Genomic DNA, 110,668 nt, shown 5'->3' on the forward strand with positions numbered 1-110,668 from the left:
CGTAACAGGGCCAGGCCCCGCCGACGACGGCGGGGCCTGACCCCTTTAACACCACCCCACCCCGCTACACACCCCCTTGCACCAAACACCGGCGGCATGAAGTCTTATAGCCATGACACAGAAAGCTGCGCCGCCCGAAACCGCCCTGATCACCGGAGCAACAGCCGGGCTCGGCGCGGAGTTCGCCCGCCAGCTGGCGGAGGCCGGCTGCAACCTTGTCCTGGTGGCCAGGGACCGCGGTCGGCTGGAGCGTGCCTGTGCCGAGCTGTCGGCGCGCTACGGCATCAATGCCGAATTCATCGAGGCGGACCTGCTGACGGGAGCCGGCGTGAGCGCCGTCGTCGACCGTTTGGAGGCCGGCAACAGTGCCGCGGCGGGCCGCCGGAGTGCGGTCAGTGGCGACGGGAAGCGCCCGCTGGCTCCGGTGACGCTGCTGGTGAACAACGCCGGCTTCGGGGTGAAAGAGCCGTTTGAAAAGGCGAAGCTCCAGTCCGAACTGGATCTGGTCAATATCATGGTCACCGTTCCGATGCAGCTGATGCACGTGGCGCTGCAGGGGATGTTGGCCCGGCGGGCAGGCAGGATCATCAATGTCGCCAGCGTGGCGGCGTATACACCGCGGGACAACTACGCCGCCTGCAAGGCATGGGTGGTGAGCTTCAGCCGCTGGGCGCACTACCGTTACGCGCGGCGCGGAATCGCCGTGACGGCGCTCTGTCCCGGATTCGTCCATACGGAATTCCACCAGCGGATGGGCATGTCCAAGAAGCTGTACCCCCAATGGATGTGGCTGACGCCGGAACGTGTGGTCCGCGAGGGGCTGGCGGACCTGATGGCCGGCAAGCCGGTATCCGTACCGTCCAAGCGCTATAAGGTCCTCGCCGCTGTCGCCGGCCTGGGACCAAAACGCGTTGTCGCCCGGCTCGCCTCAGTGGGCCGGTAGGGTCAGGGACGAGCAGAGAAACAGGAGCGCCCCCGCGCCGTTCTAGGTGAACGATGCGGGCGCTCCAGCTGTATCGGTGCTGGGTCGGCGTGTGCCTATTCGGCGTCGTGGTCCGTTTCGAGGATCTGCACCAGCGTTTCCAGGGCCTGGTCGGCGCCCTCGCCCTCGGCACGCAGGACCACCGTGGTCCCGTACTCGGCGCCCAGTCCCATCAGTGACAGGATGCTCGAGGCGTCCAGTGCCTCATCGGCGGGGGTGCCGGCCACGGCGATGGTGACTTCGACCGGCTGTTCCCCCGCCGCTTCGGCAAAGATGGCAGCGGGCCGGGCATGCAGGCCGACGCGGCTGGCGATGGTGGCGGTACGTTCGGGCATGGTTTCTCCTTCAGAGTCCGAGGGTATCGAGAATGGGCAGTTGGGCGCGGACGGTGCTGCGGGCAGCGGCCGCGCTGGGGGCCGACAGTGCGGCTTCGGCCAGGGCGCGGGCCTCGTCGAGCGTGACGCTCTTCAGTGTTGCGGCGACGCCGGCCAGGGCGCGGGAACTCATGGACAGCGAGTTCACACCCAGCCCCACGAGTACGACGGCGAGGGCCGGGTCCGCGGCGGCCTCGCCGCAGACGCCCACCGGCTTCGGAAAATCGACCCGCCGGTCCGCGCCGGGCCCGGCGGGACGGCCGGCGGCGTGGTGCGCGCCGTCGACCGTCATCCTGATCAGCTGCAGCACGGCCGGCTGCCACGGATCGCTCAGGGTGGCCAGGGCTCCCAGCTCGCGGTCGGCCGCCATCGTGTACTGGGTCAGGTCGTTGGTGCCCAGCGAGGCGAAGTCCACCTCGTGGAGGATCGAGCGCGCCGTCAGCGCGGCCGCCGGCACCTCCACCATGACCCCGGGGGTTTTCAGCCCCGCATTCTTGCACAGTGACGCGAACCGCGCGGCCTCCTCCGGCGTCGAAATCATCGGCGCCATAACCCAGACCTCCGCCTGGGAAGCTGCGGCCGCCTGTGCAATGGCTTGCAGTTGGCGCTCCAGGACGCCGGGGCTGGTGAGGTCTGTGCGGTAGCCGCGGACGCCGAGCGCGGGGTTGGGCTCCGTCGCATCGGTCAGGAAGGGCAGCGGCTTGTCCGCGCCGGCGTCGAGGGTGCGGACCACCACCTTCTTGTGCGGGAAGGCTTTGAAGACCGCCGCATAGGCCTCCACCTGCTCCTCGACCGTAGGCTCGGTCTCCCGATCCAGGAAACAGAATTCGGTGCGCAGCAGGCCCACACCCTCGGCGCTGGCTGCGGCCGCGGCGGCGGCGTCCTTGCCGGATCCCACATTGGCGAGCAGCGGGACCAGATGGCCGTCCGCCGTCGTGCCCTTGCCGTTGAAGGTGCCCAGTTCCAGCGTTTGTTCCGCCCAGCGCAGGGCGGCGTCGCGCTGTTCCTCGCCGGGACCGACGTCGATCCGCCCGGCCGCGCCGTCCACGTAGACCTCGGTGCCGTCCGCCAGGGCGTCGACGCCGGCGGCCGCTACGACCGCGGGCAGGCCCAGGGTGCGGGCCAGGATCGCGGTGTGGGACTGCGGGCCGCCGCTGCTGGTCACCAGGGCAATGACGACGGCGGGATCCAAGGTCGCAGTGTCGGCCGGGGCCAGGTCCTCCGCGGCCAGGATGAACGGCACGTCCGAAGCAGGGATGCCCGGCGCGGGGACGCCGCGCAGTTCGGCTACGATGCGGGCGCGGACATCCAGCACGTCCTGGGTGCGCTCGGCCATGTACCCGCCAAGGGCCTTGAGCTGTGCGGCGATGGTGCCGCCGGCCTCCCAGACCGCGCGCTCAGCCGAGGTTCCGGCAGCGATCAGCTTGCCGGCCGACTTCAGCAGCATTGGATCCGCCGCCATCAGGGCGGTGGCTTCGAGTACGGCCTTTGCATCACCGGAGGTTGCCGCCGCGCGGCTCTTCAGCTCGGCCTGGACCGCCTTGGCGGCCGACTTCAGCCGGTCCGTTTCCCGTTCGGGAGTGGTACCCGCGCCGAACCTTTCTCCCGCCGGCGGTTCGCTGACCGGCCGGGGCATTTGGCGGATGGTGCCCAGCACGCGTCCGGGGCTGACACCGATTCCGGTGATTGTTTCTGTGGTGGTGCTCATCAAACGACCTCGTTATCCCTTGCAGCTTCCCTATGCGGCAACCGTAGCCTCGTCCGCTGGCTTTCTGGCAGCGAAGCGCTTGAGCGCGATGACGGTCAGGGCGGACACGACCGTTCCGGCGACGATCGCCAGGATGAACATGCCGATATTTCCGATCGCAAATAAGACGAAGAAGCCTCCGTGCGGTGCCTGCGAGGTCACCTGGGCTGCCATCGAGATGGCGCCGGTGACGGCGCCGCCGACCATCATGGCCGGAATTACGCGGAGCGGATCCGCAGCGGCGAAGGGGATGGCGCCTTCGGAGATGAAGGAGGCCCCCAGGAACCAGGCGGCTTTGCCGTTCTCCCGTTCGGCCAGGGAGAAACGCCGGCGGTCGACCAACGTAGCCAGCGCCATGGCCAGCGGCGGAACCATGCCGGCGGCCATAACCGCGGCCATGACCATCCACGGCGCCTGGTTGTCGAAGGAACCGGTGCCCAGGCCGGCGACGGCGAAGGCATAGGCCACCTTGTTGACCGGCCCGCCCAGGTCGAAGCACATCATCAGGCCCAGGATGATGCCCAGAATGACCGCGGAGGCGCCCGTCATGCCGCTCAGCCAGCCGTTGAGGGCATCGGTCAGGGCCTTGATCGGTCCACCGAGGACCAGGAACATCAGGCCGGAGGCCACGATGGAGGCCAGCAGCGGGATGATCACCACCGGCATCAGGCCGCGCAGGGCGCGGGGGACGTGCCAGGTGCCGATCCAGTGGGCCACGACGCCGGCCAGCAGGCCGCCGACCAGGCCGCCGAGGAAGCCGGCGCCCATGAAGCCCGCCACGGCACCGGCGGTGAAGCCCGGGGCGATGCCCGGGCGGTCCGCGATGCCGAAGGCGATGTAGCCGGCCAGCGCGGGGACCAGGAAGGCCATGGATAGGTTGCCGATTTTGTAGAAGACCGCACCGAGGTAGGCGGCCAGCCCGCCCTCGGGCAGATTCGCGAAGTTGTTTTCCAGCACCACCGTGTCCGCGACGTCGGTGATGTCGAACCCGCCCAGCAGGAAACCGAGCGCGATCAGCAGGCCACCGCCGGCCACGAACGGAATCATGTAGCTGACGCCGGTGAGCAGCGCCTTCTTCAGCTTCTGGCCCAGGTGCTCGCCCTTCTGCCCGGCGTCCGCCGGGCCCAGGTCCAGCTCTCCGCTGACCCGCGCGGCGTTGGGATTGTCCGCTGCAGCCAGGGCTTCGCGGATCATCCTGGCGGGCTCGTCGATGCCCCGCTTGACCGGGGCGCTGACCACCGGCTTGCCGGCGAAGCGTTCCTTGCCGCGGACGTCCACGTCGACGGCGAAGATTACCGCGTCCGCGGCGGCGATGACCGCCGGATCCAGCGGAGTGGCGCCGGCGGAGCCCTGGGTCTCCACCTGGAAGTCGACACCGGCTTTCTGGGCGGCTGCCGCCAGCGAGTCCGCTGCCATGTAGGTGTGGGCGATGCCGGTGGGGCAGGCGGTGACGGCGACGATGCGCCGGGTCTTGAGCGCGGTGGTCGTGCCGGCTGAACCGGCAGCGGTGCCTGCCGCAGTTGTGCCGGCGGCCCCTGCGCCGGTGCCAGCAGCGCCGGTGCCAGCAGCGCCGGAAGCCGGCGTCGCACCGGCGTCGTTGGCCGGCCGGGTGGCTGCTGCCTTCGGCGCCTCCGCCAGCGCGCCCTCGACCAGGCCGACGATCTCCTGTTCCGAGGCAGCCGCACGCAGTGCTGCGGTGAAGTCCTTCTTTATCAGGGACCGCGCCAGCTTGGACAGCAGCTTCAGGTGCGCCTGGTCCGCGCCTTCGGGGGCGGCGATGAAGAAAATCAGGTCCGCGGGACCGTCCTTGGCGCCGAAGTCCACCGCCGGAACCAGCCGGGCCATGCCCAGCGTCGGCTCGGTGACCGCCGTCGAACGGCAGTGCGGGATGGCGATGCCGCCGGGCACGCCCGTGGCGGTCTTGTTTTCGCGGGCCATGGCATCGGCGAAAAGCCCGTCCACGCCGGTGGCGCGTCCCTGCGCAACGACGAGTTGGGCCAGGTGGCGGATGACGTCGGAACGCTCCGTGCCCAGGTTCTTGTCCAGGGCGACGAGCTCCGGTGTGATCAACGCTGACATTGGTCATCCTCCTTCGGATGTGTGTGCTGCGGCGCGCTGGGGGTGAAGTGCCGTGACGGTCACGGCTGCGGGTGTGGTCTGCTGCAGGGTCGGCATGGTGGAGCCGGCCAGGGAGGCGGCGGCGGCTCCGTGGGCCACCGCCTGGCGGAGGCACGCCTCGGGCTCGCCGCCGGCACTGTGCGCCAGCAGGTAGCCGGCCAAGGAGGAATCCCCTGCGCCCACCGTGCTTCGGGCGGTGACCGGGGTATGGACCGCCCGCCACTGGCCCTCGGCAGTGACCAGCACAGCGCCCTTGGCTCCCAGGGTTGCCAGCACAGCGCCGACGCCGCCGTCCAGCAGCCCCCGGGCTGCGCGGACGGCCAGCAGCGGATCTGCCTCGAACGCCCTCCAGTCAGCGAAATCTGCGTATCCTGCAAGCTCCGCCAGTTCCTCGGCATTGGGCTTAATCAGATCCGGTGCCGCGTCCCGTCCGGCGGCGACAGCCGCTTCCAGCGGTGCACCGGAGGAATCGACGGCCACCTTCGGGGCGGCGGCGCCGAACTCCCCACGAAGGCGGCGTGTTACCTGGGCATAGAAATCGACGGGGACTCCCGGCGGCAGCGAACCGGCCAGCACGACCCACTGCGCGGGGCGGTTCCGGTCGCGGCAGGCCTCGAGCAGCAGCCCGATCAGCTGTTCCTGCTGCAGCTCGTCCAATACGGGCCCGGGCTCGTTGAGCTTGGTGGTGGTGCCGTCCGGTTCCGTGAGGGTGATGTTGCTGCGCAGCGGCCGGCCGATCGGCAGGTTCCGGTACGGGACCTGTGCCGTTCGCAGTCCGGCGAGGACCGCGTCCTCCGGATCGCCCGGCAGGACCGCGACCGTGGGCACGGCGGAGACGGTGAGCGCGCGGCTGACGTTCACGCCCTTGCCGCCGGGCTCCTGGTGGGCGGCGACCGCGCGCTGCACATCGCCGCGGGCCAGGGCGCCGGGAAGTTCGATGGTGCGGTCCAGGCTGGGGTTGGCAGTCAGGGTGACGATCATGCGATCACGACTTCCACATCCGCCTCCGCCAGCGCGCCGGCGAGGTCACCGGCAGGTGGGGCATCGGTTATCAACGTGTCTACGTCCTTCAGGGTTGCAAAGCGGACCAGGGTCTCCTCGTCCAGCTTGGAGGAATCGGCAAGCACGACGACGCGCCGTGCCGAATGTACGATGGCCGCCTTCACGGACGCCTCCAGCGAGTCGGGCGTGCTCAGGCCGAAGTCCGCGTGCACGCCGTTGGTCCCGACGAAGGCGACATCCGGGCGCAGGTCACCCAGCTGCCGGATGGTGTGCGGGCCGACGCCGGCACGGGTCAGGCCGCGGACACGGCCGCCGAGCAGCTCCAGCTGCAGGGTCGGCGAGTTGGCAATCAGGGAGGCAATGGGCACGGCGTGCGTGATGACCAGCAGGCCGTCGCCGTCGGAGGTGGGCGGGCGCTCCACCAGCAGCTCGGCCAGCTGTTCGGTGGTGGTGCCCGCATCCAGCACGATCGAGCCGGCTGTGGAGGGGATCATTTCCAGCGCCTTGGCGGCGATGCGGGACTTCTCCTCGTGGTGCTGGCTCTGCCGGCTGCTGAGCGGCTGCTCGCTGGTGCTGGCCTTGTCCGTTCCCACCGCGCCGCCGTGCACGCGCCGGAGGATGCCTTCGTTCTCCAGCACCGCCAGGTCCCGCCGCACGGTTTCTTTGGTGATATCGAAGCGCTCGGCGAGCTCGGCGACGCTCACCCGGCCCTTGGCGGCTACGAGTTCAGCGATCCTGGTGTGGCGTTCTTCGGCGAACATGATCTCCTCGCGGCTTCCCCGGCGGACTGTCCGTGACGGCTGTCACGGCTATCTTTGTTTCGTCGACTTTATCTGTGTTTATTTTTGTTTGTCAAGCAATGCAAAAACAACCACAGAAAAACGGGCGGGAGCGGGGGTGTCGGGGTTGCCGCAGCAGGGCGGGACGCGGAAGTATCCGTATATGACGGTTGCCTGGTCCAGACCCGAATCCGGGCGCGCGGGGACGCATCTGCTGGTGATGATCCACGGCTATGGCTCCGACGAGGCCCGGATGTCCGCCATCTTCAAGTCACTGCCGGACGGCATGACCGGGGTCGCCATCCGGGGGCCGAAGGATATCGGCGGCAGCTATGGCTGGTTCCTGCTGGATCCACTGCTGGCCCACGATTTCGGCGAGGTGCTTTCGGCAGTCACCGAGGTCTTCGCCTGGCTGGACCGTACGACGGCGGCGGGCACCTTCGCGAGCGTCAGCCTGCTGGGCTTCTCCCAGGGCATGGCGATGGCGACCACCATGCTGCGGCTGCGGCCCGCGGCGTTCCGTGCCGCCGTCGGACTTTCCGGCTTTGTGCTGGACAGCGAACTGCTGGCGGCCACGGAACCGCTGGTACGGAAGATTCCGTTCTTCTGGGGGCGCGACGCCAATGATCCGGTGATCCATCCCCGCGCTATCGACTATACGCAGGAATGGCTGGCGGCCAATGTGGCGCTCACGGCCCGGACCTACCCGGGCATGGGGCACCGCCTTGGCGCGGAGGAGCTGCGGGACGTCCGGATCTTCCTGAAGCACTACCTGGCGGACCGGTGATTACAGGGCGGCGCCTACAGGCCCCCGTCGCGTGTTTCATCCCGCCTGACGGTCTCGCCCGTATTGGGATCCTGCACCGACCGGCTTTCGGAGACGCGGTGCCGGTTCCGGGGCGCTGCCATGATCAGGGAGACGATCAGGCCGATCACACCGACCACCATGAGGATGTAGCCAATCATCGTCAGGTCCACGAAGTCGACCACGTCCTGGACGGCAAATGCGAGGATCGCGCCCAGGGCGATCAGGAAGATGGAAGAACCGATTCTCATGGCCAACAGCTCCTTGGGTAGTCCGGTGTTGGTTCTGCGGATATCTATTTATAAGCATACTGTTCTTCTGGATGGAACGGACGCACTATGTAACGGACGAAGCCGAATCGTTGAACTAGTGTTAAGGCGAGGCAACCACAGGAGGATTCGTGGCCAAAGGGTCCAAGATCAATCCGGCAGTGAAAACAGCCAGCGGAGCCATCTTCGACAAAGAGGGCAAACCCAAACCGGCCGTCCACAAGGCCATCAACAAGGCCATCGATGTCCAGCGGCCGCTGGTGCTGGCCAGCCTCACCCGGCTGCGCCGCAAATATCCGAATGCCAGCGTGGCCCAGCTCAATGCCAAACTGGAGCGCGACTATTTGAGGGCGGTCACCGGAACCGGCGCCGCGGTCGGCGCGTCGGCCGCAGTGCCCGGCCTGGGCACCCTGGCTTCCCTGGGCCTGTCCGCCGCAGCCACGGTGGGCTTCCTGGAGGCCACAGCGCTGTATGCCCAGTCCGTCGCCGAACTGCACGGGATCCAGACGGATGATCCGGAACGGGCGCGCACGATGGTCATGGCGATCCTGCTTGGGGAGGAAGGCGGAGCCCTGGTGTCCGCGCTGGCCGGGCAAAGCGCCGGCAGGGGGCAGACGGCCAACCAGTACTGGGGCAACCTGCTGGGCAAGAGCCTCCCGTCCGGTTCGGTCGGCCTGATCAGCAATGCCATCCGGAAGAAGTTCCTGAAGTTCATGCTGGCCAAGCAGGGCAAGTTCATGCTGGGACGGGCCCTTCCCTTCGGCGTCGGTGCGGTGGTGGGCGGGGCCGGCAACCTGGCGATGGGCCGCTCCGTCATCGAGGCCGCCCGCGAGGCCTTTGGTCCGCTGCCGGATGTCATCCCGGGCACGCTGGCCCTCGAGCTGGAACGCCCCGCCGGTGAAACCCCGTGGGGCCCGCACGGACCGGCTGGTTCGGATCAGTAACCTATGGTGGCCATCGACCTGAACGCGGATCTGGGGGAGTCCTTCGGTTCCTGGACAATGGGCGACGACGGTGCCATGTTCCCGCTCGTCTCCAGCGCCAACATTGCCTGCGGCTTCCACGCCGGCGGCGGGCTGGCCATGCTCGGCGCTGTCCGGCTGGCGGCCCGCAACGGCGTCGCCGTGGGGGCCCACGTGAGCTACCGCGACCTGGCTGGGTTCGGCCGCCGTGAAATGGACATGGACCCGGCGGAACTGACCGCGGATGTGCTGTACCAGCTGGCGGCCCTCGACGGCGTCGCCCGCACCGCCGGAACCAGGGTCTCCTATGTCAAACCGCACGGGGCGCTGTACAACCGCATTGTCCGGGACCGTGACCAGGCGCAGGCCGTGCTGGACGCGGTCCGCGCCTACGATCCCACCCTGGTGCTGCTCGGACTGCCCGGCTCCGCGGTGCTGGAACTGGCCGTGGCGGGCGGCCAGCCGGTGGCGTATGAGGCATTCATCGACCGCGCCTACCGGGCGGACGGCACCCTGGTGCCCCGGCGCGAGGCGGGAGCGGTCCTGCCCGCCACGGCACCGGCCGAGGTCGAGATGATCGCCGCGCGCGCCGTGCGCCTGGCCACCACGGGCGAGGTGGTGGCGGCGGACGGCAGCCTGCTGCGCATGCCCGTGGATTCACTGTGCGTGCACGGGGATACGCCCGGGGCGGTGGCCGTGGCGGCGGCGGCGCGCAGCGCGCTCACCGACGCCGGCGTGGGCATCCTCCCTTTCGCTCCCTGCATCAGGTCCTGACATGGCGCCGGCGCCCCGTATCAATGAGCCCCGTACCGGTGCGCCCCACACAGGTGAGCCCCGTACCGTCCTGCCCTGCGGTGACCGCGCCGTGCTGGTCGAGTTGCCGCGGCTTGCCGACGTACTGGCACTGTACCGCGGCCTGGCGGCCGATCCGCTGCCCGGCATCGTGGATATGGTGCCCGCAGCGCGCACCATCCTGGTCACAGTGGATCCGCAGCTGATTGGCCTGCCGCAGGTGCGGCGCTGGCTTCAGGAATCTCCCGCCCTGTACGACGCCGGTACGACGGCCGGCAGGCAGGTCACCATCGAGGTGGACTACTCCGGCCCGGACCTGGACGCCGTGGCCGGCCATCTGGGGATCACGGTCCGCGAGGTCATCCGGCTCCATACCGGATCCGTCTGGACCGCGGCCTTCACCGGGTTCGCCCCGGGATTTGCCTATCTGGTAACGGACCACGGCCGCCTTGCGGTCCCCCGGCGCGAGGCCCCGCGGACCACTGTGCCCGCCGGGGCCGTGGGGCTCGCCGGCGAGTTCAGCGGAATCTACCCGCGCCCCTCGCCCGGCGGCTGGCAGCTGCTCGGGACCACGGATGCGGTGCTCTGGGATCCGGCAGCGGAGCAGCCGGCGCTGCTGGCGCCGGGCACCGTCGTCCAGTTCAGGGAGGTGTGAGGTGGCCGGGGCGGACAGCAATGGCACCGCCGGCATCCGGGTCCGGAGCACCGGCCCGCAGGCCCTGATCCAGGACCTGGGCCGCCCGGGCCACGCGGACATCGGACTGAGCCCTTCCGGCGCCCTTGACCTGGACGCGCTGCGGCAGGCCAACCGGCTGGCCGGAAACGAAGACGGTGCGGCCGGCGTCGAAATCCTGCTTGGCGGGTTGACTCTTGAGTTCAGTGCCGGCTACCGCATTGCCGTGACGGGTGCCGCCGGCCGGGTGGAACTGGACGGGAAGCCCGTTGCCCGCAACGCCGCGGTGGACGTGCCGGCTGGCGCCGTGCTTGCCATCCGCCCGGCCGAACGGGGGCTGCGCTACTACCTGGCCGTGCGTGGCGGGCTCGACGCGGAGCGGGTCATGGGCTCGGCCAGCACGGATGTGCTGTCCGGCGCCGGCCCCGCGCCGCTGACAGCCGGGATGGTGCTGCGGACCGGGAGCGCGGCGGCTGGATATGCTGTCCGGGGTGACGCCGTCCGTGAAGGCGTCGTCCGCGAAGGCGCTGCCGCGCCCGCGGCGCCGTGGGCCACCGTTCCCCAGCCGCCGGCGAATCCGGCCGTCCGCGTCCTGCCCGGACCACGCCGGGACTGGTTCACGCATGGGTCCTGGCTCCGGCTGATCCACGGCAGCTGGACCGTATCAGCGGACAGCAACCGCGTCGGCATCCGGCTGGAAGGGCGGCCACTGGAACGCCTGCCCGGATTCGAGGGCCGGGAGTTGCCCAGCGAGGGGATGGTCACCGGAGCCCTGCAGGTGCCGCCGTCCGGCCTGCCAACAGTCTTCCTCGCTGACCATCCGGTCACGGGCGGCTACCCGGTGATCGCCGTCGTCCATTCGGCGGACCTGCGCCTGCTGGCCCAGGTGCGCCCGGGCCAGCGCCTCCGGTTCCTGGGCTGACAGCGGGACGCTGTGCCCGGGTTGCCGGCGGTCCGCGGGGTGCCGGCGTCAGCCGAAGACGGCGTGCGCGACGGCGAAGATCACCAGTCCGGCCAAGGCACCGACCACGGTGCCGTTGAGCCGGATGAACTGCAGGTCGCGGCCGACTTGCAGTTCGATCTTCTGTGACGTCTCCTCCGCATCCCAGCGCTCCACCGTCTCCGTGATGACGCCGGCGATGCTGCTGCGGTAGGTCCGGACCAGGTAGCCCGCGGCGTCGGAGATCCACGCGTTGACTTTGCCGGCCAGCTCCTCGTCGGTGACCAGGCGTTCGCCCAGGTCCCGGACGGCGGAGGTGAACTGGCGGCGCAGTTCGCTGTCCGGATCGTCCACGGCCTCCAGCAGTGCCGCCTTCACGGTTTCCCAGGTCCGCGCGGCGATCGACCGCAGGCGCGGGTCGTCCAGCAGTTGCTCCTTGATGGCCTCGACCCGGGCGATCATCGCCGGATCATGCTGCATGTCCTCGGCCAGTTCCCGCAGGTAGTTGTCCAGCGCCCGGCGGACCTGATGGTTGGGGTCCTGCTGGACCGCCAGCACGAACTTGTGCATCTCCACGTAAACCTTGTCCCCGACCAGACCGTCCACGAACGGCGGCACCCAGGACGGCGACCGGTCCGAAACCATCCGGGCGATGACTGCCTGGTTAGTGCCGACCCAGTCCGCAACCCGGTCCACCAGCAGGTCGACCAGCTGGATGTGATGGCCGTCTGCGAAGATCCGTGCGAGCAAGCGGCCCAGTGGCGGACCCCATTGCGGAGCCACCAGATGCTTGCGGGCCAGGGATTCAATCACGTCCTGCACCGCCTCGTCGTTGAGCACGGTCATGGCGCCGCGGATCGCGGCAGCACCTTCGGTGGCCACCCGTTCGGCATTGGCCGGCGGTGCCGGGCCGTCGGGTCCCGCGGGCTGGGCGGGCTGGGCCAGCCAGGCACCGGCCTTCCGGGCGATGTCCAGGGAGGCCAGCTTGCGTTCGACGACCTGCTCGGAGAGGAAATTGGTTCCGACGAATTCGCCCAGGCTGGCCCCGATGGCATCCTTGCGGCGGGGGATGATGGCGGTGTGCGGGATCTTCAGGCCCATCGGATGCTTGAACAATGCGGTGACCGCAAACCAGTCGGCCAGGGCGCCGACCATTCCGCCTTCACCGGCCGCACGGACGTACTGCAACCAAGGGTAAGTGTCCTCCAGGGCGAAGGACACGGTGAAGACCACTGCCATGGCCACCAGCAGGCCGGTGGCAATCAGCTTCATCCGGCGCAGTGCGGCGGCGCGCTCCTGGTCCGCGGGGGTCAGGCCGACCACCGTAGTGGGCTGGGCTTGCATTGATCCTCCCATGTTCGAACCATCGACTTTCCGAACCGTCAACGTAAGTTAACCAGCCCGTTGCCGGAATCGTCAGTCCGGGGCCGGGAACCGGCGTACCGTGAAGATAAGAGAATAGCTCCCAGCACGAACCGGAGACTGCAATGCGCAGAACGTCCGACATCCGGCCGTTGGCATGCCGGCCGTCCGAGGGCAGGCAGCGATGCGGCAGTTGATCTATGCGCACCGCGGCGCCAGCCAGCGCTTCGCCGAACATACCCGGGCCGCCTACCTGCAGGCGATCGCCGACGGTGCTGACGGCGTGGAATGCGATATCCACCTGACCCGGGACCTGAAACTGGTGTGCCTGCACGATGCCACCCTGGACCGGACATCCAACGGCACCGGCGGCGTCGCGGACCACACCCTCAGGCAGCTGCGCGACATGGATTTCTGCTCGTGGAAGGGCGCCACGATTCCACCGGAGTACGGCGGAATCCTTGACCAGTTCCTTACCCTGGCGGACCTGATCGGGATCCTGCGCGCGGCGGGCCGGCCGATCGGACTGGCGATCGAATGCAAGCACCCCAGCCCGTTCGGCCACCGGCTCGAGGAACAACTCCTGGGCTTCCTCATGGCCGAAGGCTGGGATCCGGAGAACTCGGTCCTGGACAACATCACGATCAGCTTCATGAGCTTCAGCCCGGACTCGGTCAAGCGGCTGCTGGAACAGGTTCCGGACCACTTCGTATGCCAGCTCGTCGCCGACGTGGATCCGCTGGCCATCCGCCGGCAGTTCCAGTTCAGCAGGATTACCGCTGCCGCCGTGCTGCGCCTCATGCGCGCCGCAGCGGCGGAGGCGGAGGAACTGATCCGCACCCACCGAGTGGGCCTGGCCGGCCCCGGGATCGACTATGTCAAGGCGCACCGGGACGACGTTGAACGGCTGCTGGCCCGCGGGGTCCGGTTCCGTGTCTGGACCGTGGACGACCCCGCGGACATCGAGCTCTGCCGCGAACTGGGAATCCAGGAAATTACGACCAACAGGCCGGCCGAAACCGCCGCACGGCTGGCCCTCCAGCCGCAGCCGGCCTGAATTCCCGCAGGCTCCACGGGCTGACCATTGGTCAGGGGTCGGTTCCCGCGTGAAGTGGCCATTGGTCAGCCAACGTGGGGGTCAGCTGACGCAGCACCATGTGTAATTGCTCATTTTGCAGCAAACCCGTCTGTTGCGGCGGCGCTGGGTGTGATTGAGTTATTGAATGGCTTCCCCTATTGAAGACTATGCGCTGATTTCCGACCTACACACCGGCGCCCTGGTCTCGCGCACAGGCAGCCTGGACTGGCTGTGCTTCCCGCGCTTCGATTCCCAGTCGGTCTTCGGGGCGCTGCTGGGCAATGCGAACCACGGCCGGTGGCTGCTGGCTCCCGCTGATGCTCCGGTCTGGGCCGCCGAGGACCAGGCGGATCCGGAACCGCGGCGCCCGCACAACGACGGCGGCTCGCTGGCTACCGCGGCGCCCGTCTTGGGCAGGGACGTCAGCCAAGCCGAAGGCAGCACCCAGAGGCGGGGCGAGGCCGTCGTTATTGACCGCCACTATACGGACAGCACCTTCGTCCTGCGGACCCACTGGAAAACGGACACCGGCGAAGCCCTGATGACTGAATTCATGCCGGTCGGGGACCGGCGAGCGTCCCTGGTGCGCCGCGTCGAGGGCCTGTCCGGCAGCGTCACCATGCGGCAGGAGGTGCGGGTGCGCTTCGGCTACGGGACCGTGGTTCCCTGGGTCAGCCGCGTCGAGGACCACGACGGTGAAGCCATTGTGGGCATCGCCGGTCCGGAGGCGGTGGTGCTGCGCGGGGATGTGCTGCCGAAGGCGGCGCACCGGCGCCACGTGGGCGAGTTCACGGTCGAGGCAGGCGAAAAGGTCGATCTGGAAATCGCTTGGTTCCCCTCGCACCGGCGCGTTCCTGCGGCCATCGACGTGGACGAGGCGCTGGCCGAAACCACCAACTACTGGACGCGCTGGTCCGAAAGCTGTCTTAAGCAGGGCAAGTACGAGGAAATCGTGAAGCGTTCGCTGCTGGTGCTGCGTGCTCTGACGCACGAAAGCACCGGCGGCATCGTAGCTGCCCCCACCACCTCCCTGCCCGAGGCCTTCGGCGGCGAACGCAACTGGGACTACCGCTTCTGCTGGTTGCGCGACGCCGCCCTGACCCTGGAGGCAATGCTCACCCACGGCTTCCAGCAGGAAGCGCTGCACTGGCGCAACTGGCTGCTGCGCGCCGTGGCCGGCGATCCGGAAGACCTGCAGATCATGTACGGCGTTGCCGGCGAGCGGTTCCTTCCGGAGCGGACACTGAAGCACTTCCCGGGATATGCGGACTCGTATCCGGTGCGGATCGGCAACGGAGCGGTGCGGCAGTACCAGGGCGACGTGGTGGGCGAGGTCATGGTCGCACTGGAGAAGCTGCGCAACCGCGGCGGCCACGAGGACCATTTCTCCTGGCCGCTGCAGCGCAACATGCTGCACTTCGTCGAAAACAACCTGGACCGCAAGGACCACGGCATCTGGGAAATGCGCGGGGAGAAGAAGCACTTCACGCATTCCCGGGTCATGATGTGGGCCGCCATGGACCGCGGCGTGCGCGCCGTGCGGGACCATGGCCTGGACGGGCCGGTGGAGCGGTGGGAGAAGCTGCGGGACCAGCTGCGGGCGGAGATCATGGAGCACGGCTTCAACAAGGAAATCAACTCCTTCACGCAGACCTATGAAGGCACCGAGGTGGACGCCTCCCTGCTGGTGCTGCCGCAGGTGGGGTTCGTCGACTACAAGGACGAGTGCATGCTCGGCACGGTGGTTCGGCTGGAGCGGGATCTGCTGGATGAGAGCGGACTGCTGCTGCGCTACCGCACCGAATCAGGGCTTGACGGTCTGGAGCCGGGCGAGCACCCGTTCCTGGCCTGCTCCTTCTGGCTGGTGGAGCAGTACGCCCATACGGGCCGGATGGCGGATGCGGAGAAGCTGATGGACCAGCTCGTCGGCTATGCCAACGAACTGGGCCTGCTCAGCGAGGAATACGACACGGTCAATCAGCGGATGGTCGGCAACTTCCCGCAGGCGTTCTCCCATCTGGCCCTGGTCCGCGCAGCGGATGCCCTCCACGGGGTGAACCAGGCGGCAGTCTAAGAACTACGGCTGCAGCACCACCTTGATGCACCCGTCTTCCTTCTTCTGGAACTTCTCGTAGGCCGCGGGTCCGTCTGCCAGCGGCAGGCGGTGGGTGACCAGGTCCAGCACACCCAACGGATCGGCGTCGTCCTCCACCAGCGGCAGCAGGTCACCGATCCAGTGTTTCACATTGCACTGCCCCATGCGCAGCTGGATCTGCTTGTCGAACATCGTCAGCAGCGGCATCGGATCCGCTTCGCCGCCGTAGACGCCGCTCAGCGAGATGGTGCCGCCGCGCCGCACCGAGTCGATGCACGCGTGCAGCACGGAGAGCCGATCGATGCCGGCGGTTTCCATCGCCTTCTTCGCCACCGGGGAGGGCAGCAGCCCGATCGCGGTGTGCGCAGCGGACGCGACCGGGGAACCGTGCGCTTCCATTCCGACGGCGTCCACCACCGAATCCGGTCCGCGCCCGTCGGTGCGGTCCCGCAGTTCGTCACCGATGTGCTTGGTCCAGTCAATGGTTTCGATGCCGTGGCGCGCGGCCATGGCGCGGCGCTCCGGCACGCGTTCGATGCCGAAGACCCGGTATCCCAGATGCTTGCCGATCCTGGCGGTGAACTGGCCCACCGGGCCCAGCCCGAAGACGGCCAGCGACCCGCCGCCGGGCACGTTGGCGTAGTCCACGGCCTGCCAGGCGGTGGGAAGGATGTCGGAAAGGAAGAGGTAACGCTCGTCCGGGGCCTCCGGATTGCCGACCTTGATCGGTCCGTAGTCGGCGTGCGGGACGCGCAGGTACTCGGCTTGCCCGCCAGGGACGGAGCCGTATAGTTCGGTGTAGCCGAAGAGCGCAGCCCCGGAGTTCTTCTCCCGCACCTGCGTGGTCTCGCACTGCGACTGCAGGCCCAGTCCGCACATGTAGCAGTTGCCGCAGGCAATGTTGAACGGGACAACCACCCGGTCTCCGGGCTTGATGTTCGTCACCGCGCTGCCTACTTCTTCGACGATGCCCATTGGCTCGTGGCCCAGGATGTCGCCCTTGTGCAGGAAGGGTCCCAGGACCTCGTACAGGTGCAGGTCGGAACCGCAGATCGCGGTGGAGGTCACCCGGATGATGGCATCCGTGGCGTCCTGGATGATCGGGTCGGGAACGGTTTCAACGCTCAGGGACCGGCGCCCCTGCCAGGTGAGTGCCTTCATGCGGGCAACGCTACGCCCCGTGCCCTGATCCGGCCAGAGGCATCTGCCGGTCCGGAGCGGCGCGGCGCAGCCGTTACGCTGGAAGGACCGCCTCTGAATTTCCCCGAGGAGCCATGTCTTATCTGCAATCCCCGGCCGTGCGGGTCGGCCTTTCCATCTCCGTTGCCACCGGCCTGTACGGAATTTCCTTCGGCGCCCTGTCCGTCGCCTCGGGCCTGGGCTTCTGGCAGACGATGGCGCTGAGCCTGCTGCTGTTCAGCGGCGGCTCCCAGTTCGCCTTTATCGGCGTCCTCTCCGGCGGCGGCACGGGGCTGGCAGCCATGAGTGCCTCCGCCCTGCTGGGGATCCGCAATGGCGTCTACGGCATGCAGATCAACGCCCTGGTGCGCCCGCGCGGCTGGCGCAAGGCCGCTGCGGCCCATGTGACCATCGACGAATCGACCGCCACCGCCACCGGCCAGACGGACCCGGCCGAGCAGCGGAGGGGTTTCTGGACCGCGGGCCTCGGGGTGCTGGCGCTGTGGAGCCTGTTCACCGCCGTCGGCGCCGTTGTCGGGGATGCCCTCGGCGACCCGAAGCAGTGGGGGCTGGACGGGGCGGCGGTTGCCGCCTTCCTGGCGCTGCTGTGGCCGCGGCTGAAGTCCCGCGATTCGGCGGCCATCGCCGTCGTCTGCGCTCTGGCCACGGTCCTGACGGTGCCCCTGCTGCCCAGCGGCCTGCCCATCCTGGTGGCTGCCGCAGTGGCGGTCGTCCTCGGCTGGTTCCGCAAGGATCCGGACGCCCGGCCACCGGCGCCGGGCAGGGAGCCGTCACCGGAACCGGCATCGATCTCTGAAGGACGCTGAACCATGGAACTGTGGATCTGGGTGCTTGCAGCCTGCCTGCTGAGCTTCGCGACCAAGCTGCTGGGCTACCTGGTGCCGGCCAAGGTCATGGATAACCCGCGGATGTCCCGGGTGGCCGGGACGTTGACGGTGGGCCTGCTGGCCGCACTGACGGTTACCAACACCCTTGCCTCCGGGCAGGCCGTGGTGGCCGATGCCCGGCTGGTTGCGCTGGCCGCCGCCCTGGTGGCGCTGCTGCTGCGGGCGCCGTTCCTGGTGGTCGTGATCGCCGGCGCGGCTGCGGCGGCGCTGGCCCGGCTGGCGGGGATGGCCTAGCCGCCAGGTACACCTAGCGCTGCTGGCCGTACATCCCGGCGTACCCGGTTCCGGCTCCCTGGAGGCCGGTTCCCTGCGGGCCGAGCGCCGCGGGCCCCACATACCGGTCGGAACCGTAGGAGAGGATGAGGGCAAAGATCGGGGGCAGGAAAATGAGTCCGATCGCGAATCCGGTGCCACGGCCGAAGGACTTCGCCAGGTCGATCATCATCAGGATGGAGATGACCACGTTGACCATCGGAATAAAGAGCAGCACCAGCCACCAGCCGGGCCGCCCGACGATCTTCAGGATGACATAGGAGTTGTAGACGGGGACGAAGGCCGCCCAGGCCGGGCGGCCTGCCTTCCGGAACAATCCCATGTAGATCAGGCCAACCAGCGCAACAGTCACCACCAGGGTCAGCAGCGAGCCGAACAGGGCGCCGGCTGCGGCGGCCGGATCCGTGGTTGTGGTGGTCGTAAACGTAGTCAGCACAGTGGTCATGCCCGCGACGCTACTGGACCGGACCGCGGACCGCGATGGGGAGAAGTCCCCATCAGCCCGGGCCGCGTCAGCCCCCGGGCCGCCTCAGCTGGCGGACACCAGCTCCGCCGTGGCCTCGGCGATGGCACGCTCCTCGTCGGTGGGGACTACCAGGACGGGGATGGCCGACTCGGGCGTGCTGATCACCCGGGCCTCCTTGCTGCGGCGGACATTGGTGTAGTCATCCAGTTCGATGCCCAGGGCGCCGAGCCGGTCGATGACCAGCTTGCGGAAGTAGGCGGAGTTCTCTCCGATGCCGGCGGTGAATACGACAGCCTGGGCGCCGCCCACGGCCACGTGGTAGCCGCCGATGTACTTGGCCAGCCGGTAGGACGCCACCTCGAGGGCCAGGGTTGCCTTGTCATCACCGTTTTCCGCGGCCTCGACCACCTGGCGCATGTCGTTGTTGCCGGACAGGCCCTTGAGACCCGATTCCCGGTTGAGCAGGTGGTCCAGGTCGTCGGCGGAGAAGCCCTTCCGCTGCAGCGCCACCAGCACCGACGGATCCAGGTCGCCGGAGCGGGTTCCCATCACCAGTCCTTCCAGCGGCGTGTAGCCCATGGACGTATCCACGCTGACCCCGCCGCGGATGGCGGTGATGGAGGCGCCGTTGCCCAGGTGCGCGATCACGGCATTGAACCGCCGGGGCTCGATCTCCAGCAGCCGGGCGGCACGCGCGGAGACAAACTGGTGCGAGGTTCCGTGGAAACCGTAGCGCCGGATGCCGTGCACCGTGTAGAGGTCCTCCGGGAGCGCATAACGCCAGGCATACTCGGGCAAGGTGCGGTGGAAGGCGGTATCGAAGACGGCCACCTGAGGCATTTTCGGCCACTTCGCGGTGATAGCACGGATGCCCAGGGCTGCCGGCGGATTGTGGAGCGGTGCCAGGGGCGCCAGCCGTTCAATCGCCCGGGTGATTTCGAAATCGATGCGCACGGGTTCGTCGAAGCGCTCGCCGCCGTGCACCACCCGGTGGCCGACGGCATCGATCTTCCGCCCGCCCAGCACTTCGGTCAGGCGGGCCTCGACGGTCTCCAGAGCCTCCGAATGGTTCCTGATCTCGCCTTCGCCGATCCGCTCGATCAGGCCGTCGGTGACGACGGTGTCGCTGCCGGCCTCCGTGTCCACATCCCGCAGTTGGTACTTCAGCGAGGATGAACCGGAGTTGATGACCAGGATGAGCATTAGGCTTCCTTTGCGGTGATGGTTGAGTGGTCTGGACCTGTTTGTCCTTGGATGGCGGTGATCGCGACGGTGTTGACGATGTCCTCGACAGTGCAGCCGCGGGACAGATCGTTGACCGGCTTGCGCAGGCCCTGCAGGACGGGTCCGACGGCGACCGCCCCCGAGGACTGCTGCACCGCCTTATAGGTGTTGTTGCCTGTATTCAGGTCGGGGAATATGAACACGGTGGCCTGTCCGGCCACCGATGAATCCGGCATCTTGGACGCGGCCACCGAGGCGTTGACGGCGGCGTCGTACTGGATGGGGCCTTCCACGGCCAGGTCCGGGCGGCGGCTGCGGGCCAGTTCAGTGGCGCGGCGGACCTTGTCCACCGCTTCACCGTAGCCGGAGGTGCCGGTGGAGTAGGAGAGCATCGCGATCCGCGGATCGATCCCGAACTTGGCCGCGGTCTCGGCCGAGGCGATGGCGATGTCCGCGAGCTGCTGGTCGTTCGGATCCGGGTTGACCGCGCAGTCGCCGTAGACCAGCACCCGATCCTCCAGCAGCATCAGGAAGACGGAGGAGACGATGTCGACGCCCTCGCGGGTCTTCACGAATTCGAGTGCGGGGCGGATGGTGTTGGCCGTGGTGTGGGCGGCCCCCGAGACCATGCCGTCCACCTTGCCCAGCTGGACCATCATGGTTCCAAAATATGAACCGTCAAGCATGTTTTCCATCGCGGTTTCCAGGTCGACGCCCTTGTGGGCCCGCAACCGGGCGTATTCGGCGGCGAATTCTTCGCGCAGCGGGCTGGTAGCCGGGTCAACGATCCGCAGCCCGGTCAGGTCCACGCCTTCGGTGGCTGCCAGTTCGCGGACCTGGGATTCGGAGCCCAGCAGGGTCAGGTCGCAGACATCGCGGCGCCGCAGGATCTCGGCGGCGCGGAGGATCCGCACATCGAGCCCCTCCGGCAGGACGATATGCCGGCGCTGCGAGCGGGCACGCTCGATCAGCTCATGCAGGAAGCGCAGCGGTGTCATGTGGGTCGGATGCGGCAGGGCCAGGCGTTCCAGTAGTTCCTGCTCATCCACATGCCTGGACCAGGCACCCAGCGCCGCGGCGGCCTTCCGCCGCTGGCCGGAGGAGACCTCGCCACGCACCTGGCTTACCCGGTGCGTGGTGGTGAAGGTGTCCTCGGCAACGCTGAATACCGGGAACGGGGCCTGGGCGAGCATCTGCATGATGTCCGGTTCCGGGGTCAGGCCGCCGGTCAGGACCATCCCGGAGGGAACGGGCGAGTCGGGGGACAGGGACGACGCCAGGCCCGCGACCATGATGTCGGCACGGTCGCCCGGGACCACTACCAAGGCTCCGTCGCGCAGTTGGCTGAAGAAATTGCCCACGGTCATCGCACCGATCTCGATGCTGCTCATGTCCCGGTCCAGCTGCCCACTGCCGGCGATCTGCCGCGCGCCCAGCGCTGCCACGACTTCGGCGATGGTCGGCTGGGCGACCTCGTCCTGTTCCGGAATCACGTAGACCGGCCAGCCATGCACGCCCGGACGGACGCTGCCGGCAAGCTCCTCCAGATCCTCTGGGGCCGCACGGTTGACCATGATGGACAGCAGGGTGGCCCCGGCGGCAATATGCTCCTTGCGGGCGACCTCCACGGCGTCCACGGTTTCCTGCACGTCCATGGACTGGGCGCCGATCACCACCAGCATGGTGGCCCCCAGGTTCTTGGCCAGCCGGGTGTTGAGATCGAATTCGACGGCGGCATCGTGGCCGCTCAGATCCGTACCTTCGACCAGGATGACGTCGCAGACCTGGGACATTTCACCGAAGATCTGCACGCAGCGGGAATCGATTTCCTCCCGCTGCCCGGCTGCCAGCTGGGCACGGGCTTCCCGGGAGCTCAGTCCGCCGCGGCTGCGCTCCGGGCCGAGGTCGAAGGTGCTGCGCATGAGCAGCACCATCGGGTCCTGCTCGGGATCGTCGCCGGGAATGACCGGCCGGAAATAGCCGATCCTGCCGGCGTGCCGGTGGAGCATGTCCGCCAGTCCCAAACTGATCAGGGACTTCCCCGAGCCCGCTGCCATCGCACTGATGTAGATTCCCTGCGTCATCCGTGTCCGTCCTTTGCGTCGACCCACCCCATCTTTTCAGACCGGCGGACCGACCGCACTCTGGCGGGTAGCCGGGGCCGGGCGTACCTTGCTGCCATGAACTGGATCAGGCCGGATGATGCGGGCTATGACGATGCCCGGGCCCTCTTCAATGCGATGATCGACCGCAGGCCGGCGGTGATCGCGCAATGCGCCGGGGCCGATGACGTGCGGCAGGCCCTGGGCCTCGCCCGGAAACATAAACTGCCCGTCGCCGTACGTTCCGGCGGCCACTCCGTGGCCGGCATGTCCATGAACGACGACGGCCTGGTGGTCGATGTGCGGCCCATAAAGGACCTCCGAGTAGACCCGGAGGCCCGCACGGCGACCGTCGGAGCCGGGGTGACCTGGGGCGAATTCGACCGTTCGCTCCAGGACACAGGCCTGGCCGTCACGGGCGGCCGCGTTTCCACGACCGGGGTTTCCGGCTTCACCTTGGGCGGCGGCTCCGGTTGGCTGGAGCGGTCCTGCGGGCTCGCCTGCGACAACCTGGCCGCCGTCGACATGGTGACGGTCGACGGCGGGGAAGTCACCGCCAGCGCCGCCGAAAACCCGGAACTCTTCTGGGCCCTGCACGGCGGCGGCGGCAACTTCGGCGTGGCAACGTCCTTCACCTTCAACCTCCACCCCCTGCCGGCCGCTGTCCAGGCGGGCCTGCTGCTCTGGCCCGAAGCGGCGGGAACCGACGTCGCCAGGGCGTACCGCGACTTCGCGCCCGCCTCCCCGGAGCGGCTGGGCTCGGCGCTGGCGTTCCTTACGGCACCGGCGGAAGAAGCCATCCCGGAGCATTTGCGCGGCAGGAACGTGGCCGCCGTCGTACTCCTGTACGCCGGGGATCCAGGGGAGGGAGCGGAAGCGATCCGCCCGCTGCGGGAACTGCAGCCGGCCGCGGACCTGGTCCAGCCGATGCCCTATGCCGATTTCCAGTGCATGACCGACGACCCGCCGGGCAAGCACAACTACTGGACCGCCGACTGCCACGACACCTTCCCGGACCAGGCCCTCGAGGTCCTGGCCCGGTACGGCGCCTCGCGGCGGTCCGAGCTGGCGCAGCTGCTGCTGGTGCCGTGGGGCGGTGCCGTAGCGCAGGTTCCGGATGACGCCACGCCGCTGGCCAACAGGTCCGCCACGTGGGTGTCCCACCCCTTTGCCCTCTGGGAGGAACCGGAGCAGACGGCTGCCAGCATCGAGTGGGCGCGCGGCTTCCGGCGGGATGTTGCCGAATTCGCCACCGGCGGGGTCTACCTCAACTTCATCGGCCACGAGGGCCAGGACCGGGTGCGGGCCGCCTTCGGCGAGCGGAACTACGCCCGGCTGGCCCGGATCAAACGGGACTGGGATCCGGAGAACTTCTTCCGCGGTAACCAGAACATCGAACCGGCCGGGTAGGGCCGGGCTGTGGGAGACTGGGCGCATGCTTGTTGCGTTCTCCGTTGCCCCGTCAGGTTCCGCCCCCGCCGGCTATGCCGGAGCCAACCCCGATGCTTCGGTGCATGAGGCTGTTGCCGAGGCGGTGAAGATCGTCCGCGATTCCGGCCTGCCCAACCGCACAGACGCCATGTTCACCACTATCGAGGGCGAATGGGACGAGGTCATGGAGGTGGTCAAGCGGGCCACGGAGGCCGTGGGCAAGTACGGCAGCCGGGTCTCGCTGGTCCTGAAGGCGGACATCCGGCCCGGCTACAGCGGCGAACTGACGGGCAAAGTGAAGCGGCTTGAGAAGGCCATCGAAGAGACCAGCTGACCATGCTCGAGGTGCCGGCCGACGTCCAAGATGGCACCGGGCCGCAGCCGGTGCCACACTGGCTCTATGGCTGCCCACAACACCGCATGGAACGAAGTCGAAACCTACCTTGCCGACACCCTGGTCCGCAGCGACGACGCGCTTAAGGAAGCTGTCCGCGCCACCGCCGAGGCCGGCATGCCCGCGATCGAGGTGGCCCCGACGCAGGGCAAGCTGCTGATGCTGCTGGCCCGGATCCGCGGTGCGCGCCGGGCGCTGGAAATCGGTACCCTCGGCGGCTTCAGCACCATCTGGCTGGCCCGCGGCCTGCCCGACGACGGCACGTTGGTGACCTGCGAGTACGAACCCCGGCATGCCGCCGTCGCACAGGCCAACCTGGAACGCGCCGGCGTCGCGCACAAGGTGGACATCCGGGTCGGCGCCGCCCTGGACACCCTGCTGCAGCTGGACGCCGCGGCGCCGTTCGACCTGGTGTTCATCGATGCGGACAAGGCCAACAACGCCAACTATGTCGACGCCGTCCTGCGCCTTACGCGGTCCCGGAGCCTGATCATCGTGGACAACGTCGTCCGCGACGGCTCGGTGCTGGGCGACGGAACCCGGGAGGACGGCAGCGTGGACGAGGACGTCCGCGGCACCCGGAAGGCACTGGAGCTGCTGGGCTCCGATCCGCGCCTGGACGCCACCGCCATCCAGACGGTCGGTTCCAAGGGCTGGGACGGCTTCGCGCTCGCGGTGGTCAACTGAGCCGGTACGCTGGATCCATGATTCCCATCGCCATCCGCCGCGCTGAACCGGCCGATGTCGAGGCGATGGTCCGGATGCATATCCAGGCCTGGCGGGAAAGCTACTCGGCCCTGCTCTCCGCCCAGTTCTTTGCCCGCCAGGAGGAGCTGTTCGCCGGGCGGGTGCGGCGTCACCAGGAAGCCATCGCAGCCGGGGAGATGCAGACCTGGCTGGCCATGGACGACGGCGGTATCGCCGGTTTCGCCGTGGCCGGCCCCGCCCGGGACCAGGACCTGGCGGCCCGCCTGCCGCTGGAGCTCTACTCGATCTACTGCCTTCAGCGGGTCCACGGCCTGGGCGTGGGGCGGGCCCTGCTGGACTGTGCGATCGGCGCCGCACCGGCCTACCTCTGGGTTCTGGAGGAGAACCCGCGCGCGCAGCGCTTCTACCGCAAGAACGGATTCGAGGCTGACGGAGCGCGCCAGCTGCTGTCCGGCCTGTGGGAGAACCTGGCGGAGGTCCGGATGGTCCGCCAGGCAGGGCAGCCGGGCTGATGGGCCGTGCCAGAGGCGGCGCCGGGACGGCGGGTCCGGTCGAAGGCGTCTTTGAGATCGACACCGGCCACTGCGAACTGACCCGCGACCGCCTGAACGACGACGGGTGGATGCTGCGGATCAACGGCGTCCAGAGTTCGCACATCAACCTGGCGGATCCGCTGCAGCTTGAGTTCGAATACATGCGCTGGATCGATGCCCTGGTCCAGGCGCGCTGGGAGCACTCCTTCCGCCTGCGCGCGCTGCACCTGGGCGGCGGCGCCTGCTCGCTGGCCCGCTGCTTCGCCGCCGCCTACCCCAATGCCCGGCAGGTCGTCGTCGAACTTGACGGCCGGCTCGCCGAACTGGTGCGCAGCTGGTTCGACCTGCCCCGTGCCCCGCTGCTGCGCATCCGGGTGGGGGAAGCCCGCCAGGTGACCGAATCGCTGACGGAATCGAGCCGGGACCTGATCATCCGCGATGTCTTCGCGGGCAGCGAGACCCCGCGGCCGCTGACCACCGCCGAGTTCACCGCGCAGGTCCGCCGGGTGCTGGCACCGGGCGGCCTGTACGCGGTCAACTGCGGGGACGGCCCCAACCTGGCGCTGGCCCGGGCCGAGGCGGCAACCATCAGCGCCGCCTTCGAGTACACGGCGATCATCGCGGACCCGCCGATGCTCAAGGGCAGGCGGTACGGCAATGTCATCATCGCCGGCAGCGATACCCCTTTGGTGGCCGGGGACGCCTGGCCGCAGCTGGCGCGGCGGCTGCTGGGCGGGGCGATGCCGGCGCACCTGTGGGAAGATACGCAGGTTCGCCGTTTTGGCAAGGGCTCGCGGGTCCTCAGCGACGAAAAACGTGAATACTAAGCTCGCTTGTCATAGTGGTACCCCTTTGGCCGGGTTGAATGTATTATCGATTTGAAGGCCATCCTCACAGATGGCCTGCGCGCCTGGAGATACTCCCATCCGGAGTTATCTTCAGAGGCAGGTAACTGAATACAGGCTTCACACACTTTGGATGGTGGCTGGAGCGCGAGCTTTACCTGCTCAGCCGGCTCAAGGCCGGCGCCGGGTGCCGGAACCGATTATCTAATCCCCCCCAAGTTGGATAACGGACCGGCACCCCGGTCTGTTAACGGACAACTTCTTAACGGACATTTGAGGCACGCTGCTACACCCGTCCCAGCAGTTGGTCCTCATAGGCATCGGCCGCCTCGCGGAGGGCTTCGACCACGGCGGCCACCGCCGGCTGCCGGAGCGAATCCGGCCGGGCCACCAGCCAGTAGGCCAGGCGTTCGGCCACCGCGGCGGGCAGCAGCCGGACCAGATCCTCGTGGCGGTCGGCCATGAAGCAGGGCAGCAGTCCGATGCCCGCCCCCGCGCGGGTGGCCTCCACATGCACGAAGACGTTGGTGGAACTGACCGAATCCCGCATGCCCGGCAGCAGCCGCCGCGGGGTGTCCAGGCTGTCCACCTGCAGCATCGAATCAATGAAGTAGACCAGCGGGTGTGCCATGACCTCCTCCAGCGAACGCGGCGTGCCGTGTTCGCCCAGGTACGCGCGGGATGCATACAGCCCGAGCACGTAATCGCCCAGGTGCAGCGCCTGCGCCCGATGCACCTGCGGCCGGCCGACAACCACCTCCAGGTCCAGGCCGGAGCGGTGCTGGGACGCCCGCCGCGTGGTCGCCACGATCTCCACGCTCAGCAGCGGGTGGCTGCGCTGCAGCCGGGCCATCGCAGGTGCGGCGATGTAGGCGGAGAACCCGTCCGTGGCGCTCATCCGCACGACGCCGGCCAGCTGGGCGGCAGCTCCGCCGTCGTCCGCCAGGGCCGCGACGGCGGCGGCAACGTTTTCCGCCGCCTCAGCCGCCCGCTGTCCCAGTTCCGTCAGTTCCCAGCCGCCGGAGGCGCGGACCAGCACATGGCCGCCGAGGCATTTTTCCAGCGCACTGATCCGGCGCGAGACCGTGGTGTGGTTCAGGCCCAGGTTCTCCGCTGCGGTGGTGAAGCGGCCGCTGCGGGCCACCGCACGCAGGATCAGCAGGTCGTCCGGGTTCGGCAGCGGGATGGAAGCGTTCATATCTGCATTTTCGCAGATCGACTCTGCGGTATTTGTCATTGAAGCCCGCGCTCTGTGCAGGAATACTCAGTGAAAGCCAATGTGTGGTTTGCATCACCAATGTCAGCGTCGACAACAGCAGAAGGAGACATCCATGAGCGTGAACCAGCGCTCCGCCGCAGGGCAGGCCGGGGCCCAGTCCGCCGGGGAGAGCACTTCGGGATTGAAGAAGATCGTGTCCGCCTCCATGGTGGGGACGGTCGTCGAATGGTACGAGTTCTTCCTCTATGCCACGGCGGCCAGCCTGGTCTTCGGCACCTACTTCTTCCCCAGCACCGGCAGCGAGCTGGACGGCATCATCGCAGCGTTCCTGACCTACGCCGTCGGATTCGTGGCCCGGCCGCTGGGCGGCATTGTCTTCGGCCAGATCGGGGACAAACTGGGCCGCAAGCACACCCTGCAGCTGACCATCGTGCTGGTCGGCGTCGCCACCTTCCTGATGGGCTGCCTGCCCGGCTTCGATACCATCGGCTACTGGGCTCCGGCCCTGCTGGTGGCGCTGCGCTTCATCCAGGGCTTCGCCGTCGGCGGCGAATGGGGCGGTGCCGTTCTGCTCGTCGCCGAGCACAGCCCCAACAAGTCCCGCGGATTCTGGTCCAGCTGGCCGCAGGCCGCCGTGCCGGTGGGCAACCTGCTCGCCACGCTGGTGCTGCTGAGCATGTCCTGGATCCTGCCGTCGGACCAGTTCCTCGGCTGGGGCTGGCGCGTGGCCTTCTGGCTGTCCGCAGTCATCGTGGTCATCGGCTACTACATCCGTACCCACGTCTCCGAAGCACCGATCTTCCTGGAGGCCCGCGCCCAGGTAGAGGCGGAGAAGGCCGTCAGCTACGGGGTGCTGGAGGTCGTCAGGAAGTACCCCCGGGGCATCCTGGGCGCCATGGGCCTGCGCTTCGCGGAGAACATCCTCTACTACATCATCGTCAGCTTCTCGATCGTCTACCTGAAGACCGTGCATGCCTACGACACGAGCCAGCTGCTGCTGGCCCTGCTCGTGGCGCACGCCGTCCACTTCGCGGTGATTCCGCTGGTCGGGCGGCTCTCCGATTCGATGGGCCGGCGCCCGGTGTACCTGGCCGGAGCGGTACTCGGCGCCACTTGGGCCTTCTTCGCCTTCCCGATGTTCGACACGCAGAACCCGCTGGTCATCATCCTGGCCGTCACGATCGGTCTGTGCTTCCATGCGCTGATGTACGCCGGCCAGCCGGCGATCATGGCGGAAATGTTCCCCACACGGATGCGCTATTCGGGCGTCTCGCTGGGTTACCAGGTGACCTCCATTGTGGCAGGCTCCATGGCGCCGATCATCGCCACGGCGCTGCTGCGGGACACCGGTTCCTGGCTGGCGGTTGCCCTGTACATCACCGTCGCCTGCGCCATCACGGCCGTCGCCGTCGTCACGCTCAAGGAAACCAGGGGTGTTTCCCTGCGCGACGTCGATGCCGCCGATGCGCTCCGCCACGGCCTTGCCCCGGTGAAGTGAGGTGGCTGCCATGAGCGATTCACAGCAGCCCCTGGCCGGCCGCACGGCTCTGGTGACGGGCGGCGCGAGCGGCATCGGCGCGGCCTGCGCCCGGGCGCTCGCCGCCCGGGGCGCAAAGGTTACGGTCGCGGACCTGGATGAAGTGGGCGCCAAGACCCTGGCGCACGAGATCGACGGCGAGGCCTGGGCCGTCAACCTGCTGGACACCGCCGAGCTTGCCGGCCTATCCCTGCAGACGGACATCCTGGTCAACAACGCCGGCATCCAGGTGGTCCGGCCCATCCACGAGTTCGACCCGGCGGATTTCCACCGGATCATCACGCTGATGCTGGAGGCACCGTTCCTGCTGATCCGCGCCGCGCTGCCGCACATGTACGCGCAGAACTTCGGCCGCATCATCAACGTGTCCTCGGTGCACGGGCTGCGGGCCTCCGCGTTCAAGGCGGCCTATGTCTCCGCGAAGCACGGGCTCGAGGGGCTGTCCAAGGTCACCGCGCTGGAGGGCGGCCCGCACGGGGTCACCAGCAACTGCGTGAACCCGGGCTACGTCCGCACCGCTCTGGTGGAGAACCAGATCGCGGACCAGGCTAAGGTGCACGGCGTCAGCGCGGCGGAGGTGCTTAGCCGGATCATGCTCACCGAGAGCGCCGTCAAGCGGCTGGTGGAGCCGGCGGAAGTCGGGTCCCTGGTCGCTTGGCTGGCCGGGAACGACGCCGGCATGGTCACCGGCGCCTCCTACACCATGGACGGCGGCTGGACCGCCAGCTAGCGTCCGCACTCCCGCCGCTTGCACTCTGGCCTGTTTGCCCCGCCGTTGGCCCACCTACCCCGGTTCGCTCAGCAGCACGCGCACGTCTGACGACTCAGACGTGCGCGTGCTGCTGACTCATGGTGAGGGCGGGAAGCCGATCGGGCAGTTCGTCAGCCGAGGCCGATGAGCTGCTCGATCGGACCGATGCCGAAGTAGATGACGAACGCTCCCGCCACGGCCCACATCAGCGGGTGGACGTCCTTGGCCCGTCCCTGGAAGGCGCGGATGAGTACGTAGGCGATGAACCCCGCGCCTAAACCGTTGGCGATCGAGTACGTGAACGGCATCAGGGTGAACGTCAGGAACGCCGGGATCGCCAGGCCAAGATCGGACCAGTCGATCCGGTGCACCTGGGAAGCCATCATGAAACCGACGACGACGAGCGCGGGGGCCACGGCCTCGAACGGCACCAGGTGGATCAGCGGGGTGAAGAACACCGCCACCACGAAGAGCAGGCCGGTCACGATGCTCGCCAGCCCCGTGCGCGCCCCCTCGCCGATGCCAGCGCCGGATTCCACGTAGATCTGGTTTGAGGAGACCGATGCTCCGCCGCCGGCGATCGCGCCGAAGGCGTCGACCAGCAGCACCCGGTCCACGTTGGGCATGTTGCCCTCCTTGTCCGCCAGGCCGGCTTCATTGGCCAGGCCCACCATGGTGCCCATGGCGTCGAAGAAGATGCTGAGCAGGATGGCGAAGGCCAGCAGCGCTGCGGCCAGGCCGCCGAGGTTCTGGAAGGCGCCGAAAAGGCTGACCTGTCCAATCAGGCTCAGGTCCGGGGCCTCCCAGGCCGGCAGGCCGGGGACCACCAGGGACCAGCCGGCCGGGTTGGCCGGCTGGGCGCCGGGATGGGCCACGGCCTCGATAACCAGCGCCAGGATCGTGGAGGCGACGATGCCGATCAGGATCGCGCCGCGGACCTTGCGGACCACCAGGCCGATGGTCAGGACGAGGCCGAAGATGAAAACCAGGGTGGGCCAGCCGACCAGCCTGCCGTCGAAGCCCAGGCCCACAGGAACGGTGGTCCCGGCGACATCCGGTACGCGCCGGACAAAGCCGGCGTTGACCAGGCCGATCAGCGCGATGAACAGGCCGATGCCCACGACGATAGCCGTCTTGAGGCTGGCGGGCACGGCGTTGAACACAGCCGTCCGGAAGCCGGTGAGGACCAGGATCAGCATGGTGATGCCGGAGAGCACTACCAGACCCATCATGTCCGGCCACGTGAGCCCTGGGTTGGTGGCCACCGTGACGGCGGCGAAGGCGTTGACACCCAGGCCTGCGGCCAGCGCGAACGGGTACTTGGACCAGGCGCCCATCAGGATGGTCAGAATGCCGGCCACCAGGGCGGTGGCCGCCGCAACCCGGGCGTGGCCTAGTTCGGCGCCGGTGGAATCGGCGCCGCTGAGGATGAGCGGGTTCAGGACCACGATGTAGCTCATGGCGAAGAAGGTGGCGAAGCCGCCGCGGATCTCGCGGGAGATATTGGAGCCCCGCTCCGTGATCTTGAAGTACCGGTCCAGTGCCGAGCCCTGTTTGAGCCTGGCCCCTTGTTCGAGCATGACAGTGTCCTCTGCAGGTGGGAGGGGGAAGGTTTCAGCAAGAATCCTACCGCCCGCACTTGCCGTCCAGTTGTGCCGCTGGCCTACGCTTGAAGGGTGACTATGCATGTTGAAGCCAGGTACTTGCCGCCCGCCACTGCCCGCTCCAAGCCGTCCCGCAGCATGTCCGACGCCCTGCCGGCCGTCGTTCCCGCCGTTCGCCGGACGGCGGCCATCCTGCTGGCGCTGCTGCTGGCGGCCTGGGCGGTGCTCCTGCCGGCGGCTCCGGCGTCGGCCCACGACCAGCTCACCGGCCAGAATCCCGCGGTGGACGCCACGGTGGCGCAGATGCCTGAGGAGATCACGCTGACGTTCTCCAATAACCCCGTCGCCCTGGGGTCGCAGATCCAGATCAACGACGGCGGCGGCAACAGCTGGGCGGAAGGCTCAACGGAGATTGTGGATAACACCGCCTCGCAGGCAGTCCGGGCCGATGCGCCTGCCGGTACGTACACCGTGGCCTGGCGGGTGGTCTCCTCCGACGGCCACCCCATCGAAGGAACGTTCAATTTCACGGTCTCCGAGGGATCCGCAGGCGCGGGCGCCGGGACCGCGGCTCCGATCGAGACCGGCACGCCGGAGTCAGCGCCCGACAGCACCTCGGTGCAGCAGGACATTCCCTGGAGTGTCATCGGCATGATTGCAGTACTGGTGGTGCTCGGCGTCATCATCGCCGTCATGGCCAAGCGCCGGCTGGGGCGGCCCGGCCAGTAGCGGCTCCGCCACAGGCAGGCCCGGCCTCCGTCCTCTGGCTATGGAGGGCCTGAACGGTAAGCTAGAAGCACTGGGCGTAGATGCCAATTGTCGCAACTCCAAGGAGGCAGGGACCATGAGTGAAGCTGCAGCTGGACGTGGAATGGGCAGTGTTCGACGCGGAATAGTGGCCGGTGTTGACGGTTCGGATCAGAGTCTGTGCGCCTTGGTGTGGGCTGCCAGGGAAGCGGAAAAGCGCCGGACCCCCCTGCATATGGTTTCGGCCTACACGGTTCCGGTCTTCGCGGCCTCGAGCATGGACGCGGGCTACGCCACCGTGGATGATGCGGTGATCCGCGAGGGCGCCGAAGCGGTCCTGAAGCAGGCAGCCACCAGGATTTCCAATTACGACATCGAAGTCCACGCCAGCGTGGAAACCGGCGACGCCGCCGGAGTGCTGCTGGAGCTGTCCGAGGAAGCGGAGCTGATGGTCGTCGGCACCCGCGGGCGCGGCGGTTTCGTCGGCCGTCTGCTGGGTTCGGTCTCCAGCGCGCTGCCGGCGCACGCCAAGTGCGCCACCGTCACGGTCCCGCTCAGCGCCGCAGCCCGGCTCGACGATGCCGGCGTGCAGGCCCCGGCCAAGGAGAAGCACGAGATCCCGGTCGAGGTTGAGCACGTCGTCGCGGTCGGCGTCGATGGCTCCGAACAGGCCCGGAAGGCGTCGCTGGTGGCTGCGGAGCAGGCAATGCGCTGGGGCTATCCGCTGCATGTCATTTGTGCGCTGCCGCCGTTCACCGGCTCACTGGCTTGGGTCCCGGCTCCGCTGGATCGGGAGGCCCTGCACGAGGACGTCTATGCGCAGCTGGAGGCCGGCAAGAAATGGCTGCATAGCCACTTCCCCGGGCTCACCATCACCACCGAACTGGTGGACGGCCCGCCGGTGGAGGTACTGATCGAGGCCAGCCGGAAGGTGGAGCTGCTGGTCGTTGGTTCCCGCGGCCGAGGGGGATTCGCCGGCATGCTGCTGGGTTCCACCAGCCAGGGCGTACTTCACCATGCCAAGGGCCCGGTCATGGTGGTGCCGGACGAGGACGATCCGCGGCTGGCGGACCGCGCCGACTTCGGGCCGATGATGGCCTGACGCGCCGGGTCCCCGCCTCAGAAGAGCAGTACCAGGCGGCCGCGGACTCCACCGGCTTCGAGCCGGCGGTGGGCCTCGGGCGCCTTTTCCGCCGGCAGCGTGTCCGCCACACGGAGCGTGAGCAGACCGTCTTCCACCAGCCGCCGCAGCCGTCCCAGCTTTTCCTGTGAGTGGTACTCGTCGAAGACGCTGATCTTGTGGACGGTGATGCCCCGGCCGGGATCGCCGCTCCAGCTCCGCACCGTTGCGAAACCGCCGCCGTCCCTGACCGCAGCCGCTGCCTTCTCATTCAGGACCGCGGCGTCCGCTACGGCGTCGACGCCGTGGGGGAAGAGCGCGCGGATGCGCTCCGCCACGTCGTCGCCGCGCGACACCACGTGGTCCGGCCCCAGGCTCCGCACCAGGTCCCGGTCCTGCGGTCCGGCGTCGGCGACGACGGTCAAGCCGGCCTGCTTGGCCAGCTGCACCAGATAATTTCCGAGCGTTCCGGCCGCGCCGGTCACGGCGAGGGTCCGGCCGGGTTTCAGGTCCAGCTTTTCCAGGATCTGCCAGGCTGTGAGCCCGTTCATGGGCAGGGTTGCGGCTGCGGCAAAGTCGGCGCCCGCCGGCACGCGGGCCATGGAATCGGCCGGCCCCACCAGGTATTCGGCATAGGCGCCGCGGTGCTCACCGAACGGCAGGGCGATGGCCATGACCCGGTCGCCGACCTGCCAGGGGCTGTTGCCGCCGACCTCGTCGACAATACCGGCCGCGTCCATCCCGGGAACGTAGGGCGGCTGCTGGCCGCCGGTGCCGCGGGCGCCGGACCGCACCACGGTGTCCGTCGGATTCACAGCGGCAGCCTTGACCCGGATGCGGACCTCGCCGGGACCCGCATGCGGCTCGGGCGCCTCCAGCACGGTGAGGACCTCCGGCCCTCCGAATTCCTTGATTCCAATGATCTTCATGCCGGGGTTGACCTCTCAGGCTGGACGCGTAGGGGAAGCTTAGGCGTGGTGCCGGCTTTCGTGCACCGCGTGCTCCGCCGGTTCCAGCTGGAATGTGCAGTGCGCGGTGTCGAAGTGGTTGCCCAAGCAGTGGCTGAGCCGGTCCAGTACCCGGTCCATGCCTTCGGCGGACAGCGTATCGTTGTCCACTACGACGTGGGCCGAGAACACCGGCACGCCGGACGTGATGGTCCAGATGTGGATGTCGTGCACGTCGACCACGCCCTCGGCACTCATGATGTGTTCGCGGATCTGCTCCGGATCAACACCCTTGGGCGTCGCCTCCAGCAGGACGTCGATCACCTCCCGCAGCAGGCTCCATGCCCGCGGGACGATCATGATGGCGATCAGCACCGAAGCGATGGTGTCCGCCTGGTTGAAGCCGGTCAGTGCGATGACGACGGCGGCGGCGATCACCGCGAGGGATCCCAGCAGATCGCCCAGCACCTCAAGGTAGGCGCCGCGGACGTTCAGGCTGTCCCGGTGCCCGCCGTGCAGGATCAGCAGCGACAGCAGGTTGGCCGCGGCACCAATGGCGGCGGTGACCAGCATGGTGTCGGTCTGGATCTGGGGCGTCTCGCCGAGCCGGCGGATGGCCTCGATGAAGATGGTCACCGCGATGACCATCAGCAGGACCGCATTGGCCAGGGCGGCCAGGATTTCCGCGCGCTGGTAGCCGTAGGTGCGCCGGGCCGTCGCCGGGCGGGCAGCGATCCAGGCTGCCAGCAGCGCCAGGGAGACGCCCGCTGCGTCGGAGAGCATGTGGCCGGCGTCCGCCAGCAGGGCGAGGGAACCGGACAGGACGGCGCCGATCACCTGGACGACGACGACGGCCAGCGTGATGGCAACGACCAGAAGGAGGCGGCGGCGGTGCTTCGCCGTCGCTGTCATCGGCTGCTGGATGCCGTGGCTGTGTCCGTGCCCCATGAATCAACAGTAGCGGGTTCAGCCCCAGCCCAGCTCGTGCAGCCGCTCGTCGTCGATCCCGAAGTGGTGGGCTACCTCGTGGATCACCGTGATCAGCACTTCCTCGATGACTTCCTCGCGGGTTTCACACATCCGCAGGATCGGCTGGCGGAAGATCAGGATCCGGTCCGGCAGCGATCCCGCCGCCCACCAGGAGTCCCGTTCCGTCAGCGGGGTACCCTCATAGAGCCCCAGCAGCTCGGTGTCCGGGTCCTCGTCCGGACGGGGCACGTACTCTTCCTCGATGAAGATTGCGACATTGGACATCGCGCGCGCCAGCGATTCCGGTATGCGGTCGATGGCGTCGTCGACGGCATCCTCGAATTCGGACAGCGGCATGTCTATGGGCACGTACAGAACCTTACCCAGCCACGCCGGGGTACCGCCGTCGTAATCCCGCATCCACCCCCACTGAAGCCTCCTGCTGGTGGGCGCCGGGCCCGATTTTGTTAATTCGCTATTTACCCCCTATAGTTTTAGAGGTCCACAACGGGAACGCTTCCACGGGGAAACTCGCGGCTGTGAACCGGATTGGTCCAAAGGCCCCCATCGTCTAGCGGCCTAGGACACCGCCCTTTCACGGCGGCGGCACGGGTTCGAATCCCGTTGGGGGTACTCATGAGGGGCATCACCTTCGGGTGGTGAATCCCCGGCAGAAATGCTGGTAGGATTGACTCTCGTGAAATGCAAGGCCCTGTAGCGCAGTTGGTTAGCGCGCCGCCCTGTCACGGCGGAGGTCGCGGGTTCAAGTCCCGTCAGGGTCGCTTCGGCGACTTGGAAGATTTTCCGGGTTGTCTTCGGCAAGAAATTGCCGAGGCTCTGTAGCTCAGTTGGTAGAGCGTTCGACTGAAAATCGAAAGGTCACCGGATCGACGCCGGTCGGAGCCACCACAGGTGGATGAGCACCGCAATCATGGCCAGGACCCCAGGGTTCTGGCTTTTGTTGTTTAACCCGCCATTCGGGACCGCCTTGATGCTGCAGCGTCCGATGTGCGTTTCATCAAGGTCCGGAACCTGGACCGCCGGCCGGCCGTTCTGCCTTAGAGGGGAGGCCTGGATTCATTTGACCTGCACGAAGTACATGCCGCGCCGCGGCCGGGGCGCGGTCCTTGCCTTGCTCGCCGGCTCCCTGCTGGTCAGCGGTGCCGGCTGCTCCGCGCCTGCCGGACCCGCCGGTACAACGGACCGTACCTCGGGTGCCTTGGTGCAGCCGCCGACGTCCCGGCAGCTTCCGTCCTCGCCCCAGCAGGCGCAGACCGTCGCCCCGTCCGGCCGGCCCGCCCCTGGGGCACCCGGCCAGCCCGGTGTGCAGGACCCCGCCTGCGCGGACGCTGCCGCGAGCCTGGCCTTCATCGGCATTGCTCCCTTCCGGCTCCTGGACGGCGCCGAAGCCGGCCAGTTGGATGAATTCGCCGAAGAGGCCCGCGAACTGCGGGACAAGGTTCCGGCGGACCTGAAGGCGGATGCCAGCCGACTGGAGGCGGTCCTGGCGTACGACGGCGGCGGGACCGGAACGCTGCAGGGAACCTTTGATCGTCCCGGCTTCAACCAGGCCGTCAACTCCATCCAGGGATGGATCGACCGCACCTGCGGCTACTAGCACCTCCCTGCCGGCGCCTGCTGTGCTGTCCACCTGCTGCGCTGTCCACCTGGTGCGCTGTCCACCTGGTGCGCTGAGGACCGGATGCAATGTCGGCGGCACGGACTAGGCTTGGGCACAAGAGAAAGGTGTACATGTTGGACGAAACGCAGAACCTCGAACCCGCGGGAGGCTCGCCGCTGCCGCCGTCCGGAGAGCGTGCGCTGCCGGCGGGCGTGCCGCCTGCCCGCGATCCCCAGGTCCCCGCCGCGCCGCGGGTGACCGGCCGCAACGTCATTTCCGAACCCGCCGTCGCCAAAGTGGTGGCGGTGGCGGCGCGCGCCGTTCCGGGCGTCTACGCCCTCGGCTCCGGTGGCGGACGCGCGCTCGGCGCGCTGCGGGATGTCGTCGGCGCCGGTGATCTCACCCAGGGCGTCCACGTCGAAGTGGGGGAGAGCCAGGTCGCCGTCGACATCAACCTGGTGGCGATCTACGGGGACCCGCTCCCGCAGATCGCCAACCGCGTGCGCGCGGCCGTGTACGCCGCAGTGGAGAAGCTGGTGGCAATGAATGTCATCGAGGTAAACGTGGAGATCAACGATGTGCATGTGCCGGGGCTGCAGGAAGCCAAAGGCGGCGAGAAGCCGGCACCCCCGTCCGCAGTCCAGCCGTAGGCCGCAGGGAAGATCACTGCAAGGAAGTAGGGAACACCGTGAATCCTACCGTCGTCGGTATCGCCGTTGGAGCAGTCCTGGCGTTCAGCGCCCTGCTGTTCAATTTCTGGGGATTCCTGCTGGTGGCGCTGTTCATGGCCATCGGAGCCCTGGCCGGCCGGGCGGCCGAGGGCAAACTGGACTGGCGCGGCGTGCGCGATGCCCTGACCGGCCGCCGCTCCTCGTCATGACAGGGGCAACCGGAGTTTCCGGACCAGCCGGAACCGTGCCCCTGACGGCCGCGGACTCCGGCGAAGACCAGCCGTACGTGGGGCACAACCGGATCAGCAGCCAGGCGCTGACCAGCGTGGCCCAGGCCGTTGCCGGCGAAGTGCTGCGGGTGCCCGCCCACCAGGTCCGGGTGACGTGGACGGATGACCAGGGTTATCTGGCGCTGGCCCTGGCCATGCCCATCGGTATTCCGCCGCTGGCGAAGGTGGCCCGGGACCCGTCCCTGGTCCAGGGCTTTGGCGGGACCATCCGGGCACGCGGCCACGCGGCCAAACCGATCATCCTTGAGCGCGTGTCCCGGCTGAGCGGATCCCGGCTCAGCCGCGTTGACATCCGCTTCACCGGGGTCTTCACAGTGGAAGGAGGGCGCGTGCGATGACGGGCGGCGAACTGAACCGCAGGATCGTCCGCCGGGAAATGACCTCGTCCCGGGCGATCGCGTCGGTGATCGCAGCGGTACTGGTTTCGCTGGCCTGCCTCTATGCGATGCTGGAAACCGCGCTCAAGGCGCTGGGCGAGGACGAATGGCTGCTGGCCCCGGAAACCGCCGGCGCCTGGATCCGGGACCTGCCCTCGGGCATCCAGCCGCTGCTGCTCGGTGCGGCCGGTGCCGTGCTGTTCATCGTCGGGTTGCTGTTCTTCCTGCAGGGCATCCTGCCGGGGCGCCGGGCCCGGCACGTGATCCCGAACCCGCGGGCCGCCGTCGTAGTCGATGCGGAGATGGTGGCGTCCTCGCTGGCGCGCCGCGCGCGGATGATCGCGGGAGTGACTCCGGAACAGGTGCTTGTGACCGTCTCGCGCCGGCTGGTGGAGGTGCAGTTGCGCCCCACCTCCGGATTTCCGGTCAGTCCCGAGCGGGTGCAGGCAGCTGTGGAGGATGAGCTGCGGCGGACCTTCGTGGATCCGATGCCCCAGGTGCGCGTCCGCATTGCCGGAAGCGGGGTGATCGGGCAATGAACCAGACCCCCCGGAAACTCAACCACATTCTGCTGGCGCTGTTCGGGGCGCTGCTGATGCTCGCCGGCGCGCTCGCCGTCGTGCTGGCGGCGGTGCCGGCGGCCCGGGGCTGGTGGGGGGAGCTGGCGCGCGCCGTGGAAGCGCGGCTGGACGCGCTGTTCACCGCCACGACCCTGCCGGGGCAGAAGGACAGCTGGCTCTGGATCGTGATCACGCTGCTGCTGATCGCGGTGATCGTGCTGATGGTTGCCTGGGTGGCGGCCCAGGGCAAGGGGCGCACCGGTGACCTGGTGACCGATTACGACGACGATGACGGCGTCCCCGGGGCCATCTCGCTGAGTGCCGGTGTGGCGGAGCATGCGCTCAAGACCGCCCTGCAGGAGCGGCCGGACATTGTGCACGCCGCCGTGGCCACGTACGACTTCCAGGGCAGCCGGGCGCTGAAGATCCGGGTGCTGCCGCGCCAGGGTGTCCCGCCGTACCGCGTGGCGGACGACGTGTCCGTCCTGGTGGAGGCCATGGACCTGGTGGTCGGCTCCGAGTCCCCGGTGCTGATCAGCATCGGGCCGGCGCGGGCACGCCTGGTTCGCCCCGACCGCGTCCGCTAGCTCAGGCGAGGCTTTAGCTGGCGCGGGCCAGTTGGCGGATGGGGATCCAGCGGGAGGCGAGCCGGCGGTAGGCGGCCGCCGCGCCGGTCATATCCCCCTCGGCCAGGCATTCGATGCCGACCCGGACGTCGGAGGGCGAATCGTCCGGATGGACCGTATCGGCGACCCTGCCATAATCCAGCTCCACGATGGATTCCGGGCTGAAGGTTTCCAGCCATTCGGCCAGTTCGGTCAGTTCGTCCAGCAGGTCCAGTTCCGGGGCGGCAATGGCCAGGCTCGCTACGGCGTACTTGGCCCGTTCGATGCACTGCTGCACCGGAGCGGTGATCCGCACCGTGCGGACCCGGCCCTCCTCCTCGATGACCTCGGTGTGGTCTTCCTCCTGCAGCAGCACGAACCAGCCGAAGGGAACGCCCCAGGTGGCGGAACGGGTGTGCAGCTTGGACAGCGAATCCGCAAAGGCATCCGGGTCGATGCGTTCCTGGTGGGCCGTCTGCGCGGCATCGGGCAGCAGCACATCCAGCAGCGGTCCGCGGATGCTCTGCTGGAGCGATTCGGCGGCCAGCGTGGTCCGGACCACCAGCTGGTTGGGGCAGTAGAAGGGAGTGGTGATGCCACTGGCGGCGGGGTAGTGAATAACGCGGACCAGGTCCTCACCATGGTGCGGGAATGGGTCGGAGACCGGGCGAGTGATGCGCTGCACGGACTCGGTCCGTTCCTGCCGCTCGGTATCCTTGCGGTCCCGGCCGCGCTGAGCCATGATGATCAGCTGCTGCGCCTCGGAGAAGGAATCCAGCGGCTCATAGACACGAAGGTAGGAGACGAACGGGAAGGAGCGGTCTGCCCGTACATGGTTGTTTCCGCCCGGGGCCCTGGCTTCGTCCGTCACGCCACCTCCACGATCACGGGCGCATGGTCCGAAGCGCCCTTGCCCTTGCGTTCCTCCCGGTCAATCAGTGCGCCGGTCACGCGCGCGGCCAGCGCCGGCGATGCCAGGATGAAGTCGATGCGCATGCCCTCCTTTTTGGGGAACCGCAGCTGCGTGTAGTCCCAGTAGGTGTAGACGCCGGGACCGGGCGCATAGGGACGCACGACGTCGGTGTACCCGGCTTCGAGGAACGCCTTGAATGCCGCGCGCTCCGGCGGGCTGACGTGGGTGGCGCCTTCGAAGACCGCCATATCCCACACATCGTGGTCCTCCGGCGCCACGTTCCAGTCGCCCATCAGGGCGATCTGCGCCTGAGGATCCTCCGCAATCCACTTGGCCGCGTGGTTCTTGAGGGTGTCCAGCCACGCCAGCTTGTACGGCATGTGCGGATCCCCGAGCGCGCGTCCGTTGGGCACATAGAGGCTCCACACCCGGATGCCGCCGCAGGTCGCCGCGATGGCGCGGGCCTCCGCGATCTCTGGGTCGCCGAAGACGGGCTGGCCCACAAAGGTGCGTTCGACGTCGTCGAGCCCCACCCGGGACGCAATGGCGACGCCGTTCCACTGGCTCAGCCCGAAGTGGGCCACCTCGTAGCCGCTCTTCTCAAAGAGGTCCCACGGGAACTTCTCATCCGTCGCCTTGGTTTCCTGGATGGCGACGACGTCGACGTCGGAGCGCTGCAGCCAGGCTTCGACACGGTCGGCACGGGCACGGATGGAGTTCACATTCCAGGTAGCAATCTTCACGGTCTCTACGTTACCCAACCCGCACCGGATGCGTGTGCCGGAGGGGTGCCCCCGTGGGCGGGCAGCATCCCCCGCCGCAACTACGGCTGCTGGCGCCACCAGTCGTCGGCGATGGTCACCGGGGTGGTCCGCTTGTGCCGGGTCTGCAGGTACTTCTGCTCGATCCGCTCGGCGACCGCGACCGGAACCTCGCGGCCCTCAAGGTAGTCGTCGATCTGGTCATAGGTCAGGCCGAGTTCGTCCTCGTCGGTACGGCCGGGCCGGTCGTCCAGCAGGTCCGCGGTGGGAACCTTGGCGTGGAGCCGGTCCTCGGCGCCGAGCTCCTGCAGCAGCTGGCGGTTCTGCCGCTTGTTCAGCCCGTAAAGCGGCAGCACGTCCACGCCGCCGTCGCCGTACTTGGTGAAGAATCCGGTGACCGATTCGGCGCCGTGGTCCGTGCCGATCACCAGGTAGCCGTGCTGGCCGGCCAGCGCGTACTGGGCGATCATGCGGGAACGGGCCTTGATGTTGCCCTTCGTGAAATCGGAGACGTCCTCGCCGGTGGCCCGGGCATATTCGTCTTCGAAGCCGTCCACCGCTGCGGCGATGTTGTAGGTCCACTCGGTCATGGGCTGGATGAAGTCCATGGCGGCCTGCGCGTCCTGCTCGTCGTGCTGGACCTTGTACGGCAGCCGGACGGCGGCGAAGTTGGCCTCGATGCCTTCCTCCACCAGCTCGTTGACGGCTACCTGGGCCAGGGCGCCGGCCAGCGTGGAGTCCAGCCCGCCGCTGATGCCCAGAATGAAGCCCTTGGCGCCGGTGGCTTTGAGATAGTCCTTCAGGAAGGCCACCCGCTTGTTGATTTCCTCCGCCGGGTCAATGCTCGGCCGGACACCCATTTCGGAAATAATCTGAGCCTGGAGTTCGCGCATGGGGCCAGCCTACATCGCCTGAATTACCTGCGGATGACCCGCCGGACCGCGGTTAGGCGGACACCGCCACCGGGGCCGCCGTCGCCACCGGTGCCGGTCCCGTGGAGGAACGGACGGTCAGATGCGTGCCCAGTACCGCTTCCATCCGCTGCTGCGCGGCATAGCTGGGATTGATCTGGCCCAGCAGCAGGGTGGTGGCCACGCGCCCCGCCTGCTCCACCGGGGCCGTCACCGTGGTCAGCGGCGGATGGCAGAAGTCGGCACCGAAGATGTCATCGCAGCCCACCACGCTTATCTGTCCCGGAACGCTGATGCCGCGCTCGGCGAAACGCTGCAGCATGCCGATGGCGATGAGATCGTTGAACACGATGCAGGCGGTGGCCTGGCTGTACAGCGCCGCGTCGGCCGCGGCGGCACCGGAACGGGTGTTCGGGGCGAAGGAGCCGACCTCCAGCAGTGTGACGCCGTGCGATTCGGCCGCGGCACGCAGGGCGTCCAGGCGCAGCCGGTTCGGCCAGGACGTCGCGGGCCCGGCGACGTACGCGATGCTCCGGTGGCCCAGCGAGACCAGGTGGTTCAGTGCCTGGGCGGTGGCGGTGGGAGTGTCGATCACGACCGAGGCGACGCCGTCGACGCAGCGGTTGATGGTGACCGCCGGGAACTCCTTGGCGGCCGCGGCCAGCGCCTCATCCGTCAGCCTTGAGGCGCCGAAGATGACGCCGTCCGCAGATTTCCGCAGCTGCCGCAGGGCGGACAGTTCCACTTCCGCGGATTCTTCGGTATCGATCAGCAGCTGGGTATAGCCGGCGGCCTTCAGCTGCAGCTGCGTGCCGCGGATGATGTCGAAATAGAACGGGTTCGTAATATCCGGAACCAGCAGGGCGACGGCACCCGTCCGTCCCGAGCTCAGGGCACGCGCCTGTGAGCTGGGGATGTAGTTCAGCTCCTTGGCGGCTTTCTCGATCTTCTCCCGCGTGCGGAAGTTCACTCGGCCCGGGGTGGACAGAGCGCGGGACACTGTGGAGGCGGCAACGCCGGCCCGGGCTGCTACATCGTGGATGGTGGCAGGTCTGGTTGCGTCGCCGTCAGTCAATCCGCTCATGGCACGTTCCTCTCTGAACGAATGCGCAACATTCCGGCAGGGGAATGCGTAGACGGGTGGTTCCCGAAGGATAACCATATCCGCAACTTTTTGGCAACCGGTTGTCAAAATTCCCGGCCAAGGATAGTCTGCAGAGAGTGCCGCGGGCAGTGACGCATATCACGGCTCCGGCGGCAATCCTGTGATCAACGAGGGGTAGCGAAATGAGCAGTAAGGAAGCCGCCGCCTGGACACTGTCCGGGTTCGGCGACGAAATCGATCCGGATCCGGCTGTCCAGGCCGCGGTGCTGCTGGCGCTGGGCGCCCGGCACATCGAGGTCCGCAGTGCGTGGGGCACCAATGTTGCCGATTTCGACGCCGACACCACCTCCCGCCTCAAGGGAATCCTGGCGGACAAAGGGCTGAAGGTCTCCGCCGTTGCCTCGCCGATCGGCAAGGTGGACATCTCCCTTGACCCTGACCACGAGGTCCAGCGCCTCCGGAAGGTCATCGGCGTGGCCCGGGAGCTGGAGGCCCAGTACATCCGCATCTTCTCCTTCTTCCGCGCCGAGGGGCAGACCCCCGAAGGCATCCGTGACGACGTGCTGACCCGCATGAACCTGCTGGCCAAGGAAGCCGAGAGCGCCGGCGTCGTCCTGGTGCACGAAAACGAAAAGGACATCTACGGGGACATTCCGGAGCGGGTCCTCGACATCATCGAATCCGTCGGCTCGGAATCCCTCAAGGTCGCCTGGGACAACGCCAACTTCGTGCAGGTCGGCGTGAAGCCCTACACCGACGGCTACACTCTGCTGCGTCCGCACCTGGAATACCTGCAGGTCAAGGACGCGATTGCCGCCACCGGCGAGGTAGTGCCCGCCGGACAGGGCGACGGCGAACTGCTGCAGACGCTCACGGCGCTGCGCGACGACGGCTATGCCGGCTTCGCCTCGCTGGAACCCCACCTGGCCAGCGCCCACGAACTCGGCGGATTCTCCGGCCCCGAAGCCTTCGGCCAGGCCGCCCGCGCCTTCGCCGACCTGACCCGAACCATTGGAGTAGAACTGGCATGAACAGCACTTTCATGAACCGCAAGATCCGTTTCGCGCTCGTCGGCGCGGGCATCATCGGCACCCACCATGGCAAGGTCATGAGCGAACTGGCCGCCGACGTCGAACTTGTAGCAGTGGTGGACCATGACCGGGAAAAGGCGGAAAAGCTGACCGCCGAACGGGGCGGCGAGGCCTTCACCTCGCTGACCGAGGCGCTCACGGCCGCAGAATTCGACGCCGTAGCGGTTTGCACGCCCACCGGCGCGCACGGCGAGGTGGCGATCGAGGCCCTGGAGGCCGGCAAGCACGTAGTGATCGAAAAGCCGGCCGAGGTCACGCTCGAGAAGACCGATGCCATCATCGCTGCTGCCAAAAAGGCCGGGACCAAGGTCACCGTCATCTCCCAGCACCGCTTCGACCCATCCACGGAGATCGTCATCGACGCCATCCGCAAGGGGGAGCTGGGCCGGCTGACCTCCGGCATCGCCTCCATCGACTGGTGGCGAGGCCAGAACTATTACGATTCCGGCGCCTGGCGCGGAACCTGGGAACTGGACGGCGGCGGCGCCCTGATGAACCAGGGCGTCCACACCGTGGACCTGCTGGTCGCCGCCATGGGCCGCCCCGTCGAGGTCTTCGCCTACACGGCCACCCTGGCGCACGAACGCATCGAGGTCGAAGACGTCGCGGCCGGCGTCGTGAAGTTCGAATCCGGCGCGCTGGGTATCCTCCACGGTTCGACGGCGGCGTTCCCCGGCCTGAGTGCCCGGCTGCAGGTCCACGGCGACAAGGGCTCAGCCATCATTGACAGTGACCAGCTCACCTACATCCATACGACGCCGGCCGGGGCCGAGAGCGACGAGAAGTTTTTCGGCGCCGCGGGCCGGCCGACCAACCAGGTGGACCGGTACGCCCTGCCGGACGGCTCCATGCCCTCGGCCGGCAGCAACCCCGGCCAGCTCTCCGACGCGCACCGCTACCAGTATGAGAACTTCCTGGCCGCACTGCGGGGCGAGGAGGAGATCCGGGTGGGCCTGGCGGAGAACCGCCAGTCGATCAGCGTCATCCTGGGCGTCTACGAATCCGCCCGCACCGGCAAGCCGGTGCGCCTAGCCTAGTCCGCCCCCAGCAGTACCAAGAGCAAGGAGAGTCAACGATGACAGAGCAGGACCGGATGCGCAGCCCGCGCATTGCCGCCAACCCCATTCCGTACTGGGCCCGTGACGGAAAGGTGGATAAATCCCGGGCAGTTTTCGAGGCGGCCTTCCGGGATTTCCAGGACATCGGTTTCACCGCGGTCAAGGCGGATATTCCGGAAGGGATGAGCGCGGCGGAGTATGCGGACTGGATCGGCGGCTACGGCCTGGCACCGTCGCTGAGCCTGTTCAATTCCGCTTTCGACGAAACCGTGGACATGCGCGCCGAGGTGGAGAAGGCCAAGGCCTTCGCCGCGGGCCAGCTCGAGCTGGGGCTGGATCGCACCATGGTCTCCTCGGTCTTTGTGCCGGCCCGCATGCAGCAGCCGGCCGTAGGCGCCGATTTCCGCGAAGAGCGGCTGAAGCTGGCCATCGACAATGTGGGCGCCATCTGCGAGGTGTTCCAGGCGGAGGGGCTGCGGCCGCTGCACCACTCGCATATCGGCGGAGTGTTCGAGACGGAGGAGGAGATCACCCGGCTGCTGGATACGCTCGGCGCGGATGTGATCGGCGTCGGCCCGGACACCGGGCATCTGCGCTGGGCCGGGATCGACCCGGCGGCCTTCATCAGCAAGTACGCCGACCGGATCGGCGGCATCCACATCAAGGACTGCTTCGCGGACTACCTTGAGCCCGCCTCCCGGGAGGGCCTGAGCTACTTCGACGTCAGCGCCACCAAGCGGCTGTGGGCTGAACCCGGCTACGGCGTTGTCGATTTCGACGCGGTCATGACGGCGCTGCCGGAGGACTACGACGGCGACTACATGATCGAGGTCGACCAGCCGAGCGTTGACTCGCTGCACGAATCCCACCGGCTGTCCTTCGAATGGGCCACCGACTTCCTGGGCCGGGACGCGTCATGACCCGCGCGGCCGTCATCGGCTGCGGCGACGTCTCAACGGTGCATTTCGAAGCCCTGGCCCGGATGCCCAACGTTGAGCTGGCCGCGGTCGCGGACACCCATCCGGGCCGGCTGGCCGCCGCGGAAGCCGCCCACGGCGTCGCCGGGTACGGCGATTACCGGACCCTGCTGGATCAGGTGCGTCCCGACGTCGTCCATCTCTGCACGCCGCATGACCAACATGCCGCGCTCGCCGCCGACTGCCTGGAACGCGGCATCAACGTGATCCTCGAGAAACCCCTGGCCCACACCCTCGCGGAGGGAGAGCGACTGGCGGAGGCCGCCGAACGCAGCCGGGCCCGCATCGGCGTCTGCTTCCAGAACCGCTACAACGACCCGGTCCAGGCCATGCACCGGCTGCTGGCCTCCGGTGAACTGGGCGCGGTCCATGGTGCCTCCGCAACGGTGCTCTGGCACCGCTCCGCCGACTATTACCGCGACCGCCCCTGGCGCGGGCGGTGGGAAACGGGCGGCGGCGGGTTGCTGATGAACCAGGCCATCCACACCGTGGACTTGCTCCTGTGGCTCCTCGGCGACGTCGTCGAGGTCAGCGGGAGCGCTGCGACGCGCCTGCTGGGCGATGTCATCGAGGTGGAGGACACCGCGGACATGGTGCTGCAGCATGCCGGCGGCGCCCGCAGCGTCCTCTTTGCAACGCTGGCCAACGTGGTCAATTCACCGGTGACCATCGACGTCACCACCGAACGTGCGACGCTGAGCCTGCGCAAAGGCCTCACCGTGACGTACGAGGACGGCCGGATCGAACAGGTGCCTGAGCGTACCGCGGCGACCGGGGGACGAGGCTACTGGGGCGTCTCCCACGAACTGCTGATCCAGGACTTCTACGCCCTGCTGCAGGACCCGGAGCCGTTCTGGATCAGCCCGCGCGAGGCCCTGAAGTCGCTGCGCATCGTCCAGGATGTCTACGCCCAGAGCTATGGGGATCGGCAGCGGCTCCCGCAGCCGGCGGCTCTGTAGCCGGCCTTCCGCCGGCTGAATCACCTCCACCGCATCGCGGCGCCTCGGGGTCCGGGGCGCCGCTTCGGCGTGCCTGGAGGTGCTGCCCGGCAATGGATTGCCAAGCCGGAGCTGACAATGAAGTTAGGTTCGGCCCGCAGGGTTCCCCATGAAAGCAGTGGAATCCGTTGAAGTTGTCCTGCCCCGGGACGCGGTGGACCGGTTGCCGCGCGAATTCAGCGGCGGGCAGCGCCAGCGCGAGGCCATCGCCCGGGCCCTGGCGCTGGACCCGAAGCTGATCGTCTGCGACGAACCGGTCAGCGCGCTGGACCTGTCCACGCAGGCCATGATCCTGGGCCTGCTGCTGGCGATCCAGCGCCCGCTCATGGCCTCCCCGGTCACGGATCCGGACCGCCAGGCCGAGCGCCGGACCGAACGCCGCTGGCTGGCCGCGGCCCAGCGGGAGGAGGGCCAAAGCGAGGAAGCGCAGTCGGCGGCGGCCTGAGGCCCGTGCTGCACTAAGCTGGCAAGTGACGGCGCAGCATTGCCGCCGTCGTTGGTTATCACGTAACGCATAGAGGACCAATGTGACCGCCCCTGCCCAGACACCGCCGTCCGAGCCGGACGAGTCCGGCTCCGCCCGAAAGTCCCGGGCCGCGCTGGAGCAGGCGCGGACCGCCAAACGGGAGCGGGCCGGGAAATCCTCGGCGACGATCTATGACATCGCCAAACTGGCCGGCGTGAATCCGTCCACGGTCTCCCGGGCGCTCAGCAAACCCGGCCGGATCAGCGCCAAGACGGAAAAGAAGATCCAGGACGCGGCCAGGCAGCTGAACTACCGGGCGAACCCGTTCGCCCGGGCGCTGCCCACCGGCCGGACCAGCACCATCGGGCTGATCGTCGCTGACATCACCAATCCGGTGTTCTTCGACATTGTCCGCGGAGCCGAGGGGGCAGCCGCGGAGCGGGACTACACGCTGCTGCTGGCGGAGTCGGCGGAGTCGGCCGAGACGGAAGTGCTCATCGCGCAGCGCATGCTCGCCTCGGTGGACGGCTTGGTCCTGGCGACCCCGCGCCTGGCGGACGGCCAGATCCAGGAACTGGCGGCCGAAAAACCGGTGACTGTCATCAACCGGATCGTGGCAGATGTGCCCTCCGTCGTGGCGGATCTTGACCGGGGCATCGGTGAGGCCGTCCGGCACCTGGCCCAGCTGGGCCACCGGCAGTTGGTTTTCATTGCCGGTCCCGAGCGCTCGTGGATGTCCCGCAGTCGCTGGGCCAGCATCCAGGAACGCTGTGAATGGAGCAACATCGCCGTCACCCGGATTCCCGGGGAGTCCCCCACGGTCGACGGCGGCCGCCGGGCCGCGGCGCAGGTGCGCGCCAGCGGTGCCACCGCCGTGATCGCCTACAACGACCTGATGGCGATCGGCCTGATGCAGGAGCTGATCGGCGCCGGCTTGGCCGTGCCGGATGACATCAGCATCCTGGGCTTCGACAACATCTTCGGCGCGGACTTCACCACTCCGCCGCTGTCTACCATTCGTTCTCCGCTGCGCGAGGAAGGCCGCAGCGCGGTGCGCCGTATCCTGGACGAACTCGGCGATGTGCCCGGCGGGGACCAGGCCGGGGAGCCGGTGGAGCTGGCTACCGAACTGGTGGTCCGCGGTTCGACAGGGAAGGCTCCGGCCGCGGTGTAGGGGTGTTTTTGGCACTGAGCGGACATATTTTTGCACTATTCGGACCTGAGCGGCCGCTGCTGCCCCACTCCCGCCTGTGACTGGGAACACTTGAAGCAACACGTTTCACCAATCAAGTCCAGGAGAACCCCCCATGTCTGTTGTTACTGATGTCATCGCCGCCGAAAGGAAGACCGCCGTACGTGGACCACGGCATGCGGATCGGATCTTCGGCCGCCGGTGGACGCCGGAGCAGCTGCACGCCCTGGCCGCCAAGGACCAGGAGGTCCAGCGTCATGTGGAGTACGGGGCGGCACGAATCGCCCTGAGCGGCCGTGCCCACGCCGTGAACGCTGACCGCATCCGGTCGATGGTGGTCGAAGCCATGGGAGGAGTGTGCGGAACGTACTGGATGTTCACGGCCTTGCAGATGGCCCAGTCGGCACTGGCCAACCCGCACCTGCTGAACCGTGCCCAGTACGACCTGCTGGTTGCACCTCTGGAAGCCGCCGAAGCGGTGGCGACCCGGGCCGATGGAGCCATCGCGGCGTAGGCCCCGGTCCCGCCCCTGGTTACCGCCCCTCCAGTCCGGAGATCCTGCCGCTGCCCCCCAGGCGGCAGGATCTCCTTCCCCCACCCCGTCCCGGAAACGGGACACAGCCAGTTGTCGGAAAACCGACGGAAGGATCGCCATGTTGAATACTGCATCTTCAGCCCGCATCGATATCACTGCAGCAAACGTGGCTGAAGCTGATTATTTGTTGGACCGGGCCGCCAGGAGCCTGCAGCGGCAGGCCGCCGGCGGCGATCGGCGGGGCATTCTTGCCATCCGCCGTGGAGCCGGCCGATACACGCTCGAACTGAGCGATGCAGTGCCCTATGGGATGACCCGCGAGCTTTTGGCATAGAAATTCGACGGGTCCCCTGCGCTGGCGGGGTAGCCGAAGAGTGGAAATGGAAAGGAGGCTAACCCATTCCTTTCCATTTCCAATTTATGCCCCGCAAGGGGGCCTGCGGCAAGCCCCGGGCCGTACCGCATAATCGCTGAACGCCAGAACCTAGGAAATGGCAGTAGCGAAATGCGTGTTGTTGACGTATGGATCGCGCGGGGACACCGAACCCCTGGTGGGGCTCGCCGCCCAGCTCGTCGCCGTCGCCGCCGAGGACAGTGATGCGCTGGTTGCGACCGGCGTGATGCCGACCGGAGCGTGGCGATGACCGAGCCTGCGGTGGTAATCGTCGGCGGAGGGCCGACAGGGCTCATGCTGGCGGGCGAGCTGGCGTTGGCGCGACCTCGTCACCGCCGACGGTCCGCTGCAGGTCTTCACCCTGCTGCACGGTGCCCGGCCGGTGCTGTTCAACGTCGGCGAGCCCGGGGGCATCGACATCACTCCATGGGCAGATCGGGTTGAGTTGATCGATGCCGAATACGTTGGAACGTGGGAGCTTCCGGCACTCGGGGCGGTCACTGCTCCCGCCGCCGGGTTGATTCGGCCCGGCGGATATGTGGCCTGGGTGGGAGACCTAACCCAGCTGGGCCACGCTGACGCGCTAACCACTTGGTTCGGACCGCCTACCGCGGCGTAGCGCTGCTTGGTTGCCTGGGTGCGGGCGGCAACTTTTGGCAACCGGTTGACAAAGTCAGTGATCGGCACCACGATTGGATGCATGTCAACGTCGATCGCCGCCGACCCGAATCGGCTCCTCCCCGCAGATCCCGGCACCCGTGCCATCGCCAGGAATCTCCTAGGCCTGGTGGAGAACCTGCCCATCATCTCGCCGCATGGCCACGTGGACGCGGCCATGATCGAGAAGGACACCCCCTTCCCGGACCCCGCCACGCTGCTGATCAGCCCGGACCACTATGTGACCCGGCTGATCCATGCCAGCGGCGTGCCGCTGGACCAGCTGCGGGTCGGCGGCAGCACCGCCGTCGAGCCCCGCGAAGTCTGGCGCCGGTTCTGCAAGGCCTGGGCGCTGTTCGACGGTACCGCGTCCGGCTACTGGCTGCGCTCCGAGTTCGTCAACGTCTTCGGCCTCGACGACAGCAAGATCAGCGAAGCCAACGCGGACGCGATCTACGACCAGCTCCAGGCCAAGCTGGACGAGCCCGGCTTCCGCCCGCGCGCGGTGTTCAAGGACTTCAACATCGAGGTGCTGGCCACCACCGACGACCCGCTCGATGACCTCGCGGCGCACGCGGCGCTGGCAGCGGACCCGACCTTCGAGGGCCGGGTGCTGCCGACATTCCGCCCCGACGCCTACATCAAGTTCTACGCCGCCGGCTGGGCGGAGCGCGTGGACCAGTTGATCGCCGCCGCCGGCGACGGCCGGACCGGCTACGAGGGCTACATCCGGGCGCTGGAAAACCGCCGCCAGTACTTCCTCGAGCACGGCGCGGTCTCCTCCGACCACGGCGCCCGCACGGCGCAGACGCTGAAGCTGGACGCCGCCGAGGCGAAGGCCCTGTTCGAGAAGGCGCTCCGCGGCGAGGCCACGGCCCAGGACGCGGACGTCTTTGAAGCGCACATGATGTATGAAATGGCGCGCATGGCCGTGGCGGACGGGCTGGTCATGACCCTGCATCCGGGTGTCTACCGCAACCACCACCCGGAAACATTCGCCCGGTATGGCGCGGACACCGGCCACGACATTCCCTTCGCCACCAACTACACCGAGGCGCTGCAGCCGCTGCTGGCCGACTTCGGCACGGCCGAAGGCTTCCACTTCATCCCGTTCACGATCGATGAGACGGTCTTCTCCCGCGAGATTGCGCCGCTGGCCGGCTTCTACCCGTCGGTCTTCATCGGCGCGCCGTGGTGGTTCCTGGACGCTCCGGACGCCATGCACCGCTTCCGGTCCGCGGTCACCGAGACCGCAGGCTTCTCCCGGTCCTCCGGCTTCATCGACGACACCCGCGCCTTCTGCTCCATCCCGGCCCGCCACGATGCCTCCCGCCGCGTGGAGGCCGGCTTCCTGGCGCGGCTGGTAGCCGAGCACCGGATCACCGAGGAACGTGCCGCCGAAATCATCGTCGACATCGTTGACGCCGCACCGCGGAGGGCCTTCAAGCTGTGACTGCCTCATCTGAACAGAAAACCGCTCCGCGGCCGCTGAACCGCAGCACGTACGACGCCGGGTCCCCGGCTCCGGTGCGGATCGTCCACATTGGCCTGGGCGCCTTCCACCGCGCCCACCAGGCATGGTACACGGACCAGGCCGATGCCGGCCGCGAATGGGGCATCGCCGCGTTCACCGGGCGCAGCCCCAAGGCAGCCGAGGAGCTGAACAGCCAGGACGGCCTGTACACGCTGATCGAGCGCACCGGCGAGGGGGACAACTTCTCGGTGCTGCGCAGCATCGTGGAAGCGTACGACGGCGCCGACCTCGCCTCCCTGAGCCGGCTGGTCGCCGCCCCGGCCACCGCGATCGTCACCATGACCGTGACCGAGGCGGCCTACTACCTCGGGGTCGACGGCCGCCTGGACCTGGCTTCGCCGGTGGTGGCCAAGGACATTGCCCTGCTGCGTGCCGCCTGGGCCGAGGGGATGACGACCGACCCCGGACGGGAAGTTCCCGCCACGGAGTCAGGTGACGGCTCGCTGGCCCCGCTGTCGGAAGCGCAGCCCGGGGACACCGGCCGGGAACGTCCGGCCAGCATGGCCGCCCGCCTGGTGGTCGGCCTCGATGCCCGCCGCCGCGCGCAGGCCGGCCCCATCGCCGTCGTCAGCTGCGACAACCTGGCCGCCAACGGCACCGCCGCCCGTCATGCGGTCCTGGGTACCGCCGCGGAGGTGGACGAGGCGCTGGCCGCCTGGATCGACGCCAATGTGTCCTTCGTGGACACCTCGATCGACCGGATCACGCCCCGCACCACGGAGGCGGACATGGCGGACGTCGCGGAGGCGACCGGCTACGCCGACGTGAGCCCCGTGGTCACCGAACCGTTCCGCAGCTGGGTCCTGTCCGGGGACTTCCCCGCGGGCCGGCCGCGGTGGGAGGACGCCGGGGCGGTCTTCGTGGACGAGATCGAGCACTTCGAGCGGCGGAAGCTGTGGCTCCTGAACGGCGCACACTCCCTGATGGCCTACTCCGGGCAGCTGCGCGGCCACGAGACCGTGGCCCAGGCCCTGGCCGATCCGGCCTGCGCCGGCTGGGTGGAGGACTTCTGGAACGAAGCCGCCGCCCACCTGACGGAACCGGAACTGGATGTGCCGGGCTACCGGAGCGCGCTGCTGGAGCGGTTCGCCAACCCGCGGATCGCGCACTACCTGGCCCAGATCGCCATGGACGGCAGCAGCAAGCTGCGCATGCGCGCCGTGCCGGTCCTCAAGGCGGAGCGGGCGGCCGGGCGGACGGGCGCGGGTGCGGCGCGGATGATCGCGGCCTGGATCGGGTTCCTGGCCGAAGCCGCGCGGAAGGGCGAGCAGATCCGCGACGCCGACACCGCGCGGATCGGCGATGCCCTGGCCCTGCAGGGCCGCGCCCGCACCGCGGCCCTGGTGGGACTGCTGGACGCCGAACTGGCCGCCGAAGCCTCCGTGCTGGAGCTGATCGAAGGCTTCGCCGGTACATTTTCCTGACGCTTCCCGGGTTTCCGGGAGCGTCGATGGAGGCCGGACCGCACCGGTCCGGCCTCTTTCCAGCAATGGATGGCAACCGCTTGCCATGAGCTGCTGGTTGTGACTAAGATGACTCCAACCAAGTTTCAGCCCGGTGTCCGGACTCCTTCCGACCGGGTGCAGCCGCAAGGACGCAGCGAAAGGCGAGCAATGCTGAAGCCCCAGAACAGCCCCACCCGTGAACTGATCAACCTCGACGGCCTGTACGCCTTCAAGGTCGATTTCGATCGGGCCGGCCACCAGGACCAGTGGTTCGCCGGGAAACTGGACACGGACCTGGAAATGGGTGTTCCGGGCAGCTACAACGATGTCTTCGCCGACCAGAAGATCCGCGACCACGTCGGCTACGTCTGGTACCAGCGCGAGGTCCGTGTGCCGCGCGGCTGGACGGGGGAGCGCATCCATCTCCGCCTCGACTCCGCCACCCATGAGGGTATGGTCTACGTCAATGACACGCTGGTGGCCGAGCATGTGGGCGGCTATATGCCCTTCAGCGCGGACATCACCGAGCACGTCACGCCCGGGGAGGCCTTCCGGCTGACCATCGCGGTCAACAATGAACTCACCCAGGCCACCATCCCGCCGGGCACCATCGAGGTGACCGAGGACGGCCGCCGCCAGCAGAAGTACCTGCACGATTTCTACAACTACGCCGGCCTGCACCGCTCCGTCTGGCTGTTCAGCACTCCCGCCGTCACTGTGGACGACATCACCGTCGTCACCGATTTCGACGGCAGCAAGGGCATCGTCAACTACCGCACCGTTCTTGCCGGCGGCAAGGGCAGCGAGACCGTCAAGATCCGCATCAGCGATGCCTCCGGCCGCGAAGTGGCCACCGCGGAAGGTGCCGAGGGCACCGTGGAGATTGCCGACGTCGTGCTTTGGAAGCCGGGGGCTGGCTACCTCTACAACCTCACCGTGGAGGCGTACGACGGCGGGATGCTGGCGGACAGCTACACCCTGCCTTTCGGTGTCCGCACCGTGGAGGTCAGGGGCAAGCAGTTCCTGATCAACGGCGAACCGTTCTACTTCACGGGCTTCGGCATGCACGAGGACCACGTGGCGATCGGCAAGGCCCACAACAACACCATGATGGTCAACGACTTCCAGTTGCTGGAGTGGACCGGGGCCAACTCGTTCCGGACCTCGCACTACCCGTACGCGGAGGAGGTCATGGAATTCGCAGACCGCCACGGCATTGTGGTGATCGACGAAACCGCCGCAGTGGGTCTGCACCTGGGCTTCGGCGCCGTCTTCGGCTCCATGGCCAAGAAGACCTATGAGGCCGGTGCCGTCGATGACAAGACCGCCGCCAACCACCGGCAGGCGATCGAGGAACTGGTGGCCCGGGACAAGAACCACCCGTCGGTGGTGATCTGGAGCATAGCGAACGAGCCGAACGGTTCGGAAGAGGGCGCGCGGGAGTACTTCCAGCCGCTGGCAGAGCTGACCCGCCGGCTGGATCCCACCCGTCCCGTGGGCTACGTGAACGTCATGTTCGACAACCCGGACAAGGAGGTTATCAACGACCTCTTCGACGTGATCATGCTCAACCGCTACTACGGCTGGTACCTGCACAACGGAGACCTGGCCACCGCGGAGCAGGAGCTCGAAAAGGAGCTGCTGAAGTGGGAAGAGAAGTACGGCCAGCCCATGATCATGACGGAGTACGGCTCCGACACGATGCCCGGCATGCATTCCATCTACGAGCAGCCGTGGAGCGAGGAATACCAGGCCGACTTCCTGGACATGTACCACCGCGTCTTTGACCGGGTGGAGGCTATGGTCGGCGAGCATGTCTGGAACTTCGCGGACTTCCAGACCTCTGTCGGCGTACTGCGCGTTGACGGCAACAAGAAGGGAGCGTTCACGCGCGACCGCCGGCCCAAGGCAGCGGCCCATCTGCTGCGCGAGCGCTGGACCAACTTCAGCAAGTAAGCCGGACAAGGCAGTCCGGAACCGGGTAAAGGAGCCCAACATGACAACACCGAGCGCAACCACACCGCGGAAGGGCGAGGCCTTGGCCCCGCTGCCCAAGCGGGCCATCTTCGGCTATGGTGCCGGGGACGCCGCGAACAACCTGGCGTTCACTACGGCCACCATGTTCCTGCTGGTCTACTACACGGATGTCGCCGGTATTTCCGCCGCGGCCGCCGGTACGCTGCTGCTGGTCGTCCGCATCTTCGACGCCTTCGCCGACGTGTTCGCCGGCCGGATGGTGGACCGGACCTACACCAAGAGGTGGGGCAAGTTCCGGCCGTTCATCATGTTCGGTTCCCTGCCGCTGCTGCTGCTGAGCGCGGCCACCTTCCACGTGCCGCAGATCGGCGAATCCGGCATGCTGATCTACGCTTACGTCACGTACGCCGCGCTGGGCCTGGCCTACAGCCTGGTCAACATTCCGTACGGTTCCATGGCCGGTGCCATGACCCAGAACCCGAAGGAACGGGCCAAGCTGGCCAGTGCCCGCACCATGGGTGCGCTGCTGGTCAGCGCGGCGCTGGGCATCTTCGTGGCCCCGCTGCTGGGCGGCGACCGGGACCTGCAGCCGGTCTTTACCGTTGTCACCCTCAGCTTCGTGGTCATCGGCTTCGCGCTCTACATGTTCACCGTCTTCACTGCCAAGGAACGGGTCCACCGCGAGGTGCCCAAGGTCTCCATGCGGCAAAGCCTGGGCACGCTCAAGGGCAACCGTCCGCTGCTGATGCTGTGCGTGAGCTCGCTGCTCTTCCTGACCGGCTACCTCGCCTTGACCACGGTCCAGATCTACTATTTCCGCGACGTGCTGGGCCGGCTGGACCTGTACCCGATGGTGTCCATTGGCCAGATCATCCTGACGTTCGGACTGGCGGCCCTCATGCCCAAGCTGGTGGCTGCCTTCGGAAAGCGATCGATGTACATGGCCGGCGGTGTGGTCGGCATTGCCGGCGGCCTGATCGTCTTCTTGACCCCGCCCACGCTGGTCTGGCTCGGCTTCGCCGGCATCCTGGTCAGCCTGTGCGGCGTTATCATCGTCAACATCCTGGTCTGGGCGCTGGAGGCTGATACCGTCGAATACGGCGAATGGAAGACCGGGGTGCGGTCCGAAGGCATCGTCTACGCGCTGTTCAGCTTCACCCGCAAGACCGGCCAGGCGCTCGGCGGCGCGGTGGCTGCCTACGCCCTGGCCTGGGGCGGGTACAACGCGCAGGCCGAGGTCCAGACGGCACAGGCCATGACCGGGATCCAGGCTGCCGCGGGGCTGCTGCCGGCGGTCCTGACCCTGCTGGCCGTCGTCGTGATGGTCTGGTATCCGCTCACGGATGCCCGTCATGCTGAAATCGTCCACGATATCCAAGCGCGGCGCGCCGAGCGCTCCTAGCCTTTTCCTCCCGTAGTTTCCCCCCCGGATGTTGAAAGGAACACCGTGAAAATCATTGCAGCTGACGTCATCGTCACCAGCCCGACCCGGAACTTCGTGACCCTGAAGATCACCACAGACGAGGGCATCACCGGCCTCGGTGACGCCACGCTCAACGGGCGTGAACTCGCCGTGGCGGCCTACCTCAAGGAGCACGTTGCCCAGCTGCTGATCGGTAAGGACCCGCACCGGATCGAGGACACCTGGCAGTTCCTGTACCGCAGCTCCTACTGGCGCCGCGGCCCCGTCACCATGGCGGCCATCGCCGCCGTCGACATGGCGCTGTGGGACATCAAGGGCAAGGTCGCCGGCCTGCCGGTGTACCAACTGCTGGGCGGCGCCTCCCGCAACGGACTGCGTGCCTACGGCCACGCCTCCGGCACGGACATCCCCTCGCTGTTCGATTCCATCCGCCAGCACCTGGAGGAGGGCTACAAGTCCATCCGCGTGCAGACCGCTGTGCCGGGTATCAAGGCCGTCTACGGCGTGGCCGCCCAGGCCCAGGCCTCGGGCGAGCGCTACGACTACGAGCCGGCCGGCCGCGGCGCCTTCCCCACTGAGGAGGACTGGGACACCCGGGCCTACCTGCGCCATCTGCCGACCGTATTCGAGGCCGTGCGCAACGAGTTCGGTCCGGACCTGCCGCTGCTGCATGACGGCCACCACCGGATGACCCCGATCCAGGCCGCCAAGCTGGGCAAGGCACTGGAACCGTACGATCTGTTCTGGCTGGAGGACTGCACCCCGGCGGAGAACCAGGAGGCGCTGCGCCTGGTCCGCCAGCACACCACCACGCCGCTGGCCATTGGCGAGATCTTCAACACCGTCTGGGACTTCCAGACCTTGATCAAGGAACAGTTGATCGACTACGTGCGCGCAGCCTCCACGCACTTCGGCGGCATTTCCCCGCTGAAGAAGGTCATGGACTTCGCCGCTCAGTACCAGGTGAAGTCCGGCTTCCACGGCCCCACCGACATCTCCCCGGTGGGCTTCGCCGCTCAGCTGCACGTGGGCCTGGCCATCCACAACTACGGCATCCAGGAGTATATGCAGCACTCGGACAAGACGAACACGGTGTTCGAGCAGTCCCTGGTCTTCAACGACGGCTACCTGCACCCGGGCGACAAGCCGGGCCTGGGCGTAGAGCTGAACGAGGAAGCCGCTGCGTCCTTCCCCTACCAGCAGGCCTACCTGCCCTACAACCGCCTGATCGACGGCACTGTGCACGACTGGTGATCTGACCTTTTGCGGCGCTGCCGGTCTTTCCATGAAAAGACCGGCAGCGCTTTCGTCGTTTAACCCCGCGTCCCGCTCTTGAAATCAGAGCGGTACTGCGCCTATAGACTTGGGATCATGACCTCTGCACTGAATTCCGCGGTCGATATTGCCGCCGCCCGTGCCCGCTTGCTGGAACTGATCAAGGAGCTCGCTGTGGTGCGCGGAAAGGTCACGCTGTCCAGCGGGGCCGAGGCAGACTACTACATCGACCTGCGGCGCATCACGCTGCACCACGAGGCCTCCCGGCTGGTGGGCCAGGTCATGCTGGCACTGCTGGATGAGGCCGGGATCGAATTCGAGACCGCCGGCGGCCTGACCATGGGCGCCGATCCGGTGGGTACGGCCGTCATGCATGCGGCGAACAGCGCCGGCCGGCCGATCGACGCCTTCGTGGTCCGCAAGGCGCAGAAGTCCTACGGCATGGGCCGTCAGGTGGAGGGTCCGGACGTTAAGGGGCGTTCCGTCGTCGTCCTTGAAGATACCTCCACAACGGGAGGTTCCGCCCTGACCGCGGTCGAAGGCGTGCGCAACGCCGGCGGCGAGGTCAAGGCCGTGGCGGTGATCGTGGACCGCAACACCGGGGCCAAGGAGCGGATTGAGAAGGAGGCCAACGTGCCGTACTTCTACGCTTTCAGCAAGGACGAACTGGGCCTGGACTGACGCCGATGGCGGGTGGTGCCTTTGCATAACTCGGACCACGCACGGAAGCTGCGCTACGCCGCCGACCTGCAGCGGATGTCGCGCCGGTCCTTCCTGACCGGATCCGCGCTGACCCTTGGCCTGGCGGGGGACATGTTCGTTACCCGTGGGATCCAGGAGCGGCGCAAGCAGATGGAGATCCTGCAGCTGCCGGACGACTCCGCGCGCCGCCGGTTCCCGGAGGCCGGCTGGCTCCTCTTTCCCGGCTTCAAGACCAGCTGGGAGGAAGCCCTCTGGATCCTCAATACGCTGAAACCTGCCCTGCATCTGCGTGGCCAGATGGCCGCCGTGGGGTATTCCAATGCCGGACTGGACATCGCCGAGATCGTGACCGCGGTGGAAACCTATGTCAGGGACAACAGGATCCGCACGCTGTACCTCTACGGGCACAGCTTCGGCGGGATGGTGGCCGTGGAAACGACGGCGGAGCTGCGCCGGCGGGGCATCAGCGTGGAGTTCATCCTGCTGGACTCCAGCCCGCGCAGCCGGTTCGACGTGCTGGACCGGACGTGGTTCGACCGCGTGGTCTTCCTCTACGAGGCCGGAGCCCGCATTCCCACTCTGGTCCGCGGGGCGTACGAGCTGGGGGAGCGGGTGGCGCACAAGAACGAGCGGACCTGGCCGCAGATCATGGACCAGACGCTGGAGCAGCTGTCCCCGCTGGCGCCGTCGAGCGTGCTGATCCAGTCCGAGTCCTCGTACATTTACCACTTCCAGTCCCATATCTATGCCGACTATCTGGGGGACACGAAGATGGCATTCATCGGCAACCCGGACGACAGGACCGTCAACTATGACACGGCCCGGGAGGGCTGGGAGCGGACGTTCCCGCGGAACATAGTCCCTCCGTACCTGGTCACCGAGGGCGCCCGGCCGGCGCATGCCAGTCCGCAGTGGAACGGGCGCATCTACCGGGAAGTCATCTCCGAGCTGCTGGACACGCACTTTCCGATGCCGTCCGACGGCGTCCGGAAGGTCGCGCAGTAGAACCGCCTGAGCTGCCGGAGCAGGTCAGAGGTGCTCCAGCAGGTCCGCAACGGATTTGATGACCTGGTTGGGCCGGAACGGGAAGGCCGCGATGTCCTCCATGGTGGTAATTCCGCTGAGCACCAGCACGGTGTGCAGGCCCGCTTCCATGCCGGCAATGATGTCTGTGTCCATGCGGTCGCCGATCATGGCCGTGGTCTCCGAGTGCGCGTCGATCTGGTTCATCGCGGACCGGAACATCATGGGATTGGGTTTGCCCACGATGTACGGATCGCGGTTGGTGGCTTTGGTGATCAGCGCGGCGATGGCACCGGTGGCCGGCAGCGGACCTTCCTGGGACGGGCCGGTGGCGTCCGGATTGGTGGCGATAAAGCGGGCGCCCTCGAGGATCAGCCGGATCGCCTTGGTGATCGCCTCGAAGGAGTAGGTGCGGGTCTCGCCGAGGACTACATAGTCCGGCTCCTGGTCGGTGAGGATGAAGCCCGCCTCATGCAGCGCCGTCGTCAGCCCCGCCTCGCCGATCACGAACGCCCGGCCGCCGGGCATTTGGTCCTTGAGGAATTCGGCGGTGGCCAAGGCTGAGGTCCAGATGTTCTCCTCCGGAATCTCCAGTCCGGAGGACCGCAGGCGGGCCGCGAGGTCGCGCGGGGTGTAGCTGGAGTTGTTGGTCAGCACCAGGAAACGCCGGGAGGTGTCCACCCACCGGCGGATCAGTTCAGGGGCGCCGGGGATCGGATGGTTTTCGTGGACCAGCACACCGTCCATGTCCGTAAGCCAGCACTCGATGTGTTCGCTTTCACGCATGCCGAACCTCTTTCTGCCGGTGGGGCTGCCCGCTGACAGTCTGCCATCTTTGCGGCGCAGGTAGGGTTGGACAGTGAGCAGCAACGCACCATCCCCGGACAGCACTAACGACGGCGGCGCCCAGCTGGGGGTGGGCCCATGGGAGGGCCCGCAGCCGGAGGGCGACCACTGGGATCCGGAGCTGCTGGCGGCCGGCGACACGCGCAATGTGGTGGATCAGTACCGCTACTGGAAGCATGAGGCGATCGTCGCGGACCTGGACCGGCGCCGGCACAGTTTCCATGTGGCGATCGAAAACTGGCAGCACGACCTGAACATCGGCTCGGTGGTGCGCACCGCCAATGCGTTCATGGCCAAGGAAGTGCACATCATCGGACGACGCCGGTGGAACCGCCGGGGCGCGATGGTCACCGACAAATACCAGCACGTGCGGCACCACCCGACGGTGGAGGAGTTCATCGGCTGGGCACACGGCGAGGGCCTGCGGATCATCGGGATCGACAACTTCCCGGACTCGGTGCCCCTGGAAACCTACGACCTGCCGGAAAACTGCGTGCTGGTCTTCGGCCAGGAGGGGCCGGGGCTGACACCCGAGGTGCATGCGGCGGCGGATGCGACGCTGTCCATCGCCCAGTTCGGTTCGACCCGCTCCATGAACGCCTCCGCGGCCGGGGCGATCGCCATGCATGCGTGGATCCGCCGGCACGTGTTCGGGCAGCGGGTCAGCCGTCCTTCTCCGGGCGCATGACCCAGCCGTTCATGCTCCTGCAGATGGCGGCCAGTTGGGACACCTGCTCGGCGTTGAGCCGATCGAAGACCAGCCGCCGCACTTCCTCGACATGCCCGGGCGCCGCGGCGGCGATCTTGGCCATGCCAGCCTCGGTGAGCTCGGCGATGACGGCGCGGCGGTCCTCGGGGGACATCCGCCGGGTGACGTAGCCTCCTTCTTCCAGCCTGGCAACGATCCGGGAGAGCCGCGACTGGGACGTGCCGGCCGCGGCCGCGAGGTCGCTCATGCGCAGCCTCCGTTCCTTGCTCTCGGAGAGCATGGCGAGCACCATGTAGCCGGCGTGGGTGAGGTCCTCATCGCGCTGCAGCTGCGAATCCAGCGCGGCGGGTACCTTGAACATGAGCGCGACCATGAACCGCCACGCCTCCTGCTCCTCAGAAGAAAGCCACCGAGGTTCAGTCATAGGGATTTCCTCACCCTTTTGGTTGACACTTCAAATAAGCCGAAATACCTTATTTGCAGATTCAAGCAACCAGTCCTAAGGGCATTCTAGGGGAGGCATCATGACGAACGGAACCCAGGCGCTGTATCCACTGGACCGGCACTACCTGACTGCGGTTCCGCGCAGCCTGGCCCAGTCGCTGTGGCAGCCGGCGGACGGGCCGATGCCGGCCCTCTACCTCGGGCACGGTGCGCCGCCCACGCTGGACGACGAGGTCTGGATGGGCCAGCTGTTCGAGTGGGCCATGTCCATGCCCAAGCCGAAGGGCATTGCGATTGTCTCCGCACACTGGGAGAACGCGCCGACCACGATCTCCAGCACAGGGATCAGCACCGAGCTGGTCTATGACTTCGGCGGATTCGAGCAGCGCTTCTACGAGATGCGCTATGACACCCCGGATGCCTCCGGCCTGGCGCATCAGATCCGCGGCCTCATGCCGGATGATGAACCGCTCTTCGAACATCCCAGCCGCGGACTGGACCACGGAGCCTGGGTGCCGCTGAAGATCATGTACCCGCTGGCCGATGTTCCGGTGCTGCAGGTCAGCATGCCCACGCACCAGCCGGACCGGCTGCTGGACCTGGGCCGCCGCCTGCGCGAACTGCGCAATGAGGGCGTGCTGATCATTGGCTCCGGCTTCATGACCCACGGCCTGCCGTTCCTGACCCGTGAGGTCTTCATGGGGCTCGTGGAGGCGCCTTCATGGTCCCGGGACTTCGACACCTGGGCGGGCGAGGCGCTGGCCCGCGGCGATGTGGATTCCCTGGCCAACTACCGCAGACTGGCTCCGGGACTGCCGTTCGCGCACCCGACCGTAGAACACTACACGCCGCTCTTCGTGACCCTTGGTGCGGCCTTTGAACCGGAGCGGCCGGTCACCACCGCCATCGACGGCTTCGTTTTCGGGCTGTCGAAGCGTTCCTTCCAGGTGGCCTGAGGGCTTAAACGGCTTCGGCCGCCCTTCACCGGATCGAGCCGGGAGGGGCGGCCGAAAGGGCAGCCGGACGGGCGGGAATCAGTTGGCCGGCAGGACGAAGGCTGCGTCGATGGTGATGGTGACCTTGTCGCCCACCAGTACGCCACCGGCCTCGAGGGCGGCGTTCCAGGTGATGCCGAACTGCTTGCGGGAGATCTGGGTGGTCGCGGAGAAGCCGGCGCGGGTGGCACCGAACGGGTCCACGGCCATGCCGCCGAATTCGACGTCGAAGGTCACCGGCAGGGTGGTGTCCTTGATGGTGAGGTCGCCGGCGAGCTTGAACTCCTCGGGGCTGCCCTGGGCGCCGGTGGAGGCGAAGGTCATGTTCGGGAACTGCTCGACATTGAAGAAGTCCGCGCCCTTGACGTGGGCGTCGCGGTTGTCGTCATTGGAGTCGAAGGACGCGGTCTTGACGGTCGCGGTGACGGAGGAGCCGTTCAGGGCCTCGCCGACCACCAGGGTGGCATCGGCTTCGGTGAACTGGCCGCGCACCTTGCTGATACCGGCGTGGCGTACGACGAAGCCGATCTCGGTGTGGGCCAGGTCCAGATTCCAGGTTCCGGGGGTGAGGTTGATGCTCATGCGTACAGTCTCCTTGATTGCCGGCCGGGACCGTCCCGGCTGTTCATGTGTATGCATCTAATATGACGGAATTTAGTTGACGTGTCAACCTTCTTCTTATTTCGTCATTTTGCACCCGGCCCCGGGCTGCCCGCTGCCGTGCTTCGGGATTAGGCTGTGTCCATGAGCAATACGGAAGTTGCGCCGCGGGAAGTGCTGTGCGAAACGGGGGAGGTGTGTGCCGGCGTCGAGATGCTTCAGCCGCGCGAGGTTCCGCTTGGCGGTCCGCGTGCCATGGGTGTTCGCCGTACGCTGCCGCAGCGGCAGCGCAGCCTGATCGGTGCCTGGTGCTTCCTTGACCATTACGGGCCGGACCGGGTGGGGGACAGCGGCGGCATGCGCGTGCCCCGCCACCCGCACACCGGGCTGCAGACGGTCAGCTGGCTGTTCACCGGTGAGATCGAGCACCGTGACTCGGCCGGCTACCATGCCACGGTCCGGCCCGGCGAGGTTAACCTGATGACGGCCGGCCGGGGCATCAGCCACTCCGAGTTCTCCACGCCGGACACCACGGTGCTGCACGGCGCGCAGCTGTGGGTGGCCCTGCCGGACAGCGCCCGCCACATGGCGCCCACCTTCGAGCATTACCGTCCCGAACCGGCCGCCGGAGATGGCTGGACCCTGCGGGTCTTCCTTGGTTCGCTGGCCGGCAGCACCTCGCCGGTGACCACCCACACCCCGCTGCTGGGCGCCGAGATCCTGCTCGACGCCGGCGCCGAACTGAGCCTTGCGCTGGATCCGGCCTTCGAGCACGGCGTGCTGCTGGATGCCGGCGACCTGCGCCTGGACGGGCACCCGGTTGAGCAGGACCATCTGGCCTACCTGGCCATGGGGCGGGACTCTCTTATGCTGGCGGCCGGTGCGGCTCCCGTGCGGGTGCTCCTGATCGGCGGGGAGCCGCTGGGCGAGCAGATCGTGATGTGGTGGAACTTCGTGGGCCGCAGCCATGAAGAGGTCGTCAGGTACCGGTCACACTGGCAGGCGGAGATCGGCGCCGAGGACCGGAGTGAACCGTACGACGACGGCACCTCCTTTCCCCGGTTCGGCACCTTCCCGGCCGGCGGGCCCGCCCCGCTGCCGGCCCCCGTGCTGCCCAACACCCGGATGCGCCCCCGCGGCTGAGGCCCCTCGCAGGCGCCCCCGGCCGGCAACCGCTTCACACAACGCCGTCTGCGGAACCGCCCCGGGAAACTTGGCTAGGATGGGGGCAGAAGAGGTTCTCTTCCCATCCACACAATGTGTACAAGGAGTCAGGCATGCCCATCGCAACCCCTGAAATCTACGCCGAGATGATCGACCGCGCCAAGGACGGCGGCTTCGCTTACCCGGCCATCAATGTGACTTCCTCCCAGACGCTCAACGCCGCGCTTCAGGGATTCGCCGACGCCGGTTCCGACGGCATCATCCAGGTGTCCACCGGCGGTGCCGCCTATTTCTCCGGCGCCAGCGTCAAGGACATGGTGGCCGGTTCGCTGGCCTTCGCCGCCTTCGCCCGGGAGGTCGCCAAGAAGTACGACGTCAACGTCGCGCTGCATACCGACCACTGCCCCAAGGACAAGCTGGACGGCTTCGTGCTGCCGCTGCTGGCCGAGTCCGAGGCCGCCGTCAAGCGCGGTCAGGACCCGATCTTCAACTCCCACATGTGGGACGGCTCCGCCGAGACGCTGGAAGAGAACCTGCGCATCGCCCAGGAACTGCTGGCCCGCACCTCCGCCGCCAAGATGATTCTTGAGGTGGAGATCGGCACCGTCGGCGGCGAGGAAGACGGTGTCGAGAACGAGATCAACGAGAAGCTCTACACCACGGTCGATGACGGCATCAAGACCATCGAGGCCCTCGGTGCCGGCGAAAAGGGCCGCTACATCACCGCCCTGACCTTCGGCAACGTCCACGGCGTGTACAAGCCGGGCGGCGTGAAGCTGCGCCCCGAGCTGCTCAACGAAATCCAGACCGAGGTCGGCAAGAAGATCGGCAAGGAGCGTCCGTTCGACCTGGTCTTCCACGGCGGCTCCGGCTCCTCCGCGCAGGAGATCGCCGACGCAGTCTCCTACGGCGTCATCAAGATGAACGTGGACACCGACACCCAGTACGCGTTCACCCGTCCGGTGGCCGGCCACATGTTCGCCAACTACGACGGTGTGCTCAAGGTTGACGGCGAGGTCGGCAACAAGAAGATGTACGACCCGCGCGTCTGGGGTGCCGCGGCGGAGAAGAGCATGGCCGCCCGCGTGGTCGAGGCCTGCGAAAACCTGGGCTCGGCTGGCAAGAAGCTCTAATGTCGGACGAATTCCGCCGGAACCTGCTGGGACCGGAACCAACGTACCTGCCCGAGGAGCCGGAGGTCGCCGAGCGGTTGGCCGCCGGCGACGAGGCGGTTGATCTGGCAGCCAAGCACCCGGCGTCGTCCTTGCTGTGGGCCATCCTGGCGGATGAGGCGTACGCGGAGGGCCGGACCGTCGAGTCCTATGCGTACGCCCGCACCGGCTACCACCGGGGACTGGATGCGCTGCGGCGCTCGGGCTGGCGCGGGGCGGGCCCGATTCCGTTCTCCCACGAGCCCAACCGCGGTTTCCTGCGGGCGCTCTACGCGCTCGGCCGGGCGGCCGGGGCGATCGGCGAAGCCGAAGAGGCGGACCGGATCGCCAAGTTCCTAAAGGAATCCGACCCCGAGGCGCTGGCCCAGTTGGAGGCCTGACCTCCCCGTTGACTCCGCAGTTGCGGTCCTTGTGCATGTTGAAAAGGGCCTCAACTGCGGAGTCATTTAACGGCGGGTTGAGGGTGAGGTGGGGCGGCCCCGGCGCCGCCGGGAAAGCTGACAAATCAGAACAGCCTGCCTAGAATTGTAAACAATTGACAACATTCAGCGGCAGGAACGGAATCCGGACATGGCTCAACAGCGCTTCATCGAACCGTTGATCCAGGAATCGACGCCCTCCATCATTGCCCGGAAGCTTCGCCACGCCATCGCCTATGGGGAGCTCGCGCCCGGCGCCCAGCTGGGCGAGGCCGAGCTCGCCCGGGAACTCGGCGTGAGCCGCGGCCCCCTGCGTGAGGCCATGCAGCGGCTGACGCAGGAGGGGCTGCTGGTGAGCATCCGCAACCGCGGCCTGTTCGTGATCGAAATGACGGATGAGGACATCCGGGACATGTACATCGCCCGCACCGCCGTCGAATGTGCCGCCGGCAGTCTGCTGGCCCAGGCGGATCATCAGAGCGCAGGGGAGGAGCTGCGGGAACAGGTACGCCGGATGGAGAAGGCAGCCAGGGCGGACGACCGCACGGAGCTGAGCGAGGCGGACATGGTCTTCCATGAGGTGCTTGTGGCGCGGGCGCAAAGCCCCCGGCTCTCCCGCATGCACAACACCTTGCTGACGGAGACCCGCATGTGCCTGCGCGCGCTGCAGGACAGGTACCGCAGCGCGGACGAACGGGTCCTCGAGCACCAGGCGATCGCCGATGCCGTGTACAAGGGCGACGGCCCTCTGGTGGAGAAGCTGTTGATCGCCCACAAGGACGACGCGCTGGAGCGGCTGACCGCCAAGCAGCAGATCGCCTAGGCCCTGGCGGCTTCGGCTTCCTTCTCCGCCTTGATGGCCGCGTTCTCTGCCGCGTCGGTGCCGGGAATGTGGTTGCCGCGCAGCGAGCAGCGTGCGGTTTCGCGCATGCATAGGATCGCCACCAGGCCGATGGCACCGGCCGCAGCGAGGTACCAGCCGGGCACCAGCGTAGAGCCGGTGGACTCAATCAGCGCGGCGTTGACGGCCGCCGCCGTTCCGCCGAAGATCGCCGTCGAAATGTTGTACCCGATCGCAAAGCCGGAGTAGCGCACCTTGGTGGGGAACAGCGCCGGCAGCGTCGAGGAGACAGAGCCGATCAGGATCACCAGGAACAGGCCCAGGATGGCGAGGCCGATGATCTGCAGGGCCAGGCTATTGGTGTTGATCAGCAGGAAGGCCGGTACGGAGAGCACCATGTAGCCCACGGCGGCTGTGATCAGCAGCGGCTTGCGGCCGATCCGGTCAGACAGGGCGCCCAGCGGGTTGATGACGCACATCATGGCCAGCATGATCCCCACCAGCATCAGGTTGCCCTGCGCGGTGCTGAGGCCCAGATTGGCGCTGAGGTACGTGGGCATGTAGGTCAATATCAGGTAGTAGGCCACGTTCAGCAGGACCACGAAACCCATCAGGACCACGATCTGGCGCCAGTACATGCGGAACAGGTCGCGGAAGGGCCGCTTGCTGGTTTCATGGTGCTGCTCGGCTTCGGTGAAGACCGGGGGTTCCTGCAGCCGGACCCGCAGCCACAGGGCGGTCAGGCCCAGGGGCAGGGTCAGCAGGAAGGGCAGCCGCCACCAGCCGGCGAGCATGCCGTCGTCGCCGACCAGCAGGATCAGGACGGTGCACAGCAGCGCGCCCGCGCTGGTGCCGGCCAGGGTGCCGAATTCCAGGAAGGCGCCGAAGAAACCGCGGCGCCGGTCCGGCGCGTATTCAGCCATGAAGACGGCTGCACCGCCGTATTCGCCGCCGGTGGAGAAGCCCTGGACCAGCCGGCACAGCAATAGCAGGATCGGCGCGAGGATGCCCACGGACTCGAAGGTCGGCAGGACGCCGATGGCCGCCGTCGCCAGTGTCATGATGGTAATCGTCAGCACCAGCACCTTCTGCCGGCCGATCCGGTCTCCCAGCGGGCCGAGCACGATGCCGCCGAGCGGACGGATGATGAAGGACAGGGCCAGCGTGGCAAAGGTGAGCACGATGCCCAGCCCCGCGTCGCCCGACTCGCTTCCGAAGAACACCTGGGCCATGTAGACCGCAAGGTAGCCGTAAACCGCGTAGTCGAACCACTCGACGGCGTTGCCCAGCGCCGAGCCCGCGATGGCCTGGTGGAGCGTCTTCTTCTCGTGCCGGTCCATCTGCGCGACGTCGGTTTGGCCGGGCAGATGCCCCTGCGGTTCCGCGGCTGCAGATCGGCCGGAATGGTCATTGGCAGTCACGGGGACTCCTTTGAGAGCGTTGGTACGTTCCGGTCAGTTCCGTTAGGTTCCGTTCAGTCTTGCCGATCGTGCGTAGGCTTATCAAGGCGAAGGCCCGCGCTGCGGTAACAATTTCGGCAACGCTGACCGACTCGTCCACCTGGTGCGCTTGGTCATTCAGGCCGCCTGGCCCCAGCACAATTGTGGGGATGCCGAAGTCGCGGGCGACGAAACCGCCGTCGCTCGACGCGCTCCAGCCACCCACCGGGCTGGTGCCGCCGCCGGCATCGGCGACCGCTGCCACCGCACGGCCGACCAGCGGATGGCCGGCGGGAGTTCGGAAGCCGGGCATGTCCATGGTGACGTCGAAACGGACGGAAATGCCGTCCGTGTCAATTCCTGCCTCGCTCACCTGCGCGGCCAGCGCCGCCACGATCTCCTGCGGATCTTCCCCGGGCATCAGCCGGCGGTCGATCCAGACCCGGCATTCGGCGGCCACCATGGAGGTGCCGTCGCCGCCGTCGATCCTGCCGATGTTCCAGCTGCCTGCCCCGAGCAGGTTGTCGCGGTTGAGCTGCAGCCGCTCATGGTCCCGCTGGATCAGGTCGATGATCCTTGCCGCCGCGTTGATGGCGTTCCGGCCGTCCGCCGGACGCCCGGAGTGCGCCGCCTTCCCCGTGACCGTAAGTTCAATGTAGGCATCGCCGCGGCAGCCGATCACGGTCTCCAGGTCGGTTGGCTCGGCCACCACGCACGCCGCGAACTCGCCCGTGGGTCCGCCCGCGGTCAGCGCGCGGATGCCGATCCCCAAGTCCTCCTCATCCACGGTGCAGACCAGCTGGACCGGTCCCTCCAGCGCCGCGCCTGCCTCCCGGATTGCGGCCATGGCCAGCACGACGGCGGTCAGCCCGCCTTTCATGTCCGTGGAGCCGCGGCCATACAGCCTGTCGCCCTTGTGCACCGGCACGAACGGCGGCCGGGACCAGCCGTCCCCGGCCGGGACCACATCCGAATGCCCGAGGAACATCACCCCGGGGACCGGTTCCCCGGCATTTTCTCCGGTATTGCTGCCCGGCAGGGTTGCCACCAGGTTGGGGCGGCCCGGAGCCACCTCGGTGGTGCTGACCTCGAAGCCGCGGGCCGCGCAGGCCCGGGCCAGGACCGCGACGGTTTCCTGTTCCGTGCCGCCGGGATTCTCGCCGCCGGCGGCAATCAGCGCCGAGGCAAGTTCGACGGCGGCGCTTTCGTTAATGAGGGACAGAACCTTCGCTTCGGGGCCGGTCACCGTTCCCGCTCCAGCGCCAGGTCCATCGCTCTGGCCAGCCGTTTGACGCCTTCCTCCGTCCGCTCCGGCGTGGTGGAGGCGAAGCAGAGCCGCAGCGCGTCGTCGAACTTTCCACTGGCGGACAAGGCGGGGCCCGGGATGAAAGCCACGCCCTCGGCCAGTGCGGTCTCGAACAGCCGCCGGGTGGACGTTCGCGCATCCTCGCCCTGCAGGGTGACCCAGAGGAAGAAGCCGCCTTCGGGGTCCGTCATGGTGATGCGGTCTCCGAGGTGCCGCCGCAGGCTGTCCTGCATGGCGTGCTTGCGCCGGCGGTACTCGCCGCGCAGGCCGACCAGGTGGTCCGCCAGTCCGCCCCGGCGGATGAACTCGGAGACGATGTGCTGATTGGGCACATTGGTGCAGGTGTCCATGGCCTGCTTGGCGTTGATAACCAGTTGCCGCACGGCCGGGTCGGTGTCCACCCAGCCCACGCGCAGGCCGGGCGCCAGGATCTTGGAGAAGGTCCGGACGGAGAACAGCAGCGGGTCCGCGGGGCTGAGGGCCTGCAGGCTGGGGAGATCCTCGCCCTCGAAGCGCAGCAGGCCGTAGGGATCGTCGTCGATGACGACGGCGTTCCACCGGTGGGCCAGTTCCAGCAGCAGTTCGCGCCGCTGCAGCGAGAGCGTGGTGCCGGACGGGTTCTGGAAGTTGGGGATCACGTAGATGGCCTTGGGCGTCCGGCCGGCCCTTTCCACCAGTTCCGGCAGCGCCTCCACGATCAGCCCGTGTTCGTCCATCGGGGCCTCGAGCAGCTCAGCACCGTAGCTCAGCGCGGTAGCGGAGCCGTTGGTGTAAGTGGGGGATTCCACAATCACCAGGTCGCCCGGGTCGACGAAGATCTTGCAGGCCAGGTCCAGGCCCTGCATGCCGCCGGCGGTGATCGTGACGCGTTCTTGGCTGGTCGGATCGGAAGTGCCGGACAGGTAGTCGACCAGGTTCCACAGCAGTTCCGGCTCGCCCTCGGTGGCGCCGTAGGTGAAGGAACTGTGGTCGAACCGGCCGGCCGCGATTTCGCGGAACAGCTCCATGGGCACCGCCTCGTCCGCCGGGGCGCCCATGGCGAAGCGGACGATGTCATGTTTCTGGGCGGCCAGCAGCGAGGTGCTGGAGTCGATGACCGAGCCGACCAGCAGATCGGCGCGGCGGGCAAGGGGAATGGTCGAAGTCCGCATGATCAGTTCCTTTTCTGCAGCAGTTCGCGCGGAAAGCTGGTGAATGTTTCGATGCCGGTGGCCGTGACGCGGATCGATTCGGACAGCTCATAGCCGTAGTTGTCCATCCACATGCCGGCGATCAGGTGGAAGGTCATGTTCTCCTCCAGAATCGTCTCGTCCTCCGAACGCAGGCTGGCGGTGCGCTCGCCCCAGTCCGGCGGGTAGCCCAGGCCGATGGAATAGCCGATCCGGGAACGCTTCTCCAGCCCGTACTTGGCCAGGGTCCAGTTCCAGGTCTGTGCCAGCTCACGGGTGGGCACACCGGCGCGGACCACGTCCAGGACGGAGTTGATGCCGTCCCCCACCGCGTCCGCCAGCTTGGACAGTTCCGCGGTGGGCTCGCCCAGCATCACGGTCCGGGCCATAGGCACGTGGTACCGGCGGTGCGCACCGGCCAGTTCGATGACCACGGGTTCGTTGTCCTTCAGGGGCTGGTCGTTCCAGGTCAGGTGCGGGGTGTCCGCGGACTCGCCCGCGGGCAGCATCGGCACGATGGCGGTGTAGTCCCCGCTGATTTCGGGTGTTCCGGAAATCTGGGCGGCGGTGATGGCCGCCGCGACATCGCACTGCCGCACCCCGACGTCGATCGTCTCCACGGCCGCAGTCATGGCCCGGTTGCAGACGATCGCAGCATTGCGCATCAGCTGGATCTCCGCCGGGGACTTGACCAGCCGCACCCAGTTCACCAGCTCGAAGCTGTCCACCAGGGTCCACTCCGGGATGGCATTGACCAGCGCCCGGTAGGCCTTGGGGGAGAAGAAGTGGGAATCCATTTCCAGCCCGACGCAGCCCTTGCTGGCCGGCGCGATCAGGTAGCGCTGGCGCAGGGCGAACGCCACCCAGTCAAAGGGGTGGATGTGCGGCCGGTGCACATAACTTTCCGGGTAACCGATGATGTTCTCCGGCGGCAGCCACGCGGTCCGGAATCCTCCGTTGGCATCCATTTCGCGCAGGAAGAAGAGCATGTCGCCTTCCTCGGGAATGAACAGCACCTGGGGCGTATAGAAGGACCAGGCGTCATAACCGGCGAGGTAGTTGATATTGGCCGGATCGGTGACCAGCAGGGCCGACAGTCCCTGCCCCGCCATGCGCCGGCGCACCTTGGCCAGCCGTTGTGCGTACTCGTCTACGGTGAAGAGCACGGTGCACCTCCCTCGTTAGGTTCGGCCTTGCCAGGTCCGCTGTTAGATGCGCGGAATGGCCAGGTACTTGTACTCCAGGAATTCCTCGATGCCGACCTTGCCGCCTTCACGGCCCAGGCCGGACTGCTTCACGCCGCCGAACGGCGCCGCCGGGTTGGACACCAGACCCGTGTTCAGGCCCAGCATGCCGACCTCCAGTTCCTCCCCGAGCCGCAGTGCACGGTCGATGTCCTGGGTGAACAAGTAGCCCACCAGGCCCCACGGGGTGTCGTTGGCCATCCGGACGGCCTCGTCATCACTGTCGAAGGGAATGATCGGCGCCACCGGACCGAAGATCTCGGTGCCCATCAGCTCCGACTCCGGGCTGACGTCCGTCAGGACGGTCGGATGGTAGAAGTAGCCCGGGCGGTCCGGGCGGCTGCCGCCGGCCACCACGGAGGCGCCGCGTTCGACGGCGTCATCCACCAGCTGCTGCACCTTCGCCAGCGCCTTTTCCTCCACCAGGGGTCCGACGTCGGTCCCCGCCTCCGCGCCGTTGCCCACCTTCAGCGCGGCCATGCGCTCGCCGAGCCGGCGGGCGAATTCCGCAGCGACCGAACGGTGCACGAAGAGCCGGTTGGCGGCGGTGCAGGCCTCGCCCATGTTCCGCATCTTGGCGACCATGGCGCCGTCGACCGCGCGGTCCAGGTCAGCGTCCTCGCAGACGATGAACGGTGCGTTGCCGCCCAGCTCCATGGAGGTGCGCATGACGTTGCGGGAGGCCTGCTCCAGCAGGATCTTCCCGACCTCGGTGGAGCCGGTGAAGCTGATCTTCCGGGCGATGCCGCTGTCCATCCACGGCTCCACGACGCTGCCGGCATCCGAGGTCGTGACCACGTTCAGCACGCCCTGGGGCAGGCCGGCCTCCACCAGGATGTCCACCAGCGCCAGCGACGTGAGCGGGGTCAGTTCGGCCGGCTTGAACACCATGGTGCAGCCGGCGGCCACGGCCGGGCCGATTTTGCGGGTGCCCATGGCCAGCGGGAAATTCCAGGGTGTGATCAGCACGCAGGGACCCACCGGCTCGCGGGTCACCAGGATGCGGTTCTTCCCGTCGCCGGTGGTGGTGTGGTCGCCGCCGATCCGCACGGCCTCCTCGGAGAACCAGCGGAAGAATTCGGCGGCGTAGGCCACCTCGCCCCTGGACTCGGCCAGGGGCTTGCCCATCTCCGAGGTCATGATCAGGGCCAGCTTATCCTGGCGGGCCATGATGAGCTCGTAGGCGCGGCGCAGGATCTCGCTGCGCGCGCGGGGCGCCGTCCTGGCCCATTCCTTCTGGACCCGGCCGGCGGCCTCGATGGCGCGCCGGGCGTCCTGCGGGCCGCCGTCGGCCACCCGGGCCACGACCTCGCCGGTGGCCGGGTTCTCCACCTCGAAGGTTCGGCCCGATTCCGCCGGGGTCCAGACGCCGTCGATGAACAGGTCGGTGTTGATCTTGCCGATGATGGCGGCGGCATTCAGGGCGTTGGTCATCAGGTCTCCTTTGATCGGTCAGGGAGGGAGTCTGTGGACTGGTCCAGCAGCTGGGCCAGGTGCAGCGATTCCCGCGACTCGTCCAGCTGCCTGACCTGCATGAGGCAGCTGAAGCCGTCGGTGAGGACGGGTGTTTGGGCGGGCGTCGCGCGCAGCGCGGGTGCCAGGGCGAGCGCGGCGACGTCCATGCTGACGTCGTAGTGCTCCGCCTCGAAGCCGAAGTTGCCGGCCACGCCGCAGCAGCCGGTCGCCTCGCGCACCTCCGGCACGCCGACGGCGGCCAGGGCCGCGCGCTGGGTGGCCGCGCCGAAGACCGAATATTCGTGGCAGTGCGTCTGCACCGTCACGGCGGCGGGCGCTTGTCCATCGCGCCACTGCGGCTGCCAGCCGGCCCGGGCCTGCTCCGTCACAGCCGCCGCGAAGCTGAGCACCCGGCCCGCCACCCGCCGGGCAGCCTCGGTGTGGACCAGCTCCGGCAGATCCTTGCGCAGCGCAGCCGCGCAGCTCGGTTCGATCACAACGATCGGGCGGTCCGTGCCGTCGTCGAGGGTTTCCGCCGCCTTGGACAGCAGCTTCTTCGCCGTGTCCAGCTGCCCGGTGGAAAGCCAGGTCAGGCCGCAGCACACCTCGGCGCTGCATTCGACGCTCCGCCCGGCGGACCGCAGCACCCGCTGCGCCGCACCGGCGGCTTCCGGGCGGAAACCGCGGGTGAAGGTATCGACAAAAAGTACGACGTCGGCAGCCGCCTGGGTGCCGGCGGATGCTTCGATGGCCTTCCGCCAGGCACCTGCCGGGGCGAATTTCGGCAGACTGCGCCGGGTGGTGAGTCCGCCGGCCCGGGCGATCAGCCGGCCCGCCGGGCCGCCCAGCACCAAGTTGACCAGCGGCGCGATCCGGCCGGTGATCTTCAGCCACCGCGGCAGCCAGCCCAGCGAATAGTGGGAGAGCGGCCGCAGCCGGTGGCGGTAGAAGTGGTGGAAGAACTCGGACTTGTAGGTGGCCATGTCCACGCCGACGGGGCAGTCGATGGAGCAGGCCTTGCAGGACAGGCACAGGTCGAGCACCTCCCGCACCTCCTTGGAGCGCCAGCCCTCGGCGACGTTCCGGGCGCCGCGGACCATCTCCTGCAGGACACGGGCGCGTCCGCGGGTGGAGTCCTTCTCATCGCCGGTGGCCCGGTAGCTGGGGCACATGACCCCGCCGGTATCGCTGCGGCAGCGGCCCACGCCGACACAGCCCTGCACGGCGTGCACGAAGGGATCGGCACCGTGGGCAGCTACCGGCTGCAGGTCAAAGCTGGTCCGCCATTCGCGCACCGGCACGCCCTCGAGGGCCAGATTTTCAGTGACCTTCTGCGGCTCAACGATGGAGCCCGGGTTGAGCAGCTTCTGCGGATCCCAGATGGCCTTGAACGCGGCGAAGGCCTCAATCATGGCCGGCGAATACATGATGGGCAACAGCTGAGAGCGGGCGCGGCCGTCGCCGTGTTCGCCGGAGAGCGAGCCGCCGTGGCGCACCACCAGGGCTGCGGCAGCCCGGGTGAATTCCTCCATCACGGCGCGTCCTTCGGGCGTGCGCAGGTCGAACGTCAGCCGCACGTGCATGCAGCCGGCGCCGAAGTGCCCGTACATCACGCCGTCCAGGCCGTGCTGCGCCATCAAGCCGCGGAAGTCCGCCAGGTAGCCCGCCAGGTTCTCCGGCGCGACGGCGGAATCCTCCCACCCAGGCCACGATTCACCGCCGGTGGCAAGCCGTGCGGACAGTCCGGCTCCGTCCTCACGCACCCGCCACAGGGACGCGCGCTCCACCGGATCCGGGACCACCCGTCCGTCAATCAGCCGGCCGTTGCCGCGCAGCCGTTCGAGCAGCTCGTCGGCCTGGGCCCGCACCTGGGCGGGATCGTCGCCGTCGAGGTCCACGTACAGCCAGGCTTTCCCGCGGGGCAGTCCGAGCACCGAATCGGCGCCGCGGCGGAACTGCATGGTCTTGACGATCGCCTCGTCGATGCCCTCGATCGCCGCGGGCGAGTACTCCAGGATAGTGGTGACGTCGCGCGCAGCCGCCACGACGTCACCGTACCCCAGGCTCACCAGCAGCGCGGAGGCGGGCTTGGGCACCAGCTGGACCGTGGCGGCGACCACGATCGCGCAGGTGCCCTCGCTGCCTACCAGTGCGCGCGCGACGTCGAACCCGTGCTCCGGGAGCAGGTGGGAGAGATGGAAACCGGAGACCTGCCGGGGGATCCGCCCCAGTTCCAGCCGGAAGTCCTTCAGGTTGTCCCGGCACAGCTGCTGCAGGGCCGCCGTGATGTCCGCGGCGCGCTCGGCCGCCGGAGCGTCGCCGGGGATGGTGGCGCGCAGCCCGGAGCGGGTGGCCGTCAGCCGCAGCCCTTCCGCGGTGACCATGTCCAGGGCCGCCACATGGTCCGACGTGCGGCCGTAGCGGACGGAGTGGTTGCCGCAGGCGTCGTTGCCGATCGAGCCGCCGATGGTGGCACGGCTCTTGCTCGACGGATCCGGCGCGAACGTCAGCCGGCCGTCCGTAGCGGCCTCCGCCTCGCGCTGCAGGGAAGTAATGACGACGCCGGGCTCCACCACCGCGGTCCGCGCCCCGGCGTCAATGGCCAGCACCCGGTTCAGATGCCGGGAGAAGTCCAGGACGATGCCGTCACCCACCGCGTTGCCCGCCATGGACGTACCGCCGCCGCGGCTCACCACCGGAATCCGGTACTCATGGCAGAAGCGGACCACCTCCGCCACCTCGGCTGCGGACCGCGGAAAGACGACGGCGGCCGGCGGGACCCGGTAATTGGAGGCGTCGTAGCTGTACTCGGCCAGGCGGCGGGACGCGGTATCCACCGGGATTCCGCGTTGCCGCAGCGCTTCGAACAGGTCCGCGGCGACGGGCTGGGCGGCGGTTGTGGTCATGGGGGTGCGGTTGTCCTTCCTAAGCGGCGTCGGTCAGGAAGCCGTGCCGGTGGCCAGGGCGGCCTCGAGTGCCGTCAGTCCCAGATCGATTTCCTTCTCATTCACTACCAGCGCCGGGATGATCCGCACAACATTGCCGCGGGTACCGCACGGCAGCAGCAGCAGGTTCTCCTTGACCGCGGCCTGCTGCACGGCGATGGCGGCCGCCGGGTTCGGGTTGCCCTCTCCGTCGACGAATTCGATGGCCTGCATCAGGCCCAGGCCGCGGACATCGCCCACCAGCGGATTGCCCTCGCAGATGCGGCGCAGGCCGGCCTGCAGCTGGTCACCGCGCACCCGCGAGTTTTCCACCAGCTTCTCGTCCCGGACGACGTCCAGCGTGGCCACGCCGGCCGCCGCCGCGACCGCATTGCCGCCGTAGGTTCCGCCCTGCGAGCCGGGCCAGGCCTTTTCCATCAGGGCTGTCGGCGCGGCGATCGCGGAGATCGGGAAACCGCTGGCCAGGCCCTTGGCCGTGATAATGATGTCCGGAGTGATGGTGGAGTGCTGGTGCCCCCAGAATCTGCCGGTGCGGCCGACTCCGGCCTGGACCTCATCGAGGATGAGCAGGATGCCGTGGCGGGTGGCGCGCTCGCGGAGCCCCTCGAGGAAGCTGGGCGGAGTGGGCAGGTAGCCTCCGTCACCCAGGGCCGGTTCGATGATGAATGCGGCCGTGTCATCCGGGCTGGAGATGGTCTGGAGCAGGTAGTCCAGTTCCTTGAGGGCGAAGTCGACGGCGGTCTGCTCGTCCCAGCCGTAGCGGAAGGCGTAGGGGAACGGGGCAATGTGGACGCCGCCCATGATCGGGGAGAAACCGGAACGGAACTTGGTGCCTGCGGTGGTCAGCGACGCGGCGGCGACGGTGCGGCCGTGGAACCCGCCGTGGAAGGCGATGAGGTTGGGCTTGCCGGTGGCCATGCGGGCCAGGCGCAGGGAGGCTTCCACGGCCTCGGAACCAGAGTTCGCATAGAAGACGCTGTCCAGGCCCCCGGGCAGGACCTCACCGAGCTTCTCGGTCAGCCGCAGCAGGGGCTGGTGCATGACGGTGGTGTACTGGGCATGGATGATCTTGCCGACCTGTTCGCGGGCGGCTTCGACCACGCGGGGGTGGCAGTGGCCGGTGCTGGTGACGCCGATGCCGGTGGTGAAGTCGAGGTACTTTTCGCCGTCGGTCCCGTAGATCCAGGAGCCCAGAGCGTGGTCCACGACTACAGGGGTGGCTTGCTTGAGGGCGGGGCTGAGCGTTGTCATGCCTCCCATGGTGGGAGAGGCCCTGCAGATTGTCAACAATCTTCCGGAAATGCTTTCCAGGACTGTCAGGCGTAGCGCCGCAGAATTGTTGACAATCCTACGCGCGTCCTCTTTGCTGGAAGCATGGAATCCCTGAAGCGCCCCGTCATTGCCATTTTGGCGAAGCCGGATCAGCCGCGCCCGGCCGGCATGGCGGAAATCGCGCAGCGGGCGGAAGTCCGGTATACGGATGCGGAGGGCCTGGCCGGGGCCATCAAGGACGCGGACGTCCTGTTCCTCTGGGATTTTTTCTCGACGGCGCTGCGGGACGCCTGGCCGTATGCCAACGCGCTGCGCTGGGTGCACATGGCCGCCGCCGGGGTGGACACGGTCCTGTTCGAGGAGCTGGCGGAGTCCGGCGTCGTGCTGACCAACGCCCATGGCGTGTTTGACCAGCCGATCGCCGAATACGTGCTGGCCTGCATCCTGGCCCATGACAAGGAACTGCGCGAGAACCACCGGCTCCAGCAGGCGCACGAATGGAAGCACCGCGAGACCAGGAGAACGGCCGGCAGTTCCGTCCTGGTGATCGGAACGGGCGGCATCGGCCGCGCGACGGCCAGGCTGCTGCGTGCCGTCGGCATGGAGGTCCGCGGCGCCGGACGCACTGCCCGTGAACAGGATCCTGATTTTGGCACCGTCGTCCCCACCGCTGACCTGGAGCAGCACGTCGGGTGGGCGGACAATGTGGTCGCCGTGGCGCCGCTGACGGAACAGACGCGCGGCATGATCAATGCCGGGGTTCTGGCGGCGATGAAGCCGTCAGCGCACCTGATCAACGTCGGCCGCGGCCGCCTGGTGGACGAGGAGGCGCTGCTGGCCGCGCTGGAGGCAGGGAACATCGCGGCTGCCTCGCTGGATGTCTTCAGTGTCGAACCGCTGCCGGCGGACAGTCCGCTGTGGGACCTGCCCTCGCTCCACGTCTCCGCCCACATGTCCGGCGATGTTGTCGGCTGGCGGGACGAACTGGCGGCCCAGTTCGTGGAGAATGCCCGGCGCTGGCTGGCCGGTGAGGCGCTGCAGAACGTCGTCGACAAGCGGCGCGGTTACGTTTCCGGCTGAACCTCCACGACCAAGGCAATCTCGACCGGTGCACCACCGGGCAGTTCGGAAACTCCGACCGCCGCCCGGGCATGCCGGCCTTTCTCGCCGAAGTACCGTTCGAGCAGGAGGGAGGCGCCGTTGATGACCTGAGGCTGGTCCCCGAAGCCTTCGGCGCAGGCAACGTAGCCCGTAAGGCTCACGAAGGACACGATCCGGTCCAGGGAGCCGAGCTCCTGCCGGATGGCGGACAGGCAGTTCAGCACCGCGGTCTCGCTGGCCCGCTGGCCCTCGGCAATGCTGACCCCGGCACCGAGCTTGCCCCGGACCGTCAGGACACCGTCACGGGCGGGTACCTGGCCGGCCGTAAAGAGAAGATTTCCGGCCCGGCGGACCGGAACATAATTGGCCACCGGTACCGGCGGCGCGGGCAGCGCCTGCTCCAGTTCACGCAGTTGGTTTTCCAGGTTGCTCATAGGTCGCCACGCTATTCACCATCCAAATTATCGTCAACGATCTGCGAATCACCGGGCGTCCTCCGGCTCCAGCTTTCCGGCTGCGGTGCCTTTCGCAGCCGGCCGTTCCGCGGGATGATGCAGCTATGAGGTCGGAGCAGCTGTTCGAAAGCCTTGCCGCCACACTTGCCGAGGCCGGAGTCACCCAGGGAACCACCTTCGGAACCAAGGCGCTGAAGCTCAACCGCAAGGCCATCGCGTGCCTGCACGGCGAGGGCATGGCCTTCCGGCTGGGCCGCGATACCCGGGCGCATGCACACGCCATGGCACTGGACGGCGCCGGGCCGTTCGATCCGTCCGGCCAGCACCGGCCGTTCAAGGACTGGGTGCTGGTGCCGCTCTCCGGGTGCGTGCATTGGCAGGAACTTGCCGAAGCAGCGCTGGACAACCTGGCCGCTGCGGACACGGCGCCGGCACCGGACGCCCTGGACTAAGCACTGATTCCAGCCGGAAAGTGGCTATCCGGTAAACTTGCTGCGTAAGAGCCCCTGATCTCCTGCGTAATCCCGGCTGCAATTTCTGCTGTGCGACGTGGCGGCAGCGTACCGCCGCAATGGGAAACGCTGCAGATCTTCGGGGGCGTTCTCATGCACGGCACGGCCCTGGCGGCGCAGCAGTCCGCCCAGGGCGGCCGTAACGAATGGGGGAGGATCCCATGCCAGCGATTGTGATTGTCGGAGCCCAGTGGGGCGACGAAGGTAAGGGCAAGGCAACCGATCTGCTCGGTGGCCGCGTGGACTACGTGGTCAAGCCGAACGGCGGCAACAACGCCGGCCACACCGTCGTCGTCGGCGGTGAGAAATACGAACTGAAGCTCCTCCCCGCCGGCATCCTTAGCCCCAACGCGGTCCCGATCATCGGCAATGGCTGCGTGGTCAACCTCGAGGCCCTGTTCGAGGAGATCGACGGCCTGGAATCCCGCGGCGCGGACACCTCCCGCCTGCGCGTCTCCGCCAATGCCCACCTGGTGGCGCCGTTCCACCAGGTGATGGACAAGGTCACCGAGCGCTTCCTGGGCAAGCGGGCCATCGGTACCACCGGGCGCGGCATCGGGCCCACCTACATGGACAAGGTGGCCCGGCTGGGCATCCGGGTCCAGGACATCTTCGACGAATCCATCCTGCGCCAGAAGGTGGAGGGGTCCCTGCGCCAGAAGAACGAGCTGCTGGTCAAGGTCTACAACCGCCGCGCCGTGGAGGTCGAAGAGATCGTCGACTACTTCCTCAGCTTCGCCGACCGCCTGCGGCCGCTGGTCATCGACTCCGTCTACGTGCTGAACCAGGCGCTGGACGAGGGCAAGGTGGTTCTCATGGAAGGCGGGCAGGCCACCTTCCTGGACGTGGACCACGGCACCTATCCCTTCGTCACTTCCTCCAATCCGACGGCGGGCGGCGCGTCCGTCGGTTCCGGCATCGGCCCGACCCGGATCAGCCGCGCGGTAGGCATCATCAAGGCCTACACCACCCGCGTGGGCGCCGGGCCGTTCCCCACCGAGCTGTTCGATGAGATGGGTCTGTACCTGCAGAAGACCGGCGGCGAGTTCGGCGTGAACACCGGCCGTCCGCGCCGCTGCGGCTGGTACGACGCCGTGCTGGCGCGCCATGCCTCCCGCGTCAACGGTTTCACGGACTACTTCGTGACCAAGCTGGACGTGCTCACCGGTATCGAGAGGATTCCGGTCTGTGTGGCCTACGACGTCGACGGCGTCCGGCATGATGAGATGCCGATGACGCAGACCGAGTTCCACCACGCCAAACCGATCTTCGAGTACTTCGACGGCTGGAGCGAGGACATCACCGGCGCCAGAACCATCGAGGACCTGCCGGAGAACGCCCAGACGTATGTGAAGGCGCTGGAGAAAATGTCCGGCACACGGTTCTCCGCGATCGGCGTCGGCCCGGACCGCGAGCAGACCATCGTGATCAACGACCTCATCAACGACTGAGCCTGGTCTCCGCGGAGCCGGCGCCCGGCTTGGCCGGGCACCGGCTCCCGGGGCTTTTCTGTAGGCTGGAGCCACGACGGATCCTGCAGTAAAGGCGGTGCACCATGAAGGTCAGTGTTGGACAATTCCGTCCTTCCGGAAACGTGGCGGAAAACCTTGAGACCATGCGCTCCCTCGCGGAACAGGCCCGCAAGGACGGCGCGGAGCTGATGCTCTTCCCTGAGGAGTCCATGTTCACGATCGGCCAGGTCGAGGGCAGCCTCAGCGCGGCCGTCGACACCCAGTGGTCCACCTTCGTGCAGCAATTGTCCTTCATGGCCAAGGACCTCGGGCTGGCCATCGTCGCCGGCGGCTACGAAGCCAGCGGCGAGGACCGTCCGTTCAACACCCTGGTCATCGTCAATGCCGATGGCGCAATCGTGGACACGTACCGCAAGCTTCACCTCTATGACGCGTTCAGCTACCAGGAGTCCAGGCAGATCAAGCCGGGCGACGGCGGCATCAAGGTGGTGCCGATCGGCGGGCTGAGCGTCGGCGTGATGACCTGCTACGACCTGCGGTTCCCGGAAATGGCCCGCAGCCTGGCTGACAAGGGAGCCGACCTCATCCTGGTGGCCGCCGCCTGGTTCAAGGGCGACCACAAAATCGACCACTGGGAAACGCTGCTCAAGGCAAGAGCGATCGAAAACACCTGCTGGGTCGCGGCCGCGGGGACGTCGAGCGACCATACCGTGGGGCATTCGGTCATTCTCGATCCGATGGGCATTCCGCACGATTTCCTCAATGACGAGGAGCAGGCAGTGGTGACGGTGGACGTCACGCGCAAGCGGATCGACGAGGTCCGGGAGTTCCTTCCGGTGCTGAAAAACCGCCGGTTTGAGGCGTCGAAGGTGATCCTTCCGGGTAGCTAGAAAAATTTCCGGAAACTTTTTGGATCCTGAGTAACCTTTCGGACCGTCCGTTCGATTACCCGTATGTAAGCGCCGCGCCGAGGCTTTCCCCCCAACGAGCCTCGGCGCGGGCTTCTTACACGTTAGGGGGGGACGTGCATGATGGCGGCGGCATTCCGTGTTCCTGCCAGTCGGGCAGTAACTATTGGCGAGGATCCACGGCGGCTATGATTAGGGGCGCCGCCTACCAGCCCTCCCCGAAGGAATAAGCCGTGACTGCCACCTTGTCAGACGACGTTCTGACGGCGGCCCAATCCGGCGACCAGGAGGCTTTGAGACATATTTATGCGGGCTTGTCTCCGTCTGTACTGGGTTACCTGGCGGCCAAAGGCACGGAGGACCCGGAAGGCATGGTCCAGGAAGTATTCCTCACGGTCTTCACGGCGCTGGACAGAGTGACCGGCGGAGTCAAAGGTCTGCGGACATTCGCGTTCTCCGTGGCCCATGCACGGATGGTCGATGAATCCAGGCGCCGGTCCCGCAGCCCCAAGATGTCGGGGTACGACCCTGCGACGGATGCCCGCGTGAGCCAGTCCGCGGAAACTGTAGTGATGGAGTCCCTAGATGGCGGCGGCGTGACCCAGTTGCTGGAACACCTCAACCCCGACCAGCGCGAAGTACTGACGTTGCGGATCGTCGCCGATCTGTCCATTGAGCAGGTTGCCCGGATCATGGGCAAATCAACCGGTTCGATCAAACAACTCCAACGGCGCGGCCTGGCCAAACTTAAGGCACTGGTGGAAGAAAGGACTTACCAGCATGACTGATGACCGATTCATTGCTGCTCTGCTGGATGAGTCCGGTGTAGAACCGACGCCCCAGCTGAGCGAGGCGCTGCAGGGCTTGCGGGCCCTTGGCTCAGGACCTGTTCCTCGTCCGTCACCGGAAGTTGCGCAACTGCTGGCGGGCAACATCGCAGCGATCCGGCCGGTGTCCCCCCACCGTGGACGGCGCCGGCGTGCTGCCTTCATCAGCGTCGGCGTTGCGGCCACCATGACGCTCGGGGTCTCGGGGGTAGCGGCGACCGACGAACATTTCCGTGACTCCGCGGGAGAGGTCGTGGGCAGCATCTTCGGTTTCCTGAACCCCTTCGACTCCGCCGCAGGACCACAGGACGACGCGGCCGAGGTTCCGGCGGTTTTCGACGACGGCCTGACAGTGGAGGAAGCGCCGGCGGTTAAGCCTGCCCCGGCAGCCGATGCCACCGAAGCAGGCCCCGCCGGGCCAGCCCCCGCCGCATCTGTGCCCGGTGAATCCTTGCCCGGTGAATCCTCGCCGGCAGGGACCGCGCCGGCCCCTGCCGGCGGAACGAATCCTGCTCCCGCACCCGTGCCTGCGGTGCCCGGGAACCCGGCCCCGCAGGGTCTGCCCGGCGGAAATGCGGCCACCGGGTCCGCCAACCCGGCCGATTCCGGAGTGTCCGGCAGGCCCGGTCCTGCTGCGGGGCAGGGGCAGGTGCTGCCGCCGGGTCAGTTGAGGAAACTGGTGCCGGAGCAGGTGCTGCCGCCCGGCCAAGTGACGGAACTGGTGCCCGAGGGGGTACTGCCGCCGGGACAGGTGCTGCCGCCAGGGCAGTTGAAGAAGCTGGTGCCGGAGCAGGTGCTGCCGCCCGGTCAGCTGAAGAAGCTGGTACCGGAGCAGGTGCCGCCGCCCGGTCAGCTGAAGAAGCTGGTACCGGAGCAGGTGCCGCCGCCCGGCCAGTTGAAGAAGCTGGTACCGGAGGGCGCTGGGCCGGGACAGCAGCTGTCCCGGACCCTGCTCTGATCGCCGCAGTATTTATTCTCGGTCCTCCAGGTCAGGCAAGCCGCCCGGAAGCATTACCCGGCGGGAAGCCAGCCGGCCGAGCCTGATTCGCCCGCCGAAGGTCCCGCTGGACGCCGCTGCAAGCCATGGGGTCCCTGGGCGCGGTTGCGCCGCTTGGCCATGGCAGAGCACAGCAGGCCGAGTCCTATGAGACAGCTGCCGGCCGCCGCCACGCCCCCGGTTTGCGGACCGGTGGCCGCCAGCTCAGTGCTGGTTTGGAACCGAGTCTGTTCTCCCATGACTACCGGCGGCGCTGTGGCCGGAGCGGGTTGCTCCGGAGCGGGTCCGCCCGGAATCGGTTCCACCGGTGGCGTTTCGGCCGGCGGGGTGTCCACCGGCGGGGTGTCCACCGGCGGCTCCGCGGGCGGCGGGGACACCGGCGGGGTGTCCGAAGGGGGAATGTCCGTGGGCGGCGTATCCGACGGCGGGACGTCCGACGGCGGCGCATCCGTCGACGGAGGAACCAAGGCAGTCGGTGCCGCTACGCAAACTGTTTCGCTTGGTTCGCCGAACGGGGAGCGAAAGCTCCGGATGCCCGGCGTGCCAGCTATTTCCGCGACCACGGTGTAGCAACGGTGGCGGACAGCGGTCCGAAGGGCTCACTGCTCAGAGTACCGTTCGTGGCCTCCAGGGTCTGTACGGCGAAGACCGGAACATCTTCAGGAACCGATTCTGCCTGGACAGGCATGTGGGGCAGGGGACCGTACATCGTCAGGGTGACGTCCTGTTCCCGGCCCAAAGGCAGGCCGGCGACTGCTACTTCGTCCGTGACGGTTCCACCCTGCCCGATGGCTGCTGCCGAGAGTTTGGTGGTGACCGAAGGCGTCCATGGCACAACAGTGGTTTCGGCTTCGATCCCGAACTTGCTCCGCCAGGGTTTCACGAACGCAGCCGCGGACGCCGGCACTGCTGTCTGGGGATCGATGGACTCCGTCCAGACGTAGTAGCCGGAGGACGGCAGGGTGAGCGCAGGGGTTTCGTAGGTGTCCGGCCCGCTGACCCGCGTCACCACCGTGCCCACCTGCGGGGTTCCTTCCGGCACGGCATCCGCCAGACCCGGTTTCTGCGGAAGCGGGCCCCACAGTGTCGACTCCACCTCGACGGAGACAGCCTCCCCAATGACCGGGTCGTGCAGCCAGGGGAACGTGCCGCCGGACGGGCTTCCGCCCTCGACGTCAACCGTCAGGATGTCATGGAGCTCGGACCCCGCTTCCGCAACGGGTGCTGATGTCGTGGTGCTGACCAGGGGCTGGAACGCGGGCAGGGATGCGAGGCCGGAAACGGCTTCGACCGGAGAGGCAACCGGCGCCGCCAGCAGCCGCTGGGCGTTCGGTGCGTTCGGAACGAGCCAGGCAACGGCTCCGGTGGGGGCTGTCTCGGCGGAAACCCGAACGGTCCCCTCGCCCAGGCCCGTCCGCGTCAGGGGAAGCCCGTGGGGTTGGTCGCCGCTGGTCCAGGACAATGCGGCCGGATCGTCGGCCGTGAAGTCGCCGCTGACCATCGCCCGCACGGCGAGGCCGGGCGCCGCGGATCCAGCGGCAGTCCGCACGGTGATGGCTGCCCCGGTGATCAGGCCGGCGTCCGCACCGTCGTCGAGCTGAATGTCAAGGGTATACGGGCCGGCATGGGCGAAGGCCTGTTCCGTCAGGGACTGGCCAAGGCTGACCACCTGCTCGGGCAGGGCCGCCAGCTGCAGGATCTCCGCCATGCCGGGCGTGCCCCAGCCGCGTCCGGGCGAGGTGATGGCCCAGACAGCCAGCTGGACCGCCGCAGCCGTGTCATTGTCTTCGGCGGGACCCCAGCGGTGCAGCAGGTAGGACAGCGCGCCATTCTCCCTGGCATCGAGCGCGACGCCGTCGCTGCGGGTGAATCCGCCCTGCTGGCCCCCGTTATAGCCCTGGCCGAAGACCGGGGCCAGCCGCTCGAAGTCCGTACAGTACGCGACCTGGCCGGCGCTGTTGCGGTGCTGGCCGATGAAAAGTGCCGCAGAGCTGTGCCCGGCCGCATAGGTCCAGCCGTCGGCGACCGGCTGCGCGCGCCGGCTGCAGCGGAATGAAGGCCAGCAGGAGCAGCAGGCAACCGGCCAGGCACAGGACGCCGGGCAGGCCGGAAGCTCGCGATCGTAGTCGAGTGAACAAGGAATTCCTCCCAATCATGCCCGCGCCTGAGCTGCGCGCAGGTTCCACAGTGGTCATGCCCGAAGCCCGGGCCCGCTACCACTGTTCCGGCCGGCACCAACCAGCGGCAGGGGAGCGTCCGGGAATGTGGACAGCCGGTGCCCGGCTGCCCGGTGGGGAGGAAAAGACAGCCGCGTACGAAAACAGCGGGGGCCGGCACCCGAAGGTGCCGGCCCCAGCCTGAAAAGCCAGCAGGTATTACGCTGTCAGCTGCCGCTTGGAGGAGATCACACCGGTGTCGAAACCGGCCAGATGCAGTCCGCCGTGGAAGCGGGCGTGCTCGATCTTCACGCAGCGGTCCATCACCACGTTCATCCCGGCCGCCTCGGCGTCCCGGGCAACGTCCTCATGCCAGGAGCCCAGCTGCAGCCACAGGGTCTTCGCCCCGACGGCCTTGGCCTCCTCGAGTACGCCCGGCAGGTCGTCGTGCTTGCGGAAGACCTCGACCAGATCGGGCTTCTCCGGCAGGTCGGCCAGTGAGGGGTAGACCGGCTGGCCCAGGATTTCCTTGACCACCGGGTTCACGAAGTAGACCTTGAACCTGGTGGAAGACAGCAGGTATGTGGCTACGAAGTAGGACGCGCGGGACGGTTTGTCCGAGGCCCCCACAATCGCGATCACCTTCGTGTTGCGCAGGATGTTCAGGCGCTCCGGCGCGGACGGTCCCTGCCAGGTGCGTTCCTCGGTGCTCACTTGGATGCTCCTTCCTGGGCCGGGGCTTCCTGGGCCTCGACCGACTCCACCACGCGGGTTCCCGGCTCCACCGACGCGGCGCGGGCGGAGGGAATAACGCACGCTTCGCCGTCGTACGTCGGCGCGGCGAACTCGCTGGTGTCGAACGCGTGGTCCTCGTGGTCGCGGCTGGGCCCGTGCTCGGCCGCCGCGGACTGCGAAGCGGCCAGTGCCTGGTCCAGGTCCCAGAGGATGTCGTCGACGTCCTCCAGTCCGACGGAGATGCGGATCAGGTCCTCCGGCACGCCGGCGGCCGCCAGCTGGTCCACGGACAGCTGCTGGTGCGTCGTCGAGCCGGGGTGGATGACCAGGGTGCGGGCGTCGCCGATGTTGGCCAGGTGGGAGGCCACCTGGAGCGCTTCGATGAACTTCTGGCCGGCCGCGCGGCCGCCCTTGACCCCGAAGGCGAAGACGGAACCGACGCCCTTGGGCAGGTAACGGCGCCCGCGCTCGTAGTGCGGATGCGACGGCAGGCCGGCGTAGTTCACATAGGTGACCCGGTCATCGGCCTCGAGCCATTCGGCAACGCGCTGGGCGTTCTCCAGGTGCTCGTCCAGGCGCTGCGGCAGCGTCTCCACGCCCTGCAGCAGCTGGAAAGCGGACTGCGCGGACAGCGACGGCCCGATGTCGCGCAACTGCTCCGAGCGCAGCTTGGTCAGGAAGCCGTACTCGCCGAAGTTGCCCCACCAGGACACATTGCCGTAGGACGGCACCGGATCGGTCATCTGCGGGAACTTGCCGTTGCCCCAGTCGAAGCGGCCGCTTTCGACGACGACGCCGCCCAGGGTGGTGCCGTGCCCGCCGATGAACTTGGTCGCCGAGTGGATTACGATGTCCGCACCGTGCTCGATCGGGCGGATCAGGTACGGCGTGCTCAAGGTCGCGTCGACGATCAGCGGAACACCGGCGTCGTGCGCCACCTTGGCGAGCCCCTCCAGATCGGCGATATCGCCGGAGGGGTTGGCCACAATCTCGGTGTAGACGGCCTTGGTGTTCGGCTGGATCGCGGCGGCGAAGTCCGCCGGATCCGTGCCGGGCACAAATGTGGTCTCCACGCCGAAGCGGCGCAGCGTGACGTCCAGTTGGGTCACCGTGCCGCCGTAGAGCTGGGAGGAGGCGACGATGTGGTCACCTGCCCCGGTCAGCGCGGCGAAGGTGATGAACTCCGCTGCCATGCCCGACGCCGTCGCCACGGCCCCGATGCCGCCCTCCAGGGAGGCCATGCGCTCCTCGAAGGCCGCGACCGTCGGGTTGCCGATCCGGGAATAGATGTTCCCGTACTTCTGCAGTGCGAAGAGGTTGGCAGCATCGTCCGTGTCCTTGAACACGAAGGACGTGGTCTGGTAGATGGGGACGGCGCGGGCGCCGTGTTCGGCATCGGGGGTCCCGCCGGCATGCAGGGCACGGGTGCGGAAACCGAATTGACGTTCACTCATGAAGTCAGGCTACCCGTTCCGGAGTACCGAACTTGGTGACGGGCAGCAGTTCGGTGTTCATTTCAGTGCCGTTCCTGCGGGCCAGGTCGGCCTCGAGCTCGCGGACGATCGGCAGCACGTCGCGGCCGAACGCCTCCACTTCCTCCTGGAAGTGCAGGTAACCGGTCAGGAACAGGTTCACGCCGATCTTCTTGTATTCGACGATGCGCTCGGCAATCTGCTCCGGGGTGCCGATCAGCTGGGTCTTGAAACCGTCGTTGTACTGGACCAGGTCCTCGAAGCTGGAGTCTGCCCACATGCCCTTGCGGTCCTTGGTGGCCTGTCCGGCCTCCTTGACGGCGGAGGCGAAGCCATCGACAGCAGGCTTGTGCGCCTTGGCGATGATCTCCCGCAGGGTGTCCCGGGCTTCCTTCTCGGTTTTACGGGCGATCACGAAGCCGTTGAGGCCGAACTTCGGCGAACGGCCCGCGGTGGCGGCCGCGGCCGTCACGCCGGCGATGTTCTCCTTGAAGTCCTCGATATCGCGGCCGTTGGAGAAGTACCAGTCGGCGGTGCGGCCGGCGACCCCCTGGGCGGCGGTGGAATTACCGCCGAAGAAAATCTCCGGGTGGGCGCGGCCAGGGATGTCGAGCGGTGCCGGGCTCAGGGTGAAGTCGGAGATGTTGTAGTACTTGCCGGACTGGCTGTAGTTCTGCTGGGTCCACAGCCCGCGCAGCACCCGGATGAACTCCTCGGTGCGCACGTAGCGCTCGTCATGCTCCAGCCAGGGCAGGCCGAAGTTCACGAACTCGTCCTTGAGCCAGCCGGAGACGATGTTCACCGCGGAACGGCCGCCGGAGATGTGGTCGGCGGTGATGATGAACTTGGCCAGCACGCCCGGGTGCCACATGCCGGGGTGCACTGCGGAGATGATATTCAGGCGTTCGGTGGCGCCCAGCAGGGCCAGCGAGAAGGACGTTGCCTCGTGCTGCTTGTCCGCGCCGTAGGAGGCGGCGTAGCGGGTCTGGGTCAGGGCGTATTCGAAGCCGGAGTTCTCGGCAATGCGGGCCAGCTTCTTGTTGTAGTCGAAGTCCCAGCTGGTGCGCTGCTCGATGGTGGAGACAACAAGGCCGCCGGAGACATTCGGTACCCAGTACGCGAACTTCAGGGGCGCGGAAAAGTCGATCTGGGGAGTGGTCATGGCGTTACTTCCTTTGGTCGGCCAGGGCAGCGGCGATGCCGGCAATTGCGGGTTCGTTCTGGAGCGATGTGGTGTCGCCGAGGGCCGTGCCTTCGTACAACTGGGTGAGCAGGCGGCGCATGATCTTGCCGGAGCGTGTCTTGGGGACGTCCGGAACTACGACGACGGCGGCCGGCTTGGCGATCGGGCCGATCTCCTTGGCGACGTGGTTGCGGAGGGCGGTGACGATCTTCGCATGGTCCTGCGCCTTGCCGGCATCCGTCAGCACGACGAAGGCGGCGATGGCGTGGCCGGTTTTGGGATCGGCTACGGGGGCAACGCCTGCTTCGACGACCCACGGGTGGGAGACGAGGGCGGATTCGATTTCGATGGTGGAGAGGCGGTGGCCGGAGACGTTGAGGACGTCGTCGACCCGGCCCAGGATCCAGGTATCCCCATCCTCGTCGTACTTCGCGCCGTCGCCAGCCAGGAACCAGCCCTGTTCCGCGTACTTGCGCCAGTAGGAATCGAGGTAGCGCTGGGGGTTGCCCCACACGGTGCGGGCCATCGCAGGACCGGTCTGGTCCACCACGATGTAACCCTGGACGCCCGGCGCAACCGGTGCGCCGTCGTCGTCCACGATCTTGGTGCCCACACCCGGAAGCGCACGCGTCGCGCAGCCGGGCTTGAACACCGTGTCCGTCTGGCGGGGGGAGAGGATCGTCGCGCCGGTCTCCGACTGCCACCAGGTATCGATCATCGGCACTTCGTTGCGGCCGATGTTCCCGCGGAACCAGCGCCATGCCTCCGGGTTGGTGGCCTCCCCGACGGTGCCCAGCAGGCGGATGGAGGAGAGGTCGTAATCCGCCGGTACGCCGTCGGGGAACCAGCCCATCAGGGACCGCACCAGCGTCGGCGCGGTGTAGTAGCTGGTGACGCCGTAACGTTCGATGATTTCGAAGTGCCGGCCTGGATGGGGAGTGTTCGGGGTGCCTTCGTAGATCACCTGGGTGACGCCGTTGGACAGCGGTCCGTAGATCTCGTACGTGTGCGCCGTGACCCAGGCCAGGTCCGCGGTGCACCAGTGGACGTCCTTCTCCCGCTGCGCCGGATCCGGATTGCTGAAGAGGTACTCGTAGCTCCAGGAGGCCTGCGTCAGGTAGCCGCCGGAGGTGTGGACCAGGCCCTTGGGCTTGCCGGTGGTGCCGGAGGTGTACATGATGAACAGCGGCGTTTCGGCGTCGAACGCCTCCGGTTCGTGGACCTCGGAGGCGGTGTCGACGACCTCGTGCCACCAGATGTCCCGGCCCTCGACCCATGCAACGTCGGTGTGACCGGTGCGGTTGACCACCAGCACATGCTCGATTGCGTTGTCGCCGGAGACGGCTTCGTCCGCGTTGGCTTTGACCGGGACGGCCTGGCCGCGGCGGAACTGGCCGTCCGTGGTGACCAGCAGCTTGGCGCGGGTGTCTTCGACCCGGAACTTCAGTGCTTCGGCGGAAAAACCGCCGAAGACCAGCGAGTGGATGGCGCCGATCCGGGCCACGGCCAGGGTGATGATGACGGTTTCGGGAATCACCGGCAGGTAGATGACCACACGGTCGCCCTTGGTGATGCCCAGCGCCAGCAGTGCGTTGGCGGCCTGGGAGACTTCCTTCTGGAGTTCGGCGTAGGTGATGGAGCGGCGGTCGCCGGGCTCGCCTTCGAAGTGCAGCGCCACTTTGTCTCCGCGGCCCGCGGCGACATGCCGGTCGACGCAGTTGACGGCGACGTTCAGCGTGCCCCCGGAGAACCACTCGATCTTCGGCACACTAAGGTGGGGTTCGCCGTCGTCATTAATCCCCCCGGTGGGCCGGGCCGGCTCCCAGGTGTGGGGCGTATGCCACGGCGTTTCCCACTGCAGCCTGCGGGCCGCCTCCTCCCAGAAGGCGATCCGTTCGGTTTCGGTGGCGACGTCAGCGGCGGAAGTGCTCTGCGCGGCGATGGCAGTCATAGGGTGTGCTGGTCCTTTGTGGTGGTGCGGAAGATGCGGGGGCGCGTCACGCGCGCGCGGAACTGCAGCTGCACATTCGCATCGACGGCGGCCGCCTGCGGGACGGCAGGGCAGGGAAGGCCGCGGCGGCGCGGGATGCGGCAAATTCAGGCATAAAGCACACTCCATCGGTCCTGGCAGTAGCACCTTGCTGATGGCTGTGAAGCATCAGAGGGTTGCTGCGGCGTCGTCGATCCAGGTCTCTCGGCCGCTCGGGATGGTCACCTCCAATGAAACGGGACACGGCGGCCCCGGAGCAAATCGGCGTAACAAACCGACCTCTCCGCACCCTTTCCGCAAGGCGTAGTCTGGCCCTGTTGATTGCGTACCGGACCAGGCTGCTGGAGGCAGAACGTGGCACACGAAAATGATCCTGAGGTCATCCGCAGACTGCTGACGGCCCCCGGCCGCTGGGCCATCGTCGGACTTTCCAACAATCCGCGCCGCGTTGCGCTGGGAGTCTCCAAATACCTGATGGACGGGCTGGGCATGCAGATCGTTCCGGTGAGCCTTAAGGGCGACGACGTCCACGGGCAAAGAGGCTACAAAAAGCTCGCGGACGTCCCCGGCGGGATCGACGTCGTCGACTTCTTCGTCAACTCACAGAAGGTGGGGCCGCTGGTGGACGAAGCCATCGCCGTGGGCGCGAAAGCGGTCTGGCTGCAGCTGGGCGTCATCGATGAAGCGGCCGCCCAGCGCGCCAAGGACGCCGGCCTTGAGGTAGTGATGGACACCTGCCCGGCCATCGAGGCGCCGCGGTTCGGGCTGTGATTGGCCGCTGACCTGCGGCCCTGAAGCCCCGTTACGGGATGTGACGTAACTTATTCGCTTTTTGACGGGTCCGGCTTTTGAATGGGTGCGTAACCATCCCGAGCGGCCGAGAGACCTGGATCGACGACGCCGCAGCAACCCCCTCCCGTTTTTGCCAAGGGAGCAGGGTGCTACTGCCAGGACCGATGGAGAAGCAACTGCTTTCGTTGGTCTCCCTGACCGCGCCCGTATCCGCGCCGGCCAGGGGTTCCTTTGGCGACGGCGGCGCGCCTCTTCTCGGGCTTAGACCCAAGGAGATCGACGTGATACCAACAACAGCGGCAGCGCCCGGCAACGGCGGTGCCCAGTGATAGACATCCAGAACGTCTCGACTGTCTTCCGGGCGGATGCCGGCGAATTCACCGCCGTCGACAACATCTCGCTGCACATCCCGCGGGGCAGCATCCAGGGGATCATCGGCTTCTCCGGAGCCGGCAAGTCGACCCTGCTGCGCAACATCAACCTGCTCGAGCGGCCCACCTCCGGGCGGGTGCTGGTGGACGGCGTGGACCTGGTGGAGCTGTCCGACCCCGAACTGCGCACCAAGCGCCACGACATCGGCATGATCTTCCAGCACTTCAATCTGCTCAACAACCTCACCGCCCAGCAGAACGTCGAGCTGTCCCTGAAGTTCGCGGGTGTGGGACCGGCCGAGCGGCGGCGCCGCGCGGCCGAGGCGCTGGCGATTGTTGACCTGGCTGACAAGGCGAAGACCTACCCCGCCAAGCTCTCCGGCGGCCAGAAGCAGCGCGTCGCGATCGCCCGCGCCCTGGCCACCGAGCCCAAGGTGCTGCTCTGCGACGAGCCGACCTCCGCCGTCGACCCCAGAACCACAGCCTCCGTGCTGCAGTACCTCAGCGACGTCAACGCGAAGTTCGGCATCACCATCGTGGTGGTCACGCACGAAATGAACGTCATCAAGGCCATCGCCGACAACGTGGCCGTGATGGAGGACGGACGGGTGGTCGAGCAGTTCGACCTGGCCGAACTGGACCGGCCGGGTTTCTCGCCCGGCACCTCGATTGGCCGCTACCTGATTTCCGACGACATCGAGCTCGAGCGCATCCACCGGCCGGGGGAGCTGGCCAGTGCTTGAGCGCATCATCGAGGTCTGGCCGGAAATTGTCGCCGCCATGGGCGAGACCCTCACCATGCTGCTGGTGGCCATCCCGCTGGCCGTCCTGCTGGGCACGCCGCTGGGGGTGCTGCTGTACTCCATCGGCCCCAACGGCCTGAAGCACAAGCCGAAGCTGCACCGGGTCATCGACGGCCTGGTGAACCTGATCCGGTCCTTCCCGTTCCTGATCCTGCTGATTGCGATCATCCCGCTGACCAGGCTGATCGTGGGGACGACCATCGGTACCGCCGCAGTGATCGTCCCGCTGACCATCAACGCGATCCCGTACTTTGCCCGGTTCGTGGAGCAGAACCTCTCCCAGCTGGGGACCGGCGTCGTGGAAGCGGCCCGCTCCATGGGTGCCAGCCGCCTTCAGATCGTCCGGGACGTGCTGCTGGTGGAAGCCAAGCCCGCACTGGTCGGTTCCATCACCATCATGACGGTCAGCTTCATCTCCTACTCGGCGATGGCTGGCCTGGTCGGCGGCGGCGGCATCGGTGACTTCGCCATCCGCTACGGCTACTACCGTTACGAAACCGGGCTGATGATCGCGGCGATCGTGCTGATGATTGTGCTGGTCCAGATCGTGCAGATCGGCGGATCGTTCATCGCCCGCAGGCTGGACAAACGGCTCTAGCCGCCTTCGAAATTTTCACCCGCACCACTTTCAAGGGGACCACTATGCCCAAAATCAGCCCATCCACCCCGAATGTTTCCCGACGCTCCCTGCTCCGCGGCCTCCTTGGCGCCGCCGCGGCCGTGCCCGTCCTGGGCACCGTCGGCTGCGGCCTGAGCAACGCCGGCGCCGTTTCAGGCGATGCGGGAGACAAGACCATCCGGATCATCGCCTCCAGCGTGAAGTCCTACCAGGAACCCATCACCATTGCGCAGAAGCTGCTGGCGGAGAAGGGCTGGACGCTGGAAGCCAAGTTCGTAAACGACATCATCCAGCCTAACCTCTCCGTGGCGCAGGGGGAGTACGACGCCAACGCCTTCCAGCACAGCGCGTACCTGACCCAGTTCAACAAGGACAAGGGCCTGAACCTGGTTCCGCTCTTCTACATCCGCAATTCGCCGGCGGCGCTCTACTCCTACAAGCACACCAGCCTGGCGGACCTCCCGCAGGGCGGCAAGGTGTCCATTCCGGTGGATCCGGCCAACAACGGCAGGGCCTTCTTCATGCTCCAGACCCACGGCCTGCTGACCCTGCGCGAGGGTCCCACCGTGGTCACCGCCACCAAGGCGGACATCATCGACAACCCGCGGAACCTGCAGTTCGTGGAGGTGGACCAGCTGTCCCTGAGCCAGACGCTGGAGGACGTGGACGCCGGCTTCATGTTCCAGTCCACCGCGATCGACGCCGGCGTCCACACTCAGGCGAACCTGGTCGCCGAGGACGCAGTGGAGGACGAGATCCCGTACCGTTCCATCTTCGCTGCCACCCCCGAATTCGCCGGCACGGAAAAGGCGAAGGCGCTCGAGGAAGCGATCCAGAGCCCCGAGGTGGCCGAGTTCTTCAAGACCTACCAGGACGGCTTCTTCGAGCTGCCCTGGGACGAAGACCCGCAGGCGGACCTGCAGAAATGGGCCGACGCATGAGCATCCCCAGCACCCGTTTTGAAGGCCGGCGGCCCCGGCTGCTGCTGAGCGCGTTCGTCATGAACACGACCAGCCACATCATGGGCGGCCAGTGGCGCCGGCCGGAGGCGCAGCAGCACCGGTTCAACGAACTGGCGCTGTGGACGGACCTGGCCCGCCAGTTGGAAGCGGCGAAGTTCGACGCCATCTTTTTTGCCGACGTCGTAGGCCTCTACGGCGACCACGAAGGCGGGTGGGCCTCGCTGCTCAGGCGCGGCCTGCAGGTTCCGTCCAACGATCCGCTGGTCCTGCTGGGCGCGCTGGCCGGCGCCACCGAGCAGATCGGCCTGGCCGCGACCTCATCGGTGATCCAGTCCCATCCGTTCCAGTTCGCGCGGCAGATTTCCACCCTGGACCACCTCAGCAACGGCCGTGCCGCGTGGAACATCGTTACCAGCGTGCTGGAGAACGCGCACCGGAACTTCAACGGCAACGGTCTGACCAAGCACGACGACCGCTACGCCTGGGCGGACGAGTACGTGGATGCCGTTTACAAGCTCTGGGAAGGATCCTGGGACGAGGGCGCCCTGCTGCAGGATAAGGACAACAGCCTGCACGCGGACCCGGACATGGTGCACAAGATCTACCACCGCGGGCAGCGGTACTCCATCGATGGTCCGCATCTGGTCTCGCCGACACCGCAGCGCACGCCGCTGCTGTTCCAGGCGGGAAGCTCCGGCCGAGGGCAGGAATTCTGCGCCCACAACGCCGAAGCGACGTTCACCTTGGCCTCCAGCCCGGAGGCTGCGGCGAAGTACACCGCCGCGGTCCGTGGCAAGGCGGTGGCCGCCGGCCGCAGGGCCGATGACGTGAAGTTCCTGCAGGGACTCCACTTCGCAGTAGGCGGGACGGAGGCCGAGGCCGCCCGGAAGGCCGCGGACCTGGAAGCCACCCTGGACTACGATGCGCTGGTCGCCCATATCGGCGGCGGCTTCGGGGTGGACCTGGGCGGCCTGCCGCTGGACACCCCGCTGGGCAGCATCACCACCGAAGGCTCCCAGGGACATCTGGAGGCCGTCATTGCCAGCTCGCCCAACGGCAACCCGACGCTGCGGGACCTGGCGCTCTACCGGTCCCGCGCCAACCAGATCGTGGGCACACCCGAGCAGATCGCCGACCGGCTGGAGGAATGGCAGGATGCCGGCATCGATGGCGTCAACATCATCAACCAGACCCTGCCGGGCTCCTACACCGACTTCATCGAGGGCGTGCTGCCGGAGCTGCAGCGCCGCGGCCTGGCGCAGACCGAATACACACCGGGCACGCTGCGCGAGAAGCTGTTCGGCGCCGGCCCGGAGGACAGCGGGGCGTACCTGAACGACCGGCATCCGGCGGCGAAGTACCGCGGCGCCTTCGCCGAATACTCCGCGGCCGCGGAAAACAAGACTCCCGTCTACCGCTGACTTACCGATAGGAACAGGAACCATCATGGAACGCAGGAATTTCCTCAAGTACGCGCTCGCCGGCGCCGGCACATTGTCCGTGGCAGCGCTGACCGGGTGCGGGCTGACCTCAGCCTCCGGAAGCAGCGACAAGACGATCAGGATGATCGTCACCGAATCCGCTCCCTACCAGGAGCCGACCAAGATCGCGCAGAAGCTGCTCGAGGCGAAGGGCTGGACCCTCGACGCGACCTACGTAACGGACATCGTGCAGCCGAACCTTGCCGTGGCCAACGGAGAATACGACGTCAACTTCTTCCAGCACAATGCCTACCTGCACCAGTTCAACCAGGACAAGGGACTGGACAACGTCGGCCTGTTCTACGTCTACTCGGCGCCGGGCGGCATCTGGTCGGAGAAGTACGCGTCCCTGGCTGAACTGCCCGACGGAGCGACCGTCGGCATCCCTGTGGATCCGGCCAACAACGGCCGGGCCCTGTTCCTGCTGCGCGACGCCGGCCTGCTGGAGCTGTCGGTGGCGCCGGTGGTCTCGACTTCGCAGGAAAACATCACGGCCAATCCGCGGAACCTGAGGTTCGTTGAGGTTGACCAGCAGTCGCTGACCAAGACGCTGCCGGACGTGGACGCCGGCTTCCTCGTCGCGCGGATGGCGGCCGACATCGGGCACTCCAAGGACGATGCGCTGGCGTTCGAAGCCGAAACTGATCAGCTGCCGTTCCGGATCGTCGTCGCGGCACGTCCGGACTTTGTGGACACGGAAAAGGCGAAGGTGCTGCAGGAGGCCTACCAATCGCCGGAAGTCAAGGAATGGTTCGAGAACTACCAGGGCGGCATCCTGCCCACGCCGTGGGACGCCAGCCCGGCCCAAGACCTGCCGAAGTGGACGGAGGGATGAGCGTGGGTTTCGAGGACACTGCCTTCGAGGAACGGGCCGCCCGCTTCCGGCCTATCTTCGCCCGGATCGCGGAAGGCGCGCTGGAGCGGGAAACCCACCGGATCCTGCCCTATGAGCAGGTCAGGTGGCTCAATGCGGCCCGGTTCGGCGCGCTGCGCGTGCCGGCGGAGTATGGCGGTCTGGGCGCCAGCTACCTCACGCTCTTCCGGCTGCTGGTCGAACTGGCCCAGGCGGACTCCAATGTGGCGCACCTGTACCGGTCCCATATCGGCTTCGTGGAAACGATTAGCCGGCAGGATGAGGACACACGCCGCCGCTGGTACACGCGGATCGCCGAAGGTCAGATCGTCGGCAACGCCGCCACCGAACGCTCCGGCAATCTGCTGGGGCACACCAACACCACGGTCACCCGCGCCGGCGGGACCTGGGCGGTCAACGGGGAAAAGTTCTACTCCACGGGAAGCATTTTCGCGGACTGGATCCAGGTCACGGCCCAGATCCCCGGCGAGGAAGGGCGGTTCCACGCGATCGTCTCCGCCCGGCAGCCCGGCGTCGATATCAAGGACGACTGGGATGGTTTCGGCCAGCAGCTGACCGGCACCGGCAGCACCGTCTTCACGGATGCCCTGGCCGAGGAGGTGTTCCCGCGGCCCGCAGCCGACACCTCCGAACCGGCGGTCTTCCAGCTGGTCCTGCTGGCCGTGCAGGCCGGCATCGGCCGGGCGGTGCTGGCCGAGGTCAGCACACTGGTCCGCAGCCGCACCCGCAGCTTCAACACCGGCTCCGGCGGACTGATGCGCGAGGACCCGCTGATCCTGGCGCTGGTGGGACAGATTTCCGCGAAGTCCTACGCCGCGGAGCAGCTGGTGCTGGCCGCCGCCCGGGAGCTGGACACCGTGCTGGACCCGCAGCGGGAGCTCGGCGCCGAGGAACGCCATACCCGCAGCGAGCTCGCGGTGCAGAAGGCGCAGGTGGTGGTGCCGGTGCTGGTCGGCGAGATCGCCGGGCAGCTGTTCGACACCCTCGGCGCCTCCGCCACGTCGCAGAGCAAGAAGCTGGACCGCTACTGGCGCAATGCCCGCACCGTCGCCACGCATAACCCCACCGTTTTCAAGGCACGGATTGTCGGCGACTACGAAGTGAACGGCACCAAGCCGGTGGGGCTGAGCGCCATCGGCACTGTGGCCGCTGGCCAGCGGGCCACTTAGGCTGTGCGGTCCGTTCCGGATGGGGGGCGGAACGGGCCGCGCTTGGTTCAAGGACAATACTTTAGGAGCACGAATGGGAACTCCAGCGCACGCTTCGGCTCCGGCCGCAGTGGATTACAGCTCACTTGCGGCGACCTTCCGTCCGGTGTTTGCCCGCATCGCCGGAGGCGCCCTGGAGCGCGAAGCCAGCCGCACGCTGCCGTTTGAACCGGTCAAGTGGCTGAACGAAGCCAAATTCGGCGCGCTGCGGGTGCCGCGGGAGTACGGCGGCTTCGGGGCCACCTTCCCGCAGCTCTTCCAACTCCTGATCGAACTGGCGGAGGCGGACTCCAATGTGGCCCACCTCTACCGCTCCCATTTCGGCTTCTGCGAATTCCTGGGCCTGCAGGATGAAGCCTCCCGCCAGCGCTGGTTCGCCCGCTTCGTTGCCGGTGAAACGGTGGGGAACGCCTCCACCGAGATCGGTGGCACCGCCTTGGGCGCAGTAGGTACGACGGCGACCCCCGCGTATGGCGGGAACGCCGGCGGAACCTGGCTGCTCAATGGCGAGAAATTCTACAGCACCGGCAGCATTTTTGCCGAATGGATCGCCGTAACGGTGCAGGCGGACGGTGCCACCAGCCGGTCCTTCGCCGTCGTCAGCACCGCTGATCCCGGGGTGGAAATGTCGGACGACTGGGACGGATTCGGCCAGACCCTGACCGGCACCGGCACCACGGTCTTCAACAATGCCAGGGTCCACTGGGACGATTTCTTCGACCGGGACCTCAACGCCCGGACGCACGAGGCGGCCTTCTTCCAGCTGGTGCTGCTCGCCGTCGAGGCAGGCATCGGCAAGGCGGTCCTCAATGACGTGCGGGAGCAGGTCAAGTGCCGCAACCGGACGTTTACCAACGCCGTCGGAAACTCGCAGGCGCCTGCGGTGCGGCATGACCCCCTGATCCAGCAACTGGTGGGCCAGATCTCCGGCAAGGCCTTTGCCGCGGAAGCCATCGTGCTGGCCGCCGCCCGCGAGCTGGAGGCGGCACGGGATCCGTCCGCGGACCTGACCGACGGCGAGCGCTTTGCACGCGGTGAACTGGCGGTGGAGAAGGCCCAGCTGATGGTTCCCGACCTGGTCATGGACGCCGCCAAGCAGCTCTTCGATACCCTCGGGGCTTCCGCTACCTCGCAGCGCAAGCAGCTGGACCGGCACTGGCGCAACGCGCGTACCGTCGCCGCCCACAATCCGACGGTTTTCAAGGCCAGGAACATCGGTGACTACGAGCTGAACGGCACCCCGCCGGCGGGGTCCTGGACGGTGGGGACGGTGACCGGCGTTCCTGCATGAGCCGGTGGACAACCTCACCGCCGAACCCCACCGCCGAAACCTCAGTTGTTGCGGTTTTTTGTCCCTGAAACCGCAATAACTGAGGTTTCGGCGATCGTGGGGAGGGCGGCGGCGTCCCGACCGCTACGCTATTGCAGCGCCGCAGTCAGCCGGCAGACGTTGTCCAGGAACCTCTGCGGCAGCGGTCGTTCCACCCATTCGTCCAGCTGGACGGGCCTGCTGGCCTCCAGGTATTCCTGGTCGATTTCCAGCATTTGTGAAACAAATTCCCGGTCGCAGACCAGGAGGGACACTTCGAAGTTCAGTGTGAAGGACCTCATGTCCATGTTGGATGAGCCGATTACGGCCACCGCGGAGTCGATGATGATGAACTTGGAGTGCAGCACGTACGGCGACTTGTAGAGGTGGATGTCCACGCCGGCTTCGATCAGCGTCTGATAATAGGAACGCTGGGCGTGGTAGACGAAGAACTGGTCTGAGGTTTCGCCCATGTAGAGCCTGACCGCGACGCCGCGCTGGGCCGCCGTCGTAATGGCGTACAGCATGGACTCGTCCGGCACGAAGTACGGGCTGGAAATGACGATGCTGCGCTCCGCGCTGTAGAGCAGGGTATTGAACAGGCGCAGATTGTTCTCCGCATCGAAGCCCGGACCGCTGGGCACCACCTGGCAGAGCAGTCCGCCGCCGACGTCGTCCTCGATCAGGTCCGCCTCCTCCTCCAGGATTTCCCCGGTCTCCGCATACCAGTCGGTGATGAACAGGGCGTTCAGCTCGTCCACGATCGGGCCGGTGGTCCGGACCATGAGGTCCTTCCACAGCAGCCCGCGGCGCCTGTTGCCGCGTTTGTTGTAGCTGCGGTCGATGATGTTCTGGGAACCGGTGAAAGCCAGGTTGCCGTCGATGACCAGGATCTTCCGGTGGTTGCGCAGGTCCGGCCGCTGGTACTCCAGCCGCCACGGACGCACCGGCAGCATGCGGCGCCAGGGGATGCCGGCACGCTCCAGGCGCTTGACCGCCTCGCCGTAGCCGGGATAGCCGATGCTGCCCATGTGGTCGATGAGTACCCGCACGCGGACCCCGCGGTGGTGGGCGTCTTCGAGCGCCTGGAACATGGGCTCGGTGGTCTCATCGACGGCGACGATGTAGAACTCGAAGTGGACATAGATCCTGGCCGCCCGGATGGCCTCCGTCATGGTTTCCAGCGAGGCGTTGTAGTCGTCCAGGAGCTCGAGTTTGTTGCCGGCCGTCATTGGCAGGGCGCCGAGCTGGTGGTTGAGCTTGACCGCTGCGAGCGCCCAGTCCGGCGTGCCGGTGGGATCGCCCAGGCAGTAGCTGTCGGAGGTATTCTTCCGGATGAGCTCGGTCATTTTCGACTGCTTGTCACGCCGGCTTTTCGGCAGCTTGGGACTGCCGATGAGCAGGAAGACCAGCAGGCCCAGAATCGGAATGAAGAGGATCGCCAGCAGCCAGCCCAGCGCCACCGATGGGCGGCGGTTCTGGGGGACGACTCCCAGCGCGATGACCAGGATGACCATGTTGACGACAATCAGCAGCACCGTGCCGGAGAGCGGCAGATTGATGGCGGACAACAGGTTGGTCATGCCAACACCTTATGCGTTGCCGCCGGAGTAATCTGAACGCCATGGATGCGGCAATGCTGAAGGAAATCTGCCTGGCCCAGCCCGGCGCGTTCGAGGACTTCCCCTTCGGCCCCGATGCATCCGTGTTCAAGGTCAGGGCGGCCGGCGGAACCGCCAAAATGTTCGCGCTGGCCAACCTGGATGCCGAGCCGCTGACCGTCAGCCTCAAGTGCGAGCCGGTCCTCGCTCAGCAGCTGCGCGCGGCACATCCCGAAATCAGCGGCGCGTACCACATGAACAAGACACATTGGAACCAGGTGTGGTGCGATGGGGACCTTCCCGACGGGATGATCCGCGACATGGTGGAGGACTCCTACGACTTGGTGGTGGCGTCCCTGCCGCGGAAGGACCGCGAGTCGCTGGGCTGGGCACGGCTGGCGCGGGGCGACGCGTAGATGCTGAGGCAGGAATTCCTCGACGAGTTGTGGGACGCGGCCGACCCGAAGTCCACCGAGCAGCGGCTGCGGGGCGCCGACACGAACCGCTTCATGCTTCCGGCGGACCGGGCGGAGCTGGCCACGCAGATCGCGCGGGTGCTGGGGCTGCAAGGACGATTCGCGGAAGCCTGCGCCGTCCTTGACGGCATCGACCCGGATAAGTTTGACACCGCAGACAAGCCCGACGGCGGCGCTATTGTCCGCGTTCGGCTCGCCTTGGAACGGGGCCGGCTGCATCGCGCCTCCGGCAGCCCGGCGGCTGCGGTGCGGTTCCTCGGCGAAGCCGCCCAGCTTGCCGGAATGCATGGGTTTTGCGCCTTGGAGCAGGCGGCGCGGGCCCTTCTGGAGCCGGGCCCGCAGGACTAGCATGAAGCCATGTCCGAACAGGGAAAGTCGTACTTGATACCCATCATGGCGGGGGCGGTCCTGGCCGGTCTGGCCCGCCTGGTGCTGCGCAAGCGCAAGGAGGACAAAGCCGCGGAGCAGGCCAAAAGGGCGGCGCGGGAGAGAGCCCACCCCCGCAATCTCTGACCGCTGCTTGGCTAGGCTGGTTCTGCAAGACGCAGCAGCACCAGTAACAGAAGGGCAGCACACGTGATATTCATTGTCGTCAAGTTCAAGGTTAAGCCGGACTGGTCGGAGAAGTGGATGGACGTTGTCCATGACTTCACCGAGGCCACTCGCAGGGAGCCGGGCAACCTCTGGTTCGACTGGTCGCGCAGTGTCGAGGACCCGAACGAGTTCGTGCTCGTGGAGGCCTTCAAGGACGACGCGGCCGCGGCCCATGTCAACAGCGACCACTTCCAGGCAGCCATGAAGAAGATGCCCGAGGCGCTGGCGGAGACCCCGCAGATCATCAGCCGGCAGATCGACGGCGAAGGCTGGGACCGGATGGGCGAACTGACCGTCCAGTAGCAACTCCACACCCCATAAATGAGTCAGCAGCAGGTGCCCGAAAGATCACTCAATCGTGCACCTGCTGCTGTGTCAGCGGTAGGAAAGTGGGGAAACGGGCGTCAGTCGAAGTACTTCGGCAGGGTGGCCTCGTGGGCTTCCTTCAGCTCCGCCAGCGGCAGGGCGAACTGTCCCTGGAAGTCCAGCGCCTGGTTCTCGGTGTCCACGACGCCGATCCGCAGGTGCGCGAAGCCGCGGGCGGTGCACATGTCCTTGAACCGGACCTCTTCGGACCGGGCCACGGATACCACAGCGCGGGCCTGGGACTCGGAGAACAGTGCGGTGAACAGGTCGATGCCGTCGCGCTCGCACAGTTCGTCCAGGCCGATCCGGGCGCCGACGCCGAAGCGCAGGGCCATGTCCGACAAGCCGGCGGCCAGGCCGCCCTCGGACAGGTCATGCGCGGCGTCGATCATGCCGTCGCGGGAGGCGTTGACCAGGATTTCACCGAGCTGGCGCTCGAGGTCCAGGTCCAGGGCCGGTGGCTTGCCGCCGAGGTGGCCGCGCAGGTTGGCCCATTCGGAGCCGTCCAGCTCGTCCTTGGTCACACCCAGCAGGTAGATGGCCTGGCCGTCCTCGCGCCAGCCCGACGGCGTGCGGCGGGCGACGTCGTCGAACACGCCCAGGACGCCCACCACGGGCGTCGGGTGGATGGCCACCCCGCCCGTCTGGTTGTACAGGGAGACGTTGCCGCCGGTGACCGGAACGCCCAGTTCCTGGCAGGCGTCGGAGAGGCCGCGGACGGTCTCGGCGAACTGCCACATGACCTCCGGATCCTCGGGGGACCCGAAGTTCAGGCAGTCAGTGACGGCCATGGGCTTGGCGCCCGAGGTGGCCACGTTACGGTAGGACTCGGCCAGCGCCAGGCGGGCGCCCTCGTACGGATCCAGGTAGGCGTAGCGGCCGTTGGCGTCGGTGGAAATTGCCACGCCCAGACCGGTCTTTTCGTCCACGCGGATCACGCCGGCGTCGTCCGGCATGGCCAGGGCGGTGTTGCCCTGGACATAGCGGTCGTACTGCTTGGTGACCCATTCCTTGGAGGCCATGTTCGGCGAAGCCATCAGCTCCAGGACAGCGGACTTGAGCTCCTCACCGGAAGCCGGCCGGCCGGCGTCGGAGTCTGACCCCGTGAACCCGGACGCCTGCACGCCGTCGAGCCACTCGGGGCGGTGGTACGGGCGCTCGTAGACCGGGCCCTCGTGGGCCACAGTGCGCGGATCCACGTCGACGATCTTCTCGCCGTCCCACTCGATGACCAGGCGGCCGGTGTCCGTGACCTCGCCGAGGACGGAGTACTCCACGTCCCACTTGGCCATGATGGCCTCGAACTTCGGCAGGTTCTCCGGGGTCACCACGGCCATCATGCGTTCCTGCGACTCGGACATCAGGATCTCGCCCGGGGTCAGGGTCGGGTCGCGCAGCAGCACCTTGGTCAGCTCGACGTGCATGCCGCCGTCGCCGTTGGAGGCCAGCTCGGAGGTGGCGCAGGAGATGCCCGCGGCACCCAGGTCCTGGATGCCTTCCACCACGGCGCCCTTGAACAGCTCAAGGCAGCACTCGATCAGGATCTTTTCCGCGAACGGGTCGCCCACCTGCACGGCCGGGCGCTTGGACGGCTTGCTGTCGTCGAAGGATTCAGAGGCCAGCACGGACGCGCCGCCGATGCCGTCGCCTCCGGTGCGGGCACCGAACAGGACCACCTTGTTGCCGGCGCCGGACGCGTTGGCCAGCCGGATGTCCTCATGGCGCATGACGCCCACGGCCAGCGCGTTGACCAGCGGGTTGCCTTGGTAGACGGAGTCGAAGACCACCTCGCCGCCGATGTTCGGCAGGCCCAGGCAGTTGCCGTAGCCGCCGATGCCGGAGACGATGCCGTGCACCAGGCGGGCGGTGTCCGGGTGGTCGATCGCGCCGAAGCGCAGCGGGTCCATCACGGCGACCGGGCGGGCGCCCATGGAAATGATGTCGCGGACGATGCCGCCGACGCCGGTCGCGGCGCCCTGGTACGGCTCGACGAAGGACGGGTGGTTGTGCGATTCCACCTTGAAGGTCACGGCCCAGCCGTCGCCGATGTCCACGACGCCGGCATTCTCGCCGATGCCCACCAGCAGGTGTTCCTTCATCTTCTCGGTGACCTTGTCGCCGAACTGGCGCAGGTGCACCTTGGAGGACTTGTAGGAGCAGTGCTCGGACCACATCACCGAGTACATGGCCAGCTCGGCGGCGGTGGGCCGGCGGCCCAGGATCTCAATGATCCGCTCGAATTCGTTCTGCTTCAGGCCCAGTTCGGCCCACGGCAGGTCGGTGTCCGGGGTGGCAGCAGCGTGCTCGACGGTGTCGATGTTGAACTTCTTCGCCTCGGTCTGCTCGGCCACCGGGGTGCTGTCAGTCATTACTTGCCTTCCACGAGCTTGTTGAGGACGGAGGTGAACAGGCCCAGGCCGTCGGTGCCGCCGGCCAGCTCCACGGGGCCAAAACCGGACGACGACGGCCCGAACCCGGCCTCGATGGCGTGCTCCGGGTGCGGCATGAGTCCGACGACGTTGCCTGCCTCGTTGCTGATGCCGGCGATGTCCCGGCGGGAGCCGTTGGGGTTGAAGCCTACGTAGCGGAAGACCACGCGGCCCTCGGCCTCCAAGGCATCCAGGGTCTTCTCGTCCGCGACGTACTGGCCGTCCTGGTTCTTCAGCGGCACCACAATTTCCTGGCCGGCGTCGAAGCCGCCGGTCCAGGCGGTGCTGTTGTTCTCGATCCGCAGCGTCTGGTCGCGGCAGATGAACTTCAGGTGGTCGTTCTTGATCATGGAACCGGGCAGCAGGTGCGCCTCGGTCAGGATTTGGAAGCCGTTGCAGATGCCCAGCACCGGCAGCTTTGCGTCCGACTTGGCGGCGTCGATGATCTTGTCCATCAGCGGAGCGAAGCGGGAAATCGCGCCGGCGCGCAGGTAGTCGCCGTAGGAGAAGCCGCCGGGGAGAATCACGGCGTCGACATCCTGCAGCTCCGCGTCCGCGTGCCACAGGCTGACGGGCGTTCCGCCCGCCAGTGCCACGGCCCGGGCCGCGTCGCGGTCATCGAGGGTGCCGGGGAAGGTGACGACGCCGACGCGCACGCCCTTGAGGCGGCTGTCGAGGCCGGGGACGGAGAAATCGCCGATCAGGGGAGTGCTCATTACTTGGCGCCCTCTGCAGCGTCGTCGATGACCTCCACGCGCGTCACGTCCTCGATCACCGGGTTGGAGAGCATGCGGGTGGCAGCCTCGCGGGCGTGCGCCAGGATTTCCTCGGTGACTTCGCCTTCGACGGTCAGTTCGAACCGCTTGCCTTGGCGGACCTCGGCGAAGCCGGTCAGGCCAAGGCGCGGCAGCGCACCGGCGATGGCTTTGCCCTGCGGATCCAGGATCTCGGGCTTGGGCATGACGTCAACAACGATCCGGGGCATCCGGTAACTCCTGTGCTTGGAACAGTCTGGCTCTTCAAACGAAGCTGGGCGCGTGCCGCGGAGGGTGCCGTCTCACGCCTGATGGGCGCTCCGCGAGCTTGCGTCCCCCATTCTACCGGCTGACGCAAACGCGGAATTGTAGAGCAGGCTGCGGCACATCCGCGGCACCCAGGTGAACATTACGACGGCGGCACGCACCGCCGTCGTCGACGGCGCCTGGCTGGACCGTCCGCCGCGGTTCACCTAGGGCCCCGGCTAGGGAACGATTGTCCTATGTGGATTGGTTGGATCAGGTTTGATCTCCTGCTCGGGAATGTGCATTCACTCAAGGAGAAGCGTTCGGTGGTGCGGCCGATCGTGGCGGAGGTGCGCAAGAAGTTCGATGTCTCGGTAGCCGAGGTGGACCACCAGGACCTGTACCGGCGGACGGGGATCGGCGCCGGCGTCGTTTCCGCGGACCGCTCGCACATCGTGGAGGTGCTCGACGCCGTCGAGCAGTTGGTTGTCTACCACCCCGAGGTGGAGCTGCTGAGCGCGCAGCGGCAAATCCTGCACAGCGAGGACTGACCGTAGCCACCTGCTCACTCGGCGTCACACGTCCGTCTGGGCGTTCAGACGTGCGCGTGCTGCGGAGTCAAGCCAAGGGGCGGTCAGTACACTCCGCCGATCGCGAAGACCGGAGCCAGTGAATCCCAGGTGGAGATTTCGCAGCCGTCGGTCCGGTTGAAGTTCCTGTCGACCGTCCGGCCCCGAAAATCTCCGGTCACGTGCGCCCGCTGCGGGCCACCGAACTGCTGCGTGCAGACAACATCCGGGTCGGGCACACTGAAGAACGCCGGCTCGCCGTGCTGGTCAAGCGCTGCGCAGGCGGCTTCCGGATCCGGGTGGTCGGAGGAACTGTGGGGCTCCGCGCCGCGGCACCGGAGCGTGTAAGTAATGGTGTTCGCCGGGTCGCCGTCCGGCATCACGTCGATCGTCAGGCGGATCCTGCCTTCCGCGTCCTCCGCCTCGTCGGTGGGAGTTTCCGGTTCGGGCGACGGTGAGGGTGCAGGTGCCGGGGACGACGGCGGCGGCGCGGTTCCAGTGGTTGTCTCACCAGGGGCTGTGCCGGTCTGCGGAGCGGACGGGGCGCCGTTGCAGCCGCACAGCATCATGGTCAGAGCCAGGCCCGCCAGGGGGATCAGAAGCCGTCGCATGGTGCCGCCTTCTTCCTAGTGCAGCTTACTTCAGCTCAGCTGCGGCTCCCTTAAGCGTGCGCCACAACGTCCAGCGCGTCCAGCAGTCGGGCCCGCAGCACCTGGGCCTCGTCTGCGAATGCCCGCTGGGCTGCCACGTACTTGGCCTTGCCCTGCGGGGTCTCGATGGCGATGGGCTCATAGCCCCAGTCCACCAGGTCGTAGGGCGAGGCCTTCATGTCCATCTCCCGGATCCGCCAGGACAGCTCGAAGCAGTCCATCACCAGCTCGCTGGGCAGTGCCGGGGCGAGCTTGTACGCCCACTTGTACAGGTCCATGTTGGCATGCAGGCAGCCGGGCTGCTCCATGAACCGCTGGGCTTCCCGGGTGGGCTGCAGTTCGTTGCGCGGTCCCGCCGGCGGCGTGAAGAACCGGAAGGCATCGAAGTGCGAGCAGCGGATCCGGTTCGCCTCCACCACGCGGTTGGTGCCGTCGGCGCCCAGCCGCAGGTCCAGGTACTCGTGCCGCACATCCTCCGGGCCCAGCCGGTAGACCATGGCCCATTCGTGCAGGCCGAAGCAGCCGAACTGCCCCGGCCGCGCCGTGCTGCCGGACAGGATGGCCCGGGTGAACGCGATGGTTTCGGCACGTTCGGCACGGAAGGCGGGCAGGTTGACGGTGACGGCGGCAGGCGGCCGGGTGCCGCCGTCGTACGCGGTGCCGGCGATTTCGCTGTCGGTGAGGCGCCGGTAGTACTTCCAGTCCGCGCGCGCCGCGGCTTCCTCGCCCAGCAGTACGACGCCGGCCCCCGGGTGCCAGCGCAGCAACTGACCCGGTTTCTGGGTGTAGTAGGTGAAGAGGAAGTCCTCCACCGGATGCTTCCGGCCCGCCGAGCGCCGTTCCAGGAAGGGACCGGCGAAGCGGCCGGCGCGCTCCTGGTGCGCACGCTGGAGCGGCAGCCAGTCATCAGTCCGGAGGAAAATCACGCGTCAATTATCCCATCGGAAGATATTCCGCCGGACGCCCATCCCTTTTCCCGCGGCCGGGTGGAGAATATTCCATAGGTGCCTGCTTGGAAAGAAGCCGACGGCGTATGGAACCGTCTTCCGGACAGGTCGCCTTGGAGTCTTCTGTGGAGCTTGGAACCGGGTTATGTTGTGCCCCTCCGGTGACGATCGGAGGTGGACTCGACGGCGGAACAGGGCGGGCGGCAGTGCCGCAGCCTCTGCGCCGGCGCAGTCCCGCAACGGCGCCCCTGCTCGGCCCTGGGGGCCTGCAATACGGCCGGGCTTTTCAGTTGGAGAAAGGCTGTTTCGTCACATGTCCCAGGAAAATGGCTTGAAACGCAGGCACACGGCCCATCGATTTGAGGCGCTGCTTTTCGGAGCGGCGCTGATCCTTTCCGTCCTGGCCGCACCAGGTGCTGCCGCACCGGCCGCTTCGGCCCTGGCCGCCCCGGCGGTCAGCCGCAATGTCTCGGCGGCAGACCTCCAGCTGGGCGGCTTCGAGAAGCGCCGCTATATCGTGGCCCTGAAGGAGCAGCCGCTGGCGACCTACGAAGGCGACGTGCCCGGCTATGCCGCCACGGCACCCGATCCGGGCCGGAAGATCGACGCCGGCTCTCCGGCCGCCCAGCGGTACTCCATGATGCTGGAGCAGCGGCAGCGCGACGTCGCGGGTGCACGGGGCGTGGAGGTCAGGAAGCAGCTGACCGCCGCAGTCAACGCCTTCACCGCCGACCTGACCGGCCCGGAGGCCGCCGCACTGGCCAAGGATCCGGGCGTGCTGTCGGTGACCGAAAACGTGCAGTTCGCCCCCCATGCGGTGGCTCCCGACGGACCTGCAGCTCCCGACGGGGGCAAGGAGGCCCCGCCGGAGGGCGAAGAGCCTGCTGTCCGCGATTATTCCAGCACTGACTTCCTCAACCTGCGCGGCGAGGACGGTGTCTGGGAGGAGCAGTTCGGGGGCGTGGAAGGGGCAGGGAAGGGGGTTGTGGTCGGCGTCATTGACACCGGCTATGCGCCCAACAACGCTTTTCTGGCCGGCGCTCCGGTCCAGCCGCTGTTCGGTGAGCCCGAGATGGGCGTGCCGTACCTGAACGACGCCGGGCAGATCGCCATGCTGAAGGCCGACGGCAACACGTTCATCGGCGAATGCCAGGCCGGTGAGGGCTTCGATGGGTCCGGGTGCAACTCGAAGGTGCTGAGCGCGCGCTATTTCGCAGATCAATTCGTGCAGCTGACGCCGGAGGAGCTCCGTGCTCCGCAGGAGCTGCTTTCACCCGTTGATGTAGTCGGTCACGGCACGCACACCGCGACGACCGCCGCGGGCAACAGCGACGTCAGGACCATTGTGGGGGAGCGCGACTTCGGGTTCGGTTCCGGTGTGGCGCCGGCGGCCAAGGTCGCCGTCTACAAGATCTGCTGGGAGGACCTGAATCCGAACGCGGGCAACTGCTCATCCGTGGCTGCCGTGGAGGCCGTCAACCAGGCCGTCCTGGACGGCGTCGACGTGCTCAACTACTCCGTCTCGGGAACCATGAACTCGGTCACCGACCCGTTGTCGCTGGCGTTCCGGTCGGCCGCTTCCGCGGGGATCTTCGTCGCAGTGTCCGCGGGTAACTCCGGTCCGCTGCCAAGTACCGTCAACCACGCTGCCCCCTGGGTCACCACGGTAGCCGCGAGCACCTTCTCCAACGAGCTGATGGGCACAGTCCTCTTGCCCGATGGCAGCCGGTTCCGTGGCGCGTCGATCATGGATGAGGCAGTGCCGCAGACACCGGTGGTGCTGGCCGAGAATGCCGGCATGCCGGGCGTGGCCCCCGCCGGCGCCGCCCTGTGTCCGGCGGGAGCGCTGGATCCTGCCATCGTGCTGGGGAAAATCGTCATCTGCGACCGCGGGATCAGCCCCCGCGTAGCCAAGAGCGACGAGGTCCAGCGCGCCGGGGGCATCGGGATGATCCTGACCAATGTGTCTCCCAGTTCCACCGACGTGGACCAGCACGCGATACCCACCGTCCATCTTGATGCCGCCGACGGGCTCCGCCTGAAGGCCGCTCTGGTCGCCGCCCCCGCTCCGACCGCAGCCCTGGAGATCGGGGACACCACCGGCCTGCCGACCATTCCGGTACCGCAGGTGGCCGGATTCTCCTCGCGCGGACCGTCACTGGCGGAGAACGCAGATCTGCTCAAGCCGGACCTCAGCGCGCCGGGCGTCGCCATCCTGGCCGGCGTCTCCCCGATTGGTTCGGAGGGTGAAATGTCCGGCTTCCAGTCCGGCACCTCCATGGCCTCGCCGCA

109 protein-coding genes, 3 tRNA genes, 2 pseudogenes and 2 riboswitches (1 of these 116 cut by a window edge) are annotated in these 110,668 nt (G+C 67.4%); of the genes and pseudogenes, 72 read left to right on the forward strand and 42 right to left on the reverse strand.

What is annotated here, in order from left to right:
* Window positions 1–112 precede the first annotated feature (112 nt).
* Window positions 113–943 (forward strand): SDR family NAD(P)-dependent oxidoreductase, encoded by an 831-nt coding sequence (locus AC5RWU_RS04430; protein WP_494030047.1) that lies wholly within the window; start codon window positions 113–115, stop codon window positions 941–943.
* 95 nt (window positions 944–1,038) lie between these two features.
* On the opposite strand, the gene AC5RWU_RS04435 is transcribed toward AC5RWU_RS04430, so the two are convergent.
* From AC5RWU_RS04435 to AC5RWU_RS04455, 5 genes are read right to left on the reverse strand one after another with little or no spacing between them, the layout of a single operon-like run.
* A complete protein-coding gene (locus AC5RWU_RS04435) occupies window positions 1,039–1,317 on the reverse strand; it encodes an HPr family phosphocarrier protein (protein ID WP_494030046.1) in 279 nt (92 codons plus the stop codon).
* A gap of 10 nt (window positions 1,318–1,327) precedes the next feature.
* Window positions 1,328–3,064, reverse strand: a complete 1,737-nt coding sequence (ptsP, locus tag AC5RWU_RS04440) for a phosphoenolpyruvate--protein phosphotransferase (protein ID WP_494030045.1) — start codon at window positions 3,062–3,064, stop codon at window positions 1,328–1,330.
* A 30-nt stretch (window positions 3,065–3,094) separates the two neighbouring features.
* Entirely contained in the window at window positions 3,095–5,182 is a 2,088-nt protein-coding gene (locus AC5RWU_RS04445) for a PTS fructose transporter subunit IIABC (RefSeq protein WP_494030044.1), read from the reverse strand.
* A 3-nt stretch (window positions 5,183–5,185) separates the two neighbouring features.
* The gene (locus tag AC5RWU_RS04450) at window positions 5,186–6,202 is read right to left on the reverse strand and encodes a 1-phosphofructokinase family hexose kinase (protein ID WP_494030043.1); all 1,017 of its coding nucleotides are present in this window, start codon (window positions 6,200–6,202) and stop codon (window positions 5,186–5,188) included.
* Complete coding sequence (locus AC5RWU_RS04455; protein WP_494030042.1) at window positions 6,199–6,984, reverse strand: DeoR/GlpR family DNA-binding transcription regulator; 786 nt, start codon at window positions 6,982–6,984, stop codon at window positions 6,199–6,201. The genes AC5RWU_RS04450 and AC5RWU_RS04455 overlap by 4 nt, the downstream gene beginning before the upstream one ends.
* Window positions 6,985–7,165: 181 nt before the next feature.
* Here AC5RWU_RS04455 and AC5RWU_RS04460 point away from each other — a divergent pair, with 181 nt between their 5' ends.
* A complete protein-coding gene (locus AC5RWU_RS04460) occupies window positions 7,166–7,789 on the forward strand; it encodes an alpha/beta hydrolase (protein ID WP_494030041.1) in 624 nt (207 codons plus the stop codon).
* 14 nt (window positions 7,790–7,803) lie between these two features.
* Here the strand turns inward: AC5RWU_RS04460 and AC5RWU_RS04465 are convergent, their stop codons facing one another.
* Window positions 7,804–8,058 (reverse strand): DUF6458 family protein, encoded by a 255-nt coding sequence (locus AC5RWU_RS04465; RefSeq protein ID WP_494030040.1) that lies wholly within the window; start codon window positions 8,056–8,058, stop codon window positions 7,804–7,806.
* Between the two features lie 149 nt (window positions 8,059–8,207).
* Between AC5RWU_RS04465 and AC5RWU_RS04470 the strand changes: the two genes are divergently transcribed.
* The 4 genes from AC5RWU_RS04470 to AC5RWU_RS04485 are packed head-to-tail and all read left to right on the forward strand — an operon-like array spanning window position 8,208 to window position 11,425.
* Window positions 8,208–9,020 carry a hypothetical protein gene (locus AC5RWU_RS04470; protein WP_494030039.1) on the forward strand — a complete coding sequence of 271 codons (813 nt, stop codon included), beginning with the start codon at window positions 8,208–8,210 and terminating at the stop codon, window positions 9,018–9,020.
* A 12-nt stretch (window positions 9,021–9,032) separates the two neighbouring features.
* Complete coding sequence (locus AC5RWU_RS04475) at window positions 9,033–9,812, forward strand: LamB/YcsF family protein (RefSeq protein WP_494030052.1); 780 nt, start codon at window positions 9,033–9,035, stop codon at window positions 9,810–9,812.
* Window position 9,813: 1 nt separating this feature from the next.
* The gene (locus AC5RWU_RS04480; RefSeq protein WP_494030038.1) at window positions 9,814–10,485 is read left to right on the forward strand and encodes a 5-oxoprolinase subunit B family protein; all 672 of its coding nucleotides are present in this window, start codon (window positions 9,814–9,816) and stop codon (window positions 10,483–10,485) included.
* Window position 10,486: 1 nt separating this feature from the next.
* On the forward strand, window positions 10,487–11,425 hold the full coding sequence (locus tag AC5RWU_RS04485; protein ID WP_494030037.1) for a 5-oxoprolinase subunit C family protein: 939 nt from the start codon (window positions 10,487–10,489) through the stop codon (window positions 11,423–11,425).
* Window positions 11,426–11,473: 48 nt separating this feature from the next.
* On the opposite strand, the gene AC5RWU_RS04490 is transcribed toward AC5RWU_RS04485, so the two are convergent.
* Window positions 11,474–12,787, reverse strand: coding sequence for a DUF445 domain-containing protein (locus tag AC5RWU_RS04490; protein ID WP_494030036.1), 1,314 nt, complete (start codon window positions 12,785–12,787; stop codon window positions 11,474–11,476).
* Window positions 12,788–12,989: 202 nt separating this feature from the next.
* Here AC5RWU_RS04490 and AC5RWU_RS04495 point away from each other — a divergent pair, with 202 nt between their 5' ends.
* On the forward strand, window positions 12,990–13,862 hold the full coding sequence (locus AC5RWU_RS04495; protein WP_494030035.1) for a glycerophosphodiester phosphodiesterase family protein: 873 nt from the start codon (window positions 12,990–12,992) through the stop codon (window positions 13,860–13,862).
* A gap of 166 nt (window positions 13,863–14,028) precedes the next feature.
* Complete coding sequence (locus AC5RWU_RS04500; RefSeq protein WP_494030034.1) at window positions 14,029–15,957, forward strand: glycoside hydrolase family 15 protein; 1,929 nt, start codon at window positions 14,029–14,031, stop codon at window positions 15,955–15,957.
* A gap of 3 nt (window positions 15,958–15,960) precedes the next feature.
* On the opposite strand, the gene AC5RWU_RS04505 is transcribed toward AC5RWU_RS04500, so the two are convergent.
* Window positions 15,961–17,139, reverse strand: coding sequence for a zinc-dependent alcohol dehydrogenase (locus AC5RWU_RS04505; protein WP_494030033.1), 1,179 nt, complete (start codon window positions 17,137–17,139; stop codon window positions 15,961–15,963).
* Window positions 17,140–17,252: 113 nt separating this feature from the next.
* On the opposite strand from AC5RWU_RS04505, the gene AC5RWU_RS04510 reads away from it, so the two are divergent.
* Both AC5RWU_RS04510 and AC5RWU_RS04515 read left to right on the forward strand, forming a co-directional pair.
* Entirely contained in the window at window positions 17,253–17,984 is a 732-nt protein-coding gene (locus AC5RWU_RS04510; protein WP_494030032.1) for an AzlC family ABC transporter permease, read from the forward strand.
* 3 nt (window positions 17,985–17,987) lie between these two features.
* Window positions 17,988–18,299: an AzlD domain-containing protein gene (locus tag AC5RWU_RS04515; RefSeq protein WP_494030031.1), complete on the forward strand. Its 312-nt coding sequence runs from the start codon at window positions 17,988–17,990 to the stop codon at window positions 18,297–18,299.
* 13 nt (window positions 18,300–18,312) lie between these two features.
* Here AC5RWU_RS04515 and AC5RWU_RS04520 read toward each other — a convergent pair whose 3' ends face one another.
* The 3 genes from AC5RWU_RS04520 to pta form a co-directional block, all read right to left on the reverse strand.
* Window positions 18,313–18,783, reverse strand: coding sequence for a DUF5684 domain-containing protein (locus AC5RWU_RS04520; RefSeq protein ID WP_494030030.1), 471 nt, complete (start codon window positions 18,781–18,783; stop codon window positions 18,313–18,315).
* 84 nt (window positions 18,784–18,867) lie between these two features.
* On the reverse strand, window positions 18,868–20,007 hold the full coding sequence (locus AC5RWU_RS04525; protein ID WP_494030029.1) for an acetate/propionate family kinase: 1,140 nt from the start codon (window positions 20,005–20,007) through the stop codon (window positions 18,868–18,870).
* Entirely contained in the window at window positions 20,007–22,112 is a 2,106-nt protein-coding gene (gene pta / locus AC5RWU_RS04530) for a phosphate acetyltransferase (protein WP_494030028.1), read from the reverse strand. Before pta ends, AC5RWU_RS04525 begins: the two co-directional genes overlap by 1 nt.
* Before the next feature lie 96 nt (window positions 22,113–22,208).
* On the opposite strand from pta, the gene AC5RWU_RS04535 reads away from it, so the two are divergent.
* The 5 genes from AC5RWU_RS04535 to AC5RWU_RS04555 all read left to right on the forward strand — a co-directional run bounded on the left by AC5RWU_RS04535 (window position 22,209) and on the right by AC5RWU_RS04555 (window position 26,023).
* Window positions 22,209–23,540: an FAD-binding oxidoreductase gene (locus AC5RWU_RS04535; protein WP_494030027.1), complete on the forward strand. Its 1,332-nt coding sequence runs from the start codon at window positions 22,209–22,211 to the stop codon at window positions 23,538–23,540.
* Between the two features lie 25 nt (window positions 23,541–23,565).
* Window positions 23,566–23,895, forward strand: a complete 330-nt coding sequence (locus AC5RWU_RS04540) for a thiamine-binding protein (protein WP_494030026.1) — start codon at window positions 23,566–23,568, stop codon at window positions 23,893–23,895.
* Window positions 23,896–23,961: 66 nt separating this feature from the next.
* Window positions 23,962–24,642, forward strand: a complete 681-nt coding sequence (locus tag AC5RWU_RS04545; RefSeq protein ID WP_494030025.1) for an O-methyltransferase — start codon at window positions 23,962–23,964, stop codon at window positions 24,640–24,642.
* A 17-nt stretch (window positions 24,643–24,659) separates the two neighbouring features.
* Window positions 24,660–25,175: a GNAT family N-acetyltransferase gene (locus AC5RWU_RS04550; RefSeq protein WP_494030024.1), complete on the forward strand. Its 516-nt coding sequence runs from the start codon at window positions 24,660–24,662 to the stop codon at window positions 25,173–25,175.
* Complete coding sequence (locus AC5RWU_RS04555; protein ID WP_494030023.1) at window positions 25,175–26,023, forward strand: spermidine synthase; 849 nt, start codon at window positions 25,175–25,177, stop codon at window positions 26,021–26,023. The genes AC5RWU_RS04550 and AC5RWU_RS04555 overlap by 1 nt, the downstream gene beginning before the upstream one ends.
* Window positions 26,024–26,327: 304 nt before the next feature.
* Here AC5RWU_RS04555 and AC5RWU_RS04560 read toward each other — a convergent pair whose 3' ends face one another.
* Entirely contained in the window at window positions 26,328–27,239 is a 912-nt protein-coding gene (locus tag AC5RWU_RS04560) for a LysR family transcriptional regulator (protein WP_494030022.1), read from the reverse strand.
* Between the two features lie 133 nt (window positions 27,240–27,372).
* Here AC5RWU_RS04560 and AC5RWU_RS04565 point away from each other — a divergent pair, with 133 nt between their 5' ends.
* Together AC5RWU_RS04565 and AC5RWU_RS04570 are read left to right on the forward strand one after the other, a co-directional pair.
* A complete protein-coding gene (locus AC5RWU_RS04565) occupies window positions 27,373–28,758 on the forward strand; it encodes an MFS transporter (protein ID WP_494030021.1) in 1,386 nt (461 codons plus the stop codon).
* A gap of 10 nt (window positions 28,759–28,768) precedes the next feature.
* Window positions 28,769–29,527 (forward strand): 3-hydroxybutyrate dehydrogenase, encoded by a 759-nt coding sequence (locus AC5RWU_RS04570; protein ID WP_494030020.1) that lies wholly within the window; start codon window positions 28,769–28,771, stop codon window positions 29,525–29,527.
* Between the two features lie 152 nt (window positions 29,528–29,679).
* On the opposite strand, the gene AC5RWU_RS04575 is transcribed toward AC5RWU_RS04570, so the two are convergent.
* Window positions 29,680–31,128, reverse strand: a complete 1,449-nt coding sequence (locus AC5RWU_RS04575) for an NCS2 family permease (RefSeq protein WP_494030019.1) — start codon at window positions 31,126–31,128, stop codon at window positions 29,680–29,682.
* Between the two features lie 102 nt (window positions 31,129–31,230).
* Here AC5RWU_RS04575 and AC5RWU_RS04580 point away from each other — a divergent pair, with 102 nt between their 5' ends.
* Both AC5RWU_RS04580 and AC5RWU_RS04585 read left to right on the forward strand, forming a co-directional pair.
* Window positions 31,231–31,881 (forward strand): copper resistance CopC family protein, encoded by a 651-nt coding sequence (locus AC5RWU_RS04580; RefSeq protein ID WP_494030051.1) that lies wholly within the window; start codon window positions 31,231–31,233, stop codon window positions 31,879–31,881.
* A 115-nt stretch (window positions 31,882–31,996) separates the two neighbouring features.
* On the forward strand, window positions 31,997–33,001 hold the full coding sequence (locus AC5RWU_RS04585) for a universal stress protein (RefSeq protein ID WP_494030018.1): 1,005 nt from the start codon (window positions 31,997–31,999) through the stop codon (window positions 32,999–33,001).
* Between the two features lie 17 nt (window positions 33,002–33,018).
* Here AC5RWU_RS04585 and AC5RWU_RS04590 read toward each other — a convergent pair whose 3' ends face one another.
* Genes AC5RWU_RS04590 through AC5RWU_RS04600 form a run of 3 tightly spaced genes read right to left on the reverse strand, consistent with a single transcriptional unit; the run spans window position 33,019 to window position 35,292 of the window.
* On the reverse strand, window positions 33,019–33,948 hold the full coding sequence (locus AC5RWU_RS04590; protein ID WP_494030017.1) for an NADP-dependent oxidoreductase: 930 nt from the start codon (window positions 33,946–33,948) through the stop codon (window positions 33,019–33,021).
* 39 nt (window positions 33,949–33,987) lie between these two features.
* A complete protein-coding gene (locus AC5RWU_RS04595; protein ID WP_494030016.1) occupies window positions 33,988–34,914 on the reverse strand; it encodes a cation diffusion facilitator family transporter in 927 nt (308 codons plus the stop codon).
* Window positions 34,915–34,932: 18 nt separating this feature from the next.
* Window positions 34,933–35,292: a metallopeptidase family protein gene (locus tag AC5RWU_RS04600; protein ID WP_494030050.1), complete on the reverse strand. Its 360-nt coding sequence runs from the start codon at window positions 35,290–35,292 to the stop codon at window positions 34,933–34,935.
* A gap of 203 nt (window positions 35,293–35,495) precedes the next feature.
* Here AC5RWU_RS04600 and AC5RWU_RS04605 point away from each other — a divergent pair.
* The 9 genes from AC5RWU_RS04605 (at window position 35,496) to AC5RWU_RS04645 (ending at window position 39,041) form a co-directional block, all read left to right on the forward strand.
* Window positions 35,496–35,568: transfer RNA gene (locus AC5RWU_RS04605), tRNA-Glu, on the forward strand.
* Window positions 35,569–35,643: 75 nt separating this feature from the next.
* Window positions 35,644–35,717 (forward strand) — tRNA-Asp (locus tag AC5RWU_RS04610).
* Between the two features lie 51 nt (window positions 35,718–35,768).
* A tRNA-Phe gene (locus AC5RWU_RS04615) sits at window positions 35,769–35,844 on the forward strand.
* A 172-nt stretch (window positions 35,845–36,016) separates the two neighbouring features.
* Window positions 36,017–36,553, forward strand: coding sequence for a hypothetical protein (locus AC5RWU_RS04620; protein ID WP_494030015.1), 537 nt, complete (start codon window positions 36,017–36,019; stop codon window positions 36,551–36,553).
* Window positions 36,554–36,687: 134 nt separating this feature from the next.
* Window positions 36,688–37,206 carry an Asp23/Gls24 family envelope stress response protein gene (locus tag AC5RWU_RS04625; RefSeq protein ID WP_494030014.1) on the forward strand — a complete coding sequence of 173 codons (519 nt, stop codon included), beginning with the start codon at window positions 36,688–36,690 and terminating at the stop codon, window positions 37,204–37,206.
* A gap of 38 nt (window positions 37,207–37,244) precedes the next feature.
* Window positions 37,245–37,436 (forward strand): DUF2273 domain-containing protein, encoded by a 192-nt coding sequence (locus AC5RWU_RS04630; RefSeq protein ID WP_494030013.1) that lies wholly within the window; start codon window positions 37,245–37,247, stop codon window positions 37,434–37,436.
* Window positions 37,437–37,477: 41 nt separating this feature from the next.
* The gene (locus AC5RWU_RS04635; RefSeq protein WP_494036933.1) at window positions 37,478–37,855 is read left to right on the forward strand and encodes a hypothetical protein; all 378 of its coding nucleotides are present in this window, start codon (window positions 37,478–37,480) and stop codon (window positions 37,853–37,855) included.
* Window positions 37,852–38,433 carry a hypothetical protein gene (locus AC5RWU_RS04640; RefSeq protein WP_494030011.1) on the forward strand — a complete coding sequence of 194 codons (582 nt, stop codon included), beginning with the start codon at window positions 37,852–37,854 and terminating at the stop codon, window positions 38,431–38,433. Before AC5RWU_RS04635 ends, AC5RWU_RS04640 begins: the two co-directional genes overlap by 4 nt.
* On the forward strand, window positions 38,430–39,041 hold the full coding sequence (locus tag AC5RWU_RS04645; RefSeq protein ID WP_494030010.1) for a hypothetical protein: 612 nt from the start codon (window positions 38,430–38,432) through the stop codon (window positions 39,039–39,041). Before AC5RWU_RS04640 ends, AC5RWU_RS04645 begins: the two co-directional genes overlap by 4 nt.
* Window positions 39,042–39,054: 13 nt before the next feature.
* On the opposite strand, the gene AC5RWU_RS04650 is transcribed toward AC5RWU_RS04645, so the two are convergent.
* The 4 genes from AC5RWU_RS04650 to AC5RWU_RS04665 form a co-directional block, all read right to left on the reverse strand.
* Entirely contained in the window at window positions 39,055–39,930 is an 876-nt protein-coding gene (locus AC5RWU_RS04650) for a DUF8083 family protein (protein ID WP_494030009.1), read from the reverse strand.
* Window positions 39,927–40,715, reverse strand: coding sequence for an exodeoxyribonuclease III (locus AC5RWU_RS04655; RefSeq protein ID WP_494030008.1), 789 nt, complete (start codon window positions 40,713–40,715; stop codon window positions 39,927–39,929). The genes AC5RWU_RS04650 and AC5RWU_RS04655 overlap by 4 nt, the downstream gene beginning before the upstream one ends.
* A gap of 80 nt (window positions 40,716–40,795) precedes the next feature.
* Window positions 40,796–41,626, reverse strand: a complete 831-nt coding sequence (gene nadE / locus AC5RWU_RS04660) for an NAD(+) synthase (RefSeq protein WP_494030007.1) — start codon at window positions 41,624–41,626, stop codon at window positions 40,796–40,798.
* Between the two features lie 52 nt (window positions 41,627–41,678).
* On the reverse strand, window positions 41,679–42,728 hold the full coding sequence (locus AC5RWU_RS04665) for a LacI family DNA-binding transcriptional regulator (RefSeq protein WP_494030006.1): 1,050 nt from the start codon (window positions 42,726–42,728) through the stop codon (window positions 41,679–41,681).
* Window positions 42,729–42,931: 203 nt separating this feature from the next.
* Here AC5RWU_RS04665 and AC5RWU_RS04670 point away from each other — a divergent pair, with 203 nt between their 5' ends.
* From AC5RWU_RS04670 to AC5RWU_RS04750, 17 genes and pseudogenes are all read left to right on the forward strand, one after another.
* Entirely contained in the window at window positions 42,932–43,780 is an 849-nt protein-coding gene (locus AC5RWU_RS04670; RefSeq protein WP_494030005.1) for a sugar phosphate isomerase/epimerase family protein, read from the forward strand.
* Window positions 43,777–44,877, forward strand: coding sequence for a Gfo/Idh/MocA family protein (locus AC5RWU_RS04675; protein WP_494030004.1), 1,101 nt, complete (start codon window positions 43,777–43,779; stop codon window positions 44,875–44,877). Before AC5RWU_RS04670 ends, AC5RWU_RS04675 begins: the two co-directional genes overlap by 4 nt.
* Window positions 44,878–44,915: 38 nt before the next feature.
* Window positions 44,916–45,818: a sugar phosphate isomerase/epimerase family protein gene (locus tag AC5RWU_RS04680; RefSeq protein WP_494030003.1), complete on the forward strand. Its 903-nt coding sequence runs from the start codon at window positions 44,916–44,918 to the stop codon at window positions 45,816–45,818.
* Window positions 45,815–46,834: a Gfo/Idh/MocA family protein gene (locus tag AC5RWU_RS04685; RefSeq protein ID WP_494030002.1), complete on the forward strand. Its 1,020-nt coding sequence runs from the start codon at window positions 45,815–45,817 to the stop codon at window positions 46,832–46,834. The genes AC5RWU_RS04680 and AC5RWU_RS04685 overlap by 4 nt, the downstream gene beginning before the upstream one ends.
* A 169-nt stretch (window positions 46,835–47,003) precedes the next feature.
* Window positions 47,004–47,318 (forward strand): annotated as a pseudogene (locus tag AC5RWU_RS04690) (ATP-binding cassette domain-containing protein); the annotation flags it as partial.
* 82 nt (window positions 47,319–47,400) lie between these two features.
* Entirely contained in the window at window positions 47,401–48,513 is a 1,113-nt protein-coding gene (locus AC5RWU_RS04695; protein WP_494030001.1) for a LacI family DNA-binding transcriptional regulator, read from the forward strand.
* Window positions 48,514–48,646: 133 nt separating this feature from the next.
* A complete protein-coding gene (locus AC5RWU_RS04700) occupies window positions 48,647–49,045 on the forward strand; it encodes a hypothetical protein (RefSeq protein WP_494030000.1) in 399 nt (132 codons plus the stop codon).
* Between the two features lie 139 nt (window positions 49,046–49,184).
* Window positions 49,185–49,400: a hypothetical protein gene (locus AC5RWU_RS04705; RefSeq protein WP_494029999.1), complete on the forward strand. Its 216-nt coding sequence runs from the start codon at window positions 49,185–49,187 to the stop codon at window positions 49,398–49,400.
* A gap of 181 nt (window positions 49,401–49,581) precedes the next feature.
* Window positions 49,582–49,710, forward strand: a complete 129-nt coding sequence (locus AC5RWU_RS04710; protein WP_494036912.1) for a hypothetical protein — start codon at window positions 49,582–49,584, stop codon at window positions 49,708–49,710.
* A gap of 84 nt (window positions 49,711–49,794) precedes the next feature.
* A pseudogene (locus AC5RWU_RS04715) lies at window positions 49,795–50,079 on the forward strand (aromatic-ring hydroxylase C-terminal domain-containing protein); the annotation flags it as partial.
* 81 nt (window positions 50,080–50,160) lie between these two features.
* A complete protein-coding gene (uxaC, locus tag AC5RWU_RS04720; protein WP_494029997.1) occupies window positions 50,161–51,570 on the forward strand; it encodes a glucuronate isomerase in 1,410 nt (469 codons plus the stop codon).
* On the forward strand, window positions 51,567–53,075 hold the full coding sequence (locus AC5RWU_RS04725) for a mannitol dehydrogenase family protein (RefSeq protein WP_494029996.1): 1,509 nt from the start codon (window positions 51,567–51,569) through the stop codon (window positions 53,073–53,075). Before uxaC ends, AC5RWU_RS04725 begins: the two co-directional genes overlap by 4 nt.
* Before the next feature lie 189 nt (window positions 53,076–53,264).
* Window positions 53,265–55,052: a beta-glucuronidase gene (uidA, locus tag AC5RWU_RS04730; protein WP_494029995.1), complete on the forward strand. Its 1,788-nt coding sequence runs from the start codon at window positions 53,265–53,267 to the stop codon at window positions 55,050–55,052.
* Between the two features lie 40 nt (window positions 55,053–55,092).
* A complete protein-coding gene (uidB, locus tag AC5RWU_RS04735; protein WP_494029994.1) occupies window positions 55,093–56,475 on the forward strand; it encodes a glucuronide transporter in 1,383 nt (460 codons plus the stop codon).
* 45 nt (window positions 56,476–56,520) lie between these two features.
* Window positions 56,521–57,750, forward strand: coding sequence for a D-mannonate dehydratase ManD (manD, locus tag AC5RWU_RS04740; protein ID WP_494029993.1), 1,230 nt, complete (start codon window positions 56,521–56,523; stop codon window positions 57,748–57,750).
* A gap of 117 nt (window positions 57,751–57,867) precedes the next feature.
* Window positions 57,868–58,452 (forward strand): orotate phosphoribosyltransferase, encoded by a 585-nt coding sequence (gene pyrE / locus AC5RWU_RS04745; protein ID WP_494029992.1) that lies wholly within the window; start codon window positions 57,868–57,870, stop codon window positions 58,450–58,452.
* A 15-nt stretch (window positions 58,453–58,467) separates the two neighbouring features.
* Window positions 58,468–59,478 carry an alpha/beta fold hydrolase gene (locus AC5RWU_RS04750; protein WP_494029991.1) on the forward strand — a complete coding sequence of 337 codons (1,011 nt, stop codon included), beginning with the start codon at window positions 58,468–58,470 and terminating at the stop codon, window positions 59,476–59,478.
* Between the two features lie 24 nt (window positions 59,479–59,502).
* On the opposite strand, the gene AC5RWU_RS04755 is transcribed toward AC5RWU_RS04750, so the two are convergent.
* Window positions 59,503–60,282 carry an HAD-IIA family hydrolase gene (locus tag AC5RWU_RS04755; RefSeq protein WP_494029990.1) on the reverse strand — a complete coding sequence of 260 codons (780 nt, stop codon included), beginning with the start codon at window positions 60,280–60,282 and terminating at the stop codon, window positions 59,503–59,505.
* Between the two features lie 73 nt (window positions 60,283–60,355).
* Here AC5RWU_RS04755 and AC5RWU_RS04760 point away from each other — a divergent pair, with 73 nt between their 5' ends.
* A complete protein-coding gene (locus AC5RWU_RS04760) occupies window positions 60,356–61,030 on the forward strand; it encodes a TrmH family RNA methyltransferase (protein ID WP_494029989.1) in 675 nt (224 codons plus the stop codon).
* Here AC5RWU_RS04760 and AC5RWU_RS04765 read toward each other — a convergent pair.
* Window positions 61,005–61,475 carry a MarR family winged helix-turn-helix transcriptional regulator gene (locus AC5RWU_RS04765; protein ID WP_494029988.1) on the reverse strand — a complete coding sequence of 157 codons (471 nt, stop codon included), beginning with the start codon at window positions 61,473–61,475 and terminating at the stop codon, window positions 61,005–61,007. The genes AC5RWU_RS04760 and AC5RWU_RS04765 overlap by 26 nt on opposite strands.
* Before the next feature lie 100 nt (window positions 61,476–61,575).
* On the opposite strand from AC5RWU_RS04765, the gene AC5RWU_RS04770 reads away from it, so the two are divergent.
* The gene (locus AC5RWU_RS04770; protein WP_494029987.1) at window positions 61,576–62,451 is read left to right on the forward strand and encodes a dioxygenase family protein; all 876 of its coding nucleotides are present in this window, start codon (window positions 61,576–61,578) and stop codon (window positions 62,449–62,451) included.
* Window positions 62,452–62,529: 78 nt separating this feature from the next.
* Here the strand turns inward: AC5RWU_RS04770 and AC5RWU_RS04775 are convergent, their stop codons facing one another.
* Window positions 62,530–63,072, reverse strand: coding sequence for a YceI family protein (locus AC5RWU_RS04775; RefSeq protein ID WP_494029986.1), 543 nt, complete (start codon window positions 63,070–63,072; stop codon window positions 62,530–62,532).
* A gap of 162 nt (window positions 63,073–63,234) precedes the next feature.
* Here AC5RWU_RS04775 and AC5RWU_RS04780 point away from each other — a divergent pair, with 162 nt between their 5' ends.
* The 4 genes from AC5RWU_RS04780 to AC5RWU_RS04795 all read left to right on the forward strand — a co-directional run bounded on the left by AC5RWU_RS04780 (window position 63,235) and on the right by AC5RWU_RS04795 (window position 66,668).
* Window positions 63,235–64,233: a pirin family protein gene (locus AC5RWU_RS04780; RefSeq protein ID WP_494029985.1), complete on the forward strand. Its 999-nt coding sequence runs from the start codon at window positions 63,235–63,237 to the stop codon at window positions 64,231–64,233.
* A 134-nt stretch (window positions 64,234–64,367) separates the two neighbouring features.
* Window positions 64,368–65,387, forward strand: a complete 1,020-nt coding sequence (gene fbaA, locus AC5RWU_RS04785) for a class II fructose-bisphosphate aldolase (RefSeq protein ID WP_494029984.1) — start codon at window positions 64,368–64,370, stop codon at window positions 65,385–65,387.
* Complete coding sequence (locus AC5RWU_RS04790) at window positions 65,387–65,806, forward strand: DUF3151 domain-containing protein (RefSeq protein WP_494029983.1); 420 nt, start codon at window positions 65,387–65,389, stop codon at window positions 65,804–65,806. The genes fbaA and AC5RWU_RS04790 overlap by 1 nt, the downstream gene beginning before the upstream one ends.
* Window positions 65,807–65,996: 190 nt before the next feature.
* The gene (locus AC5RWU_RS04795) at window positions 65,997–66,668 is read left to right on the forward strand and encodes a GntR family transcriptional regulator (RefSeq protein WP_494029982.1); all 672 of its coding nucleotides are present in this window, start codon (window positions 65,997–65,999) and stop codon (window positions 66,666–66,668) included.
* Here AC5RWU_RS04795 and AC5RWU_RS04800 read toward each other — a convergent pair.
* The 7 genes from AC5RWU_RS04800 to AC5RWU_RS04830 are packed head-to-tail and all read right to left on the reverse strand — an operon-like array spanning window position 66,665 to window position 77,495.
* Window positions 66,665–68,107, reverse strand: a complete 1,443-nt coding sequence (locus tag AC5RWU_RS04800) for an MFS transporter (RefSeq protein WP_494029981.1) — start codon at window positions 68,105–68,107, stop codon at window positions 66,665–66,667. The two genes, AC5RWU_RS04795 and AC5RWU_RS04800, sit on opposite strands and share 4 nt — an antisense overlap.
* On the reverse strand, window positions 68,094–69,371 hold the full coding sequence (locus AC5RWU_RS04805) for a M20 family metallopeptidase (RefSeq protein WP_494029980.1): 1,278 nt from the start codon (window positions 69,369–69,371) through the stop codon (window positions 68,094–68,096). The genes AC5RWU_RS04800 and AC5RWU_RS04805 overlap by 14 nt, the downstream gene beginning before the upstream one ends.
* Complete coding sequence (locus AC5RWU_RS04810; RefSeq protein WP_494029979.1) at window positions 69,368–70,582, reverse strand: aminotransferase-like domain-containing protein; 1,215 nt, start codon at window positions 70,580–70,582, stop codon at window positions 69,368–69,370. The genes AC5RWU_RS04805 and AC5RWU_RS04810 overlap by 4 nt, the downstream gene beginning before the upstream one ends.
* A gap of 2 nt (window positions 70,583–70,584) precedes the next feature.
* On the reverse strand, window positions 70,585–71,766 hold the full coding sequence (locus tag AC5RWU_RS04815) for a M24 family metallopeptidase (protein ID WP_494029978.1): 1,182 nt from the start codon (window positions 71,764–71,766) through the stop codon (window positions 70,585–70,587).
* Between the two features lie 42 nt (window positions 71,767–71,808).
* Window positions 71,809–73,278, reverse strand: coding sequence for an NAD-dependent succinate-semialdehyde dehydrogenase (locus tag AC5RWU_RS04820; RefSeq protein ID WP_494029977.1), 1,470 nt, complete (start codon window positions 73,276–73,278; stop codon window positions 71,809–71,811).
* Window positions 73,278–76,205: an FAD-binding and (Fe-S)-binding domain-containing protein gene (locus AC5RWU_RS04825; protein ID WP_494029976.1), complete on the reverse strand. Its 2,928-nt coding sequence runs from the start codon at window positions 76,203–76,205 to the stop codon at window positions 73,278–73,280. The genes AC5RWU_RS04820 and AC5RWU_RS04825 overlap by 1 nt, the downstream gene beginning before the upstream one ends.
* 33 nt (window positions 76,206–76,238) lie before the next feature.
* A complete protein-coding gene (locus AC5RWU_RS04830; RefSeq protein ID WP_494029975.1) occupies window positions 76,239–77,495 on the reverse strand; it encodes an aspartate aminotransferase family protein in 1,257 nt (418 codons plus the stop codon).
* A gap of 123 nt (window positions 77,496–77,618) precedes the next feature.
* Here AC5RWU_RS04830 and AC5RWU_RS04835 point away from each other — a divergent pair, with 123 nt between their 5' ends.
* A complete protein-coding gene (locus tag AC5RWU_RS04835) occupies window positions 77,619–78,596 on the forward strand; it encodes a D-2-hydroxyacid dehydrogenase (protein WP_494029974.1) in 978 nt (325 codons plus the stop codon).
* Here the strand turns inward: AC5RWU_RS04835 and AC5RWU_RS04840 are convergent.
* The gene (locus tag AC5RWU_RS04840; RefSeq protein WP_494029973.1) at window positions 78,581–79,051 is read right to left on the reverse strand and encodes a RidA family protein; all 471 of its coding nucleotides are present in this window, start codon (window positions 79,049–79,051) and stop codon (window positions 78,581–78,583) included. The genes AC5RWU_RS04835 and AC5RWU_RS04840 overlap by 16 nt on opposite strands.
* Window positions 79,052–79,176: 125 nt before the next feature.
* On the opposite strand from AC5RWU_RS04840, the gene AC5RWU_RS04845 reads away from it, so the two are divergent.
* The 6 genes from AC5RWU_RS04845 (at window position 79,177) to AC5RWU_RS04870 (ending at window position 84,358) form a co-directional block, all read left to right on the forward strand.
* Entirely contained in the window at window positions 79,177–79,524 is a 348-nt protein-coding gene (locus tag AC5RWU_RS04845) for a hypothetical protein (protein ID WP_494029972.1), read from the forward strand.
* Between the two features lie 221 nt (window positions 79,525–79,745).
* Window positions 79,746–81,035, forward strand: coding sequence for an adenylosuccinate synthase (locus tag AC5RWU_RS04850; protein ID WP_494029971.1), 1,290 nt, complete (start codon window positions 79,746–79,748; stop codon window positions 81,033–81,035).
* A gap of 104 nt (window positions 81,036–81,139) precedes the next feature.
* Window positions 81,140–81,946, forward strand: coding sequence for a carbon-nitrogen hydrolase family protein (locus AC5RWU_RS04855; protein WP_494029970.1), 807 nt, complete (start codon window positions 81,140–81,142; stop codon window positions 81,944–81,946).
* Between the two features lie 251 nt (window positions 81,947–82,197).
* A complete protein-coding gene (locus AC5RWU_RS04860; RefSeq protein WP_494029969.1) occupies window positions 82,198–82,752 on the forward strand; it encodes an RNA polymerase sigma factor in 555 nt (184 codons plus the stop codon).
* Window positions 82,745–83,749: a hypothetical protein gene (locus AC5RWU_RS04865; protein WP_494029968.1), complete on the forward strand. Its 1,005-nt coding sequence runs from the start codon at window positions 82,745–82,747 to the stop codon at window positions 83,747–83,749. Before AC5RWU_RS04860 ends, AC5RWU_RS04865 begins: the two co-directional genes overlap by 8 nt.
* A gap of 276 nt (window positions 83,750–84,025) precedes the next feature.
* Entirely contained in the window at window positions 84,026–84,358 is a 333-nt protein-coding gene (locus AC5RWU_RS04870) for a hypothetical protein (protein ID WP_494029967.1), read from the forward strand.
* Here the strand turns inward: AC5RWU_RS04870 and AC5RWU_RS04875 are convergent.
* The 5 genes from AC5RWU_RS04875 to acs all read right to left on the reverse strand — a co-directional run bounded on the left by AC5RWU_RS04875 (window position 84,336) and on the right by acs (window position 91,285).
* Window positions 84,336–85,940 carry a hypothetical protein gene (locus AC5RWU_RS04875; RefSeq protein WP_494029966.1) on the reverse strand — a complete coding sequence of 535 codons (1,605 nt, stop codon included), beginning with the start codon at window positions 85,938–85,940 and terminating at the stop codon, window positions 84,336–84,338. The genes AC5RWU_RS04870 and AC5RWU_RS04875 overlap by 23 nt on opposite strands.
* 223 nt (window positions 85,941–86,163) lie before the next feature.
* Window positions 86,164–86,658 carry a CoA-binding protein gene (locus tag AC5RWU_RS04880; protein ID WP_494029965.1) on the reverse strand — a complete coding sequence of 165 codons (495 nt, stop codon included), beginning with the start codon at window positions 86,656–86,658 and terminating at the stop codon, window positions 86,164–86,166.
* On the reverse strand, window positions 86,655–88,133 hold the full coding sequence (locus AC5RWU_RS04885) for an O-acetylhomoserine aminocarboxypropyltransferase/cysteine synthase family protein (RefSeq protein ID WP_494029964.1): 1,479 nt from the start codon (window positions 88,131–88,133) through the stop codon (window positions 86,655–86,657). Before AC5RWU_RS04885 ends, AC5RWU_RS04880 begins: the two co-directional genes overlap by 4 nt.
* Window positions 88,134–88,137: 4 nt before the next feature.
* Complete coding sequence (gene sfnG, locus AC5RWU_RS04890) at window positions 88,138–89,313, reverse strand: dimethylsulfone monooxygenase SfnG (RefSeq protein ID WP_494029963.1); 1,176 nt, start codon at window positions 89,311–89,313, stop codon at window positions 88,138–88,140.
* A gap of 4 nt (window positions 89,314–89,317) precedes the next feature.
* A complete protein-coding gene (gene acs, locus AC5RWU_RS04895) occupies window positions 89,318–91,285 on the reverse strand; it encodes an acetate--CoA ligase (protein WP_494029962.1) in 1,968 nt (655 codons plus the stop codon).
* Between the two features lie 161 nt (window positions 91,286–91,446).
* Window positions 91,447–91,548, reverse strand: a riboswitch (SAM riboswitch).
* A gap of 130 nt (window positions 91,549–91,678) precedes the next feature.
* On the opposite strand from acs, the gene AC5RWU_RS04900 reads away from it, so the two are divergent.
* From AC5RWU_RS04900 to AC5RWU_RS04935, 8 genes are all read left to right on the forward strand, one after another.
* Complete coding sequence (locus AC5RWU_RS04900) at window positions 91,679–92,095, forward strand: CoA-binding protein (RefSeq protein ID WP_494029961.1); 417 nt, start codon at window positions 91,679–91,681, stop codon at window positions 92,093–92,095.
* A 90-nt stretch (window positions 92,096–92,185) separates the two neighbouring features.
* A riboswitch (SAM riboswitch) is annotated at window positions 92,186–92,287 on the forward strand.
* 154 nt (window positions 92,288–92,441) lie between these two features.
* Window positions 92,442–93,230: a methionine ABC transporter ATP-binding protein gene (locus tag AC5RWU_RS04905; RefSeq protein ID WP_494029959.1), complete on the forward strand. Its 789-nt coding sequence runs from the start codon at window positions 92,442–92,444 to the stop codon at window positions 93,228–93,230.
* Entirely contained in the window at window positions 93,223–93,888 is a 666-nt protein-coding gene (locus AC5RWU_RS04910; protein WP_494029958.1) for a methionine ABC transporter permease, read from the forward strand. Before AC5RWU_RS04905 ends, AC5RWU_RS04910 begins: the two co-directional genes overlap by 8 nt.
* 44 nt (window positions 93,889–93,932) lie before the next feature.
* On the forward strand, window positions 93,933–94,850 hold the full coding sequence (locus tag AC5RWU_RS04915; RefSeq protein ID WP_494029957.1) for a MetQ/NlpA family ABC transporter substrate-binding protein: 918 nt from the start codon (window positions 93,933–93,935) through the stop codon (window positions 94,848–94,850).
* A complete protein-coding gene (locus AC5RWU_RS04920; protein WP_494029956.1) occupies window positions 94,847–96,292 on the forward strand; it encodes an LLM class flavin-dependent oxidoreductase in 1,446 nt (481 codons plus the stop codon). The genes AC5RWU_RS04915 and AC5RWU_RS04920 overlap by 4 nt, the downstream gene beginning before the upstream one ends.
* 25 nt (window positions 96,293–96,317) lie before the next feature.
* Window positions 96,318–97,187 (forward strand): MetQ/NlpA family ABC transporter substrate-binding protein, encoded by an 870-nt coding sequence (locus tag AC5RWU_RS04925; RefSeq protein ID WP_494029955.1) that lies wholly within the window; start codon window positions 96,318–96,320, stop codon window positions 97,185–97,187.
* Entirely contained in the window at window positions 97,184–98,395 is a 1,212-nt protein-coding gene (locus AC5RWU_RS04930; RefSeq protein WP_494029954.1) for an acyl-CoA dehydrogenase family protein, read from the forward strand. Before AC5RWU_RS04925 ends, AC5RWU_RS04930 begins: the two co-directional genes overlap by 4 nt.
* A gap of 73 nt (window positions 98,396–98,468) precedes the next feature.
* Entirely contained in the window at window positions 98,469–99,725 is a 1,257-nt protein-coding gene (locus tag AC5RWU_RS04935) for an acyl-CoA dehydrogenase family protein (protein ID WP_494029953.1), read from the forward strand.
* Window positions 99,726–99,853: 128 nt separating this feature from the next.
* Here the strand turns inward: AC5RWU_RS04935 and cls are convergent, their stop codons facing one another.
* The gene (cls, locus tag AC5RWU_RS04940) at window positions 99,854–101,326 is read right to left on the reverse strand and encodes a cardiolipin synthase (protein WP_494029952.1); all 1,473 of its coding nucleotides are present in this window, start codon (window positions 101,324–101,326) and stop codon (window positions 99,854–99,856) included.
* Between the two features lie 41 nt (window positions 101,327–101,367).
* On the opposite strand from cls, the gene AC5RWU_RS04945 reads away from it, so the two are divergent.
* The 4 genes from AC5RWU_RS04945 to AC5RWU_RS04960 all read left to right on the forward strand — a co-directional run bounded on the left by AC5RWU_RS04945 (window position 101,368) and on the right by AC5RWU_RS04960 (window position 102,717).
* Entirely contained in the window at window positions 101,368–101,760 is a 393-nt protein-coding gene (locus AC5RWU_RS04945) for an MmcQ/YjbR family DNA-binding protein (RefSeq protein WP_494029951.1), read from the forward strand.
* Window positions 101,761–102,168 (forward strand): hypothetical protein, encoded by a 408-nt coding sequence (locus AC5RWU_RS04950; RefSeq protein ID WP_494029950.1) that lies wholly within the window; start codon window positions 101,761–101,763, stop codon window positions 102,166–102,168.
* Between the two features lie 9 nt (window positions 102,169–102,177).
* Window positions 102,178–102,333 carry a hypothetical protein gene (locus AC5RWU_RS04955; protein WP_494029949.1) on the forward strand — a complete coding sequence of 52 codons (156 nt, stop codon included), beginning with the start codon at window positions 102,178–102,180 and terminating at the stop codon, window positions 102,331–102,333.
* Window positions 102,334–102,396: 63 nt separating this feature from the next.
* Window positions 102,397–102,717, forward strand: a complete 321-nt coding sequence (locus tag AC5RWU_RS04960) for a putative quinol monooxygenase (RefSeq protein WP_494029948.1) — start codon at window positions 102,397–102,399, stop codon at window positions 102,715–102,717.
* 101 nt (window positions 102,718–102,818) lie between these two features.
* On the opposite strand, the gene purL is transcribed toward AC5RWU_RS04960, so the two are convergent.
* Genes purL through purS form a run of 3 tightly spaced genes read right to left on the reverse strand, consistent with a single transcriptional unit; the run spans window position 102,819 to window position 106,194 of the window.
* Window positions 102,819–105,149, reverse strand: coding sequence for a phosphoribosylformylglycinamidine synthase subunit PurL (gene purL / locus AC5RWU_RS04965; RefSeq protein WP_494029947.1), 2,331 nt, complete (start codon window positions 105,147–105,149; stop codon window positions 102,819–102,821).
* Window positions 105,149–105,925, reverse strand: coding sequence for a phosphoribosylformylglycinamidine synthase subunit PurQ (gene purQ, locus AC5RWU_RS04970; protein ID WP_494029946.1), 777 nt, complete (start codon window positions 105,923–105,925; stop codon window positions 105,149–105,151). Before purQ ends, purL begins: the two co-directional genes overlap by 1 nt.
* Window positions 105,925–106,194 carry a phosphoribosylformylglycinamidine synthase subunit PurS gene (gene purS / locus AC5RWU_RS04975; RefSeq protein ID WP_494029945.1) on the reverse strand — a complete coding sequence of 90 codons (270 nt, stop codon included), beginning with the start codon at window positions 106,192–106,194 and terminating at the stop codon, window positions 105,925–105,927. Before purS ends, purQ begins: the two co-directional genes overlap by 1 nt.
* Before the next feature lie 273 nt (window positions 106,195–106,467).
* On the opposite strand from purS, the gene AC5RWU_RS04980 reads away from it, so the two are divergent.
* Window positions 106,468–106,761, forward strand: a complete 294-nt coding sequence (locus AC5RWU_RS04980; protein ID WP_494029944.1) for a DUF503 domain-containing protein — start codon at window positions 106,468–106,470, stop codon at window positions 106,759–106,761.
* A gap of 83 nt (window positions 106,762–106,844) precedes the next feature.
* On the opposite strand, the gene AC5RWU_RS04985 is transcribed toward AC5RWU_RS04980, so the two are convergent.
* Window positions 106,845–107,390 (reverse strand): SSI family serine proteinase inhibitor, encoded by a 546-nt coding sequence (locus AC5RWU_RS04985; protein WP_494029943.1) that lies wholly within the window; start codon window positions 107,388–107,390, stop codon window positions 106,845–106,847.
* 50 nt (window positions 107,391–107,440) lie between these two features.
* Window positions 107,441–108,352 carry a 3-methyladenine DNA glycosylase gene (locus tag AC5RWU_RS04990; protein WP_494030049.1) on the reverse strand — a complete coding sequence of 304 codons (912 nt, stop codon included), beginning with the start codon at window positions 108,350–108,352 and terminating at the stop codon, window positions 107,441–107,443.
* 355 nt (window positions 108,353–108,707) lie between these two features.
* Here AC5RWU_RS04990 and AC5RWU_RS04995 point away from each other — a divergent pair, with 355 nt between their 5' ends.
* Window positions 108,708–110,668: the 5' portion of a S8 family serine peptidase gene (locus tag AC5RWU_RS04995; RefSeq protein WP_494029942.1), read on the forward strand. Its footprint extends 1,198 nt past the window's final position; the window shows 1,961 of its 3,159 coding nt (coding positions 1–1,961); the start codon lies at window positions 108,708–108,710; the stop codon falls past the right edge of the window.

This window comes from Arthrobacter sp. B0427-1-12 (assembly GCF_059092905.1).

What these genes read in the sequence shown, in the direction of transcription:
- AC5RWU_RS04430 (WP_494030047.1), top strand. Translation starts at nt 113, where the DNA reads ATGACACAGAAAGCTGCGCCGCCCGAAACCGCCCTGATCACCGGAGCA.
- AC5RWU_RS04435 (WP_494030046.1), bottom strand. Translation starts at nt 1,317, where the DNA reads ATGCCCGAACGTACCGCCACCATCGCCAGCCGCGTCGGCCTGCATGCC.
- ptsP (WP_494030045.1), bottom strand. Translation starts at nt 3,064, where the DNA reads ATGAGCACCACCACAGAAACAATCACCGGAATCGGTGTCAGCCCCGGA.
- AC5RWU_RS04445 (WP_494030044.1), bottom strand. Translation starts at nt 5,182, where the DNA reads ATGTCAGCGTTGATCACACCGGAGCTCGTCGCCCTGGACAAGAACCTG.
- AC5RWU_RS04450 (WP_494030043.1), bottom strand. Translation starts at nt 6,202, where the DNA reads ATGATCGTCACCCTGACTGCCAACCCCAGCCTGGACCGCACCATCGAA.
- AC5RWU_RS04455 (WP_494030042.1), bottom strand. Translation starts at nt 6,984, where the DNA reads ATGTTCGCCGAAGAACGCCACACCAGGATCGCTGAACTCGTAGCCGCC.
- AC5RWU_RS04460 (WP_494030041.1), top strand. Translation starts at nt 7,166, where the DNA reads ATGACGGTTGCCTGGTCCAGACCCGAATCCGGGCGCGCGGGGACGCAT.
- AC5RWU_RS04465 (WP_494030040.1), bottom strand. Translation starts at nt 8,058, where the DNA reads ATGAGAATCGGTTCTTCCATCTTCCTGATCGCCCTGGGCGCGATCCTC.
- AC5RWU_RS04480 (WP_494030038.1), top strand. Translation starts at nt 9,814, where the DNA reads ATGGCGCCGGCGCCCCGTATCAATGAGCCCCGTACCGGTGCGCCCCAC.
- AC5RWU_RS04490 (WP_494030036.1), bottom strand. Translation starts at nt 12,787, where the DNA reads ATGCAAGCCCAGCCCACTACGGTGGTCGGCCTGACCCCCGCGGACCAG.
- AC5RWU_RS04495 (WP_494030035.1), top strand. Translation starts at nt 12,990, where the DNA reads ATGCGGCAGTTGATCTATGCGCACCGCGGCGCCAGCCAGCGCTTCGCC.
- AC5RWU_RS04500 (WP_494030034.1), top strand. Translation starts at nt 14,029, where the DNA reads ATGGCTTCCCCTATTGAAGACTATGCGCTGATTTCCGACCTACACACC.
- AC5RWU_RS04505 (WP_494030033.1), bottom strand. Translation starts at nt 17,139, where the DNA reads ATGAAGGCACTCACCTGGCAGGGGCGCCGGTCCCTGAGCGTTGAAACC.
- AC5RWU_RS04510 (WP_494030032.1), top strand. Translation starts at nt 17,253, where the DNA reads ATGTCTTATCTGCAATCCCCGGCCGTGCGGGTCGGCCTTTCCATCTCC.
- AC5RWU_RS04515 (WP_494030031.1), top strand. Translation starts at nt 17,988, where the DNA reads ATGGAACTGTGGATCTGGGTGCTTGCAGCCTGCCTGCTGAGCTTCGCG.
- AC5RWU_RS04520 (WP_494030030.1), bottom strand. Translation starts at nt 18,783, where the DNA reads ATGACCACTGTGCTGACTACGTTTACGACCACCACAACCACGGATCCG.
- AC5RWU_RS04525 (WP_494030029.1), bottom strand. Translation starts at nt 20,007, where the DNA reads ATGCTCATCCTGGTCATCAACTCCGGTTCATCCTCGCTGAAGTACCAA.
- pta (WP_494030028.1), bottom strand. Translation starts at nt 22,112, where the DNA reads ATGACGCAGGGAATCTACATCAGTGCGATGGCAGCGGGCTCGGGGAAG.
- AC5RWU_RS04535 (WP_494030027.1), top strand. Translation starts at nt 22,209, where the DNA reads ATGAACTGGATCAGGCCGGATGATGCGGGCTATGACGATGCCCGGGCC.
- AC5RWU_RS04540 (WP_494030026.1), top strand. Translation starts at nt 23,566, where the DNA reads ATGCTTGTTGCGTTCTCCGTTGCCCCGTCAGGTTCCGCCCCCGCCGGC.
- AC5RWU_RS04545 (WP_494030025.1), top strand. Translation starts at nt 23,962, where the DNA reads ATGGCTGCCCACAACACCGCATGGAACGAAGTCGAAACCTACCTTGCC.
- AC5RWU_RS04550 (WP_494030024.1), top strand. Translation starts at nt 24,660, where the DNA reads ATGATTCCCATCGCCATCCGCCGCGCTGAACCGGCCGATGTCGAGGCG.
- AC5RWU_RS04555 (WP_494030023.1), top strand. Translation starts at nt 25,175, where the DNA reads ATGGGCCGTGCCAGAGGCGGCGCCGGGACGGCGGGTCCGGTCGAAGGC.
- AC5RWU_RS04560 (WP_494030022.1), bottom strand. Translation starts at nt 27,239, where the DNA reads ATGAACGCTTCCATCCCGCTGCCGAACCCGGACGACCTGCTGATCCTG.
- AC5RWU_RS04565 (WP_494030021.1), top strand. Translation starts at nt 27,373, where the DNA reads ATGAGCGTGAACCAGCGCTCCGCCGCAGGGCAGGCCGGGGCCCAGTCC.
- AC5RWU_RS04570 (WP_494030020.1), top strand. Translation starts at nt 28,769, where the DNA reads ATGAGCGATTCACAGCAGCCCCTGGCCGGCCGCACGGCTCTGGTGACG.
- AC5RWU_RS04575 (WP_494030019.1), bottom strand. Translation starts at nt 31,128, where the DNA reads ATGCTCGAACAAGGGGCCAGGCTCAAACAGGGCTCGGCACTGGACCGG.
- AC5RWU_RS04580 (WP_494030051.1), top strand. Translation starts at nt 31,231, where the DNA reads ATGCATGTTGAAGCCAGGTACTTGCCGCCCGCCACTGCCCGCTCCAAG.
- AC5RWU_RS04585 (WP_494030018.1), top strand. Translation starts at nt 31,997, where the DNA reads ATGAGTGAAGCTGCAGCTGGACGTGGAATGGGCAGTGTTCGACGCGGA.
- AC5RWU_RS04590 (WP_494030017.1), bottom strand. Translation starts at nt 33,948, where the DNA reads ATGAAGATCATTGGAATCAAGGAATTCGGAGGGCCGGAGGTCCTCACC.
- AC5RWU_RS04595 (WP_494030016.1), bottom strand. Translation starts at nt 34,914, where the DNA reads ATGGGGCACGGACACAGCCACGGCATCCAGCAGCCGATGACAGCGACG.
- AC5RWU_RS04600 (WP_494030050.1), bottom strand. Translation starts at nt 35,292, where the DNA reads ATGCCGCTGTCCGAATTCGAGGATGCCGTCGACGACGCCATCGACCGC.
- AC5RWU_RS04625 (WP_494030014.1), top strand. Translation starts at nt 36,688, where the DNA reads ATGTTGGACGAAACGCAGAACCTCGAACCCGCGGGAGGCTCGCCGCTG.
- AC5RWU_RS04640 (WP_494030011.1), top strand. Translation starts at nt 37,852, where the DNA reads ATGACGGGCGGCGAACTGAACCGCAGGATCGTCCGCCGGGAAATGACC.
- AC5RWU_RS04645 (WP_494030010.1), top strand. Translation starts at nt 38,430, where the DNA reads ATGAACCAGACCCCCCGGAAACTCAACCACATTCTGCTGGCGCTGTTC.
- nadE (WP_494030007.1), bottom strand. Translation starts at nt 41,626, where the DNA reads ATGCGCGAACTCCAGGCTCAGATTATTTCCGAAATGGGTGTCCGGCCG.
- AC5RWU_RS04665 (WP_494030006.1), bottom strand. Translation starts at nt 42,728, where the DNA reads ATGAGCGGATTGACTGACGGCGACGCAACCAGACCTGCCACCATCCAC.
- AC5RWU_RS04670 (WP_494030005.1), top strand. Translation starts at nt 42,932, where the DNA reads ATGAGCAGTAAGGAAGCCGCCGCCTGGACACTGTCCGGGTTCGGCGAC.
- AC5RWU_RS04675 (WP_494030004.1), top strand. Translation starts at nt 43,777, where the DNA reads ATGAACAGCACTTTCATGAACCGCAAGATCCGTTTCGCGCTCGTCGGC.
- AC5RWU_RS04680 (WP_494030003.1), top strand. Translation starts at nt 44,916, where the DNA reads ATGACAGAGCAGGACCGGATGCGCAGCCCGCGCATTGCCGCCAACCCC.
- AC5RWU_RS04685 (WP_494030002.1), top strand. Translation starts at nt 45,815, where the DNA reads ATGACCCGCGCGGCCGTCATCGGCTGCGGCGACGTCTCAACGGTGCAT.
- AC5RWU_RS04700 (WP_494030000.1), top strand. Translation starts at nt 48,647, where the DNA reads ATGTCTGTTGTTACTGATGTCATCGCCGCCGAAAGGAAGACCGCCGTA.
- AC5RWU_RS04705 (WP_494029999.1), top strand. Translation starts at nt 49,185, where the DNA reads ATGTTGAATACTGCATCTTCAGCCCGCATCGATATCACTGCAGCAAAC.
- uxaC (WP_494029997.1), top strand. Translation starts at nt 50,161, where the DNA reads ATGTCAACGTCGATCGCCGCCGACCCGAATCGGCTCCTCCCCGCAGAT.
- uidA (WP_494029995.1), top strand. Translation starts at nt 53,265, where the DNA reads ATGCTGAAGCCCCAGAACAGCCCCACCCGTGAACTGATCAACCTCGAC.
- uidB (WP_494029994.1), top strand. Translation starts at nt 55,093, where the DNA reads ATGACAACACCGAGCGCAACCACACCGCGGAAGGGCGAGGCCTTGGCC.
- pyrE (WP_494029992.1), top strand. Translation starts at nt 57,868, where the DNA reads ATGACCTCTGCACTGAATTCCGCGGTCGATATTGCCGCCGCCCGTGCC.
- AC5RWU_RS04755 (WP_494029990.1), bottom strand. Translation starts at nt 60,282, where the DNA reads ATGCGTGAAAGCGAACACATCGAGTGCTGGCTTACGGACATGGACGGT.
- AC5RWU_RS04765 (WP_494029988.1), bottom strand. Translation starts at nt 61,475, where the DNA reads ATGACTGAACCTCGGTGGCTTTCTTCTGAGGAGCAGGAGGCGTGGCGG.
- AC5RWU_RS04770 (WP_494029987.1), top strand. Translation starts at nt 61,576, where the DNA reads ATGACGAACGGAACCCAGGCGCTGTATCCACTGGACCGGCACTACCTG.
- AC5RWU_RS04775 (WP_494029986.1), bottom strand. Translation starts at nt 63,072, where the DNA reads ATGAGCATCAACCTCACCCCCGGAACCTGGAATCTGGACCTGGCCCAC.
- AC5RWU_RS04780 (WP_494029985.1), top strand. Translation starts at nt 63,235, where the DNA reads ATGAGCAATACGGAAGTTGCGCCGCGGGAAGTGCTGTGCGAAACGGGG.
- fbaA (WP_494029984.1), top strand. Translation starts at nt 64,368, where the DNA reads ATGCCCATCGCAACCCCTGAAATCTACGCCGAGATGATCGACCGCGCC.
- AC5RWU_RS04790 (WP_494029983.1), top strand. Translation starts at nt 65,387, where the DNA reads ATGTCGGACGAATTCCGCCGGAACCTGCTGGGACCGGAACCAACGTAC.
- AC5RWU_RS04795 (WP_494029982.1), top strand. Translation starts at nt 65,997, where the DNA reads ATGGCTCAACAGCGCTTCATCGAACCGTTGATCCAGGAATCGACGCCC.
- AC5RWU_RS04810 (WP_494029979.1), bottom strand. Translation starts at nt 70,582, where the DNA reads ATGCGGACTTCGACCATTCCCCTTGCCCGCCGCGCCGATCTGCTGGTC.
- AC5RWU_RS04820 (WP_494029977.1), bottom strand. Translation starts at nt 73,278, where the DNA reads ATGACCAACGCCCTGAATGCCGCCGCCATCATCGGCAAGATCAACACC.
- AC5RWU_RS04825 (WP_494029976.1), bottom strand. Translation starts at nt 76,205, where the DNA reads ATGACCACAACCGCCGCCCAGCCCGTCGCCGCGGACCTGTTCGAAGCG.
- AC5RWU_RS04830 (WP_494029975.1), bottom strand. Translation starts at nt 77,495, where the DNA reads ATGACAACGCTCAGCCCCGCCCTCAAGCAAGCCACCCCTGTAGTCGTG.
- AC5RWU_RS04835 (WP_494029974.1), top strand. Translation starts at nt 77,619, where the DNA reads ATGGAATCCCTGAAGCGCCCCGTCATTGCCATTTTGGCGAAGCCGGAT.
- AC5RWU_RS04840 (WP_494029973.1), bottom strand. Translation starts at nt 79,051, where the DNA reads ATGAGCAACCTGGAAAACCAACTGCGTGAACTGGAGCAGGCGCTGCCC.
- AC5RWU_RS04845 (WP_494029972.1), top strand. Translation starts at nt 79,177, where the DNA reads ATGAGGTCGGAGCAGCTGTTCGAAAGCCTTGCCGCCACACTTGCCGAG.
- AC5RWU_RS04850 (WP_494029971.1), top strand. Translation starts at nt 79,746, where the DNA reads ATGCCAGCGATTGTGATTGTCGGAGCCCAGTGGGGCGACGAAGGTAAG.
- AC5RWU_RS04855 (WP_494029970.1), top strand. Translation starts at nt 81,140, where the DNA reads ATGAAGGTCAGTGTTGGACAATTCCGTCCTTCCGGAAACGTGGCGGAA.
- AC5RWU_RS04865 (WP_494029968.1), top strand. Translation starts at nt 82,745, where the DNA reads ATGACTGATGACCGATTCATTGCTGCTCTGCTGGATGAGTCCGGTGTA.
- AC5RWU_RS04870 (WP_494029967.1), top strand. Translation starts at nt 84,026, where the DNA reads ATGACTACCGGCGGCGCTGTGGCCGGAGCGGGTTGCTCCGGAGCGGGT.
- AC5RWU_RS04885 (WP_494029964.1), bottom strand. Translation starts at nt 88,133, where the DNA reads ATGAGTGAACGTCAATTCGGTTTCCGCACCCGTGCCCTGCATGCCGGC.
- sfnG (WP_494029963.1), bottom strand. Translation starts at nt 89,313, where the DNA reads ATGACCACTCCCCAGATCGACTTTTCCGCGCCCCTGAAGTTCGCGTAC.
- acs (WP_494029962.1), bottom strand. Translation starts at nt 91,285, where the DNA reads ATGACTGCCATCGCCGCGCAGAGCACTTCCGCCGCTGACGTCGCCACC.
- AC5RWU_RS04915 (WP_494029957.1), top strand. Translation starts at nt 93,933, where the DNA reads ATGCCCAAAATCAGCCCATCCACCCCGAATGTTTCCCGACGCTCCCTG.
- AC5RWU_RS04920 (WP_494029956.1), top strand. Translation starts at nt 94,847, where the DNA reads ATGAGCATCCCCAGCACCCGTTTTGAAGGCCGGCGGCCCCGGCTGCTG.
- AC5RWU_RS04925 (WP_494029955.1), top strand. Translation starts at nt 96,318, where the DNA reads ATGGAACGCAGGAATTTCCTCAAGTACGCGCTCGCCGGCGCCGGCACA.
- AC5RWU_RS04930 (WP_494029954.1), top strand. Translation starts at nt 97,184, where the DNA reads ATGAGCGTGGGTTTCGAGGACACTGCCTTCGAGGAACGGGCCGCCCGC.
- AC5RWU_RS04935 (WP_494029953.1), top strand. Translation starts at nt 98,469, where the DNA reads ATGGGAACTCCAGCGCACGCTTCGGCTCCGGCCGCAGTGGATTACAGC.
- cls (WP_494029952.1), bottom strand. Translation starts at nt 101,326, where the DNA reads ATGACCAACCTGTTGTCCGCCATCAATCTGCCGCTCTCCGGCACGGTG.
- AC5RWU_RS04945 (WP_494029951.1), top strand. Translation starts at nt 101,368, where the DNA reads ATGGATGCGGCAATGCTGAAGGAAATCTGCCTGGCCCAGCCCGGCGCG.
- AC5RWU_RS04950 (WP_494029950.1), top strand. Translation starts at nt 101,761, where the DNA reads ATGCTGAGGCAGGAATTCCTCGACGAGTTGTGGGACGCGGCCGACCCG.
- AC5RWU_RS04955 (WP_494029949.1), top strand. Translation starts at nt 102,178, where the DNA reads ATGTCCGAACAGGGAAAGTCGTACTTGATACCCATCATGGCGGGGGCG.
- purL (WP_494029947.1), bottom strand. Translation starts at nt 105,149, where the DNA reads ATGACTGACAGCACCCCGGTGGCCGAGCAGACCGAGGCGAAGAAGTTC.
- purQ (WP_494029946.1), bottom strand. Translation starts at nt 105,925, where the DNA reads ATGAGCACTCCCCTGATCGGCGATTTCTCCGTCCCCGGCCTCGACAGC.
- purS (WP_494029945.1), bottom strand. Translation starts at nt 106,194, where the DNA reads ATGCCCCGGATCGTTGTTGACGTCATGCCCAAGCCCGAGATCCTGGAT.
- AC5RWU_RS04980 (WP_494029944.1), top strand. Translation starts at nt 106,468, where the DNA reads ATGTGGATTGGTTGGATCAGGTTTGATCTCCTGCTCGGGAATGTGCAT.
- AC5RWU_RS04985 (WP_494029943.1), bottom strand. Translation starts at nt 107,390, where the DNA reads ATGCGACGGCTTCTGATCCCCCTGGCGGGCCTGGCTCTGACCATGATG.